The following is a 111,200-nucleotide window of genomic DNA, read 5'->3' as shown; positions in this document are numbered from 1 at the left end:
TCGCCTGCGTCGCACCGCCCATGTAGCCGAAGATGGCGCCGACCGTGGCGACCACCGCGGTGAACATCGCGATCTGGTTAACCATGCTGCTGCTGCTGCTGCTGCCATGCGCGGTGTCGCCCGCATGCTGCGCCGCGTGTTCCAGCTCGTGGTCATGGGGGCCGTGCACGTGGAAAGTTCCGCCTGACATGTCAGTCCTTCGGGTGGTTGTTCTGGTAGGTCACGAAGCTGTAAGCCAATCCGCTCGCGCCGACGTGGCGCTCACGCGCCACTTCCCGCCAGCCGGGGCCGAGTTGCGGCGCATGCACGTCGCCCTCGTAGTCGGCGTCGATCTCGGTGACGACGGCCACATGCGCGCGGGGCATCGCCAGCCGGAAGATCTCGGCGCCGCCGGTGATCCAGACGGTGTCCTCCCCGGCGCAGAGCGCCAGGGCTTCGTCCAGCGTGCCTGCCCGTTCGGCGCCGGCCGCGGCCCAGGCGGTGTCGCGCGTGATCACCACGTTGCGGCGACCCGGCAGCGGCCGGAAACGCGGCGGCACCGAGTCCCAGGTCTTGCGGCCCATGATGACGGGCGCGCCGAGCGTGGTGCGCTTGAAGTGCGCGAGGTCTTCGGGAAGGTGCCAGGGCAGCACGCCACCGCGGCCGATGACGCCGTTGCGGGACTGCGCGTAGATGACCCCCAGCTTCATACCGCCACCGGCGCCTTGATCGCGCCGTGGCACTGGTAGTCGGCCACCTCGAAGTCCTCGAACCGGTAGTCGAAGATGGAGGCCGGCTTGCGCCGGATGCTCAGCGTCGGGTAGGGGTAGGGCGCGCGGCTCAATTGCAGTTCCACCTGCTCGTGGTGGTTGCTGTAGATGTGGCAATCGCCGCCGGTCCAGATGAAGTCGCCCACGCCCAGGTCGCATTGCTGCGCCATCATGTGCGTGAGCAGCGCATAGCTGGCGATGTTGAACGGCACGCCGAGGAAGATGTCGGCGCTGCGCTGGTACAGCTGGCAGGACAGCTTGCCGTCGGCCACGTAGAACTGGAAGAAGGCATGGCAGGGCGCCAGGGCCATCTTCGGGATGTCCGCGACGTTCCAGGCGCTCACGATGATGCGGCGCGAATCCGGGTTGGTCTTGATGGTCTTGACCGCTTCCGCGATCTGGTCGACGTGGCCGCCGTCCGGCGTGGGCCAGCTGCGCCACTGCACGCCGTACACGGGCCCCAGGTCGCCGTCCTCGCGCGCCCATTCGTCCCAGATGGTGACGCCGCGTTCGTTGAGCCGCTTGTTGTCGCTGGAGCCTTCCAGGAACCAGAGCAGCTCGTGGATGATCGACTTCAGGTGGACCTTCTTCGTCGTCACGAGCGGAAAACCCTCGTTCAGGTCGAAGCGCATCTGGTAGCCGAACACGCTGCGCGTGCCGGTGCCGGTGCGGTCGGTCTTGGCGGTGCCATGCGCGTACACATGGCGCATGAAGTCTTCGTACTGGGAGCGGACGGGACGGGCGGTCGTCATGGCGGCATTATCTCAACCGGGCGGAACCACCCGCCCGGGATTCAGCAGGTTCTTCGGATCCAGTGCCTTTTTCAACGCCTGCATCATCCGGATCGCCACATCCGACTTGTACTGCGGCAGCTTGCCCACCTTGAGGGCGCCGATGCCGTGCTCTGCGGAGATGGAGCCGTCGAAGCGCTTGACCTGGTCGTACACCAGGGTGTTGACCCGGTCCTCCTGCTGGCGCAGGAAGGCGTGCATGTCCCCGCCTTCGGGCGCCTGCACGTTGTAGTGCAGGTTGCCGTCGCCCAGGTGGCCGAAGTTCACCAGCCGCACGCCGGCGATCTCCCGTTGCAGCAGGGCGTCGGTCTCGGTGCAGAACGCCGGGATGCGCGAGACCGGAAGGGAGATGTCGTGCTTGATGTTCAGGCCTTCCTCGGCCTGCGCCAGCGGAATGGATTCGCGGATGTGCCAGAGCTGGCGCGCCTGCGCGATGTTCTCGGCCACCACCGCGTCGGCGACACAGCCGTCGGCCAGCGCCGTCTCCAGCAGCCGCTCGAACTGGCCGCGCGCGTGTTCTTCCGACTCCTGGTCGGAGTTCTCCAGCAGCACGCAGTACGGCCCCGCCTCGTACAAGGGCACCCGCAGCTGCTTGAAATGCCTGGCGACCAGGCCCAGGGCGAACTGCCCCATCACCTCGAAACCGGTGAGGCCGGCCCCCAGGTGCCGGTGCGCCAGCCCGAGCAGCGTCACGGCCGCTTCCATCGACGGCACGCAGGCCCATGCGGTGAGCGTCACCGCCGGCAGGGGATAGAGCTTCATCGTGGCGCCGGTGATCACGCCGAGCGTGCCCTCGCTGCCGATGAAGAGGTCGCGCAGGTCGTAGCCGGTGTTGTCCTTGCGCAAGCCGGTCAGGCCGTCCCACACTTCGCCTTGCGCCGTGACCACCTCCAGCCCCAGGCACAGCTCGCGCGTGTTGCCATAGCGGACCACCTGCGTGCCGCCGGCGTTGGTGGCCAGGTTGCCGCCGATGGTGCAACTGCCTTCCGCCGCCAGGCTCAGGGGGAACAGCAGCCCGGCGTCTTCCGCCGCCTGCTGCAGGTTCTGCAGCACGCAGCCGGCATCCACCGTCATCGCCAGGTTGTCGCGGTCCACGGCGCGCACGCGGTTCATGCGCGCCAGGCTCAGGACGATCTCGCGCCCGGATTCGTCCGGTATGCCGCCCACGACCAGGCCGGTGTTGCCGCCCTGCGGCACCATCGGCACGCCGGCTCCTGCGCACAGCCGCACCACGGCGGCGACTTCGGCGGTGCTGCCGGGGCGCACCACCGCCAGCGCCTTGCCGCGCGAGCGCTTGCGCCAGTCCAGCTCCCAGGCGCTGAGGTCGCCCTCGGTCAGGACGTTGCCGGCGCCGACCGCGGCACGCAGGCCGGTGAGAAGTTCGTTCATGGCGTTGCCTTCTTCAGGCGAAGCCGCACGTGCAATGCGCAGGCGGCAAACAGGGCGACGGTCAGGGCCACTTCCAGCATGGCGGGCAGGCCTTCGTTCCAGCGCACGATGCCTTCCATGAAATAGGGCCACACCAGCAGGCTCACCCAGCGATAGGTGTACATGCGCCGCTTGAGGATTCCCGCGACCGGTATGCACAGCGGAAGCACCTTCAGGACCCACAGGCTCGGGCGCTCGGGCAGCCACAGCTCCCAGGCGAGGCACAGGAGAATCATTCCCAACAGGCTGGCCACGGCCACCCAGCGTGTTGTTTCGACGGCAGGGGGGACGACGGGTGCTTGGGCGGTTTGCATCTGCGATGGCATCATATCCAGTGATGAACGTTCGACAGCTGCTCGCCGACCTCGCCGCGTTCCCGTGGCTGTCGACCGCGCAGACGCTGCGCGAGCGATTCCGCGAGGACCGGCTCGGCGTGACCGCCAGCAGCCTGACCTTCACCACGATGATCGCACTGGTGCCGTTCTTCACGGTGGCCCTGGCGCTGTTCACCGCCTTCCCGATCTTCAGCAAGCTGCAGGCGAGCCTGCAGCAATGGCTGGTGCAGAGCCTGATTCCGGAGGCGATCGCCCGGCAGGTGCTCGGCTACCTGACGCAGTTCGCGGGCAAGGCCAGCCGCCTGGGCTTCGTCGGGCTGGCGGCGCTGGTGGTGTCGGCGCTGGCGCTGGTGCTCACGATCGACCGCACGCTCAACAGCATCTGGCGGGTGCGCCGGCCACGCCCGCTGGGACGGCGGCTGGTGCTCTACTGGGCCGCGATCACACTGGCTCCGCTGCTGCTGGCCATCAGCCTGAGCACCACTTCGTGGGCGCTGTCCGCCTCGCGCGGCCTGGTGCGGGCGCCGGCCAGCGGCATCGCCTTCATCCTCGACGTCGTCGAGTTCCTCCTGCTGGCCGGCGCCCTCAGCGCCTTGTACCGCTTCGTGCCGAACACGCCCGTGCGGCGCGCGCACGCCATCGTGGGCGGCCTGTTCGCCGCCGTCGGCATCGAGCTGGCCAAACGCGTGCTCGCCTGGTACCTGAGCCTCGTCCCCACCTATTCCGTGGTGTACGGCACCTTCGCCACCGTGCCGATCCTGCTGGTGTGGATCTACATCGCCTGGCTGACGGTGCTGTTCGGCGCGGTCCTCACGGCCTACATGCCGAGCCTGCTGGCCGGGTCCCGCCGTCGCGGCGGCGGGCACGGGTGGCAGTTCCAGCTGGCCATCGAGGTGCTGCAGCAGCTTCACGGTGCCCGCGACACCGCGCGCCGCGGCTTGAGCGCGCGGGAGCTCGCCCGGGCCATGGAGGTCGACCTGCTGCAGCTGGAGCCCGTGTTGCAGACGCTGGTGCAACTGGACTGGATCGGCCGCCTGAACGAGATGGACGACCACGACGCCACGCGCTACGTGCTGCTCGCCGACGCCGAATCCACCGCGCTGGAGCCGCTGATGCGCCAGCTGCTGCTGCCCGCATCGGACGCCACGGCGCGGCTCTGGAGCAGCGGTGGCCTGTCTTCCATTTACTTGCGCGATGTGATCTGATCGGCAGCGCCATGCGAGCGCCGCCCCTCACCGCGGAATGGATCGAGAACGCGGCACTGCGCGCGCCGCGGCGGCCCGCCTTGCGCGACAACGCGCTGGCGCTGGACTACGGGCAGCTGCACGCGATGGTCACCCGGTGCACGGGCTGGCTGCGCGATCGCGGGGTGCAACGCGGCGATCGCATCGCCGTCGGCGGGCCGGGCTTCGTCACGCAGATGATCGTGCTGCTGGCGGCCGAAGCCGTGGGGGCCGTCACGGCCTCGTTCGTGGCCGAGGGCGACCCGGACGCACCTTTCCTTTTCACCCAGGTCCGCCACGTGATCGCCGAAACGCCGCAAGACGTGCCGTCCGGCGTGGCCTTCCATGCGCTGGACGATGCATGGATGCAGGAGCTGGGTTCGGCGCCCGTGCCCGGCCAGGTCACGTGGACTCCGCCGCCGTGGGACGCACCGCACCGCATCGTCCGCACCTCCGGGTCCGCGGGGGCCTCGAAGTTCATGGTGCTCACGCGCGGGGCGTTCGAGTACCGGCTGCGCATGGGGCCGGACGCGCCGACGTCGCCGGACACCCGCCTGCTGATGCTGGCCCCGCTGGTGGTCAACGCCTGCTGGACGCGCAGCAGCACCGTCCTGCGGCAACGGGGCCTGGTGATGGTGGGTGGCGGCGCGGACATCGTGCAGCTCGCCCCCACCGAGGCCTGGGGCCTGCCGATGCAGTTGCAGCGGCTGCTGGGCGAATTGCCTGCCGGTTATCGGGCGCCACGTCCGGTGAATGTCGCCACCGCCGGTGCCCTGGTTTCTGCTGCGGACCGCACGCGCATCCGGTCGGTGTTCGGCGGGACGATCACCAGCCGCTACGGCAACAACGAAGCGGGCTCCGTGTGCGACGACCTCGACGCCGCCGGCCGCGGGCTGGTGAGCGCAGGCTGCGACTTGCGCATCGTCGACGAAGAGGGCCGGGAGCTGCCGCAGGGCGCCTACGGCCGCATCGCGCTGCGCACGCCGTCCATGGTGACGGGATACCTCGATCGGCCGGAAGAAACCGCGGCGGCCTTCCGGGACGGGTGGTTCGTGGGCGGCGACGTGGGCGCCATGCTCGGTTCCCGCCTGCTGCAACTTGCCGGGCGGCAGGACGACCTGGTCAACATCGGCGGGCTCAAGTTCCCGGCCTCGCGCTTCGAGACGGTCCTGCGGGAGCAGCCGGCCATCGCGGATGCCGCTGCAGTGGCAGTGCATCTCGAAGATGGCGCCATTACGCTGGGGCTGGCCGTTGTGTTGAGTGACGGCGCCACGCGCGGGCAGGCGGAGCAGCAGGTGATCGCCGCGCTGTGCGTCGAAAGCGATGTGGTGGCGCGATTGCTGGTGCTGACCGAGATGCCCCGGTTGGGCACGGGCAAGGTGGACCGGCAGGAGTTGCTGCGGCTGTTTCGGCAACAGGCGTGAGGGCGCTGGGGTTCGCCTTCGGGCTCACCACCAGCCTACGGGAGCCTGGATCGACGTGCCTTCGCAGGCCGGTGGTGAGCCCGCAGGCGAACCCAGGTAAGGCCGCCATGATGCTTTCGTAGGCTGGCGGTGAGCCCGAAGGCGAACCCCAGCAACGATGGCGGCGTGCCCACGCGCTTCAAATGGAAAACGGCGCTTGCAGGAACCCGCGAAAGCGCGCGCGCCCGCCCCGCGTGGGCTGCGCGGTGAGCTGGTACGCGGGAAAGCGCGCGAGGAACCTGCCGATGGCGACGCGCCCTTCCAGTCGCGCCAGGCTCAAGCCCGCGCACTGGTGGATGCCGAACCCGAAAGCCAGGTGCCGGTTGTTCGCGCGCGCGAGGTCCAGCACGCCGGGCCGCTCGAACTGCGCCGGATCGCGGTTCGCGGCGCCGATGCACAGCGTGACCAGCGCACCCTCCGGCAACGCGACGCCGCCCACCTCGCAGGCGCGCAGCGCACGCCGGTTGCCGAGCTGGTTGGAAGATTCGAAGCGCAGGAATTCGTCCACCGCCATGGTCATCACCGGCTCCAGGCCCGCCCCCTCAGGGCGGCTGCCGATCGCTTGCAGCAACCGCCGCCTTTCCTGCGGCCACTCCTGCAGCGCGACCAGCGCATTGCCGATCAGGTTCGTGGTGGTCTCGTGCCCGGCGTTCAGGATGAAGATGCAGTTCTGCAGCAGCTCCGCCTCGCCCAGCTGCTCGCCGGACTCACCCTGGATCAGCCGCGTCAGCACGTCGTGTTCGGGATCACCCGGATGCTGGCGCCGTTGCGCCACCAGCACCCGCAGGTAGTCGGTGAACTCGCGCACGCTGCGGTTGCCCAGGTCCTCCTGTTGCTGCGTCAGCTTCGGCTCCAGCGCGCCGAGGATCGCCAGCGACCAGCCGCGCAACGGGCCGCGGTCGGCGTGCGGCACGCCCAGCAGGTTGCCGATGATTTCCACCGGGATCGCGGAGGCGAAGTCCTCGATCAGGTCGCCACCGCCCCTGGCTTTGATGGCATCGAGCAGTCCGTCGACGAGCGTCACCAGTCCCGGCTCCATCTCCCCGATGGCGCGCCGGGTCAGGGCACCCATCATCAGCTTGCGCACGCGCGTGTGCAGGGGCGGATCGTTGAAGACGAGGCTGGTGGTGTGGTGCTCCAGCAGGGCCGAGCCCGCGCCGTATTTCGGGGTGAACTCGACCTTCTTGTCCGAGCTGAACGCCTGCGCATCGCGATACACCGAGGAGAGGTCCGCATGGCGCGTGAGAAACCACGAGCCGTCCGGCATGCGCCGCACCGGCTCCGTCTCGCGCAGCACGTCGTACACGGGGTAGGGGTTGGCGTAGAAATCGGCCGGCAGCGCGCGCAGGTCGAAGCCCGCCGCGATCTCGCGCGCCCGCTCGGGCGCCATCGGCGGTGTCGCCCGGATCCCGCTCACGGCTGCAGGAAGTCGCGCAACGCGAACAGCACGGCGTCGGGTGCTTCCGACATCATCTGGTGGCCGCCGTCGACGAGCACCGTCCGGCCATCGCGCGCCTTCTGCTGCAGCCCCTGCGCGGCCTTCGGCGGCGTCATCGCGTCCGACTTGCCCAGCACGAACAGGACCGGGCAGCGCACCTTGTCGATCGCCTCATCGCCGCCGGCGTAGCTGTCGCAGGCGACGAAGCCCCGGTGGAAGACGTTGACCGTGCGGTTGCTCGCCAGCACCCGCCGCATCAGCGCCCGCGAGCTGCCGTACAGCCAGGTGCCGGGCCCGAGCCCGGAAGGCGGCGGCGCCAGCATCGAATGGGAGAACGTGTTCACCATGTCGATCGCCTTCATCGGCTGGTGCTGCGAGTTTTCCAGCAGCGCGGCCGACACCTTCATCGGGTAGGCGATGCCCACCAGCGCAAGCTGCGTCACGCGCTGCGGCGCCCGCGCCGCGGTCTCCAGCGCCACCAGCGCGCCGAAGCTGTGTCCGACCAGCGCCGCGCGTTCCACCTTCAATGCATCGAGCAGCGCCAGCATGAAGCCTGCGGCCTCCTCCACGCTCTTCGGCGCGTCGCCCGCGCTCCTGCAGTGGCCGGGCAGGTCGACCGCCACCACGTTCCAGCCGTGGTGCGCGAAGTAGCGGCTCTGCAGGATCCAGACGCTGTGGTCGTTCAATACGCCGTGGATGAAGGCGACGGTGGGCTTGGCGGCATCGAAGGGCTTGCCACCCGTGTAGATGAAGGTGCGCGCGCCATTGACCAGGAGTTCCATCGCGTTTCCCTCAGGCCTTTTCAGCGGCGCGCAGGGCCCGCTTGAGGTCGTCGATCAGGTCGTCCGGGTCTTCCAGGCCGATCGACAGGCGAATGGTCGCCGGGCCGATGCCGGCGCCCTGGAGCGCTTCGTCGGTCATGCGGAAGTGCGTGGTGCTGGCCGGGTGGATCACCAGCGAGCGGCAATCGCCGACGTTGGCCAGGTGGCTGAAGAGCTTGAGCGCCTCGATGAACTTCTTGCCCTGCTCGCGACTGCCCTTCATGTCGAAGCTGAACACCGAGCCGGCGCCGCGCGGCAGCAGCTTCTGCGCCAGCGCATGGCTGGGATGCGATTCCAGCATCGGGTGGCCCACGCGCTCCACGAACGCGTGCGACGCGAGGAACTCCACCACCTTGCGCGTGTTGCTCATGTGCTTGTCCATGCGCAGCGACAGCGTCTCGATGCCCTGCAGGATGAGCCAGGCGGTGTGCGGGCTCATGCAGGCGCCGAAGTCGCGCAGGCCCTCGCGGCGCGCCCGCAGCAGGAAGGCGCCGACCGTGGACTCCTCGCTGAACACCATGTTGTGGAAGCCGTCGTAGGCCGCAGTCAGTTCCGCGAAGCGCCCGGAGGCCTCCCAGTCGAAAGTGCCGCCGTCCACCACCACGCCGCCGATGACGGTGCCGTGTCCCGACAGGAACTTGGTGGCCGAGTGGTACACCAGGTCCGCCCCCAGGTCGAAGGGTTTCATCAGGTAAGGGGTGGTGAAAGTGGAATCCACCAGCAAGGGCACGCCGGCGTCGTGGGCCAATGCCGAGACGTTGGGGATGTCCAGCACATCGAGGCCCGGGTTGCCCACGGTTTCTCCGAACAGCAGCTTCGTTTCCGGCCGGATGGCGGCGCGCCAGCCGTCGATATCGCCCGGCTTGACGAAGGTCGTCGCTATGCCGAAGCGGCGCATCGTGTAGTGCAGCAGGTTCTGCGAGCCGCCATACAGCGCCGTGCTGGCGACGATGTGCGAACCCGCCCCCATGAGGGTGGCGATCGACAGGTGCAGCGCCGCCTGCCCGCTGGCGGTGGCGATGGCGCCGATGCCGCCCTCCAGCGCTGCGACGCGTTGCTCCAGCACCGCATTGGTCGGATTGCTGATGCGCGAGTAGACGTGGCCGGAGCGCTCGAGGTTGAACAGCGCCGCGGCGTGGTCGCTCGATTCGAAGACGAACGAGGTGCTCAGGTGGATGGGCACGGCCCTTGCGCCGGTGGCGGGGTCGGGCGCCGCGCCGGCATGCAGGGTGAGCGTGTCGAAACCAGGGTCGGAATAACCGGGCATGGGGCTTGTCTCCTCCTGGAGCCGCGTCACTGTTGGAACAGTCCGGGATTGTGGGCTATATTCTTCCGGACCCGACCCCGGGCTTGCGCGGGGCCGGTCCCAGGAGAGAGCCATGAAAGTCAGCGACATCCTCCGCGTCAAGGGCAACACCCTCTATACGGTTGCGCCCGACGAGCCCTTGAGTCGCGCCATCGACACCATGGCCGAAAAGGACATCGGTTCGCTGGTCGTCATGCACCTGGGCGACCTCGTGGGCATGCTCACCTTCCGCGAGGTGATCCAGTGCATCAAGGCCAGCCAGCACTCGGTGGGCGACACGCTGGTGCGCACGGCGATGGACGACCACCCCCTGACCTGCACGCTGGAAACCGAGCTGGACGAGGTGCGCCGGATGATGCTGGAGCGCCATGCCCGCTACATGCCTGTCATGGACAAGCGCATGCTGATGGGCGTGATCAGCCTCTACGACGTCGCCAAGGCGGTCGTGGACAGCCAGAACTTCGAGAACCGCATGCTCAAGGCCTACATCCGCGACTGGCCGGCGGCGGACGACCAGCTGCCTTCCGCGCAGCTGTAGTCCGCGCCCCGGCGGGGGCTACAGCCAGGCGCCTTCGGACGCGTCCGCCACGCCGATCATCTGCACGGGGGCAGCGGCCACCCGGTCCAGGGTGATGTTGCGTACCGTGACGTCTTCCAGCGATGCGGCATCGTTGCCGAGCAGGTCCTGGATGGCGCGCGCCTGGTCCCAGGCGGCGTCGCGGTAGTCGACGCTCACCGCCTGGCCTTGCGCGACCGCCTGGTCGAGCCGCAGGACGAGGGTGTTGTTGGTCGCATTGAATGTCACGCTGCCGATGTCGACGTCCCGGCCGCCCGCTTGCACGGTGAAGGCGGATGCGGCCGGCAGCTTGCTGCCGTCCAGCGTCTCGTCGTAGCGCAAGACCAGCACCTTTCCGTCGATGCGGGCCGCAACCAGGGTGGGCGCGACGCCGTCCACGGCGATGTCCTCCCTGTCTGCCAGCGAGCCAGGGCCACCCGGGGCGGGAAGTGTCAGGGTCGCGGCATTGCCCGCGGCGTCGCGGATGCTGCCGCCGGCAAGGTGGATCGCCGCCGTGCCCAGGTAGTCCAGGTCGGCACTGACATCACCTGCCTGCACCGTATAGCGGAAGGTGAGCATCTGGGTGCCGCTGCCGCCCGCAAACGTCGCCATCCGGTCGACCGATCCGGTCTCCAGGGCCAGCTGGGGCGCTCCGTCGACCAGCACCGTCTCGCTGAAACGCACGCTGATCACGATGACGTCGCCCAGCCCGTACTCTCCTGCCTCCTGCGGCGAGGCGACGGTGCGCACCGTCGGCGCGCGATGGTCGACGGTGATTTCCAGCGGCCCCGAAGCAGCGCTGGTGTTGCCGGCCGCGTCCGTCGCGAGCGCGGTGAGCTGGTGCGTGCCGGCGGCCAGTGCTGCGCTCGTGATGGACCAGTCTCCGCTGGTGTCCGTCGTGGCGGTGCCCAGCACCGTGGTGCCATCGGTGTCGTACAGCGCTACCGCGGCGCCCGCGTCCGCGGTGCCGGTGAGCGTGGGTGTCCTGTCGCGGGTGAGCCGGTCGGTGGGTGAGTTGCCGGTGTCGCTGCGGGCCGCGAGTTCCGGCGATGAGGGTGCGCCGGGTGCCAGCGTATCCAGCACATAGTCCTGCGACCAGGCCACGCCGGCGCGGTCCAGGGCGTCCGTGACCCGGACGTGCAGGGTGCCCGATCCCGTGAGCGTGGCGCCGTGCGACCAGGTGGCATCGCCCGCGCCAGCCGTCGCAACATCCCATGTCGCGCCGTTGTCGAGCGACACCTGCACGGCTTCCCCAGCTTGCAGCGGCGCGCTCAAGGTGCCCGAGATCACCTGCGCCGTGCCGGACGTGACGAAGTCGCTGCCGGAGCGGCCGGTATCGTCCGACAGGGTGGCGCCGGTCACCGTCGTCATCGGGGCGCTCAGGTCGACCAGGACCGCCAGCGCACCCGAGGCGGGGCCCACGTTGCCCGCCGTGTCCGTCACGCGCGTGTGCAGCAGGTGCGAGCCCTCGCCCAGGGTGGAGGAAGTGATCGACCACGTGCCGCCGGTGGCGACGCCTTGCCCCAGCACGTTGTCGTTCGCGTCGTACAGGGTGACCAGCGCGCCCGATTCGGCCGTGCCGGTGACGGTAGGCGTCTGGTCGGCCGTGATGTCATCGTCGCCTGCACGGCCAGTGTCGGAGCCGGCGTCCAGGTCCGGCGTCGAGCTCGCCACCGGCGCGGCGGTGTCGATCACGACCGTGAGCGCCGGGGAGGCCGCGCCGAGGTTCCCGGCCGCATCTTCCGCCCGCACGGTGAGGGCGTGCGTGCCTTCCGCGAGGGCGGGAGCGGTGAGGAACCAGCTGCCGTCGATCCCTGCCGTGGTGCTGCGCAGCACCGTGGTGCCGTCGGTGGCGTACAGCCGCACGGTCGCGCCGGCCTCGGCCGTTCCGCTGAGGGTGGGCGTGGTGTCGCTGGTGATGCCATCGCTGGAGGACGCGCCCGTGTCGCTGCCCACCTGCACTTCAGGCACGGCGGGAGCGTCGGGCGCCCGCGTGTCGAACGTCAGGGCGGGGCGCGTGCCGGCGCCGCCGCCGTTGCCGGCCGCGTCCGCCCAGCTGCCCGCGGAAAGGGTGATGCTGGCCACGCCGCCGTCGGTGCTCGCCGTCGGCGTGAAGGTCGCGGTGCGGGTGATGCCGGCCCCCGACAGCGCGCCGAGCGTGCCCCCGGAGACCGCAACGTCGCCCAGCGTGAAGCTCGCGCCCGGGTTCTCGGTGAAGCTGAAGGTGATCGTGGCGGTCTCGCCCGCGGCGAGCGCGGCCCGGTCGCTCGTGATGGCCACGGCCGGTGCGGTGGTGTCGATCGTCACCGCCAGGCCGCTGGACGCGCTGCTGGTGTTGCCCGCCGCGTCGATGGCGCGCACGGTGACGGTGTGCGAACCCTGGCTCATCGTGCTGGAGGTGATGGACCAGTTGCCGCTGCCGTCGGCCGTCGTGCTGCCCAGCACCGTGGTGCCATCGGTGTCGAACAGGCGGACGGTGGCGCCGGCTTCCGCGGTTCCGGTGAAGGCGGGGGTGGCGACGCGGGTGATGTCGTCCGTGGCGGAAGAGCCGCTGTCGCTGACGGGATTCATGTCGGGCGCCGAGGGAGCAGCCGGCGCGAGCGTGTCGAAGGACAGCGTGAGGCCCGCCGAGCCGCCGAGGTTGCCGGCGGCGTCGGCATAGCTGTTACTGCCGAGCGTGATGCTTGCCGTGCCGTCATTGGTGCCGGCCGTCGGGGTGAAGGTGGCGGTGCGGACGAGGCCGGCGCCGGAGAGCGCGCCCAGTGTGCCGCCGGTCACGGTGAGATCGGCGGCCGTGAAGCTGGCGCCCGGGTTTTCGGTGAAGGTGAAGGTCACGGTGGCGGTCTCTCCCGCCTTGAGCGTCGTGTCGCTGGCGGTGATGGCCGCAGTGGGCGCAACGCCGTCGATCACCAGTTGCTCGTTGGCCGACAGGGAGCCCGAGGCGCCCGGGGTGGGCAGGGACACGACCGCATCGACGCCTTCCAGCGACTGGATCGTGCCGCCGTTGAGGCTGAGCGCGGCGGTGGAGAGCACCTCGAGGTCCAGGCTCCGGTCGCCGGCCTGTACCGTGTAGCTGAAGGTCAGCACGGTGCTTCCAGAACCGGATACGTAGTCGATCACGCGGTCCGTGGTGCCCGTCTCCAGCGTCATTCGCGGCGTTCCCGTGACGACCACGGACTCGTCGAACGCAACGTCGACCTGGATCGTGTCGCCGACCTTGTAGGTGCCGGCCACCGTGGGCGAACTCACCGAGGTGACGCTGGGAGCGAATCCGATGTCGGAGATCGCCAGGGCGTCGATGGCGAAGAAGTAAAGGGAGCCGCCGTTGGTGGTCGCCGTGATCTTCAGCGTCGTGATGTCGGTCAGGCCCGAGAAGTTGAGCGTCTGGGTCGCCATCGCGGATGACGTCATTGTCTGAGCGCTGCCCACCTGGCTGCCGTTGGCTGCAAAGCCCTGCACGACGAAGGTTTGCGTCGTGCTGGGGGCGCCCCCGTAATTGGCCACGTTCCAGAGAGTCACGGAATCCGCCGTGAACACCTTTCCGTCGGCGAAAGAGAGCGTCACCGCCGATTCGCTGCCCCCGCGCGATGCGTAGACCAGCCCGTAGCCATAGGTCACCGACCCCTGCAGGGCACCGTCGATGACGAGCTGGTATCCAGCATCCCCGTTGACGTTGTAGACGGCGTTCGGCGAGCTGTAATAACTCCCTCTGTTGCTGAACCTCCCGTAGTTGTCGAAACTGATCGAGGTGGGCCCCGGAATGGCCAGCACGTCCTGCCAGCCTGCCGCGAGTTGCGCGTCCACCAGCGGCGCCGTCTCGATGTTGCCGCTGGTCACCTCGAGGTCCCAGTCCGCGCCGAGGGCGGTGTGCCCCGTGAGGTCGTCCGACATCGCCACGTCCGCCCCGGTGGCGATGGCGAGCGCGTCCGCCAGCCCGCCGCCTGCGCCGGCCTCGCAGCCGTACAGCAGCACGTCGGCGTCCGGCGCGAGGCTGCGGCCGATGGCGGCCAGCTCGGGCTGGCGCGCGATCACCTCTGTCGAACCCAGGACGAGCGAACCCAGCGCAACACCGCCGGCCGAGCCGTGCGAGATCACGTGCAGCGCATCGATCCCGCTGCGCCCCTCCAGGGCCTGCGCGATCTGGGCCAGGCCGTCGCCGGCAGCATCCAGGATCACCACTTCGCGGCCCGCGCCGAACGATGCCGCGAGCTGCGCGTGGTTGCCCACGTCGTCCATGATGAACACGATCTCCTGGCGCGGGCTGGAGATCACGATGTCGGTAGCGGCAGTCACGGTGGTCATTTGCATCATTTCTTGTTCTCGTTGGATGGCTGGTGTCCGGCGCGGGGCTGCGCCGTCACCAGGTGCGCGGCGCTGCCGCCGGGGTCGCCCCAGAACGACATCTGCGCGTATTTCTCGAACAGGTCCGGCGGGATCACCGCGCGTCGCGGCTTGAACTCCACCTTGGGCCGCACCTTGTGCAGCCCCGGCGCGCCGAGGGGGAGGTCGAACTCGGGTGCGTCGTAGTCGACGTGCTCGTAGTCATGGTCGAAAGCCGGTTCGCCGATGAAGCCGTACACCAGCGGGATCACTTTCTGGGGCGCCTGGGCCAGCAGGTCGTAGTCGACCACCAGCATCGAGGCCGCATGTTCGCCGTGGAAGGCCTCGCGCAGCGAGGACCAGGCGTGGCCCACCAGCTGGTCGTGCTGCGCCAGGCCCTCCAGCCGGCTGTACACCGTGCTGCGCGCCATGTTGGCGCCGAACAGGCGCGTGTATTCGTAGGGGTCGGACCGGTACAGGCGCTCGATGCTGTCCATCACCCAGCCCACGTTGCGCACGCAGGCGATCACCTTCGCATCGGGATACAGGTCCAGCACGGTGCCCATCCGCGCACACCAGGCGCGGTTGGTGTCGAACACCACGGCGTCCTGCGGCGCGTCGGCGTAGTACGCGTCGAACAGGCCTTTCAGCAGCCGCTGGCGCAGCGGCCGGTCGACCACCGCCCCGAACTCGCTGCCCGCGCTCACCTGCGACAGCACGCCGTGGACCAGGCCGCTCACTGGCGTGCTCATGCCGGCGCGAAAGCGCGGGTTCTGGCGCAGGATGCCCGCCAGCAGCGTGGAGCCGGACCGCGGCAGGCCCGAGATGAAGTGGTAGCGCGCCACCGGGTCAGCGGCGCGGGAAGGGAACGTGGGGAAAGGGCGGCGCGGCGTGGGCGCGCGATGGTTGCGCCGGTGTGGCGCCGTGGCAGGACTGCATGTTATTTTCCCGGCGCGGGACGGTGTGCATCCCTCGCGCGTACGACAACTTCGTTCTTCGGCTGGGCAACTCTACAGGCGCAGGCGGTAGCCTGTCACGAAGAAACACACTTTGGGTGCCCGGCGTGTGCGAAGTAGTACGGGCAGGCTACCTTGCGCACCGTAAGCTGGCCTTTGGATGGGGGTGTGGTGGCCTCTGGAATAATCACTCCATGAGCGGCAGCACCTTCGGCACCCTTTTCGCGGTCACCAACTTCGGGGAGTCGCACGGGCCGGCCATCGGCTGCGTCATCGACGGCTGCCCGCCCGGCATGGAACTGTCGGAAGCCGACATCCAGCCGGACCTGGACCGGCGCCGCCCGGGCACCAGCCGCTACGTCACCCAGCGCCAGGAAGAAGACAAGGTCGAGATCCTGTCCGGCGTGTACGAAGGCAAGACCACCGGCACGCCCATCTGCCTGTTGATCCGCAACACGGACCAGCGCAGCAAGGACTATTCGGAAATCGGACGCAAGTTCCGCCCGGGGCACGCCGACTACACCTACTTCGAGAAATACGGCCTGCGCGACCCGCGCGGCGGCGGCCGCTCCTCGGCGCGCCTGACCGCTCCCATGGTGGCTGCCGGCGCCGTCGCCAAGAAGTGGCTGGCCGAAAAGCACGGCACGCGGTTTCGCGGCTGCATGCAGCAAGTGGGCGACATCGTGATTCCCTTCGAGAGCTGGGACCACGTGCCGAACAACCCGTTCTTCGCGCCGGTGGCCGATGTGTCGGCGCTCGAAAGCTACATGGACGCGTTACGCAAGTCCGGCGACTCGTGCGGCGCCCGCGTGCGGGTCTCGGCCAGCGGCATGCCGGTCGGCCTGGGCCAGCCCCTGTTCGACAAGCTCGATGCCGAGATCGCCTACGCGATGATGGGCATCAATGCGGTGAAGGGCGTGGAGATCGGCGCCGGTTTCGCCAGCGTGGTGCAGCACGGCTCGACCCATGGCGATTCACTCACCCCCGCCGGATTCGCGGGCAACAACGCCGGGGGCATGCTGGGCGGCATCAGCAGCGGCCAGGACCTCGAAGTGTCCATCGCCATCAAGCCGACCAGCTCCATCCTCACCCCGCGCGAAACCATCGACATCGACGGCCAGCCGGCCGAGATCGTCACCAAGGGCCGCCACGACCCCTGCGTGGGCATCCGTGCCACGCCGATCGCGGAGGCGATGCTCGCGCTGGTCGTGATGGACCTGGCGCTGCGGCATCGCGCCCAATGCGGCGACGTGACCGCTTCGCTCGCTCCCATCCCCGCCAGCCGTTGAATGGCGCCCGCCGCGCAGGCGCCGGGGGTCCGGCAGCTGGTCCCGTTCGCCGCGCTGTCGGCCACGTACTTCGCGCACATCGGCTTCTTCAATCCGTACCTGCCGTTGTGGCTGAAGGCGCAGGGCTTGCCGATCGCGGTCATCAGCGTGCTGATCTCGGTGCAGTCCTTCACCCGCGTGTTCGCGCCGTACGCCTGGGGCGCGCTCAGCGACCACACCGGCGAGCGCGTGAAGTTGTTGAGGATCAGCGCGACGCTGGCCCTCATCGCATCGGCGGGACTGTGGTTGCCGGGCGGCGGCTGGTGGATCGGCTTCGTCCTGCTGCTGGTCTTCACCTCCACCAGTTCCATGATGTCACTCACCGAAGCGGCGATGGCGCACCTGGTGGCGGGCGACTGGGGGCGCTACGGCAGGATCCGGCTGTGGGGATCGGTCGGCTTCATGCTGACGGTGTTCGCGGCGGGCGCCTGGTTCGAGGCATTCGGCATGGACGCCTTCCCGGGCTGGACCGCCGTCACGCTGGCCGGCGTGCTGCTGTGCACCTGGTGGCTGCCGAACGTGAAGGAGGCCGCGCACACCCATGCCGACGGCCCGCGCGAGCCGATCGGCGCGGCGCTGCGCCGGCCGGTGGTGCGCTGGTTCTTCGCATCGCTGCTGTTCCACGTGATGGCGCACTTCTCCATCTACGGCTTCCTCTCGCTCTACCTGGACAGCCTGGGCTACAGCAAGGCCACCATCGGCGCACTGTGGGCGGTCTCGGTCATTGCGGAGATCGGCTGGTTCTACCTGCAGGGCCGCCTGATCGGACGCTTGCCGATGGAGCGCTGGCTGGTGATCTGCGCGGCCGCGACGGCGCTGCGCCTGGCGCTGACCGGCGGCCTGGGTGAGTCCCTGGTCGCGCTGGTCATCGCGCAGGCCGTGCACGCGCTGACCTTCGCCACCCACCATACGGCCTGCATCTCGATGGTCACCACGCATTTCCCCGGCCGGCTGCGGGCGCGTGGCCAGGCGCTGTTCACCGTCATCGGCTACGGGCTGGGTGGTGTCGTCGGCGTGCTGGCCGGCGGCGCCATCGCATCGCGCTGGGGCTTTCGACCGATGTTCGCAGCGGCCGCGGCGCTGGGCGTGCTGGCGTGGTTCTGCGCAGCCCGGCTGGAACGCTCCGCCCCCGCGTGAACGTCCTGCCGTGCACGAAATCCGCCGTTGCGCGATGATCTCTCCGTGAGCCGCACCCTGCACATCGCCCGCTACCTCTGGGCCGGACCCTACACCGGGCTGGGGCTGCTGCTTGGCACGTCGATGCTGCTGTTGGGCGGCAGCTGGCGCCGGCACCTGGGCGTCATTGAATTCTTCGGCGGCGCCGCCGGCGCTGCCCTGGCCCGCGTGCCGCAGCCGCTGGGCTTCTCGGCCATGACCCTCGGCCACGTCATCCTGGCGGTGGACCGCTCCGCGCTGGCGCAACTGCGCCGCCACGAGCACGTTCACGTGCGCCAGTACGAAAGATGGGGCCCGTTTTTCCTGCCTGCCTACCTGCTGTCCAGCTTCCTGCAACTGTTGCGTGGCCGCAATCCGTACCGGGAAAATCATTTCGAGCGGCAGGCTTTCGCGCTGGCGCCGCGGCGCCGCGCAGATTCCTAGGAGATCGCCATGGATGCCCATCCCACCGACACCGCCCGCCGCATCGACCTGACGCGGCAGTTCGAGGTGCAATACTGGTGCCGCATCTTCGACGTCGACATGGGTGAGCTGCGAGATGCCGTCCATCACGCCGGCCACCAGGTCGAAGCCGTCGAGCGTTACCTGCGACAGAAAAAGGAAGCCGCCAAGCGCTGAGGTGGCGGGGTTGCCGGCGATGGCCGGATTTGAAGGGGAATGATGAAGTACACGCAATTGGGCCGCACGGGCCTGAAGGTTTCCCGTATCTGCCTGGGCACGATGACCTATGGCACGCCGCAATGGCGGCCCTGGGTGCTGGAAGAAGAGGCTTCGCGGCCGCTGGTGCGGCACGCCGTGGAACTCGGGATCAATTTCTTCGACACCGCCGACATGTATTCCGGCGGCCAGTGCGAAGTGCTGGTCGGCAAGTTCGTGCGCGAGTTCTGCAAGCGCGAGGAAGCGGTGGTCGCCACCAAGGTGTACTACCCCGTCGACCTCGGTTTCAAGGGTGGTGCATCGGCCGCGGAAAAGCCCGATCGCCGGCCGAACATGGACGGCCTGTCGCGCAAGCGCATCTTCCATGCGGTGGACCAGAGCCTGCAGCGCCTGGGCCTGGACTACATCGACCTGTACCAGATCCACCGCTTCGACCCCCACACGCCGATGGAGGAGACGATGGAGGCGCTGCACGACGTGGTGAAGGCCGGCAAGGCGCGCTACATCGGCGCCAGCAGCATGTATGCATGGCAGTTCGCCAAGATGCAGCAAGTCGCCAGGGAGCACGGCTGGACGCCCTTCGCGAGCATGCAGAACCACTACAACCTGGCGTACCGCGAAGAAGAGCGCGAGATGAACCCGCTGTGCCGCGACCAGGGCGTCGGGCTGATCCCCTGGAGCCCGCTGGCGCGCGGCTTCCTGGCCGGCAACCGGCAGAAGGGCGACAAGGATGCCGGTGCGACTTCGCGCGCCAAGACCGACGACATCGCGCAGAATTACTACTACCGTGACAGCGACTTTGCGGTGGTCGACGCGCTCAGCGCCCTGGCCGCAAAGCGCGGCGTGAGCAACGCGAGCCTCGCTTACGCGTGGCTGCTGCACAAGGGCGTGACCGCGCCCATCGTCGGCGCCAGCAAGACGGCGCAGCTCGACCAGGCCGCGGCGGCCGTGGAGATCACCCTCACGAACGATGAGGTGCGCGCCCTCGAGGCGCCGTACCAGCCGCATCCCATCCTGGGTCACGTGTAGGCCGCATCCGACGGCGCGGTCCGTTCTTTTCGGCTGCGGCTTTTGCCGCGGGCGCGCGAGCATGGAGGTTTGCCACAGGAGCTTCCATGGACGAGAAACCCACTGCCAAGGACAACGCGCGCAGCGCCGACGCCACAGTCGAGAAGCAACGCGAGATCCAGCGCGAGCAGGACCGCAAGGAACCCGCCGAAAGCGGCGGCGGCGAGAAAAAGGGCGCGGTGCAGACCGGCCTGCGGCCCTATCCGGACAACCTGCCGTCACAGCACCTGGAAAAGCCGGGCCTGGAAGCGGACATGCAACTCAAGCCGCAGTTCGAGGCGCCCGACTACCGGGGCAGCGGCAAGCTCACCGGCATGGTCGCACTGATCACCGGCGGCGACTCCGGCATCGGCCGCGCCGTCGCCGTGCTGTATGCGCGAGAGGGCGCGGACGTGGCGATCGTGTACCTCACCTCGCACGAGGATGCCGAGGAGACCAAGCGCCACGTCGAGAAGGAAGGGCGCCAGTGCCTGCTGATTCCCGGCGACGTCAAGGATTCGAAGTTCTGCCAGCAGGCCGTGGAGAAGACGGTCAAGGAGTTCGGCGGGCTCGACATCCTGGTCAACAACGCCGCCTTCCAGCAGCACGCGCATTCGCTGGAGGACATCACCGACGAGCGCCTGAACGAGACGTTGCACACCAACGTCAACGGCTACTTCTACATGGCTCGGGCCGCCTTGCCGCACCTGAAGAAGGGCTCCTGCATCATCAACACCGGCTCCGTCGTCGCCCTGAAAGGCAGCAAGGAGTTGCTGGACTATTCCGCGACCAAGGGCGCCATCCACGCGTTCACCCTGTCGCTGGCGTCCAGCCTCATCGAAAAGGGCATCCGCGTGAACGCCATCGCCCCCGGGCCGGTCTGGACGCCGCTGAACCCGGCCGACCGCAGCGCCGAGGAGATCGTCGAATTCGGCAAGCAGACCGAGTTCAAGCGGCCTGCGCAGCCGGAAGAGCTGTCGCCTGCCTATGTGTTCCTGGCCTCGCCGGTCTGCAGCAGCTACATCACGGGAATCGTCCTGCCGGTGACAGGGACGATCGGAAGTTGACAGAATGGCGGGGATGAAACCCCTCCACATCGACTTCGTGTCCGACGTCGCGTGCCCCTGGTGCGCGGTCGGACTGGCCTCGCTGGAACGCGCGCTGGAAAAGCTGGAAGGAGAGGTGCCCGTCGACCTGCGCTTCCAGCCTTTCGAGCTGAATCCGCAGATGGGGCCGGAGGGCCAGGACGTCGGCGAGCACCTGACGAACAAATACGGCTCCACCGCCGAACAGCAGGCGCAGTCACGCGCCGCCATCGCAGCGCGCGGCGCCGCGGTGGGGTTCACCTTCCGCAAGGAGGGGCGGGGCCGGGTGTGGAGCACGTTCGATGCGCACCGGCTGCTGCACTGGGCCGGCGAACAGGGTCCGAAGCAGCAGCGGGACCTGAAGATGAAGCTGCTCGAAAGCTATCACGGCGAGGGCCGCAGCCCGGCGGACCATGCGGTGCTGGCGGATGCCGCGGCGTCCGTGGGCCTGGACCGCGCCGAGGCGCAGGCGATCCTCGCGAGCGACCGCTATGCGCGTGAGGTGCGCGAACGCGAGCAGGAATGGCAGCAGATGGGCATCCATGCCGTGCCGTCGGTGGTGATCAACGGCAAGCACCTGATCCAGGGCGGGCAACCGCCGGAAGTGTTCGAGCAGGCGTTGCGGCAGTTGGCGGAGCAGTGAAGCCTGCGGTAGGCAGCTAAACCGGACAACCGGACGCAGAAGGCGCAGAAGTTGCGCAGAAGACGCGGAAGATACCCAAACCCGTGATTGGTGCTTTCTGCGTCTTCTGCGTCATTTTTGCGTCTTCTGCGTCCGGTATTTCAGTCTTCAATGGCCGCCCGCCACCCGCGCCAGCGCCACGCAGTAATCCAGCATCGCCTCCGTCTCCATCGCCTTGTCGAAGACGGCGTCGGCGCCCATCTCCTCGCAATGGCGCCGCACCTGTGGATTGGCAGTGGCGGTCAGCACGATCATCTTGCGCGTGACCGGCCGCTGGCGCAGGGCCTGCAACACGCCGAAGCCGCTGCCGCCGCCGGGGACCAGAACCAGGTCGACGATCGCGATGTCCCACGGGTTCGCCGGGTCGCGCAGCCACGCGACGGCCGATTTTTCATCGCCGGCGGAACCCACCGCCTCGATGTTGGCGAGTTCGGCCAAAGCCTCGACGAGGCTGTCCCGGATCTGGGGCTGGTCCTCCACGATGAAAGCCTTGAGCAACTGACCTCCCGGCGCGGCTGCGGCCGCGTGCCGGAAGATTGTGCACCGAAGGCTGCGCGCGCCGCAGTTGCGACGCGGCCGGTGTTGGACTCAGCCCACCTTCACCTGGATCCGGCGGGGCTTCGCCTCCTCCGCCTTGGGGATGGTCAGCCGCAGCACGCCATCGCGCAACTGCGCGTCGATGCGCGAAGCGTCCAGTTCGCGGCTCAGGGTGAACTGGCGCCGGTACGTGGGGACCTGCGCCTCGCCGTACACGAGCTGCAAGTTCTCCGGGCCGGCCGTGACGGCGGTCGCTTCCAGCACCAGGCTGTCGCCATCCACCCGCACCTGCAGCTGCTCGCGTGCGACGCCGGGCAGGTCGGCCAGCAGCGTGATGGACGATTCGTTCTCGAACACGTCCACCGGCGGCACCACGTGCGGTTGCGGCGCCTGCACGGCTTCCGCGGCGCGGGACGAAGAAGAGGTCTGGACTGCATTGCTCATGGTCGTCTCCTTCAGTTCACTTCGATGCGGCGGGGCAGCGACGACTCGCGCTTGGCCACGCTGATGCGCAGCAGCCCGTCCCGGTAGGTCGCCTCCACGCGGGCGGCATCGGCGTCTTCCGGCAGGCTGACCACGCGGCGGAAGGGGCCGGTGAAGCGCTCGTTGGCGTAGACGCCCGAGCGCTCGGCCGGCGGGGGCAGGTCGCTCCTGCGTTCGCCGGCGATCACCAGCAGGCCGCGGTCCACCGTGATCTCCAGCTTGTCCAGGTCGAGGCCGGGCGCCAGCGCCTGGACCTCGATCGCGGTCGGCGTGGTGCCGACGTTCAGCACCGGAAACCCGCCGCGCGCGCCGGCGCGGATGCTGGAGCCGGTGGCCGGGAAGGCCTGGTCCAACAGGGACTGCATGCGGTTGAGCTCCGCGAACAGGTCCGCGGAGGATCGGAACATGGGACCCATGGTCGTTCTCCTTTCGTCAGGTTGCCCGGTCCCGAATTAGGGGCGCGCGCCCCGGCTTTCAAGAGGCGAACCAGCGGCCCAGGACGGCGGGGGCGGACGTGGCGAGCAGCGCCACGCCGGTCAGCGACAACAGGCCCAGCACGACCTTGCGGAAGCCCTGTTCGCTGATGGCGCTGTACAGGCGCGCGCCCAGCAGGCTGGGCACCAGGATGGCGGGCGCGGCGATGGCGAACAGCGGCAGCATGTCGGCGGTGATGATCCCGGTGCCGACGTAGCTGGCGAAGGTGACGACCTGGATCGACAGGTTGAAGTTCTGGATGACGGCGCGCTGCTTGTCCTTCTCGAAGCCGCGCACGGTGCACCACAGCGTCGGCGCCACGCCGCTGAAGCCGCCAAGGCCGCTCATCACCCCGCCGGCTGCGCCCGCCACGGCATCGCCCGTGCGGCCGCCGCGCACGTGCGGCAAGCGGTTGGCGAAGAACATCAACGGGCAGACGATGACCAGCATCGCCCCGAGCAGGAACTTGAACAGCGGGACGTCCAGCCGCGGCAACAGCCACAGCCCGAGCGGCAGGCCGGCCAGCCCGCCGGCCAGGAAGGGCAGCAGCGTGCGCCAGTCCCAGCCCCGCCGCACCGAGAAGGCCGCGATCAGCTGGCCCGTCAGCGAGCCGAACACGGCCAGCGACGCGGCCAGCCGCGGGTCGAGCAGCCAGGCCCACAGCGCCATGGCGGTGAGGCCGAAGCCGAAGCCCGAAAGCCCTTGCACGAAGCCGGCGAGCGCGGCTCCGGCGGCGACGATGAGGAAGAGTTCCACTAGTTGTCATCCCCGCGGAGGCGGGGACCCAGGGCTCCCGCATTCGGGTGCATGAAAGCCCCCCGCCTACGCGGGGGCAGGCTCTGTGATTCCCGCCTCCGCGGGAATGACGGCAGGCACCTCACTCGTAAGCCGACATCGGCACGCAACTGCAAAACAGGTTGCGGTCCCCGTACACGTTGTCGACGCGGCCCACGGGCGGCCAGTACTTGGCGTGGCGGCGCTCGTCCAGGATGGCCGCGCCCACGTCGCGCGGGTACGCATGCGTCCACTCGCCTTTGAGCAGCGCGCCCGCCGTGTGCGGCGCATGCTTGAGCGGGTTGTCGTCCTGCGGCCATTCACCCCGCTCGACGCGGCGGATCTCCTCGCGGATGGCGATCATCGCGGCGATGAAGCGGTCGATCTCCTCCAGCGTTTCGCTCTCGGTCGGCTCCACCATCAGCGTCCCCGGGACCGGGAAGCTGAGGGTCGGCGCATGAAAGCCGTAGTCGATCAAGCGCTTGGCCACGTCTTCGGCCGTCACGCCACTGGCGTCCTTCAACGGCCGCAGGTCCAGGATGCACTCGTGCGCGACATGGCCGTTCTCGCTGGCATACAGCGTGGGGTAGTGGTCGCGCAGCCGCGCGCTGATGTAGTTGGCGCTGAGGATCGCCACCTCGGTCGCCTGCGTCAGGCCCTCTGCGCCCATCATCCGGCAGTACATCCAGCTGATCGGCAAGACTGCGGCGTTGCCGAGCGGCGCCGCGGACACGGCGCCCACCGCATGCGCGGGCAGTCCGCCGGACTGGTGCCCCGGCAGGAAAGGCACCAGGTCCTCGACGACGCACACCGGCCCCACGCCCGGGCCGCCGCCGCCGTGCGGGATGCAGAAGGTCTTGTGCAGGTTCAGGTGGCTGACGTCGCCGCCGAACTCGCCCGGCGCCGCCACGCCCACCAGCGCATTCATGTTGGCGCCGTCCACGTACACCCGGCCGCCGTGCCGGTGCACCATCTCGCACAGTTCCTTCACCCGCATCTCGAACACCCCATGCGTGCTGGGATACGTGATCATGATGCAGGCCAGGTTGGCGCTGTGCTGCTCGCACTTGGCCTGCAGGTCCGCCATGTCGACGTTGCCGTTGTCGTCGCAGGCCGTCACCACCACCTGCATGCCGGCCATCTGCGCGCTCGCCGGATTGGTGCCGTGGGCGGAAGAGGGGATCAGGCAGACCTTGCGGTGGTGCTCGCCGCGGCTTTCGTGCCAGGCCTTGATGGCCAGCAGGCCGGCGTACTCTCCCTGCGAACCGGCATTGGGTTGCAGGCTGATGCCGGCATAGCCGGTGGCTTCGCACAGCCACGCGCGCAGTTGCTCGTCCAGCTCCGCGTAACCCTGCAACTGGTCGCGCGGCGCGAACGGGTGCACGTGCGCGAACTCGGGCCAGGTGATGGGGATCATCTCGCTGGTGGCGTTCAGCTTCATCGTGCAGCTGCCCAGCGGGATCATGGTGCGGTCCAGCGCGAGGTCCTTGTCGGACAGGCTGCGGATGTAGCGCAGCATGCCGGTCTCGCTGTGGTGCGTGTTGAAGACCGGGTGGGTCAGGTAGTCGCTGGTGCGGCGCAGTTCCGGCGGAATCGCCGGCTCCACGCCTTTCTCGAAGGCCGCGAAGGTCGGCAGCGGCTGCCCCGGCTTGGCGAAGACTTTCCACAGGAGCTCGACGTCCGTGCGCCTGGTGGTTTCGTCCAGCGACATGCTGATGTAGCCGGGCCAGGATTCGCGCAGGTTGCAGCGCAGGGCATGGCCCTTGGCGATCAGCGCACTGGAGGCCTCGCCGGTGTGCAGCGTGACGGTGTCGAAAAACGCCACCTTGTGCGGCTGGTGGCCCAGCTGCGCCAGTCCCTTGGCCAGGATGGCGGTGTAGCTGGCCACCCGCTGGGCGATGCGCTTGAGGCCTTGCGGCCCGTGGTAGACCGCGTACATGCTGGCCACCACGGCCGGCAGCACCTGCGCGGTGCAGATGTTCGACGTGGCCTTCTCGCGGCGGATGTGCTGTTCGCGCGTCTGCAGCGCGAGACGGTACGCGGGGTTGCCGTGCGAATCGACGCTGACGCCGACCAGGCGGCCCGGCATGGAGCGCTTGAAGTCGTCACGGCACGCCAGGTACGCAGCGTGCGGTCCGCCCGCGCCCATCGGCATGCCGAAGCGCTGGGTCGTGCCGACCACGATGTCCGCGTCGAACTCGCCCGGCGGCACCAGCAGGGTCAGCGCCAGCAGGTCGGCGGCGACGATGAAAGTGGCCTGCTTCGCATGGACCTTCTCCACGTCGGCGCGCAGGTCGTCGATGCGCCCGCTGGTGGAAGGGTACTGCGCCAGCACGGCGAAGCAGTCGCCGGCCAGCAGCGTGGCCCATTCGTCCGCCGAATTGGCGAGCTTCACCTCGATGCCCAGCGGTTCGGCGCGGGTCTGGATCACCTCGATGGTCTGCGGATGGCAGTCGCCCGCCACCACGAACACATGGCTCTTGCTGCGCACGCTGCGCTTGGCCAGCGTCATGGCCTCGGCCGCTGCCGTCGCCTCGTCCAGCATCGAGGCGTTGGCGATCGGCATTGCCGTCAGGTCGCACACCATGGTCTGGAAGTTCACCAGCGCTTCCATCCGGCCCTGGCTGATCTCCGCCTGGTAGGGCGTGTACGCGGTGTACCAGGCCGGGTTCTCCAGCACGTTGCGCAGGATGACGCCGGGCGTGAACGTGCCGTAATAGCCCTGGCCGATGAAGCTGCGGAACACCTGGTTGCGCTTGGCGATCGATTTCAGTTCGGCCAGTGCGGCGGCTTCGGTGACCGGAGGCGGCAGGCGCATCGCACGCGCGCGCTTGATCGACTGCGGCACGATGCTCTCGACCAGCGCCCGGCGCGACGCCTCGCCGATCACCGACAGCATGTGGCGCTCGTCGGGTTCCGACACCCCGATGTGGCGGGGAATGAATTCGTTGGGGTTTTCCAGCTCGCCGAGCGGCCGGGCAGATTGCATCAGCATCGGGTCAGGTCGTTTCCTTGACGAACTTGCGGTACGCGGGCTCGTCCATCAGCACGTCGAACTCGGCCATGTCCTTGATCAGGATCTTGAAGAACCAGCCGTTGCCCATCGGGTCCTTGTTGGCCAGCGACGGGTCGCCGCGCAGGTCTTCGTTGACTTCGGTCACCTCGCCTGCCACCGGCATGTAGATGTCGGCTGCGGCCTTGACGGACTCCACCACGCCCGCCATCTCGCCCTTGGCGTAGGTGCGGCCCACCTCGGGCAGGTCCACGAAGACCACGTCGCCCAGGGCGTCCTGCGCGTGCAGCGTGATGCCGACGACGGCGGCTTCGTGGTCCTCCAGCTGGATCCACTCGTGTTCGGGCGTGTACTTGACGGTCATCGGTCTTCTCCTTCGGGGTGCGGTCAGCCGCGGTGATAACGTTGGGGAACGAACGGCATGGGCGCCACTTCCATGGGCACCTTCTTGCCGCGCACGACGGCGTTCAGGCGCGTGCCATGGGCGGCGTGGCCGACCGTGACGTAAGCCATCGCGACAGGCTTGTCGATGGTCGGGCCCAGCAGGCCGCTCGTGACCTCGCCGACCTTGTTGCCGGCTTCGTCCTGCAGTTCGGTGTGTTCGCGCACGGGTACGCGCTCCAGCGCGACCAGCCCGACGCGCTTGCGTTGCAGCGGCTCGGTGCCATCCAGTTGCGCCAGCACCCGGGCGGCGCCGGGGAAATGGCCGGCACGCTCGCCGCCAGTGCGCCGCACCTTCTGCATCGCCCAGTTCAACCCGGCTTCCACCGGCGTGGTGCTGGTATCGATGTCGTTGCCATACAGGCACAGGCCGGCTTCCAGCCGCAGCGAGTTGCGCGCGCCCAGGCCGATGGGCTTGACCTCGGGTTCGGCCAGCAGCGCCCGTGCCAGCGCCTCGGCCTGCGCTTGCGGCACGGAGATCTCGAAGCCGTCCTCGCCGGTGTAGCCGCTGCGGGTGATGAACAGGTCGGCGCCGTTCCAGTCGTACGCCGCGCCGGTCATGAACACGAGCTTCTCGACACCAGGGACGACGCGCTTCAGGGCGTCGACGGCCTGCGGGCCTTGCAGCGCGAGCAGGCCCCGGTCCGGGAGCGGCACGACCTCGCAGCGCGACCCGATGCGTTGCCGGATGTGCGCGATGTCTCCTGCCTTGCAGGCGCCGTTGACGATGACGAAGAGGTGGTCGCCGCGGTTGACGAACATCAGGTCGTCGATGATCGTGCCGTCGTCGGTGAGCAGCAGGCCGTAGCGCTGCTTGCCGGGCGCCAGGCCGACCACGTCGACCGGCATCAGGGATTCGAAGGCCGCGGCGGCGTCCGGGCCGGCCAGCATGAGCTGGCCCATGTGCGAGACGTCGAACAGTCCGGCCGCCGCGCGCGTGTGGTGGTGTTCGGCCATCAGGCCGGCGGGATATTGCACCGGCATCGCGTAGCCGGCGAATGGGACCATGCGCGCACCCAGTTCCAGGTGCAAGGCATGGAGGGGCGTCTTCTGCAGCTCTTCTTGGGACACGCGGACTCCGACAGGGCTTCGGGCCATCGTACAGACGATGGAAGGGCCCGTGCTGTCCGCTTTACCTGAGAGATTCACCCCTTGCGGGGCTTGCTCCTTCGGTGGACGGCTGCGCGACGCAGCCGCCTCTCTCCAGCAAGGTGGCGCCCCGCGATCGGGACGCTTGTCAGTCCTGGGTACCTGAGCGTTGTTGCGCCTTCGGCGGCTTCCGGGGGAAGCTCTCTCCTGACGGAAGAGATTCTAGCCGCGGTTGCCGGGGTCGGCGTTTGCCGAACCCGGCCTGCGGGCGTCAACGTAGCCGTAGGTCGGGTTTGGCGCAGCCAACCCCGACACCCTCTGGCCTCTACTCCTTCGGCGCCCCGGAGTCGCGCACGATGCCTTCGTAGCGCTTGAGCTCGGCCACCGAGAAGCGGCCGAACTCATCCGCCGTGCCGCCCATCACGATGGCGCCCATGCCCACGAGCTTGTCGTGGATCTCCGGCGTCTTGAGGATCTTGTTGATCTCGGTGTTCAGGCGTGCCACCACTTCGGCCGGCGCGTTGGCGGGCAGCAGCAGGCCGTACCACGCGGACGCGAGCATCGGCGTGCCCGCCTCCTTGAAAGTGGGCACGTTCGGCAGAGCCGGCAGGCGCTTGTCGGAAGCGACGGCGAGGGGCCGGAGCAGCCCGCCGCGGATGCTGCCCAGCGAGCCGGTGTCGATCATCATGTCGATGTGGCCGGCGATCAGGTCCTGCGCGGCGGGGCCACTGCCCTTGTAGGGCACGTGCCTGATGTCGATGGCCGCCGCTGTCTTGAACTGCGCGCCGGCAAGGTGCTGCGAGCCGCCGATGCCGGCGGAGCCGTAGGTGAACTTGCCGGGAGACTGCTTCGCGCCCTTGACGATGTCGGCCAGCGAGTTCCAGGGCGACTTGGCCGGCACGACCATCACGTTGGGGATCTCGGCGAGAGAGACCACCGGGGTGAAGTCGGCGATGGGGTCGTAGCCCAGTTTCGCGTACAGGTGCGGCGCCGCGGCGTTGGTGGAGCTCGTGGCCAGCAGGATGGTGTGTCCGTCCGGCTTTTCCTTGACGAAGGCCTGCGTGCCGATCACGCCGCCGGCGCCGCCCTTGTTCTCCACCACCACCGGCACGCCGAGCGCCTGCGACAGCGGCTGGGCGAGCATGCGGCCGATCTGGTCGGTCGCGCCGCCGGCGGGCCAGGGCACCAGGATCTTCACCGGGCGCCCGTCCGACGGCCATGCAGCGAAAGCGATGTTGGAGGCGGCCACGAGGAGCGTGGCGACGAAGAGGCGGCGGGGAAGCGACTGCATTGAATTCATTTGGCGTAGACGAGGTCCCGCAATCCTAACGACAGCTGGGGCACGTACGTGATGACCATCAGGCACGCCAGCACCACCAGCACGAAGGGAATCAGCTGCCCGATGATGCGGTCCAGCGAGATCCGCGCCACCGTGCATGCCGCGAACAGGTTCACCCCGAACGGCGGCGTGATCATGCCCAGCGCCAGGTTCACCACCATGATCAAGCCGAAATGCACCGGGTCGATGCCGAAGTGCACGGCCACCGGCGCGAGGATCGGCGCCAGCACGATGATGGAGGCGCTGGTCTCGATGAACATGCCGATGACGAACAGCGCGGCGTTCACGCCCAGCAGGAACATCGCCGGGCTCTTCAGCACGTCCTGCAGCCACAGGCCGATCGCCTCCGGCACGCCGGCGCGCGTGATCAGGAAGGCGAAGAGGCCGGCGTTGGCGATGATGAACATGATCACCGCCGAGGAGATCACCGACTTGCGCAGGATCATGTACACGTCCCGCACCTTGATCTCGCGGTACACCAGCATGCCGACCACCAGCGCATAGAACACTGCGACGGCGGACGCCTCGGTGGGCGTGAAGACACCGCCGTAGATGCCGCCGAGGATGATCACCGGCATCAGCAGCGCCCAGCCCGCCTGCAGGAAAGCGCGGCCGAAGGGCAGGCGGCCGTCGCCGTCGTTCTTGCCCCAGCCCTTGAACTTGCACCAGACCCAGCAGAACAGCATCAGGGCGCAGCCGATGAGCAGGCCCGGGCCGAAGCCGGCGATGAACAGTTCGCCGATGGAAACTTCGGCGCTCACGCCGTACAGGATCATCGGAATGGACGGCGGGATGATCACGCCCAGCTCCGCGCTGGTGGCCTGCAGTGCAGCCGCGTAGCTGGTGGGATACCCATGCTTGATCAGTGCCGGGATCAGGATCGCGCCGATGGCGAAGGTGGTGGCCACCGAGGAGCCCGACACCGCGGCGAAGATCATGCAGGTCAGCACGCAGGTCATGGGCAGGCCGCCCTGCACGCCGCCGACGATGCTCTTGGCGAATTCGACCAGGCGGCGCGAGATGCCGCCGGTTTCCATCAGGTTGCCGGCCAGGATGAAGAAGGGGATCGCGGCCAGCGGAAACTTGTTCAGCGAGTTGAACATCTCCTTGACCGAGATCAGCATGTGCGCGTTGCTGGCCTGCATGCCGAGGATGGCCGACAGGCCGATGGACACGGCGACCGAGACGCTGAGCGCGAAGCACAGCACCATGGTCGCCAGCATGGCGGTGGTCATTGCGCCGTCTCCAGTTCGTTGCGTTGCGGATCGAGCAGGTTGCCGATGATCCCGAGGATGCAGAAGAGGGCGCCCACCGGCATCGCCAGGTAGCCCCAGAACATGGAGATGGACTCCAGGCCGGCCATGGATTGCACCTTGCCGCGCACCGCGTAGTCCCAGCCCCACCAGAGGATGACCAGCACGAGGGCGAGCGAGGCGATGGCCACCGCCCAGTCCAGCACGCGCCGGCCGATCGGCGGGCACAGGCGGTACACCACGTCCACGCTGACCATCGCGCCCTGGCGGAAGGCCATGGGGATGCCGAGGAACACCATCCAGATCAGCGACAGGCGGATGAGGATCTCGCTCCATTCCGCCGGCTGCTCCAGCACGAAGCGCGTGACGATCTGGAACACGCCCAGCGCGCTGGCCACCACGAGCATGGCGCAGGCGGCGGCCAGTGCCAGCCCGCTGGTGAAGCGCTCGATGCGCAGGAAGGTCTGTTTCATGGCTGTCCTCGCGAAAAGGCCCGCTTGCGCGGGCCTTTCTGTCCGTCGGGAATGACGAGGTTTACTTGTAATTGCGGATCTTGTCGATGTTGGCCTTGCCGAACTGCTTCTCGAACTCGGCGTTCACCGGGGCAAGGGCGGCGACGAACTTCGCCTTGTCGACATTGTCGATCACCGTCATGCCCTTGGCGCGCAGGTCGGCCACGCCCTTGGCGTCGTCCTCGTCCACGCGGGCGCGGTTGGCCGCGGTGGCAACCTTGGCGGCCTCCAGGAAGGCGGTCTTGTCGGCAGCGGACAGCTTGTCGAACGTGCCCTTGTTCATCACGAAGATGCAGGGCGAGTACACGTGGCCCGTCAGGGTCAGGTGCTTCTGCACCTGGTCGAACTTGGCCGAGATGATCACGGACAGCGGGTTCTCCTGGCCGTCCACGGTGCCCTGCTGCAGGGCCGTGAACACTTCGGGGAAGGCCATGGGCGTGGTGATGATGCCGAAGCCCTTGTAGGCCGCGATGTGCACCGGGTTCTCCATGGTGCGCATCTTCAGGCCCTTCAGGTCTTCCGGTGCCTTGACGTCACGCTTGCTGTTGGTCATGTGGCGGAAGCCGTTCTCGGCCCATGCCAGCGCCTTGAAGCCCTTGGCGTCGAACTTGGTCAGGAGCTCGGCGCCGATGGGGCCGTCCAGCACCGCGCGGGCATGCGCCTTGTCGCGGAACAGGAAGGGCACGTCCAGGATCTTGGTTTCCGGCACGAAGTTCGGTACGGGGCCGGTGGAGGAAAAGGCCAGTTCCTGGGTGCCGAGCTGCACGGCCTCGATGGACTCGCGCTCGCCGCCGAGGGAGCCGTTGTAGAAGGTCTGGACCTTGTAGCGGCCGGCCGTCCGCTTTTCGACTTCGCGCGCGAAGGTGTCGATCGCCACGCCCTGGTGCGAGTTCTGTGCGGTCGAAATGCTGATCTTCATCGTGGTCTGGGCGCAAGCCAGCGAACTGGCCAGCAGGCCAGCGGCCATGACGGCGAAGAGTTTGTTGAACTTCATGGAGTCTCCTGAGGGGTACGGCCGAAACCCTCGATCATGCCCGACAGCCATCGGGCGCTCACCCCGGGCTTCCCCGGGTCGGTGCCCGCCGGTCTTGCAAACGGCTTACAAGCTTCGCGAGATCTGAACTGGATCCCCGCCTGCGCGGGCATGACCTGGCGTCGCCAAGTCACATGTTCGTGTAGTTCGGCCCGCCGCTGCCTTCGGGCGTGACCCACACGATGTTCTGCGTGGGGTCCTTGATGTCGCACGTCTTGCAGTGCACGCAGTTCTGCGCGTTGATCTGCAGCCGCTCGCCGCCGCCTTCGGCCTGCACGAACTCGTACACGCCCGCCGGGCAGTAGCGGCTTTCCGGTCCGGCGTACTTGTGCAGGTTGACGTTGACCGGCACCGACGGGTCCTTCAGGGTCAGGTGCGGAGGCTGGTTTTCCTCGTGGTTGGTGTTGGAGATGAACACCGAGGAGAGCCGGTCGAAGGTGAGCTTGCCGTCCGGCTTGGGGTAGACGATCGGGTGGCACTCGGCGGCCGGCTTCAGGTAGGTGTGGTCGGCGCGGTCGCGATGCAGCGTCCACGGGATGTTCCCGCGCAGCACGAACTGCTCGATGCCGGTCATGAACGTCGCGACCGTGCGGCCCTTCTTGAACCACTGCTTGAAGTTGCGCGCCTTGTTCAGCTCGGTGTAGAGCCAGGATTTCTCGAACGCCTCCGGGTACGCCGTCAATTCGTCGTGCTGCCGTCCGGCCTGCAGCGCGTCGAATGCGGCTTGCGCCGCCAGCATCCCGGTCTTGATCGCCGCGTGGCTGCCCTTGATGCGCGACGCGTTCAGGTAGCCGGCCTCGCAGCCCACCAGCGCACCGCCGGGGAACACCGTCTTCGGCAGCGACAGCAGGCCGCCGACCGTCAGCGCGCGGGCGCCGTAAGCCAGTCGCTTGGCGGGCTTGGCCCCTTCGAAGTACCAGCGGATGTTGGGGTGCGTCTTGAAGCGCTGGAACTCCTCGAACGGCGAGAGATACGGGTTGGAGTAATCCAGGCCGACGACGAAGCCGATGGCGACCTGGTTGCCCTCCATGTGGTACAGGAAGGAGCCGCCGTAAGTCATCTCGTCCAGCGGCCAGCCGGCGCTGTGCAGCGCGAGGCCCGGCTGGTGGCGCGAGGGGTCGATCTCCCACACCTCCTTGATGCCGATGCTGTAGCTTTGCGGATCGCGGCCGGCGTCGAGCTTGAAGCGAGAGATCAGTTGCCGGCCCAGGTGGCCGCGCGAGCCCTCGGCGAAGACGGTGTACTTGGCATGCAGCTCCATGCCGAGCTGGAAATTCTCGGCCGGCTCGCCATCCTTGCCGACACCCATGTTGCCGGTGGCCACGCCCCGGACGGAGCCGTTCTCGTTGTACAGGACTTCGGCGGCGGGAAAGCCGGGGAAGATCTCCACGCCCAGTTCCTCGGCCTGCTGCGCCAGCCAGCGCGTGACGTTGGCCAGGCTCACGATGTAGTTGCCGTGGTTGCCGAAGTTGGGCGGCAGCATGAAGTTGGGCACGCGCCGTCCGCCCTTCTCGCCGAGGAACAGGAAGATGTCTTCCGTCACCTCCTGGTTCAGCGGCGCGCCCTTGGCCTTCCAGTCAGGGATGAGTTCGGTCAGTGCGCGCGGGTCCACGATGGCGCCGGACAGGATGTGGGCGCCGGGCTCGGAACCCTTCTCCAGCACCACGACCGAGATCTCCTTGCCGGCCGCTGCCGCAAGCTGCTTGAGGTGGATGGCGGTGGCCAGGCCGGCGGGTCCGCCGCCCACCACCACGACGTCGTATTCCATCGCTTCGCGCGGGCCGAACTGGGCCAGGATTTCTTCTTGTGTCATGGGTCTCGTCGATAATGGTTCGCACCGGCGCGCCCGCGCGCGCATGCCGCCCGGGCTGCAGCATTCTATGCGGCGCGCCCCACGGGCGAACGACCGTTCACTTGACGAATTCTAGAGAGGACACCCAGTGGCTTACAGCATCGACTTGTCGGGTCGTGTCGCCTTCATTACAGGCGCCTCCAGCGGCCTCGGGGCCCAGTTTGCCCAGACGCTGTCGCGTGCCGGCGCGGCCGTGGTGCTGGCCGCCCGCCGCGTCGAAAAGCTCAAGGCCTTGCGCGCGCAGCTCGAGGGCGAGGGCGGCGACGCGCACGTCGTGAGCCTGGACGTGACCGACACCGACAGCATCAAGGCCGCCGTGGCCCATGCGGAAACCGAGATGGGCTCCATCGACATCCTGGTCAACAACTCGGGCGTCAGCACCACCCAGCGCATGCAGGACGTGACGGAAGAGGACTTCGACTACGTCTTCGACACCAACGTGAAGGGCTCGTTCTTCGTAGCCCAGGAGGTGGGCAAGCGCATGCTGGCGCGCGCGCGCGGCGCGGCGCCGGGCAGCTTCACCGGAGGCCACATCATCAACATCGCTTCGGCTGCCGGCCTGCGCCCGTTGCCGCAGATCGGCGTGTACGCCACGAGCAAGGCAGCGGTGATCCACATGACCAAGGCCTTCGCGCTGGAGTGGGGCCGCTTCGGCATCAACGTCAACGCGCTGTGCCCGGGGTACATCGACACCGAGATCAACCACCACCACTGGGAAACCGAGCAGGGCAAGAAGCTGGTGCAGATGCTGCCGCGCAAGCGCGTCGGCAAGCCGGAAGACCTGGACTCGGCGCTGCTGATGCTGGCCTCCGACCGCAGCCAGTTCATCAACGGCGCGGTGCTCTCCGCCGACGACGGCTTCAGCCTGTGAGGCTGCGCGCCCGCGCATGCTGACGGGCGTTCTCGCCGGCCTGGCGGCGGGCGCCCTGTGGGGACTGGTGTTCGTCGCACCGCGCATGGTGGACGGGTACGGATCGGTCGACCTGACTGCCGGGCGCTTCGTTGCCTACGGCGTCGTGTCGCTGCTGGTTGGCCTGGTCGCGCGGCGCCCGTTCCCCAACCCGTCCCAGTGGCTGTCGGCAGCCGGCCTCAGCTTGCTGGGGTTCACCGGCTACTACCTGCTGCTGGTCTTCGCCATCCGCGACGCCGGCACGGAGGTGCCCAGCCTCGTCATCGGCACCATCCCGATCTGGGTGATGCTGCTCGGCAAGCCGGGGCATTTGCGCTGGGGCGCGCTGGTGCCCGGCATCGCACTCACGGCCCTCGGCCTGTTGCTGATGATGTCTCCCGGCATGTCTCCCTCCCCCTCCGGGGGCGGGTCGGGGTGGGGGCGCTGGGGCGACGCGCACCCGCACTTCTGGCGCGGCGTGCTCTGGGCCTGCGCTTCCCTCGCGTGCTGGACCGCCTTCGCCCTGCTCAATTCCGCCTGGCTGAAGCGCCACCCCGAAGTTCGCGTGACCGACTGGGCCAACTGGCTCGGTCTCGCCACCGGTGCCGGCGCCGTGCTGTTGTGGGCCGTCGCAGGTTCGCCGTTGCCTGTCCTGCGCGCGCAGCCCGACGCACCGCTCTTCCTCGGGCTCGTGATTGCCACCGGCGCAGGCTCGGCCTGGCTGGCCACCATCCTCTGGAACATGGCGAGCCGCCGCCTTTCCGCCAGCCTGTGCGGCCAGTTGATCGTGAGCGAAACGCTGTTCGCGCTGGCGTACTCGTTCGCCTGGGACGGCCGCTGGCCCACCGCATGGCAGGCCGCGGCGGTCGTCCTGTTCACGTTGGGTATCCTCGCATCCATCAAGGCGCACCGATGAAGCTCGAACTCCCCGCCACCAGGAAGCTGGTCCACACCACGCGCATGCCCATCCGCTGGGGCGACATGGATGCGATGGGCCATGTGAACAACACGCTGTACTTCCGCTACCTGGAGATCGCGCGCATCGAGTGGTTCGGGGCCGTCGGTTGCCAGGTCAATCCGCAAGGCGAAGGGCCGGTGATCGTCAACGCCTTCTGCAACTTCCACAAGCAGCTGGAGTACCCGGGCGAGATCGAGGTGAAGATGTACGCCAGCGATCCGGGCCGCAGCAGCTTCGAGAGCTGGGTCACCATCGAGCGGGTCGACGACCCGGGGGTGATCTACGCAAGTGGTGGCGCGACGACGGTGTGGGTGGATTTCCCGAAGCAGAAGTCGGTGGCGATGCCGGAGTGGTTCCGGGAGTTGGTTTCCTGAAAGGCTGAACCGGTCCGGTATCCGATCCCGCGTTCAATTCAGATACCGCGGCCGGTTGCCATCGCCGTCTTCCGCCGCCGGCTCCGCCGCCGCCACCGGCACGAAGGGCTCGCGCCACATCGATTGCAGCAAGGCCTGGTCCAGCAGGTGCATCAGCCCCTGCATCAACTTCGGCTGCATCTCCATCTGGAAGTTGCGCGGCTTGGTGTCGCCGTTGGGCGGGCGCTCGTTGAAATTCAACCGCAGCGGCCCGCTGGCCAGCGGCGTGGCGTCGACGTCGGTCACCAGCAGCGGCTCGTCGCCGAGCGGCTGCCGTTGCTGGCCCTCCTGGTAAGGCGTGTCGAAGTCGGCGTGCTGCAGGAACTCCTCCTTGCGGAATTCCGCCAGCATCTTCTTGAGTTCCGCGTTCGCGCCCGCAAGTGATGCTCCGGCGGACTCCAGTTTGAGCAGGTGCTCGGTCAGCAGCTTCGACAGCAGCGGCCACAGCCCGACCATCAACCGGCGCGTCAGCCACATCCGCATCTCCTCGCCTTCGGTCGTGTTGACGCGCATGAGGATGCGGTCCTGCTCCGGCAGGTAGGTGACCGACATCTGGTGAATCTGCATCGAATTGATTCTAGTCACCCTGTCCGCCGGCAGGAGGCCTAGAGTCCTCTTGAAAACCCCCACGACAGGCTTATCTGCCGCGTAACGGAGTATTTCCATGCGACTCGACAAGCTCACCACCAAATTCCAGGAAGCCCTGGGCGACGCCCAGAGCCTGGCGCTGGCCAACGACCACGCCTACATCGAACCGGCCCACCTGCTGGTGGCCATGCTGCGGCAGGAAGACGGCCCGCGCCCGCTGCTGCAGCGCGCCGGCGTCAACGTGCAGGGGCTGCTGGCCGCCGCCGAAGGCGAAATGCACCGGCTGCCCCAGGTGCAGGGCCAGGAGCAGGTGCAGGTCGGCCGTGACCTCGCCGCCTTGCTGCAGCAGTCCGAGAAGGAGGCGCTCAAGCGCAACGACCAGTTCGTCGCCAGCGAGAACTTCCTGCTGGCCGTGGCGGAGACCAGGCAGGAGATCGGCCGCGTCGCGCGCGAGAACGGCCTGTCGCGCAAGGCGCTGGAGGCGGCGGTGGAGGCCGTCCGGGGCGGCCAGAACGTCAACTCGGCGGAAGCCGAAGGCCAGCGGGAGGCGCTGAAGAAGTACTGCATGGACCTCACCGAGCGCGCCCGCATGGGCAAGCTCGACCCGGTGATCGGTCGCGACGAGGAGATCCGCCGCGCCATCCAGGTGCTGCAGCGCCGGACCAAGAACAACCCGGTGCTGATCGGCGAGCCCGGCGTCGGCAAGACGGCCATCGTCGAGGGGCTGGCGCAGCGCATCGTTGCCGGGGAGGTGCCGGAGTCGCTCAAGGGCAAGCGGGTGTTGTCGTTGGACATGGCCGCACTGCTGGCCGGCGCCAAGTTCCGCGGCGAATTCGAGGAGCGCCTGAAGACCGTGCTGAGCGAGCTGGCCAAGGACGAGGGCCAGACCATCGTCTTCATCGACGAGCTGCACACCATGGTGGGCGCGGGCAAGGCCGAAGGCGCCATGGACGCCGGCAACATGCTCAAGCCCGCCCTGGCGCGCGGCGAACTGCACTGCGTTGGTGCCACCACGCTGGACGAATACCGCAAGTACATCGAGAAGGACGCCGCGCTCGAGCGCCGCTTCCAGAAGATCCTCGTGGGCGAGCCGACCGTGGAGGCAACCATCGCCATCCTGCGCGGCCTGCAGGAGAAATACGAGGTGCACCATGGCGTGGAGATCACCGACCCCGCCATCGTGGCGGCGGCGGAGCTGTCGCACCGCTACATCACGGACCGCTTCCTGCCCGACAAGGCCATCGACCTGATCGACGAGGCCGCTTCCAAGGTGAAGATCGAGATCGATTCCAAGCCGGAAGCCATCGACCGCCTGGACCGCCGGATGATCCAGCTGCAGATCGAGCGCGAGGCCGTGCGCAAGGAGAAGGACGAATCGTCGGTCAAGCGCTTCGGCCTGATCGAGGAAGACATCGCGCGGCTGCAAAAGGAAATCTCCGACCTCGAGGAAATCTGGAAGTCGGAAAAGGCGCAGGCCCAGGGCAGCGCCAACGTGAAGGAAGAGATCGACAAGCTGCGCCGCGAGATCGAGGAGTTCACGCGCAAGGGCGACTTCAACAAGGTCGCGGAACTGCAGTACGGCAGGCTGCCGGCGCTGGAAAAGCAGCACCGGGAAGCCCAGGCCGCCGAGACCGGCAAGGCCAAGAGCGGCCGGCCGCAGCTGCTGCGCACCCAGGTCGGCGCGGACGAGATCGCCGAAGTGGTGGCCCGCGCCACCGGCATCCCCGTGTCCAAGCTGATGCAGGGCGAGCGCGAGAAGCTGCTGCAGATGGAAGGCAAGCTGCACGAGCGCGTGGTCGGCCAGGACGAGGCCATCGCCGCGGTGTCCAATGCAATCCGCCGCTCGCGCTCCGGCCTGTCGGACCCGAATCGGCCCACCGGCTCGTTCCTGTTCCTCGGCCCCACCGGCGTCGGCAAGACGGAGCTGTCCAAGGCGCTGGCGTATTTCCTGTTCGACAGCGAGGAGCACCTCATCCGCATCGACATGAGCGAGTTCATGGAAAAGCATTCCGTGGCCCGCCTGATCGGCGCGCCGCCCGGCTACGTGGGTTACGAGGAAGGCGGCTACCTGACGGAAGCGGTGCGGCGCAAGCCTTACAGCGTGATCCTGTTCGACGAGATCGAAAAGGCGCACCACGACGTGTTCAACGTGTTGCTGCAGGTGCTGGACGATGGGCGCCTGACGGACGGCCAGGGCCGCACCGTGGACTTCAAGAACACCGTGCTGGTCATGACGAGCAACATCGGCTCGCACATGATCCAGTCGATGGTGGCCAAGCCGTACGAAGAGGTGAAGGAAGCGGTGTGGGACGAGCTGAAGAACCACTTCCGCCCGGAGTTCCTGAACCGCATCGACGAGACGGTGGTGTTCCACGGCCTGAGCGCCGAGCACATCGGCCGCATCGCCCGGATCCAGCTGCGGGTGCTGGAGCAGCGCCTGGCCAAGATGGACCTGCAGCTGCAGGTGTCCCCGGCGGCCCTGGAGGAACTGGCCAAGGTGGGGTTCGATCCGGTGTTCGGCGCGCGGCCGCTCAAGCGGGCGATCCAGCAGCGCATCGAGAACCCGTTGTCGCGGCTGATCCTGGAAGGGCGTTTCCCGCCCAAGAGCGTCATCCCGGTGGAGGTCGACCCGGTGCGCGAGCCGGGCGTCTTCCGCTTCGGCGATGCGCAGGACGCGCGGCGCGAAGCGGCCGCCGCGTGACAGGATGCAAAGAACTCCTACTGGTCTGTAGGAAGATGACTACGGGGTAGGCAAGCCCGGCGGTTTCCTAATGGATGTCGAGTGACCGATTCGACAGACAGGATCCAGCCGTGAAGCTGCAGCGGGCCGGCGAGCAGACGATGGAGCCCTCCGGGGGCGCCTGGCCCACCCGTGTCATCCGTGTCGGCATCGCCGACGACCATCCCATCACGCGCACGGCCTTGCGTTGCTACCTGGAAGAACAAGAGGGCATCAGCGTGGTGGCCGAAGCTTCCTCCGGCCGCGAAGCGATCGACCTCGTTCGCATGCACGCGCTCGACGTGCTGCTGCTGGACCTGGACATGCCGGGCCAGAGCGGCATCGATGCACTCACGATGATCAAGGCGAAGGCGGAGAACGTCGGCGTGCTGGTGCTCTCGGGGTATCCGGAGCACCAGTACGCCGTTCCGTTGATCCGCAACGGCGCCAGCGGTTACCTGAATAAATCATGCGAACCCTCCGAGATCACCACGGCGATCCGCCGCGTGGCGGAAGGCTCGCGCTACATCACGTCGGTGGTGGCGGAACTGCTGGCGACGCAGATGGTCTCGCCATCGCCAGGAGGCGCGCACGAGCAGCTTTCCGCGCGCGAACTGCAGGTGTTCCTGAAACTGGCGCAAGGGTGCACGCCCGGCGAAGTGGCCGCGGAACTGTCGCTGAGCGCCAAGACCGTCAGCACCTACCGCGCGCGCCTGATGCGCAAGCTGGAAGCGCACTCCAACAGCGACCTCACGTACTACGCCCTGAAGCACCGGCTGCTGGATTGACGCGGCAGCGGCGCTGCTAGACTGGATCGGTGACCCGGCGCATCGTGATCATCGGCTGCGGCTTCGGCGGCCTCGAGGCGGCGCGCGCCCTGCGCGACGCCGACGTCTCCATCACCCTCGTGGACAAGACCAACCACCACCTGTTCCAGCCGCTGCTGTACCAGGTGGCCACCGCCGGCCTGTCGGCGCCTGCGATCGCGGCCCCGGTGCGCCACCTGTTCCGCGCGCAGCCGAACGTGACCACGTTGCTCGGCGACGTCGTCGCCGTCGACGCCACGGCGCGATCGGTGCGGCTGCGCGACGGCAACGTCCTGCCCTACGACCACCTGGTCGTGGCCGCCGGCGCCACCCACAGCTACTTCGGGCGCGATGACTGGGCGGCCTTCGCGCCCGGCTTGAAAACCCTGGCCGACGCTTTCGACATCCGCCGGCGCGTGCTGCTGGCGTTCGAGGCGGCCGAGAAAGAGGTCGACCCGCAGCGCCGCGCCGCGTGGCTCACTTTCGTCGTCATCGGCGCCGGCCCGACTGGCGTCGAGATGGCGGGCACCCTTGCCGAGATCGCACGGCATACGCTGCCCGGCGAGTTCCGCCACATCGACCCCGCCAAGGCACGCATCCTCCTGCTGGAAGGCGGGCCGCGCGTGTTGCAGGCCATGCCGGAAGCGCTGAGTGCGAGCGCGCAGCGCCAGCTCGAGAAATTGGGCGTGGAGGTGCAGGTGGCGTCGCGCGTGACCGGCATCGACGCCGAGGGCCTGGACGTCCAGGCGCCCGGAGACGGCCCGCCGCATCGCGTCGCCAGCCGTTGCGTGGTCTGGGCCGCGGGCGTCGCCGCTGCGCCGCTCGGGCGGCAACTGGCGCAAGCGACCGGCGCCACCTTGGACCGCGCCGGGCGCGTCGTGGTGGAGCCCGACCTCTCGCTGCCCGGCCATCCCGAGATCAGTGTCATCGGGGATCTCGCCGCGGCGCACAGCCACCTCGCGGGGCATGCGCCGCGCCCGGTCCCCGGCGTGTCCCCTGCCGCCAAGCAGATGGGTCGTGTGGCGGCCTCGAACATCGTCCGGCGCATCGCCGGCCGGGCGACGGAGCCCTTTCGCTACCGCGACTACGGCAATCTCGCGACCATCGGGCGCAATTCGGCGGTGGTGGACTTGTGGATGCCGTGGCGGCGCGTCCAGTTCAGCGGCCGCCTGGCCTGGCTGTTCTGGCTGTTCGCGCACATCTACTTCCTGATCGGCTTTCGCAACCGGCTGGTGGTGCTCATCGACTGGGCATCGGCCTACTGGAGCTCGCAGCGCTACGCGCGCGTGGTCACCGGGATCGACCCTGCGCTGCGAGACGGGTAAAACGCGTGTGCCGCAAGAACGGCCGGAGCCCGACAACCGGACGCAGAAGACGCGGAAGTGACGCAGAAGCCGCAGAAGGAGTCAGGACGATGGTCTTGCTTCTTCAAGCCGGCATGTTCCTGGACTTCCTTTCGCGCCTTCTGTGTCACTTCTGCGCCTTCTGCGTCCGGCTGTCCGCACCCGCTTTCCACCTGCGCCCCGCGCTGTCGCGCCGAGACGCATACTGCACGCTTCCTCAACCGCTGGAGCGTCCATGCAATACATCAACCAACTCAGCCCGATCGCGGCGCTCATCGCCGGTGTCCTGATCCTGATCGTGCCCCGGCTGCTGAACTACATCATCGCCCTGTACCTGATCCTCATCGGCCTGGTCGGCCTGTTCGGCAAGTAGGTCAGCGCCGCAAGGCGGGGCCGGCAACTCAGGCCGACGGACGTTCCATGTGCTGCGCATACAGTTTCTGCATGCCCCCCAGCCACCGGTCGTAGTCCTGCCCCTTGGCCAGGAAGTACTTCGCCACTTCGGGGTGCGGGAGCGCCAGGAAGCGCTCTTCGCGCATGGTCTGCACCACCACGTCCGCCACCTGCTCCGGCGTGAGCACCCCGTTGATGCCGGCCGAGCCGGTGCCGTCGCGGGTCATGTCGGTCTGCACGGATTGCGGGCACAGGCATGACACGCGCACGCCCTTGCGGCCATACGCGATGCGAAGCCATTCGGCGATGGCGACGGCTGCATGCTTGGTCACGCCATAGGGTGCGGTCTCCACGATGTTCAACAGTCCCGCCGCGGAGGCGGTGACCAGGAAGTAGCCTTCGCCGCGCTCGACCATCTCCGGCACCACCGCCCGCGCGGCCCAGACGTGCGCCATGCCGTGGACCTGCCACATCTTGTCCCACAGCGCGTCTTCCAGCTCGATGCCGCCCAGCCGGCCCAGGATGCCGGCGTTGGAGAAGTAGATGTCGATGCGGCCGAACTGCGCGCGGGCCTGGCGGACCAGCTCCTGGATCTGCGCTTCGCTGCTCACGTCGCAGCGCACGGCGAGCGCCTGCGCGCCGATCCCGCGTGCCACCCCTTGCGCACGCTCGAGGTTCATGTCCGCCACCACCACGCCGCGCGCGCCTTCACGCGCGAACCGCTGCGCCATCCCGGCGCCGATCCCGCTGGCGCCGCCGGTCACCACCGCCACCTTGTCCCTGATTTCCATGCGCACCTCCGATGAGCCGTGAAGTATGGGCCGAGGACGGCCCGGCCGCCAGCCGCGCAGGCGACAAGGGGGTCGCCTGCACCAGGTGGGTGTCACTGCCGACACCGGCGCCACGGTGGCGTCCTACACGGTCGGGCTGGCTTCCTGCCGATCATCCATCCACCCAACAACACGGAGCAAGGGCATGACCGCCATCGCGATGGATAGCTGGCTCGACCAGGAGGATGACCCGGTGGTGACCGTCGAAGGTCGCATCGACTTCCGCGCGCAAGACGCGCACTGGCAAGGCGAGTACCAGAGCCAGCCGTACTTTCGCAACGAGTGCAGCTACGACGAAGACTACGCCCCGGCCTTCTGCGTGGGCTACATCGGCCATGCGCAGTACGGCGGCAGTTTCGACGACGCCGAGAAGTCGTTGTTTGCCAACTGGGTGCGGATCAAGGGCGATTCTCGCCTGACGGCCGACGAGGCCCTGCAGGCCATCCGCGCCGCCTGGGACCACGCTGCACCTTCCGCGGCACAGTCGACGCCGCGGCCCGGTTTCGCCACAGCCTGATCGCGTTGACGTTGGCGACGCCCGCCATCGGGCGCGTCCTACACGGCAGGGGATGAGCGCGCTTCAGCATGGTGCGCATGCCACACCAGCCCTTCGTCCCCGAAGACCTCTACTTGCACCAGAAAGTCACGGAGCTCGAGGCGGCGCCGGACGGCCAGTCCGTCGCCTGCACCGTGCGTTCCATCGACCGGGACAAGGACGACTACGGGTCCTGCATCTGGTCCCTTTCGCTCGACGGCAACCGGCGCACGCAACTGACGCGCGGACCGGGCAAGGACCAGACTCCGCGCTGGTCGCCGGACGGCAGCAAGCTGGCATTCATCTCCAACCGCGGCGGTTCACCGCAGGTGCACGTGCTGGCTGCCGAAGGCGGTGAGGCCGCCGCGTTGTCGCCGCTGCCGGGCGCGGTGTCCGACGTCCGCTGGACTCCCGACGGCAAGGGCCTCCTGGCCACTGCGTCCGTCACCGTCGACCCCGCCTGGCGCGGCCAGCGTGCCCACGGCCGCAAGCCGGCCCAGCGCAAGGTGCAGCCCATGGTGGCCTGGAAACTGCCGTACAAGAGCGATGGCGTCGGCTACATGCTGGCGCGGGAAATCCACCTGTTCCACCTCGACGTGGCGACGGGCGAGCACACGCAACTCACCGACGGCGCCTTCGACGTGATGGCTTTCGACATGGCGCCGAACGGCCGGCACATCGTCTTCACGCGCACCCGTGCGGGCCGCTTCGCGCATCGCACCGACCTGTGGGTCTGCGATGCGGACGGCAGCCGTGCCCGGCGCCTCACGGAGGACTTCGCAACGGTGATGCGTCCGCTGTGGTCGCCCGACGGCCTGTCCGTGGCGTTCTGCGCCACCATGCAGGAGGGCGATGCGCAGGCCAACCTCTACGTGCTGGAATACGGCAGCGGCCGGATTCGCCGCCTGGGCGACGAGGACCTCCAGGTCGGCGACCCCGAATCGGTGTGCTGGGACGCCGACACCCCGGCGCTGCTCTTCGCGCGGCAGCATCGGGGACGCCACCACGTCGTGCGCATCTCCGCGGACGGCAAGCAGCTCGACCAGCTGGTCACCGGCGACCGCCAGATGGGCGCCTTCAGCGCCGCGGCCGGGTCCCTCTTCTACGCGAACGAGCATCCTTCGCAGCCCAGCGAAGTGCACGCCTGCGTGGCAAGCGCGCCGCGCGAGCACCAGCTGAGCGACTTCAATCCGTGGTGGAAGGAGCGCATGCCCATCGTGGCCGAGGCCCGGACCTTCGACGTCCCGGACGGCCGCGGCGGTACGGAGACCATCGAAGGCTGGCTGTTGCGCGCCGAAGGCAGTGATGGGCCGCACCCGCTGCTGAACGACATGCATGGCGGCCCTGCGGCGTTCGCGCTGCTGGACTTCGACACCAACGTGTATTGGCACGTGTTGTGCTCGCGGGGCTGGGCCGTGCTGGCGCTCAACGCGGTGGGTTCCGCCAGCTACGGCCGCGAGTTCTGTGATCGGCTGGCCGGTCACTGGGGCGAGTACGACCTGCCGCAGCACCTGGAGGCCTTGCGCCAGCTGCGGGAGCAGGGCGTTTGCGACGACCGCATCGCGGTGGCCGGCAAGTCCTATGGCGGCTACCTCAGCGGGTGGGCGATCGGCAACACGGAGTTGTTCCGCGCTGCGGTGGTGATGGCGCCCGTGGGCAACATCGAGACGCATTACGGCACTTCGGACGGCGGCTACTACGCCGACCCGTATTACATGGGGACCCCCGAGTCGTTCGATCGCGGCCTGGCGACGAAGCTTTCGCCGATGGCAAACGTGGAGAAGGCGACCACGCCCACCTTGTTCATGCAGGGCGCGGACGACGAACGCTGCCCGAAATGCCAGTCCGAGGAGCTGTTCGTGAGCCTGATGTGCGCCGGCACCACGCCGACGGAACTGGTGCTGTATCCGGGGGAGGACCATCACTTTCTCGGTGAGGGGGCGCCATCCGTGCGCGAAGACGCCGCCCACCGCATCATCGACTGGATCGACGCGCACGTGCGCGACGCGCCGGCGCCGTTGCGCCGGGAGCACCAGGTGCCCGCGACGCAGGAAGCCGGCTGATTCTTCAGCCGGCCGCGGCGAGCAGGGCCTCCAGTGCGTCGATGAAAGGGGCCTGTCCCGGCAGCAGCCTGGCGCGTGCCTCCGCCGGGCCGAACCAGGCGACCCGGTCGATCTCCGGGAAGCTTTGCGTGCGGCCGGACCGCGGCGGCCACTCCATCTCGAAGGGGTTGCTGACCAGGCGCTGGGGATCGGCGTCGCCCTCGAAGGCCCACGCGGTGATGCGCTTGCCGCTCTTCTGCTTCAGTTCACCGAGCGGCAGGAAGGGCGGCACGCTGGCAAAGCCGGTCTCCTCCTCGAATTCGCGGCGCGCCGCCGCCAGCGGATCTTCGCCCTCGTCGATCTCGCCCTTGGGCAGCGTCCAGGACGCCGCATCCCGGCGCGACCAGAAGGGACCGCCGGGATGGGCCAGCAACACCTCCACCGTCGCGCCTCGGCGGCGGAACATCAGCAAGCCGGCACTGCGGACGATGGCCACGCCGCAAGTGTAGGCCGTCGGCGCTCAGGGGTTGGCGGGCTGCGGTACGTCGCAGTCTGGCAGGTCGGGACCCTCGACCTGCTTGCGCTTGCGGATCAGGGCCTCCAGCGCAGTGCTGGCGCCCTCGCCGGTGCGCGGCGCGGTGGGCGCAGGTGCATGGCCATCGGCACCCGGGCCGGATTGCTGCTTCGGATCGCTGCTCATTGCGAGGATCCTCCGGCCGGATCCTCGGAGTCGCCAAGCTGCCTGCGATGCTGCTTGGTTTGCGTCTTCAGGTGCGCCAGGGCACTGGCCGCTCCTTCACCGGAGTTGCCTGCGTGCTCCTGCTCCGGGCCGGAGCTTTTGTGCTCCTGCGCGGAATGGTCCGAGCTGGTTTCGTTCGAGCTGCTCATTGCCTTCCCGACAAGTCAAAGTGGCCCGTCTGGCCACCGCTGGATTGTTCGGAAAAGGCGCAAGCTCAACGGTCGGATGGATCAGCACGCCCCTGTAGGAATCTTTCCCTGATCGGCCAGGGCGGGTCGGCCGGGCATCAGCCGCAGGCGCCCACGTGCCCGCACTGCGTGCAGAAATCGCAGCCATCCTTGCGGATCATGGCGTGGGCGCCGCACTCGGGGCACTTGGCGCCGGCCAGGACCGGCGCCGGTTCGGCGGAGGCGGCGGCCGGCGGCGTGGCAAGGGCAGCGACCGGCTCGCCATTGCGGCGGGCGATGATGTTCTGGATGGCGTAGGCGATCGCGGCCACCTCGGAGTCATGCCACAGGGGCACGGCGGCGCCGTCCGGCCGGGTGTACGTGCCCAGGCGCACCGGTCCGCGGTCCCAGGCCACCTTGCGCATGTCGGCCAGCGCGCGCTCCAGGAAGCCGCCGCGCGCGGCCAGCGACAGCATCCGCATGCTGGAAGTGATCCACTGCTGCGACTCGCCGCTCTGGCCGACCGGCATGAAGAACTCGATGGCGCGCTCGCGCCCGTCCTCGACCGGCATGAACGAGACGACGATGTAGAGGGCCTGGCGGCCTTGCTGCGTCCAGTACTCGAGCTTTTCCACCACGCCGGGCAGCTGCCCCTTGGGCCGGCTCTGGATCACGCTGCGCATGGGATCGGGCTTGCGCCGCTCCGTGTCGGGCGCGCCCTGCGGCGCAGCTTCCGGGGTCTCGGACAGCACCGAGCCCAGGATGTCGTTGGGGCGGTACGTGGCCAGCCCCTTCAGCCCGGCGCGCCACGCTTCCAGGTACAGGCCCTGGAAGTCGGAATAGGGGTAGTCGACCGGGATGTTGACCGTCTTGGAGATGGCGGTGTCGACGAAGGGCTGCACCGCTTCCATCATGGCCAGGTGCCCGGCCGCGGGCATCTCCAGCGCCGAGACGAAGTAGGGCGGCAGGCGCGTGGTGTCGCCACCCAGCGAGCGGTAGACGCGCCAGGCGTGGTCCTCGACGTCGTATTCGACGGTGCTGCCGTCGGCTTCGCGCTTCTTGCGGCGATAGGTCCACGAGAAAGGCGGCTCGATGCCGTTGGACGCATTGTCGGCGAAGGCCAGGCTGACGGTGCCGGTCGGCGCGATCGACAGCAGGTGGCTGTTGCGGATGCCATGCGTGCGGATGGCCTGCTTCAGCGGCTCGTCGAGGCGGCTGGCGAAGGTGCCCGCCTCGAGATACTGGTCGGCGGCGAACAGCGGGAAGGCGCCTTTCTCTTTCGCGAGCTCCACGGACGCGGCATACGCCGCGTCTCGCAGGCAGCGCGCGATGCGCGCGGCCATCTCGCGGCCTTCTGCCGTGTCGTAGCGCAGGCGCAGCATCGCCAGCGCATTGCCCAGGCCGGTGAAGCCCACGCCGATGCGGCGCTTGGCCTTGGATTCCGCGTCCTGCTGCGGCAGCGGCCAGAAGGTGAGGTCCAGCACGTTGTCGAGCGCGCGCACCTGCACCGCGGCCACCCTGGCGAAGGCGTCGAAGTCGAAAGCGGGCGTGCCGCCGAAGCCGAACGGGTGCTGGACGAAGCGGGTGAGGATGATGGGGCCGAGGTCGCAGCAGCCATAAGGGGGGAGGGGCTGTTCGCCGCACGGATTCGTCGCCGTGATCCGCTCCGCGTAGCGCAGGTTGTTGTCCCGGTTCATCGTGTCGACGAACAGGATGCCGGGCTCGGCGAAGTCGTAGGCCGAACGCATGATCGTGTCCCACAGTTGCTGCGCGGGCAGCACGCGGTACACCCACAGGCCGTCGTCGCGCAGGTGCGCACCCTGCGCGACGAGCGCGGCGCCCGGCTTGGCGCGGTGCACCAGCGGCCAGTCGCCGCCGGCCTGCAGGATGCGGATGAACTCGTCGCTCACGGCCACCGACACGTTGAAGTTGTTCCAGCGGCCCGGCGTGCGCTTGGCGGTGATGAACTCCAGCACGTCGGGGTGGTCGATGCGCAGCACGCCCATCTGCGCGCCGCGCCGTGAACCCGCGCTCTCCACCGTGGAACAGGAGTGGTCGAACACGTCCATGTAGCTGCAGGGGCCTGACGCCAGCGAGGCGGTTGCGCGCACTTCCGCGCCGCGCGGCCGGATGCGCGAGAAGTCGTAGCCCACGCCGCCGCCGCGGCGCATCGTCTCGGCGGCTTCGCGCAGGGCCTCGTAGATGCCCGGGAAACCCTCGTCGTCGCGGCCCTGGATCGCGTCGCCCACCGGCTGCACGAAGCAGTTGATCAGCGTCGCCTGCAAGTCCGTGCCGGCGGCGCTCATGATGCGGCCGGCACCGATCGCGCCGGCCTGCAGGTTGTCGAAGAAGCGCCGCTCCCACTCCGCGCGCAAGGGCTCGGCCTCGACCGATGCGAACGCGCGCGCCACCCGGCGCAGCAGGTCGGCTTCCGTGGCCTCGCCCGGCTTCAGGTACTTTTCGCGCAGCACGTCCTGGCTGATCGGCTGCAGCGGCAACGCGGGCAGGGTGGTGGCGGTCGATTCGCGTTTCATGCGGCTTGCACCTCGGGGGTCAGGACGGACGACGTTGGCGGCACCTGGCCGCCCAGCAGGCAGTCCAGCAGGTCCCGCACCGGGCGGACCTGGTTGCCGAAGGGCAGGCTGCCGCTGCCCCTGAAGAATAGGCCTTTGCGAACATCCCCGTCCAGTGCATGGCCGAGCACCTTGTCGATGCAGAACTGGCCCCACGCCGGATTGCCGTCGCGCAACCCGCAGTGGGCCAGGCAGTCGAACCACATGGTGCAGTGGGGCTTGACGTGCGCAGCCTTCTGCATGCGCTCCTGCAACTGCAGGTACCTGTCCAGCCAGGGCGTGCGTACCGCGCGGGCGGGCAGGCCGGCGACGCTGATGAATTCCACCAGGTCCTCCGGCCGGGCGCCGGCCAGCACCTGCTTGAAGGCGTCGCTGGCGTCGCTCTCGACGGTGACGGCGAAGGCCGTGCCGAGTTGCACCGCCGCTACGCCCAACTCCTGCAGCTGCAGGACCTGCTGATGGGAGGAGATGCCGCCCGCCGCGATGAGCGGAATGCGCCCTTCCAGTCCGGCCTGGCGGAAGAACGCCAGCACCTCGGGAACGCAGACTTCGAAGTCGAAGCGGCGGTCGCCGATGTCGGCCAGCTTGCCCGCACCGAGGTGGCCGCCGGCCAGCCGTGGATGCTCCAGCACGATCGCATCGGGCAGGCGGCCTTTCTTCTCCCATTTGCGCACCACGAGCTGCACGCCTCGCGCGTCCGACAGGATGGGCATCAGGCCGACGTGCGGGAAGTCCTTCGCCAGCTCGGGCAGGTCCAGCGGCAGGCCGGCGCCGACGGCCAGCGCGTCGGCGCCGCTCTCCAGCGCCTGTCGCACGTAGGTCTCGTACTGCTCCAGCGCCTTCATCACGTTGACGGCGATCAGGCCGCGGCCGCCGGACAGGGTGCGCGCCCGCGCGATCTCGCGGTCCAGGGCCTCGCGGTTCGCGGCGTCGATGACCGCCTTGGCGTCCGGGCCCTCGAGGTGCCCGGTCCGCTCCATCAGGTCGGGATGCAGCCGGCGCAGGTCCACCGAGGAGATCGTGCCGACGCCGCCGAAGGAAGCGACGGTGCCGGCCAGTCGGCCGGCGGACACGCCGACGCCCATGCCGCCCTGCACGATCGGCAGCAGCGTGCGTCCTCGGAATTGCCACGGCTTCAGGGCGACGGCGCCGGTGAGTTCCGTCTCTGGGAGTTGATGCATCGTGAAAAATCTTGCGGCGCCGGCGCGCACCCGGTTGGTTGTCGATCCGGAAAAAAGCCCGCGGCGCGCGCGGGCTTGGTTGAAAGAGGCGTCGCCTTCAATGCGCCATGTTGCCCATGCCCTTATCGGAGGACTTGTACACGGTGGTGTCCGCCTTGCCCTTGACTTCGAGGACGCCTGCGAGGCCCTTGCCGGCGCGCGACAGCGCGTGGTCGACCAGGAGGTACTTGCCAGGGTGCTGCACCGTGAACTGGACGATGGTCGCGCCGCCGGCGGGCACCAGCGTGGTCTGCACGTTCTCCTTCACGGTGTTGGTGGAGCCCTCGCTGTGCACCTTGTCGAAGATCTCGCCGATGACGTGGAACGAGGAGACCTTGTTCGGGCCGCCGACGCCGAAGTACACGCGCACCGTCTGGCCGACGTTGACCTCCATCTTGTGCTCCTTGCCCAGGGCGCCGACGGAGCCGTTGAAGGTGTAGTAGGTGGGCAGCTCGTCGCCGGCCTTGTCGTGGCTGTATTCGTGGTGCCCCTTGGTGCCGAACTTGTGGTTCGTGTACAGGTCGCCCTGCATCACGTAGAACTCCTTGTCCACCTTCGGCAGGCCTGCCTTCGGCTCGACCAGGATCAGCCCGTACATGCCGGCGGAGATGTGGTGGGCCACCGATGGCGTGGCGCAGTGGTACACGTAAAGGCCGGGGTTCAGCGCCTTCCAGGTGATGGTCTTGGTTTCGCCGGGAGCCACTTGCGTGTGCTCGCCGCCGCCCATGCCGCCGGTGGTGGCGTGCAGGTCGATGGAGTGCACGGCCTTGCTGTCCTTGCGGTTGGTCAATGCAAGTTCGATCGTGTCGCCTTCCTTCACGCGCAGCATCGGGCCGGGCACTTTCTTGCCGAAGGTCCAGTAGGTGAAGGTGGTGCCGTCGTCGAGCTTGCCGTCGAGTTCGACCGTCTCGATCGCGTACTTCACCAGTTGCGGCGGCCGGTTCCCCAGCGGCTTCGGCACGGCATTGGGGTCCTGCGCGATGCTGACGGCGTTGGGCGACGCGGGAGCGATGGGGCCGGAGGCGGGCGCGGCACCCACGACCGAGGTGGCGGCCGCTGCGGGCGCCTGGGCCTGGGAGTCGACCGGGCCGGTCACTTCGAGCACGCCTTCCATGCCGATCTGGCGGTGGCCCGGGACCGAGCAGTAGTAGTTGAACTTGCCCGACTGGGTGAGCTTGAAGGTCACCTTGGTGGGCGCGCTCTTGCCATCGAACATCGCGGACTTCACGAGGCCGTCGACCACGATGTCGTGCTGGGCGCCTTCACCGCTGGTGAGGGTGATTTCGATGGTGTCGCCGACGTTGCCCTTGAGGGTGGGGTTCACGGTGCCCTTGGCGTCCATGTACACCATCTTGCCGTCGGCCATGCCGGTCTTCATCACGTACTGCCTCGTGGCCTGCCTGGTCGCAGGCGCGACAGCGGCTGCCTGCGGCTTGGCCGAGACCGGCTGGTTCACCAGGGTGGCGCCGAACGCACCGATGAAGGGAGACGCCGCGAAAAGCAGGAATGCAGCCGCGGGGATGGGGCCGAAGACACGGGTGGACATGGAGGCTACCTGAACTTTCTTGTCATCGCGGGTAAGGCCCCCGCGGGGCCAACAGTCTCGTGAACCGTTGGAACCACTGTAGGCCCGGGTGCCCGGTTCCCAATTGATCCAGCGCAAGTCGAAGATGTATTGGACGTGCACCTTCGCGCTGCCGCCGGGGATCCAGGCTCAACCGGGCCGGCCGTCGATGCGCGGCCGGGTCAAGGCGCTCCAGTAGCGCACCGCATAGAGCGCAAAGCCGGTCGACCAGAGGGCCGCGGAGGCCAGCACGGCGACCATCGTCGCCTGCGGCCACGCCAGCGGCAGGCCCACGCGCACCAGCGCGGAGAGGGACACCAGGACGTAGCACGCAACGTCGAAACCGTCGGCGCGCAACTCGCGCCCGGTGTGGCCGCGGGCCGTGCGCGTCATCATGCCGATGACCATGCCGCCGACAGCTCCGACGGTCAGTGCGTGCGTGGCGGCCGAAGCCGGCATGAGGTGGAAGGCCGCCAGCGCCCTCAGCGCCAGGTGCAGCGGGATCCACAGGTAGGCGACGTGCAGCACCCAGACCAGCGGGGCGCGCAGCGTCCGCCACGGCTGCCACAACCACCAGCGCGCCAGGTGCGCCGCGGCGGCAAGCGCCGCCACTCCCGCCGCCACGCCGGCCGGCAGTTGCAACAGGTCCGCCGCCAGCAGCGCCAGCACCGTGGCGAGTGCCGTCTTCTCGAGCCAGGCCACCCGGCGCGCTGTCGCGCCCGGCACGCCGTTGTTGGTGAACATGGGGATCACGCGGCCGCCCATCACGCACAGGATGAACAACACCGTGTCCAGCGCGACCTGGATGCCCGCCCACGCCGGCAGCGTGACGACGCCCAGTTGTCCGAGGTGCACGAACAAGGTTGCGAGCGACAGCAGCACCAGCAAGCCGACGAAGAAGTAGTTGCGCTTGCTGCGGGCGGCATGGAACGGGATGCCCAGCGCGACGGCGGCTGCCAGCGGGAATGCGCTGGTGACCAGTGCTGCGGTCCAGCCGAAGGGCGTCAGCACCAGCACGCGCCCTGCCAGCCAGAGCAGCGCCAAAGCGGCCAGCGGCCGGCCCGAGAGCGTCGGCCGGTTGGTCCAGTTGCGTCCCGCCGTCAACAGGAAGCCGACGACGATGGCCAGCGTGAAGCCGAACAGCATCTCGTGGGCATGCCACAGCGGCCCCTGCAGGTAGGCCAGCGGCAGCCAGCCTGCGAACTGCAGCGCCCAGAGCGCGATGGATGCGGCCGCGAACACGCTGCCCAGCAGGTAGAACGGGCGGAAACCCATTTGCCACAAGGCGAAGCGCGGGAGTGGGGCGCGGCGCGACGCCGGCTCTTCGATGTTCAGGAAGTTCGTCATGGAGTCCTTGTCGATGCGAGGCGGCCGCCATGGCGGCGGCGCCAGGCGATGGCTGCGCCGACGGCCGTGGCCGCGAACAGCACCAGCGCCAGTGCGTTGAACAGCGCGCCGTCGGCCCGCCAGCGCAGGTCGGTGGCGCCCGCGACCAGCCGCAGCAGCAACGAGCCGTGCAGCGCCGCCAGTGGAAGGTAGAAGATCGGCCCGAACAGCAGCTTGATGCGCGCGATGGCCGGCAGGATCACCGGCGCGTGGCCCATCATCATGCTGACGATGAAACCCAAGCCGATCGCGTGCAGCGCGGCGTCGCGTGCCGGCAGGCCCGCCGCGGTGGCCATCCAGCACAGGCCGCCGATCGCCAGCCAGCCATAGCCGCCCAGCAGGCACACGGCCATGTAGCGTGGCAGGCCCGCCGCGCGGACCGTGCGGCGCGCGATGTCGAACACCACCAGCCAGCCCGCCAGTGCCACCAGCGCTGCGCCGAACAGCAGGCCGCCCGCCAGCGGCCACGGACCGGACGTCGCAGCGCCCGCCAGCATGAGGCCCAGCACTGCCTGCAGCGAAACCAGCGCGACGGGACGGCGGCGCATCAACCGCGTCATCTCCAGCCGTTCGGCCGCAATGGTCACCACGAGGAAGGCGAACCACCATGGCAGCACCGCGCCGCCGGAGGCGCCGGCTGCAAACAGCACGTTGCCCGCCAGCCAGGCCAGGGCGCTCACCAGCAGCAGGGCGGTGTGGGCCGCCTTTTGCCTGCGAACCAGCATCACGTTCACGCCGACGAAGGCCACGCCCGCGACCGCCAGCAGCAGGCCGGCTGCGTCGCTGGCTCCGGCCAGGAGGCAGGCACCCGACGCGGCGGAGGCGATCGGCGCGAACCATGCCAGCCGGTGGCGAGCCGCCACGGCCCGTTCGATCCCGATCACGGTGCCCATGAAGGCGCAGATCATGAGGGCGGCGTGCCCGAGCGCGGCGCGCCCGATCCAGCCGGCATCCCCCGGTGATGCAAGGACGATGCCGACGCGCGCGAGGCCGCCTGCCACGCCCGCCAGCAGGGCCGCGGCCACGCCGGCGGCCAGCAGCACGCCGATCGCGCGGCGGCTGTTCACCAACCCATGAAGTGCTTGGCGCTGGCGCTCATGCGTTGCGGCGTCCAGGGGGGCTCCCATACCAGTTCGACGTGGATCCTGAGGTCCGCGGGCAGTGCGCGGTCGAGCGCGTCCTCGATGTCCGCGATGATGACGTCCGCCACCGGGCAGGCCGCCGACGTCATGGTGACATTCACGTCGAGCCGCCCGTCCTTCACGCTGGCGCCGTACACCAGGCCGACGTCGACGATGTTCAGCGCGACTTCCGGGTCCACGACGCCTTCCAGCGCCGCGACGATCACCGCCAGCAGCTGCTGCGGGCCGTCATAGGGAAAGGGCGTGCCGATCACGGCATGCTGCCTGCCCGCCGTGCCGCGGGCGCGGGCCGCTGCGGCAGGAACAGCACCGTCGCGAGTCCTTCGCGATTGGCGACGAGGTCCGCCAGCGTGTAGTCGTCGAGCACGCGGTAGAAGGCCGCCACGGCCTCTCCCAGCACGCCGCGCAGCCGGCATTGCGGCGCGATGACGCAGTCGTCGCGGTGCTCGCCGAAGCATTGGGCCACCTGGCCGGCGCCCTCGGTCGTGCGGACCACCTCGCCCACCACGATGTCCTCCGTGGGCCGCGCCAGTTCCATGCCGCCGCCCTTGCCCCGCACGTTGTGCAGGTAACCCTGCTTGCCGAGGAAATGGACCACCTTGACCAGATGGTTGTCCGACACGTCGAAGGCGGCGGCGATCTGCGCGATGGTGGCGCGCTGTCCCGGTTGCACTGCCAGGTAGATCAGCACCCGCAGGCAGTAGTCGGTGAAGGTGGTGAGTTTCACGCTGTCAGTCCGTCGACAGGCGCCTTCTGGCGCCGCCCCGTCGGGAGCAGCAGCCGCAGCGCATAGAAGGCGAGGAAGCCCGCACCGATCGCGAACAGGATGTCGCCGGGCACGCGCATCCAGACCAGCGTTTCCATCACCGGCGAATGGACGATCTCGGGCGAACGGGCGTACCAGAGGCCCTTGGTGATGCTCGCCCAGGCCTGGTAGATGCCGGCGGGCAGCAGCGACAGGAAGACCATCATCGCCAGCCCGATGTTCAGGCCCCAGTAGGCGGGCTTGAGCAGGTTGTCCGCATGCAGGTGGCGGGCGTAGAGGCCGCGCAGGCAGAACAGCATCAGGCCGATGCCGAGCATGCCGTAGACACCGAACAGGGCGGCGTGGCCGTGGGCCGCCGTCATGTTGAGGCCCTGCACGTAGTACAGCGAGGCCGGCGGGTTGATGGCGAAGCCGAGCAGTCCGGCGCCGACGGTGTTCCAGAAGCCCACCGCGACGAAGCACAGCACCGGCCATTTGTACGCGGCAAGCCATGGCGTGCCTTGCGAGCGCCTCCAGGTCTGCAGCGCTTCCAGCCCGATCAGCGTCAGCGGCACCACTTCCAGCGCCGAGAACACGGAGCCGACGGCGATGACCGACGTGGGCGTGCCGGTGAAGTACAGGTGGTGCAGCGTGCCCAGGATGCCGCCGAACAGGAACACGATGGTCTCGGCCACGATGGCGCGGTTCGCGCTGGAAGCGCGCACCAGGCCCAGCTTGGTGAAGAGCAGCGCGATCACCGCGGTGGCGAACACCTCGAAGAAGCCTTCCACCCAGAGGTGGACGAGCCACCAGCGCCAGTATTCGACCATCGAGTAGTGCGTGGACTTGCCCCAAACCAGCGAGGTCGCATAGAAGCCGCCGATGCAGCACGCGGACAGGAACACCATGGCGATCAGGCCGCGGCTTTCCGACGGCGTCTTCAACGCCGGCCACAGGGCGCGGCCCAGCAAGGTGGCCCAGAGCAGCAGTCCGATGAACAGCAGGATCTGCCACACGCGGCCCATGCTCGTGAATTCCAGGCCCTGGTTGCCCAGCCAGAAACTGAAGTCGAATCCGTTGCGTTGCAGCGTGCCGAGCCAGCCGGACGCGGTGGAGCCCACCACGATGACGAGCAGCGCGTAGAACAGGAAGTCGGTGCCGAGCTTCTGGAACTTCGGCTCGCGGCCGCCCAGCATGGGCGCGATGTAGAGGCCGGTGGCCAGCCACGCGGTGGCGATCCAGAAGATGCCGATCTGGGTGTGCACGGTGCGGCTCACCACATAGGGCAGCACTTCGGCGAGCGGCAGGCCGAACAGCGACTGGCCTTCCACGGCGTAGTGGGCGGTCACGATGCCCATGGCGATCTGCAGCAGCATCAGGCCGATCACGACGAAGAAGTACTTGCGGGTGGCCTTCATCGACGGCGTGGCGGCCACGCCGATCAGCGGGTCGGCCTTGGGCGGCTGTGCCTCTTCCTCGTGCTTGCTGGCGCCGTGCAGCCACAGCATGGCGGCGATGGCTGCCAGCAGCAGGATGATGGAGACCATCGACCACATCGCGGCCGAGGTCGTCATGGTGTTGCCCACCATGGGCTCGTGTGGCCAGTTGCTCGTATAGGACAAGCCGGTCTCGCCCGGGCGGTCGGTGACCGCGGCCCAGGATGTCCAGAAGAAGAAGGCCGTCAGCGCTTCGCGATCGGTTTTGTCCGTCACGGTGCCGTCGGTCATCGCGTACTGCTCGCGCAGATGGGCGAGCGTCGGGTCCTCGCCGAACAGGGCGACATAGTGGGCGGCGACTTCGCGAATGGCCTGCGCACGCACGTCGCTCACTGTCACCTTGCCGGTGGCCGCGTCGTACGTATTGCGCCGCATTTCCTCTTTCAGCGCGCCGCTGACCGCGCCGCGTTCCGCCGCGCTCAAGGCATTGGGATCGCTGACGATGGCCTTGGCACGCAGTGCCTGCAGCGCTTCGGCTTCGCGATGCAGCCAGTCGGCGGACCAGTCCGGCGCCAAATAGGCGCCGTGGCCCCAGACGCTGCCCTGCTGCTGGCCGCCGGCGGCTTGCCAGACCTGCTGGCCGCGCGTCACCTGCTCACCGGTGAACAGCACCTGGCCGCTGGTCGTGACCACCGCCGCGGGTATGGGTGGAGCGGTCAGGTGGATCTGCCAGCCCAGGTAGCCGAGGGCGCCGAAGGACAGCACGAAGATCAGTGCCAGCCAGCGCCAGAGGGGATTGTTGTTTCTCATGATCGTTGTTCCATTGGAAAGAGGGTCCTCAGCCGCCGCAGCCGCCACCGCAGCAACTTCCCGCCGCGTCCGGCGCGGGGCCGTCCTGGGTGCGGGTGATCGCCACTCGCCAGAGGTCCGGCCCGGTTTGCAGGCAATCCCATGCGAACTGGCCGGGCATCTGGGCGTTGAACTGGTAGTACAGCGGACGTGGGTCGTGGTCGTTGACCAGTTCCAGCGCTTCGCCCTTCGCCAGCGCGGCGAAAGTGGAAAAGATCAGCGGGTGGCGGTCACGCGGCGCAACTGTGCGCACGTCGATGCGGGATGCGGTCTGAGTCATGCGGAGCTCCTCTGTCGATAAGATGTATTTGATTGGCATCTATTGTTCTGGCGACCTGGATGCCCGTCTTTGACATATGTCAACTGGAAGCCTCACCAGTTGAAATGCGCAAACACGCGGCCACCTGGCTTTGTTAGCATCGGCCCGCACCAAACGATGCGACACTGTCGACGCGCTCAAGGGAGGTCTCATGCAAGCCTGGTCCGCGGGTCTGAAGATGTTCAGCTGGGTCGTAGTTGCCCTGATGGTCTCGGCCATCCTGTACGCGGCGTTCATCTCGCTGCGTCACTGGTCCGGCATCAGCGTCTGAGGGAGCGTCCATGAACAAGCGACAAGCCCGGTTGTTCGCGATCGGCGCCACCGCGCTGGCCGCGCTGGTGTTCCTGGGGCTGACGGTGGACAGCCACCGCCAGTTCGGCAAGCTGACCAACGCGGACAAGATCACGCCCGAGGTCACGCGCGGCAAGGACGTCTGGCACAGGAACAACTGCATCAACTGCCACACGCTGTTCGGCGAGGGCGCGTACTACGCCCCGGACCTGACCAAGATCACCAAGTTGCGCGGCGAGGCCTACCTCACCGCGTACATGAAGGACCCGTCGAAGTTCTACGACGAGACAAAGCACCGTCGCCTGATGCCCAAGCAGGACATCAGCGAGCCGGACATCCAGGCGCTGATCGCCTTCCTCGACTGGGTGAGCAACGTGGACAATCAGGGCTGGCCACCACGGCCGATCCTCGTGACCGGCGCCACCTTTCCGGGCACGGACCAGGCCGCGGCGCAAGCCCCGGACAACCAGGCAGCCGCCGCCGGTGCGCCCGGAGCCGCGCCGTCGGGCGGAGCCACTGCGACGTCGCCGCCGGGCGTGCGTCCGATGACCGGCGCTGAAAACCCGATGGCGTTGGGCGAGAACGTGTTCCGCACGGCGGCGCCTGCCTGCGTGGCCTGCCACTCGGTCGCGCCGGGCGTCAACATGGCGGGACCCTCGCTCGCCGGCTTGAGTGCTCGTACGCAGCAGCTCATGGCATCGGGACAGTACAAGGGCCAGGCCAGGGACCTGGGCGGCTACATCCGCGAGTCCGTCACCCACCCGAGCGCGCACGTCGTGCCGGGGCCGATGTACTCCGCCAACGGGACGTCGTTCATGCCGGCGACCTATGGCACCAGCCTCACGCCCGCGCAGCTCGACCATCTGGTGGCCTACCTGTCATCGCTGAAGTAAGCCGGAGAAGTCCATGCGCTACAAGTCCCAATCCGTCGCCTACTGGTACTTCGCCGTTGCGGTTGCCCTGTTCGGGCTGCAGCTGGTGTTCGGCCTGCTTTCCGCGGCCAAGTATCTCGGGCCCGACCCGCTGCTGTACATCCTGCCCTTCGACGTCACGAAGGTGATCCACACCAACCTGCTGATCGTGTGGGTGCTCACCGGCTTCATGGGAGCCACCTACTGGGTCGTCCCCGAGGAGTCCCGCGCGGAGCTGCACAGCACGAAGCTCGCCTACATCCAGCTGGCGCTGTGGGTCGTCATGGGCGTGACGGCCATCATCGGCTATCTGTTCCGCTGGGGCACGGGCAACAAGCTGCTGGAGCAGCCGTTGCCGCACAAGATCGTGATCGTCATCGTCATGCTCATGTTCCTCTACAACATCGGCATGACCATCCGCAAGTCGGGCCGCTTCACCACCACCGAGGGCGTGCTGCTCCTCGGGCTGGGCTCGGCGGCGCTGCTGTACCTGCCGGCGCTGCTGCATTACGAGAACTACACCGTCTCCATCTATTACCGCTGGTGGACGATCCACCTGTGGGTCGAGGGCGTGTGGGAAATGATCCAGGGCAGCTTCTTGGCCTACCTGCTGATCCGGCTGTCCGGCGCCGACCGCGAGGTGATGGAGAAGTGGCTGTACGTGATCGTCGGGCTGGTCTTCTTTGCCGGCATCCTGGGGACCGCACACCACTACTACTGGGTAGGCGTGCCGTCTTACTGGCTGCCGATCGGGGGCATCTTCAGCGCGCTCGAGCCGCTGGCGCTGGTGGGCATGGCCATGTACGCCTATTCCGCGATGCGCCGCTCGGGACTGTCGCACCCCAACAAGCTCGCCTTGCACTGGACGGTGGGCAGCGCGGTGTTCACGCTGTTCGGGGCCGGCCTGCTCGGGCTGGCGCACACGTGGCCGAGCGTCAACAAGTGGACCCACGGCACGCTGATCACCGCGATGCATGGCCACGCGGCCTTCTACGGCGCCTACGCGATGATCGTGATGGCCATGATCACCTATGCCATGCCGTCGATGACGCGGCGGCCGGAGGCGGGCACGGCCCTCGGCTGGTGGTCGTTCTGGCTGCAGCTCACCGGCATGTTCGGCATGACGCTGTCGTTCGCGACGGCGGGCATCGGTCAGGTCTACCTGGAGCGGATCATGGGGCTGGGCTACCTGGACGCGCAACTGAAGATCCAGGTCCACTTCCTGATGCTGGTGGCGACGGCGAGCGTCTTCACGGTGGGGGTCCTGCTGTTCATCGTCGATTTCTTCCGGTACGCGCCGCGGCTGGAGGTGACCGAGCAGCCCGCGAGCGGCGCGGAAGCCGTGCGCGCGGCCGCGGCCTGGTGAGCGACCATGACGCGGGCGCCGTGCCTGCCGGCGGTGCCCCGTACTACCTGCCGACGGCCGACGAGGTGGCGGTGTTCGAGCAGTGCGACCAGCGCGGACTGGCCGTGCTGCTCAAGGGCCCCACCGGCTGCGGCAAGACGCGCTTCGTCGAATACATGGCGTGGCGGCTGCGCCGGCCGCTGGTCACGATCTCGTGCCACGACGACCTGAGCGCGAGCGACCTGGTGGGGCGCTTCCTGATCCGCCACGACGGTACGGCGTGGCAGGACGGTCCCCTGACGCGCGCCGTCCGAGAAGGCTCGATCTGCTACCTCGACGAGGTCGTCGAGGCGCGGCAGGACACCGTCGTCGTGCTGCATCCGCTGACCGACCACCGCCGGATGCTGCCCATTGACAAGACCGGCGAGACGGTGGACGCCGCGCCCGGCTTCCTGCTCGTGGTTTCGTACAACCCCGGCTACCAGCGCATGCTCAAGGACCTGAAGCCGAGCACGCGCCAGCGCTTCGTCGCCCTCGACTTCGCTTTCCCGCCGCCCGAGCGCGAAGCGCAGATCGTGCAGCACGAAGGCGCAGTAGACGCCGCACAGGCGCGTGCCCTGGTGGAGCTCGGGCAGCGCCTGCGCGGCCTTCAGGATCGAGGTCTCGCCGAAGTCCCGAGCACGCGGCTGATGATCGCCGCCGCCCGCCTGATCGCCAGCGGCATCCCCGTGCGAACTGCCTGTCGTGCGGCCATCGTCTCGCCCTTGTCGGACGAGCCCGCGTTGCTGGCGGCGATGCACGACCTCGTCGACGCCACCTTTCCCTGAAGCCGGATGGCCGAAGCCGAGGACGTCATCACCGACGCGGCGCGGCACGCCACCGTTTTCGCGCAGGACCTGTGGCGCCGGCACCGGCCGCCATCCGCCAGGCACCAACCGCCTCGCCTGGGAGATGTGGCGCGCCGGCTCGACCTGCTGCTGGTGGCCGCCTTTGGCCGCTCGTTCGCCCTGCGCGTCGCGCACGTGCCGGCGCCGCCAAGGTGGCTGGAACGCTGGTTGGGCCGAGACGCCTTGCCGCCGCAACGCGAGGCGCTGCCGGCCACGGACGGCGAGAGCCTCTGGTTGCCGGCGGACTTCGGCCCGGACGTGGCGGACCCGTTGGCCATCGAGCGATTCCGCCTGCATGCATTGCGCCAGGGAATGCGCGCGTTGCGTGGCAGTGCGACTGTCCTTCCGGCCCACGCGCCGGCCCTGCTTCGTGACGCGTTCCTGTTGCTGGAGGCGCGCGCCGCGGATGCGGAGCTGGCGCAGCGGCTGCCCGGCCTGAGCACCGGGCTGCAGTCCTTGCGCGTCGCCAGCCTGCAGCGGCGGCAGCAGTTGCGTGGCTTGCCCGCGCGTGCGCAAGCGCTCGAGGAGATCGTGCTTGCCGTCCTGCGCGGGGAAAACATCGCCCCATGGCCCGCCGAGCCGACATCGGTGCTCGCGCAGGCCGCTGCGTTGGTGCATTCGCTCGGCGACATGCCGGGGGCGCCGGCGCTGCTGTGGCGCGACGCCTGGACCGGAGACTTGCGGCAGCCCGGGGACCGGCGACGGGTTCCGGCGCACGAGCATTCGGGCGAGGACACCGGCTTCACCGGGCGTCCGCGCAGCGCGCACTTGCCGCGCCGGCCCGAGGTGCGGGAAGCCGTCGACGACGAGGACGACCGCAAGCAGGGCGCCTGGATGGTCCAGGGCGCGCAGCCGAACGAGGCCGCGGAAGACCCGATGGGCATGCAGCGTCCGACGGACCGTGACGAAACCACTGCGTCCGAGGAATTCGCCGATGCGCTGTCGGAACTGCCGGAGGCGCGGCTGGTCTCCACACCGGGCAGGCCGCGCGAAGTGCTGCTGTCGGACGATCCGCCAGAGGGACGAGGCAAGCACGCGGCGGCGCCGCAGCCGGGGCAGGCGACGGAACTGGCGTATCCCGAGTGGGACTGGCGGGCCGGCGCGTATCGCGACCCGGGCGCCATCGTGCGCCTGCTGCCCGCGGTGGACGGGCCGATGCAGTGGGTGGAGCGAACATTGGCGTCGCGGGCCGGCATGCTCCACGAGATCCGCCGGCGCTTCGAGTTGCTGCGCGCGCAGCGCGTGCGGCAGCGGCGGCAGCTCGATGGCGATGCGATCGACCTGGAAGCCTGGAGCGAAGCACAGGCCGACTTCCGCGCCGGACTGCCGCTTTCGCAGCGGCTGTACCAGACGGAGCGCCGGGCACGACGGGACGTGGCCATCACGCTGCTGGTGGACGCGAGCGGATCCACCGACGGCTGGATTGCCGCAGACCGTCGCGTGATCGATGTGGAGCGGGAGGCCCTGCTGCTGGTGTGCATCGCGCTGGAGGGCATGGCGGACCCCTTCTGCGTACAGAGTTTTTCCGGCGAAGGACCGAAAGGCGTCGTCGTGCGCAGCGTCAAGGCGTTCGATGAGCGCCATGGGCCCGCAGTAGCCCGCCGCATCGCAGGGCTGGAGCCGGAGAACTACACGCGTGCGGGGGCAGCCATCCGACATGCCACGGCCACGCTGATGCGCCAGCCTGCGGCACACCGGCTGCTGCTGCTGCTGTCCGACGGCAAGCCGAACGATGTCGACGACTATGAGGGCCGCTATGGCCTGGAGGACATGCGGCAGGCCGTCGTCGAGGCGCGGCTGCAGGGCGTGTCGCCGTTCTGCCTGACCATCGACCGGCAAGCCGCCGGCTATCTGCCGGTGGTGTTCGGGCCGCACCAGTACGCGCTGCTGCCACGGCCCGAGCTGCTGCCGGTGGTGCTGCTCGACTGGCTGCGGCGCCTCGTCTCCGCGTAACTACTTCACCAGCAGCACCGGGATCTCGCACGAAGTCAGCACGTTTTGCGCCACGCTGCCCAGGAGCGCGCGCCCCAGGATGCCGTGGCCGTGCGTGCCCATCACGATCATGTGGGCCTTTTCCTTCTTGGCGACCTTCACGACCTCCACCCCGGGGGAACCGACGGCCCACTTCGAGCTGTAGGCGAGGTCGTGGCGCTGCAGGAACTTCTCGATCGGCTTGAGCACCTTTTCGGCTTCTTCCCGGTGGTAGTCGTTCACCGCGGTACCGCCCACCATGCTCCGCACGCGCGGCGGCACCGCCGGCTGCACGTTGACGACCAGGATCTCTGCTTCGGGGCCGCCGAATTCCTCGTGGGTGACGAGGAAGGCGAGGGCCTTCTTGGTATAGCTGCTGCCGTCGGCGGCGAGGACGATCTTCATGGGGAGTCCCTTTCTTCTTGGGTTGGGGTAGCGCTGTCAGCGCAGGACCAGCACCGGGATGGTGCCATGGGTCAGGACGTGCTGGGTTTCGCTGCCCAGCAGCAGCCGCTTGAGCCCCTTGCGGCCGTGCGAGGCCATGACGATCAGGTCGCAGCGGTTCTTCCGGGCGGCCGCAAGGATGGCCTCGGCCACGAGGTCGGAGCGGACCGTGGTGGCCTTGGCCTTCACCCCCGCCTTCCCGGCCTCCTTGCCGACGTCGTCGGCGATCGACTGGCCCTGCTCGGCCCAGAGCTTTTCGACGCGCGACACCTCGGCGTCGGACACGTTGGCCCCGCCCTCGAAATAGGAGATGGGGTAGCGCGGCACCACGTTCACGGCGACGACCTCGGCGCCGATGCTCGAAGCCAGCGCGATGGCGCTCTTCACCGCCTTCTTCGACAGCGCCGAGCCGTCCGTAGGGACCAGGATGCGTTGGTACATGTTCTTTCCTTGTGCTGCCGGCCGCCAGCTTAGGGCGGGGGGACCCGGCGCGGTTGATCCATGTCAACCGGCCCGCCGAGTGGCGACCGTAGGCTTGCCGGATGCAGTCCGCCACCCTTGCTCCGCCCGTTTTCGCGCGTGCCCTCATTGACGAGGCCGGGCAGTGGAAGGCGTTCAGCCGCGCCGTGCCGCAAGGCGCCGGCGCCTGGGAGTCCTATCTCGCGATCGAGGGCATGTACTGCCCGGGTTGCACCCTCGTCATCGAACAGGCGCTGGCGGGGCTGCCGGGCGTGCAGGGCGTGGAAGTCAATGGCGCCACCGCCACCGCGCGTGTCGTCTGGTCGCCGGGGCAAGGCCGTCCCTCGCAGTGGCTGGCCGCGCTGGAGCGCGCGGGCTACCGCGGCCTGCCGGCGGCCGATGCGCTGGCGGCCGTGCCGCGCCGCCAGGCGCGACGCCTGCTGCTGTGGCGCTGGCTGGTGGCCGGCTTCTGCATGATGCAGGTGATGATGTACGCGATCCCCGCGTACGTGGCCGGGCCCGGCGACATGACGCCCGACGTGGCGGCGCTGCTGCGCTGGGCGTCGTGGCTGCTCACGCTGCCGGTGCTGCTGTTTTCCTGCCGCCCCTTCTTCTCCTCGGCCTGGCGCGACCTGCGGCATGCCCGCATCGGCATGGACGTGCCGGTGGCGCTGGGCATCCTGATCGCCTTCGGCGCCAGCACCGCCGCCACCTTCGACCCCGCCGGCCCGATGGGCGCGGAGGTCTGGTACGACTCGGTGACGATGTTCGTGTTCTTCCTGCTGTCCGGCCGCCTGCTGGAGCAGCGGCTGCGGGACCGCACCGCCGGCGCGCTGGAAGCGCTGGTGCGGCGGTTGCCGGACACGGTGGAGCGCGTCGCCGCCGACGGCAGCAGCGAGCGCGTCGCGGTGCTGCGCCTGGCCGTCGGCGACCGGGTGCGCATCCACGCCGGCGAGACCTTCCCGGCGGACGGACGCGTGCTGGAGGGCGAGACGCAGGCCGACGAGGCGCTGCTCACCGGCGAGTCCAAGCCGGTTCCGCTGCGCCCCGGCGATGCGGTGGTCGCCGGCAGCGCCAACCTCGCCGGCGCCGTGCTGGTGCTGGTGGAACGCGTCGGCGACGCCACGCGCTTCGGGCAGATCGTGGCGTTGATGGAACGCGCGTCGATGGAAAAGCCGGCGATCGCGCGGCTGGCGGACCGCTTCGCCTCGCCGTTCCTGGCCGGCGTGCTGTTGGCTGCCGCGGGCGCGGCCTGGTGGTGGTGGCCGCAGGGCCCGGGCCATGCGCTGGGCATCGCCGTGGCAGTGCTCATCGTCACCTGTCCCTGTGCGCTGTCCCTGGCGACGCCGGCCGCGACGCTCGCGGCAGCCGGCGCGCTGGCCCGCCGCGGCATCCTGGTGCGCCGCCTCGAGGCCCTGGAGACCGGGGCCACGGTGGACACGGTGGTGTTCGACAAGACCGGGACGCTGACGACCGAGTCGATGGCCGTCACGGCTGTGCACGTCCGCGACGGCGTCACGCCGGGACAGGCGCTGGCCTGGGCGGGCGCACTGGCCCGGCATTCGTTGCATCCGGTGTCGAAGACGATCGCCGGCGCGGCGGGCGACGCGGAGCCGGCGACGCTGGCCCGCGAAACCGCGGGACAGGGCGTCGAGGGCGTTGTCCAAGGAGTGCGGATGCGGCTGGGGTCGAGCGCGTTTTGCCGGGGTGCCTTCGGCAACCCGGCCTACGGATCCGATGACCGCAGGCCGGGTTGCGCGGAGCGCACCCCGGCGGAAAGCGCGCGGGTCCACATCACCGACGACCGCGGCTGGATCGCGAGCTTCTCCATCGACGAGACTCTGCGCGAAGGCGCGCCCGCCGCCATCGCTTCCCTGCACGCGCAGGGCATCGCGATCGAAATCCTCTCCGGCGACCAGCCGGCGCCGGTCGCCCGGCTGGCGCAACGTGCCGGCATCGCGCAGGCGCTGGGAAACCAATCTCCGCAGGACAAGCTGGACCGCGTCGCCGCGCTGCAGCGCGCCGGCCACCGCGTCGCCATGGTCGGTGACGGCATGAACGACGGACCGGTGCTGGCCCGCGCGGACCTTTCCATCGCCATGGGGCAGGCCGTGCCGATCGCGCAGCAACGCTGCGACTTCATCGTCCAGGGCGGCCGGCTCGACGCCGTGCCGGCGCTGCTGCAGCTGGCGCGGCGCACACGAAGCGTGGTGCGGCAGAACCTGGCCTGGGCGGCCGGCTACAACGCCCTGAGCGTGCCGCTGGCGATCGCCGGCATGATGCCGCCATGGCTGGCTGGCCTGGGCATGGCCGCCAGTTCGCTGTTCGTCGTGCTCAATGCGGCCCGCCTCGCGCGCGGCTGACGGCATGGACATCCTCTTCATCCTCATCCCCTTGTCCGTGGCGCTCGCCTTCGCCATCCTCGGCGCATTGGCGTGGGCCGTGTGGCGCGGCCAGTTCGACGGCGTCGATGCCGAAGGCGAACGCATCCTGCAGGACGATTGATCTGCATCAAGCGCGCCGCCGCCGGCGGCGCGGAGACTCGCAGCATTCCAAAAAGGTGCTGCATGACCGAGTCGACCCTCTCCCCAACGACGTACAACGACACCGTCGTGCGGCAGTTCTCGTTGATGGCCGTGGTCTGGGGCGTGGTGGGCATGTTGGTGGGCGTGTTCATCGCGGCGCAGCTCGCGTGGCCCGAACTCAATTTCGGCATTCCGTGGCTGTCGTACGGGCGCCTGCGGCCGCTGCACACCAATGCGGTGATCTTCGCCTTCGGCGGCTGCGGCCTGTTCGCCACCAGCTACTGGGTGGTGCAGCGCACCTGCCAGGTGCCGCTGTTCATGGGCAAGCTGGCCTCCTTCACCTTCTGGGGCTGGCAGGCCGTCATCGTCGCCGCCGCGATCAGCCTGCCCCTGGGCTACACGTCCGGCAAGGAATACGCCGAACTCGAGTGGCCGATCGACATCCTGATCACGCTGGTGTGGGTGTCGTACGCGGTCGTCTTCTTCGGCACGATCGGCATCCGCAAGGTCCGGCACATCTACGTGGCCAACTGGTTCTTCGGCGCCTTCATCATCGCCGTGGCGCTGCTGCACGTGGTGAACAGCGCCGCCATTCCCGCGGGCCTGATGAAGTCCTACTCCGCCTATGCCGGCGTGCAGGACGCCATGGTGCAGTGGTGGTACGGCCATAACGCCGTCGGCTTCTACCTCACCACCGGCTTCCTCGGGATGATGTACTACTTCATCCCCAAGCAGGCCGAGCGGCCGGTGTACAGCTATCGGCTGTCCATCGTGCACTTCTGGGCGCTGATCTTCACGTACATGTGGGCGGGCCCGCACCACCTGCACTACACCGCGCTGCCGGACTGGACGCAGTCGGTCGGCATGGTGTTCTCGCTGATCCTGCTGGCCCCGAGCTGGGGCGGGATGATCAACGGCGTGATGACCCTGTCGGGCGCCTGGCACAAGCTGCGCGACGACCCCGTGCTGCGCTTCATGATCGTGGCGCTGTCCTTCTACGGCATGGCGACCTTCGAGGGCCCGATGATGTCCATCAAGACGGTCAACGCGCTCTCGCACTACACCGACTGGACGGTGGGCCACGTGCACGCCGGCGCCCTCGGATGGGTGGGCCTGATCACGATGGGGTCGCTGTACTACCTGATCCCGCGCCTGTTCGGGCAGAAGAAGATGTTCTCGGTGCCGGCCATCGAGCTGCACTTCTGGATGGCGACGGTCGGCATCGTGCTTTACATCGCCGCCATGTGGATCGCCGGCGTGATGCAGGGCCTGATGTGGGGCGCGGTCAATGCCGACGGCACCCTGACCTACACCTTCGTCGAATCCGTCAAGGCGACCTATCCTTTCTACGTCATCCGCTTCCTCGGCGGGGTGCTCTACCTTGGCGGCATGCTGGTGATGGCCTGGAACACGTGGATGACCGTGGGCGGCGGCCGCGCGGTGCGCTTCCACATCCCGGCGCCGCTGGCCCGCGCGGCGTGAACGAAAACACGAACATGAACGACAACACCACCCCTGTGGCCACCTTCTCGCACGAGAAGGTGGAGACCAGCAACTTCCTGATGATCGTGCTGATCCTGCTGGTGGTCGCCGTCGGCGGCCTGGTGGAGATCGTGCCGCTGTTCTTCCAGAAGTCGACCACCGAGCCGATCGCCGGACTGAAGCCCTACACCTCGATGCAGGTCGCCGGCCGCGACATCTACGTGCGCGAGGGCTGCTACAACTGCCACTCGCAGATGATCCGGCCCTTCCGGGCGGAGACGCTGCGCTACGGCCACTACTCGGTCGCCGGCGAATTCGTGTACGACCGCCCGTTCCAGTGGGGCTCCAAGCGCACCGGCCCGGACCTGCATCGCGTCGGCGGCAAGTACAGCGACGAGTGGCAGAAGATCCACCTGAACAACCCGCGCGACCTGGTGCCGGAATCGAACATGCCGGCCTATCCCTGGCTCGAGAAGAACCCGGCCGATGCCGCCAGCATCCAGGCCCACATGAAGGCGCTGCGCGCCATGGGCGCGCCGTACAGCGACGAAGAGATCGCCAGGGCGCCGGCCGACCTGAAGGGCAAGACCGAGATGGATGCGCTGGTGGCTTACCTGCAGTCGCTGGGCCGGTCCCTGAAGTAGGAGAAATCGATATGGACGTCAACACCCTCCGCGAGATCGCCACCGTCGTCTCCTTCGTCACCTTCATCGGCATCTGGGGCTGGGCCTGGTCGCGCCGCAACCGCGACAGCTTCGACGAAGCCGCGCGGCTCCCCTTCGATCAAGACCAGTAGGAGCCCGGCGACATGAGCGATTTCACCAACGGCTACTGGTCCCTGTTCGTGGCGGGCGTCACGCTGGCGGGCATCCTCGCCTGCCTGCTGCTGCTGTGGATCACCGCGCGCAAGAAGGTGCCGGCGCGCAGCGACAACACCACCGGGCACGTCTGGGACGAGGACCTCACGGAGATGAACAATCCACTGCCGTTGTGGTGGGTGGGGCTGTTCATCGCGACGATCGTCTTCTCGCTGCTGTACCTGGTGGCCTACCCGGGGCTGGGCTCCTATCCGGGCGAGCTGAACTGGACGACCCGCGGCGAGTACGAGGCCGAAGTGGCGCAGGCGAACACGGACCTCGGGCCGCTGTATGCGAAGTTCACCGCGCTCGCGCCCGAAGAACTGGCAGGCGATGCGAACGCCATGGCCGTGGGCGAGCGGCTGTTCATGAACAACTGCGCGCAATGCCACGGGTCCGACGCGCGCGGCAGCAAGGGTTTCCCGAACCTGGCCGACGCCGACTGGCTGCATGGCGGAACGCCCGACAGGATCAGGGAGTCGGTCACCAAGGGTCGGGTCGGCGCGATGCCGGCGATGGCCGCCGCGGTGGGTTCGCCCGATGACGTGAAGAACGTCGCCAACTACGTCATGAGCCTGTCGAATGCACCGCACGACTCCGTGCGCGCGCAGCTGGGCAAGAGCAAGTTCACCGCCTGCGCGGCATGCCACGGCATCGACGGCAAGGGAAACCCGGCGCTGGGAGCCCCCAACCTGGCGGACGACATCTGGCTGCACGGCTATGGCGAGCAGGCGATCATCGCGATCGTCAACAACGGCAAGACCAGCGAGATGCCGGCGCAGGAAGGCAAGCTGACCGAAGCGCAGATCCACGTGCTGGCCAGCTATGTCTGGGGGCTGACCCACAAGCCGCAGTCCCCGCGGCCCTGACGCTCTCGTGAAAGTCATCCCCATCCTCCCTGTCGTTCCCGAGGAAGCGGGCAACGGGCTCTACGAGTCGGAGAAGAAGGTCTACCCGCGCACGGTGACGGGCGCCTTCGCCAGGTGGCGCTGGGCCTTCGTGTGGCTCACGCAGATCGTCTTCTACGGCCTGCCCTGGCTGAACTGGGGTGAACGCCAGGCCGTGCTGTTCGACCTGGCGGCGCGCCGCTTCTACATCCTCGGCTACGTGCTGTATCCGCAGGACTTCATCTACCTCACCGGCCTGCTGGTGGTCAGCGCGCTGTCCCTGTTCCTGTTCACCGCCATCGCCGGGCGCCTGTGGTGCGGTTTTGCCTGCCCGCAAACGGTGTACACGGAGATGTTCCTGTGGATCGAGCGCAAGGTGGAGGGGGAACGCAACGCCCGCATCCGGCTCGATGGCGGGGTGCTGTCGGTGGAAAAGCTGGTCAAGAAATGGTTCAAGCACCTGCTGTGGGGCCTGCTGGCGATGTGGACGGGCTTCACCTTCGTCGGTTACTTCACGCCCATCCAGGACCTCGGGATGGAATTCCTGCAGACCCGCATGGGCTCGTGGGAGGTGTTCTGGGTTTTCTTCTACGCCTTCGCCACCTACGGCAACGCCGGCTTCATGCGCGAGCAGGTATGCAAGTACATGTGCCCGTATGCGCGGTTCCAGAGCGCGATGTTCGATGCGGACACGCTGATCGTCAGCTACGACAGCGCGCGCGGCGAGCCGCGCGGCACGCGGGGGCGCCAGGATGACCTGCCGGCCCTGGGGCTGGGCTCCTGCATCGACTGCGGGCTGTGCGTCCAGGTGTGCCCGACCGGCATCGACATCCGCCAGGGCCTGCAGTACGAATGCATCGGCTGCGCGGCCTGCGTGGACGTCTGCGACTCCGTCATGGACAAGATGCACTACCCGCGCGGCCTGATCCGCTTCACCACGCAGCGGGCGCTGGAACAGGGCTCCGGCCGCGCCGCCATCCTGCGCCGGGTGCTGCGCCCGCGCGTGCTGGTCTATGCGGCGGTGCTGCTGGTGCTCACGGCCGGCATGATGGCCAGCCTGGCGCTGCGCACGCCGCTGAAGGTGGACGTGGTGCGCGACCGCGCCGCGCTCGCGCGCTTCGCGGCTGGCGGCCGCCTGGAGAACGTCTACCGGCTGCAGGTGATGAACGCCACGGAGCAGCCGCAACGCTATCGCATCGATGCCGGCGGGCTGCCGGGCCTCTCGCTCGCCTCCGACGCGGTGGTCGAGGTCGGCGCCGCCGAGTCGCGCTGGGTCGCGGTGCGCTTGCAGGTGCCGTTTGGCTCCGCCCCGCCGGGCTCCCATCCCATTCACTTCGACATCCAGGCCGAGGGCGCCGACGCGCACGTCCGGGAAAAGTCGGTGTTCCTCGTTCCCCGCTGAAAGGTTTCGCATGCAGCCCCAACCCCCCGCGTCCTTGCCCTGGTGGCGGTACCCGCTGGTCTGGCTGGTGATCGCCGGCCCCGCGACGGTGGTGGTGGCGGGGCTGGTCACCGCCGTCATCGCCTTCCGCAGCGCGGACCCCGTGGTCGCGACGGACTATTACCGGCGCGGCATCGAGATCAACAAGACGCTGACCGCTGTCGGCAAGTCGGCCTTGCCCGCCATGCAGGGCCGCAATCACGCGGTCACCCCGACCGCGCCCTGAGCGCCGCGAGCCGTTCCAGACGCGGGAAAATTGCCGCGCGGCACCCGCAAAAGGTAGTCTGCGTCCTACAAGGGAAGTTCAGCACTTCCTACCTATGGCATTCTGCAGAGCTTCTTACAGTGCGTAAGCTCATGAAAAAGTTGCTCGCTTCCAGCCACAAACTGGTGCTCCCGCTGCTGTTGTCCGGGATGTGGGCCGGGGTGCAGGCCCAGTCGCTCGGCACCCCATCGGGCACGGCCTGGATCGGCCGCCCCCTGGAAATGACGGTGCCCGCGCGCTTCGCCGCCTCTGGTTCGGGCAATGAATGCGTCCATGCCGACGTGTTCTTCGGCGACACGCGCCTGCCTTCCGGGCGCGTACGGGCAACCATCCTGGGCGCCGACCCGCAAAAGCAGGTGCGCATCGAAACGGAGACCTTGATCGACGAGCCGGTCGTCACCGTGTCGGTGCGTGTCGGCTGCCAGGGCGCGATTACGCGCAGCTACACATTGTTGCCCGAACTCCCGTCGGAGCAGGTAATTGCGGGGCTGGTCGCGCAGCGTCCGTCGGCGCCGCCGCCTGCCACGGCGTTGTCCCCGGCCATGGCGGCGGCAACGTCCATGGCGCCGCTGCCGCTGGCCACCGCGCCGGGCACGACGGGGTCGACGTCACCCCGGGTGCGACCCGCGCGTACCGCGGTCGCGGCGGCGCGCGAGTCCACTGCCGCGAGGAATCCCCAGTCGACTGCTGCGAAGGCGCGCGAATCCGTTGCGCCGAGGACGCGCGCGGCCCTGGCCCGCGCGCCCAGGCCGGTGGTGGCCGCCGCACCCTCGGGACCACGGTTGCGGCTGGAACCGATCGAAGCCGACAGCGTCACGCTGCTGCGCGCGAGCACCCAGCTGTCGGACCCGGCCGGAGACGCCGCGCGGCGCGCCACTGCTGCCTTGCTCTGGCAGGCCATCAACGCCGACCCGCAGGAAGTGCTGCGCACGACGGTGATGCTGCAGGGCCTGGAGCGTGACCTCGCGCAGCTGCGACAGAACGGGGACCAGACGCGGGCTGAAATGGCGGCGCTGCGGCAGCGGCTGGATGCCGCGCAGCCGTGGTACGTCTCTGCTGCCACCGTGAAGGTGCTGGGCTTGCTGCTGCTGCTCGCGATGGCCGCCGCCGGCCTGTTCTGGTACCGCACCCGCCACAGCGCGGTCGAACACTGGTACGTGCCGGCACCGGACCGGGCCGCCGGACCTGCTGTCGGGGACGAAGCCGCGGCGGCGGAACTGGCGCCGTTGGAAACACCGCCGGCAACGGCGCAGACATCGGAGCCCGTGCCGCTTGCCGCGGACGCGACCCCGGCCGCGCCGGACCTGCCCGCTGCCTACGCCGCCGCCGCCGGCCGCGAACGGGCTGCGCCCGCCTCGCCGGTGCCGCAATCGGCGCGACGCGGGCCGATCAGCTTCGACGCGCCGGTGCTGCGCACCGCCGCGCCCGCGAAGCGGCACGACCCCGATGGCGTGCTGCGGGTGGAGACGCTCGCCGCGACCTTCGAGGAGGTGGAATTCCTGTCCTCGCTCGGGCTCACCGTGGACGCCGCCGGCGTGCTGAAGTCGTACCTGCAGGACAGCGCCAGCCCGGCGCCCATCGCCTTCTTCGAACTGATCCGGCTGTGCGAGCACGAAGACGACAGCGCCGCCGCCGGCCTGGTGCGCCGCCGCTACGCGCAGGTGTTCGGGGTGGACGCGCCGCCCCTGGAACAGGTGACCGCCCCTGTGGGGTTGGACAGCCTGCCCGGGCTGAGCGCCAGCATCACGTCGATGTGGAGCACGCCGCGCGTCCTGCGGCTGATCGAGGACGTCCTGTTCGCCGCGCCGACGGCCGGACCGCCGCTGACGCTGCAGGCCGGCCGCGACCTGCTTTGCCTCCATGACATCGCCACGAGCCTCATCGCGGAAGCTTCGTCCACGCCGGATGTCGGCGAGGCACACGCCCTGGCGCCGTGGGCCCACGCGGAGGATGCTGGTGGCGCACAAGCAGCGGTGCAGGCGGCCACCGACGTGGGCGACGGCAGCGTGCTGGGCGTCGACATCGACCTGGGCGCCACGCATGCCGCGGATGCGCGTCGCGCCATGGTGTCCGTGCCGAGCGTGGACCTGGAGCTGGCGCAGGCCGAGTCGGACGTGGCGCCGCTGGTAGCCCAGCTGCGGGCCGCGGCCCGCGAGGCGGAGGAGCGCGGCGCCAGCGTCCGCCGGCTGGCAGAGGATGAAGACGCGTTCAGCAGCGCCGTGATGGCGTCGGAGCGGATGCGGATCGTGCGTCACTGATCGGAACGCCGATGGCCGCCGTCCAGCCGCGAACCGGAACCGAGTGCAACGTGCCGCTGGTGTTCGACCGGGGTGGCAGCGACGACCGGACGCCCCGGCGGCCGGCCTGGCTGTACACGGCCGCACTGCAACCGGCCGACGAGCCCCAGCGTATCTCGGAGCTTCGCGGATTCGGAATCCTCGACACCGACCCCGACGAGGACTGCGACCGGCTGGTGCAGCTGGCCGCCCTGGTGTGCGGCACCCCCTTCAGCGCCTTGACCCTGGTCGACAGCCATCGCCAGTGGTACAAGGCGCGCGTCGGCCTGCCGGTGCAGCAGATCCCGCGCGACAAGTCATTCTGTGCCCACGCCATCCTCGAACCGGAGCGGCTGCTGGAAATTCCGGATGTGGCCCGGCTCGGCTGGGCCGACGCGCAACCCTGGGGCGCCAAGGGCCCGACCCTGGGCTTCTACGCCGGCGTGCCGCTGCGCACGCGCGAGGGCAGCGCGATCGGCACCCTGTGCGTCATGGACAGCGTGCCGCGCCGGCTGACCGACAGCCAGCGCGACGGACTGGCCAAGCTGGCCAAGGCCATTTCCAGCCACCTGGTCCTGCGCCGCCAGTTGCGCATCGCCACCGAGACCGACCGCCTGACTGGGTTGCCCAACTGGTTCCACTTCGAAGCCGCGTTCGAACACCACAAGCCCGACAGCGGCATGGTGTGCTTCGTGCGGCTGAAGACCATCAACCAGATCAATTCCGCCCACGGCTTCCGCATCGCTGACGGTTTGATCAAGCAGACGGCGGACCGGCTGCGCGTCTTCGGCGACCGCGGCGCCGCCATCGGCCGCATCAAGCGCGGGCTGTTCGTCCTGTTCTTCCCGGGCGCACGCCCGGAAGAGTTCGCCCGCAAGGTTGCGCCCGAGCTGGCCAGCAGCCTGGCGGAGCCCTACAGCGTCAACGACCTTTCGCTGGTGTGCCCGGTGAACCTGGGCTTCGCTGCCTTCCCCGACGACGGCAGGACGCTCGACGAGGTGGTGAATGCCGCGGACTCCGCGCTGCAGGTCGCGATCGAGCGCGAGCAGTCGATGGCGTTCTTCGACCGCAGCGTGGACAACCTCCTGAGCACGCATTTCCGGCTGGAGCCGCAGTTGCGGCGCGCGTTGGAGAAATCGGAGTTCGTCAATTACTACCAGCCGAAGGTGGAGCTGGCCACGGGCCGCATCGTCGGTGTCGAGGCGCTCGTGCGCTGGATGGACCCGCGGCGCGGGCTGGTGCCGCCGGGCGAGTTCGTCCCGGCGCTGGAAACCACTGGCCTGATCGGCGACGTCGCCCAGAAGATCATGGAGCGCGCGATCGACGACTGGCGTGGCTGGCGCGATGCCGGCCTGGCGGCGCCGCGCATCGCGGTCAACGTGGCCGCGGCGCAGTTGCGCGACGACGATTTCGTTCCCGCCCTGCAGCGCGCGCTGGCGGCGCTCGACGGCGACCCGTCGGCCATCGGCATCGAGATCACCGAAAGCATCCTGATCGGGAACATGGAGCGCGCCATCGAGGTGCTGACCCAGGTGCGGGCGTTGGGGGTGCCGGTGGCCATCGACGACTTCGGCACCGGCTATTCGTCGCTGGCGTACATCGTGACCTTGCCGATCGACGAATTGAAGATCGACCGCGCCTTCGTCAAGAAGATCACCGCCGACGCGGCCTACGAGGGCATCGTGCGCACCTGCGTGTCGCTGGCGCGCGGCCTGAACCTGTCGGTGGTCGCCGAGGGCGTCGAGACCGAGGCCCAGGCAACGGCGTTGCGGTCATTGGGGTGCGACCAGGCGCAGGGCTTCCTCTACAGCCCGCCGGTGCCGGCGGACCAGCTGGTGCGGCTGCTCGAGGCAGGGCCCTTCGGGGTTTGAGTTGAGTTGTCGGGGTGCGGCTTTGCCGCAACCCGACCTACGACCTGGGCCGCCATGTAGGTCGGGTTGCGGCAACGCCGCACCCCGACACCGTCACCGCGTCAAACCACCTTCACCAGCTCGAACAGCACCGTCGGCGGCAGTTCCGCCGTCAACTGTTCGCGCCCGACCTTCGGGGTCTCGAAGCGGTCGAATCCATTCAGGTGGAACGACGGCAGGTCGCGGGTGATCTCCACCAGCGGGCAGCGGTCCTCGCCGCCCAGGACGTCGCGCCGGAAGGCAGCGATCTGGTCGGTCGGCACGTCGTACCCCGTGACCAGCACGTTCGGCCGCGTATCGCCGATCGCCGTGCCGGCTTGCTCGGTGTCCTTCGCGGCAACTGCATCGATGCCCATCTTGCGCAGCGCATCGACCGCCTCGGTGCGCATGCGATCGTCCTTGGCGATCACCAGCACCCAGGTGTCCCGCAGCGGCGCGGACGGGCCGTCGTTGTGGTCGGTGAGTTCCAGGCAGGCCATCCCCTCCGTGCTCAGGAAGGTCTTCGGGAAGTCGATCGTCAGCAGGGCCGCGCCATCCTCGCGCGTGCGCGCGACGCCCAGCGAGGAAGAGGCCGCGATCTGCCGCAGCAGCATCCAGTGCAGGCCGTCGTTCAGCCGGCGGCCGCGCGGGCGCACGGTCCAGCCCACGCCGCTGGGAGGGGCAGGCTGCGCCGGGGGCGGCGTGGTGACGCGCACCCGCAGTTGCGCCGGTCCCGGCCACTCCGCCTGTGCCAGCGAGATGTGCAGCTGCTTGCTGAAGCTCAGGGCCCAGTCGATGGTGCTGTTCAACAGGCTGATCGCCACCGGGGGATCCAGCAGCACGTCCACGGCCTGCAGGTCGGACGTGATGCCCACGCCCGCGGCCTCCAGTTCCGCCGCCCGGTCGTCCAGCACGTGCTGCACCAGCTCGGACAAGTCCACGCGCTCACGCGCCTGCCGGATGCGGCCGCCGGCCAGCCGGGTGATCTGCTGGGCGCGCAGGCTGGTACCGCGCAATTGGTGCATCGCGTCCGACAGGGCCTTGGCTTCGCTGCGGCGCAGCCGTCCGGCGCCCACCAGGTAGTTGAGCGCGCGCAGCAGCAGGTTGCTGCTTTCCACCGCCTGCTCGGAGAGCGCGGCCACCAGGTTCGGCCATTGCTGCGCCATGGTCCAGGGCGTGTTCGGATCGATCGGCGCATAGGCACCGGCGCCATCGGACCAGCGCCGGCCGATCACCGGGCTGGCGGCGGCCTGCGACGGATTCGCCGAGGCGGGCGCGGCGGCGGTAGAGGCCGGCGCAACATCGGCCACGGGGACTGCGGCTTCGGGCTCGACCAGCGACAGGCCTGCGAATTCGACGGACTTGATCATGGAGATCCTCCAGTAGGGTGTGCGGGACTGGACGCGGCAAGGGCGCCCAGCTGGCTGCATTGGTGGGAGCAGTAGTCCACCAGGGCGTCGATTTCGGTGGACTTGTCGAACACGCCGTCCACGCCAAGCTGCGCGCAGCGCTTGCGCACGCTGGCGTTCACGTAGTTGCTGAAGATGATGATCTTCTGGTCGGGCCGGGCGCGCTGCACGCGCTGCACCAGTCGCATGCCGCTGCCGCCCTTGAGGAACAGGTCCACGATCAGCATGTCCCAGTCGGAATTGCGGGCGATCCACTCCAGGGCCCCGTCCTCGGTGGCGCTGCCGCCAACCACGCGCACGCAGGTCAGTTCCTCCAGCGCTCCCACGAGGTTCTCCTGGATCTCGGCGTTGTCCTCCACGACGAAAACTGCAAGTTGCACGGGCTCAATCGGTAATGTTCGGTTTCAAGGCGTAAGGCACTCTAGCTCTGCATACTGCTGAACCACTCGGATGGGTACTCGTTTGCATGTAGGAGGGTACCTACGGTTTCGCCGTCGTGCCAAAGCGATCGTAAGATGCGCAACACGACATGGACCCAGTGACCGGCACCAACGCAGACAACCTTCTGCAACTCGTGGAGCGCAGCGCCTTCATCGGCTTCTGGCGGCTCGACGCGAAGCAGGGGCACCTGTACTGGTCCGAGCAGCTGGCGCGCCTGCACGGCGCGCCATCCGGTTACACACCGACCTTCGAAAACGCGCTCGGCCACTTCGCCGAGGAACATCGGGCGGAACTCGAGGCGCGGATGCGCGCCTGCCAGGAGCAGGGCGTCCCCTTCGACATCGAGGTGCAGCTCAATTCGATGCAGGGGCGCCGCATCTGGGTGCGCTGCGTCGGGCAGCCGCTCACCGCCGCGGATGGCAGCCTGGCCGGAGCAGAGGGCCTGGTGCAGGAAATCGCGCCGCCAGGCTATGCACCCGGCACGCTGATGCGCCACACGGTGAGCATGGGAGGTGCGCTCGGCAGCGGCGAGGCATTCGTCACCATCGACGCGCAGGGCCGCATCAGCTATGCCAACGAGCAGGCCGAGCAGCTGCTGGCCAGCGACGCCCTGTCCGGCCGCAAGATCTGGAGCTTTTTCCAGAAGCGCGCGCGGCTGGCGCTGGAGGAGCGCTTCATCCACGCGCTGGAGCGGCGCGAAGCGATCGAGCTGGAGGAGATGGACGCGCAGGTCAGCCACTGGCTGGAGCTGCGCGGCTTTCCCTTCGGCGGTACCGGGCTGGCCCTGCACCTGCGCGACGTCACGGCGCGGCGGCGCGCGCAGCAGCACCTGATGCTGCTGGAGGGCAGCATCGCCCGGCTCAACGACATCGTCATCATCACCGAGGCCGCGCCGTTCCGTGCTCCCGGGCCCCGCATCGTGTTCGTCAACGAGGCGTTCGAGCGGCGCACCGGCTATGCGCGCGAGGAGGTCATCGGCCAGTCGCCGCGCCTGTTGCAGGGGCCGGACACCCAGCGGCCCCAGCTCGATCGCATCCGCGCCGCGCTGGAGCAATGGGAGCGCGTGCGCGTCGACCTGATCAACTACACCAAGGCCGGCGAGCCGTACTGGGTGGACCTGGACGTGTCACCCGTGTGGGACGAGGCGCGCCGCCTCACGCACTGGGTGGCGGTCGGGCGGGACATCACGGAACGCAAGCGGGACGAGGAGAAGATCCAGTACCTGGCGTTCTACGACCCGCTCACCCAGCTGCCCAACCGGCAGATGCTGCTGGACCGGTTGAACGAGGCGGTGGGGCCGAGCGGGCATGCCCACGAGGGCGCGCTGATGTTCATCGACCTGGACAACTTCAAGGTGCTCAACGACACGCTGGGCCACCAGAAGGGCGACTTGCTGCTGCAGCAGGTCGCGCGGCGGCTGCGCAATTGCGTGGCCAAGGGCGACCTGGTGGCGCGGCTGGGTGGCGACGAATTCGTGGTGCTGCTGGAGAACCGGCCGGACAAGCCGCTCGACCCGATCACCGCCGCCGAGGTGGTGAGCCAGCGGATCCTGGAAGGCCTGGGCGAACCGTACGTCCTGCCAGGGTACCTTCACCACAGCACGTGCAGCATCGGCGTCACCTTGTTCGGCAAAGCGCCCTCCAGCGTGAACGAACTGCTCAAGCAGGCTGACCTGGCGATGTACCAGGCCAAGGCGGCGGGCCGCAATGCGGTGCGCTTCTTCGACCCCGAGATGCAGGCGGTGGCGTCGGCCAACGCCGCGCTCGCGACGGACCTGCGCCAGGCCTGGCGCGACAACAACCTGAAGATCGAATACCAGCCCCAGGTGGGAATGGATGGGCGCATGTTCGGCGTGGAGGCGCTGCTGCGCTGGGAGCACCCGACGCGCGGCATCGTGCGGCCGGACGAATTCATTCCCACCGCCGAAGAAACCTCGCTGATCATTCCGATCGGCCACTGGGTGCTCGAAGCAGCGTGCGCGCAGCTGGCGGAGTGGGGGACGCGCCCCGACCGCAGCCACCTGAGCATCGCGGTCAACGTCAGCGTGCGCCAGTTCCGGCATCCGGACTTCATCGACGAGGTGATGACCTGCGTGCGCCGCGCCGGCATCCGGCCGGACCGGCTGAAGCTGGAACTGACCGAGAGCCTGCTGGCCGACAACCTGGACTCCGCCATCGCCAAGATGCGCAACCTCAAGGACATGGGCGTGCGGCTGTCGGTGGACGATTTCGGCATCGGCTATTCGTCGCTGTCGTACCTCAAGCGGCTGCCGATCGACGAATTGAAGATCGACCGTGCTTTCGTGAAGGACATCCTCTCCGACCACAACGATGCCGCCATCGCCGCCACGATCATCGGCCTGTGCCGCAGCCTCGGCCTGGAGGTGATCGCGGAGGGGGTGGAGACGGAGGAGCAGCGCGCCTTCCTGGCGCGCCAGGGCTGCGAGCGCTACCAGGGGTACCTGTATTGCCGGCCGTTGCCGCTGCCGAACCTGGAGGCTTTCATGGACGCGCACCCGGGGCCGGGTGCGCCAGTCACACCGGAACCATCTTCAGTGGCGTCGTGACCACGGCGCGCGGCAGGCGCAGGATGATCGCCTGGCCGTTGCGCAGCAGTTCCACGTCGTGCTGCAGGGCCAGCGCCTGCACTTCGGGCCACGCCAGGGGCGCCTCGCCCGGCTCGTGCAGCTGGGTGAACACGCCGTCCGACTGGGTCTGGTATTCGACGGCGATGACGCCGTGCGAGGAAGACTGCTCGGTACGCACGCAAATCTGGCCGGGGGCCACCGCGGAGTCGGCCAGGGTCAGGATGGCGGCGGCCAGCAGGAAGCGAACCGCGCTGCGCGATACCGCGAATTCGCCTTCGCCCATTTCCATGCGCAGATCGAAGCCGCGGAAGTTGAGGCTGGTCGACAGCAGCCGGACGACCTCGGACACGCCCTCGCGCAACGTCGCCGCATCGTCTTCGCCGGGATCCATCCACGTGCAGACCTCGAGGCAGCGCGCGACGGCCTGGCGGGACAGGCGGTTGAGCTTGGAGACCGAACCCTGCAGGTCGTCGTTGTCCACGGTGCCGCGTTCCATGCGGGCGCCCAGCGCCTCGGCCATCATCCCCAGCGACTGCAGGTGCACCACCATGTCGTGCCGCAGGGGCGGGGTCAGGCGGCGCAGGATGTCTTGCTGCGCGGCGCGGGCAAGGCTGCGCATGCGCTGCGGCGAGACATCCGAAACCGGTGACGGGACGCCGGCGGAGGTGGTGATGGAGGGTTCGATGGCCAACACTGCGTGTAGGTTGTGAGGATCAGGTAGAGGCACAGTGTGGGCTGCGGGTTCCGCGCCGTATGTCAGGGCCACCCGGGCGGGGGTGTAGGACGCCGACGGGAGGCGGCCGAGGACGCAGGTCGTGCTCCGTGTGCGATGCTTCCCTCGACACCTCTTTGGCGAATGGGCGCTTGTGCTGTAATTTGCCGCAACGAGCTGGACGGATGCCGCTTTGACCTTTTCTTCATTGCTCGACAAGAGCGCCGCTGCCCGGCTGGCCGGGCTGCTCGACTCCGCCATGGACGGGATCATCAGCGTCGACGAGGACCAGCGCATCGTGCTGTTCAACCGGGCCGCCCGGAAGATGTTCGGCTGGACGGCCGAGGAGATCCAGGGCCAGCCGCTGGACATGCTGATCCCTCAAAGGTACCGCTCCGGCCATGGCCAGCAGGTCCGCCGCTTCGGTGCCACCGGAACCACCTCGCGCCGCATGGGCGACAACACCGTGCTGTACGCGGTGCGCAAGAACGGCGAGGAGTTCCCGATCGATGCCTCCATCTCGCAGCTGCATGGCCCCGAGGGCAAGTTGTTCACGGTGATCCTGCGCGACGTCACCGAGCGGGTGCGGGCGCGCGAGGAGCTGGCCTCCTTCGCCTCGGAATCGACCGCTGTGCGCGAACAGGAGAAGTCCCGCATCGCCCGCGAACTGCACGACGAGCTCGCCCAGTCGCTGACCGCCCTGAAGATGGACACCATCTGGCTGCGCGACCAGGCGCGCAGCGATCCGCAGGCCCAGGCCAAGCTGGCGCAGATGCTGGTGCTGCTCGATGGCGCGGTGGCCTCGGTGCGCCGGATCGCGGCGGACCTGCGGCCCCTGGTGCTCGACGACCTCGGCCTGGTGGCGGCGATCGAATGGGCCGTGCAGAACTTCACGCAGCGCACCGGCGTGCCCTGCGCGCTGGACATCGACGAGTCGCTCGAACTCGATGAACCGTTCGCGACCGGCGTGTTCCGGATGGTGCAGGAATCGCTGGCCAACGTGGGCAAGCACGCCAAGGCGCGCAGCGCCCGGGTCGAGGTGCATCGAAGCGGCCACGACGTGGTCCTCAGCGTGCAGGACGACGGCGTGGGCTTTCGCGTCGGCGAGCCGCGCAAGCCGCAGTCCCTGGGCCTGGTGGGATTGCGCGAGCGCGCCCAGTTGCTGCGGGGGGAGGTGCGGGTCGAAAGCAGCCCGGGCGCCGGCACCCGCATCGAGGCGCGTATTCCGATCGCGGGGCCGGTCGCATGATCCGCATCGTCCTGGCGGATGACCACGCGATCGTGCGCGAAGGGCTCAAGCGCATCGTCGGCGACGCGGCCGACTTCAGCGTCGCCGGCGAGGCCGCCGACGGCACGGAAGTCATGCGGGTCGTGCGCGAAACCGATTTCGACGTGCTGGTGCTGGACCTGTCCATGCCCGGGCGCAGTGGCATGGAGCTGATCAAGCTCGTGAAGCAGGAAAAGCCGAAGCTGCGCATCCTGGTGCTGAGCATGCACCAGGAAATGCAGTACGCCGTGCGCGCGATCAAGTCCGGCGCCAGCGGCTACCTGACCAAGGAAAGCGCCCCGGCGCAGCTGGAACAGGCGATCCGCAAGATCGCCGCCGGCGGGGCCTACATCTCTTCGGAAGTCGCGGAGCAGCTGGCGCTGGGGGCCATGCCCGGGGGTGGCACCGCGCTGCCGCACGAAAGCCTGTCCGACCGGGAATTCCAGGTGTTCCGGGCGCTGGTGGCGGGCGAGGCGGTCACGGACATCGCACACCGGCTGAACCTGTCGGTCAAGACGGTCAGCACGCACAAGGCCAACCTCATGCAGAAGCTCGGCCTGTCGAATGCGACGGAGCTGGTGCGCTACGCCCTGAAGCACGGACTGGCCGAACCGCTCAATTAAGGCGAAGGCGCTGCTCCGTCGCGCAGCCGTCCTACAGTCGGGCCACGGCCGCGCCACCTAGATTCGTGCACCACGAGGACACACGAACCATGAAGGTACTCAACGAGGGAGCGATGGCGCGGATGGGCGACCGGGCGCGGCGCCTGGGCGGCTGGTTGCGGCGCCACCCCTTCAAGGCGGCGGCCGCGCTGCCGCTGGCGGCCGTCCTGTACGTCGCGACGCTGTACTTCTTCACGCCGAGCATTGGTGACATCCGCAAGTCCAAGCAGGAGTCCGCCTCGGTGGTGTTGTCCGCGGACGGCAAGGAGCTGGCCACCTTCCGCCGCGCCAACCGCGACTGGGTGAAGCTGTCCGACATTTCACCCAGGGTGACCCAGGCGCTGCTGGCCACCGAGGACAAGCGTTTCTACAAGCACCACGGCATCGACTTCGTGCGCACCGGCAAGGCGGTGGTGAACACGCTGACGGGGGATGTGGAGGGCGGCTCCACGCTCACGCAGCAACTGGCCCGCAACCTGTACCCGGAGCAGATCGGCCGCGCGCAGACCGTGTCCCGCAAGATCAAGGAGGCGATCACGGCGCTGAAGATCGAGGCGATCTACAGCAAGGACGAGATCCTGGAGAGCTACCTCAACTCGGTGTCCTTCCTCTACAACGCCTGGGGCATCGAGATGGCCTCGCGCACCTACTTCGACAAGCCGGCGAGCCAGCTCAACGAGCTGGAGGCCGCCACGCTGATCGGCATGCTCAAGGGAACCGCCTACTACAACCCCGTGCTGAACCCGGAGCGGGCGCTGCAGCGGCGCAACACGGTGCTCGCGATGATGGTGAAGGAAGGCAAGCTGCCGCAAGCCCGCTACGAGAGCCTGAAGACCCAGCCCCTGAAGCTGGATTTCGAGCGCGTGCAGGAAGTCGCCGGGCCGGCGCCCCACCTGACCGAATACCTGCGGCGCTGGCTGACGGAGTGGGCGGACAAGAACGACTACAACGTCTACGCGGACGGCCTGGTGGTCAGGACGACCATCGACTCGCGGCTGCAGGCCATGGCCAACGAGGCCGTCGAGCGGCAGATGAAGCAGCTGCAGGCGGTCGCGGACGTCGAGTGGGGGCGCAGCCGCCTGGCCAGCCTCGGCACCGATCCCGGCGCCTACGTGGCGCAGCGCGCCAGCGTTCGCCCCTTCGAGCATTTCTGGACCACCAACGGCAAGCTGGTCAAGGAGTGGATCCGCGATTCGTCCGAGTACAAGCTGGCCCGCGAGCGCGGCCGCAGCGACGAGGAGGCGGTCGAGCAGCTGCAGCAGGACCGCAGCTTCATCGCCGACCTGCGCAAGCGCAAGACCATGCTGCAAACCGGCTTCCTGGCGATGGACCCGCGGACGGGCGCCGTGCGCGCCTGGGTCGGCAGCCGCGATTATTCGGAGGACAAGTTCGACCACGTGCAGCAGGCGCGGCGCCAGCCGGGCTCGACCTTCAAGCCTTTCGTGTACGGCGCGGCCTTCGAAGGCGGCATGCGGCCCACCGACACTTTCCTGGACGGCCCGGTGGAGATCCGCATCGACCGCAACCAGGTCTGGCGGCCCACCGACATCGACGGCATGACGAACGCGCAGATGACCCTGCGCGAGGCCCTCGCCAGGTCGAAGAACACGGTCACGGCGCAGGTGATGCAGCAGGTCGGGCCGGCGCGGGTGGCGAGCCTGGCCCGTGCGATGGGGGTGCGCCAGAGCAAATTGAACGAAGTGCCGTCGCTGGCGCTCGGCACCAGTCCCGTCACGTTGAAGGAAATGGTGACGGCGTTCGGCGCCATCGCCAACGGCGGCAGCTACATCGAGCCGCAGGTGGTTGCGGCGGTGGAGGACCGCAATGGCAACGTGCTGGAGAGCTTCCAGGCCAGGTCGGAAACGGCGCTGTCCAGCGAGGCCGCGATGACGTTGCTGGATGTGATGCGCGGTGTGATCGACACCGGCACCGCGGCGGGCTTGCGCTCGCGCTTCGGCCTGACCGGCGACCTGGCCGGCAAGACCGGCACGACCCAGGACAACACGGACGGCTGGTTCATCCTGATGCACCCGCAACTGGTGGCGGGGGCCTGGGTCGGTTTCAACGACAACCGCGTTGCGATGCGCAGTTCCTATTGGGGACAGGGTTCGCACAACGCGCTGCTGGTGATCGGCGATTTCGCGCAGCAGGCCGTCAAGGGCGGCGTGCTGGACGCCAAGGCCGCATTCGCCGCGCCGCGCATGCAGGAGCAGGAAAAGCCGCTGATGGACCGGATGGGCGACTGGTGGAGCAACGTGTTCACCACGCCGCCGGCGGACTCCGGAACCGCGGTGGTCACGGTGCCGGTGAAGGCGGAGCCGGCGCCGCCGGTCGAGCCCCCATTACGTGTGCTGTCGAAGCCCGCCGAGGCGGCACCGGTCGACACGATTCCCGGAACGCAGGTGTACAGCGCACCGTCCGCCATGGGCGCGGGGTCTGCGGAGATAACCCTGCCCGTCGGCGAAGCGACAGGCAGCGCCAACGCCCCCTCCCAGTAACGAACAAGCCGGCGCTTGGCCGGCTTCTCCCGCAGGTCGGGTTCCGCAACGCGGGTCCCGACACCACCGATCACTTTTCCAGCTTGCGTTCGCGCTGGACCTCGTCATCGTTGCGCACCACCTCGCGGGCATCGCCCACGGTTTTTTGCGCCTTGCCCTTCGCCTCGCGTGCCGCGCCGCTCAACTGGGTGCTGGTGTCCCCGGTCAGCTTGCCGACTTCCTTCTTGACGGCGCCCGTGACCTGGTTGGTCGCGCCCTTGATCTGCTGCTTGTTCATGGGAATCTCCTTGGTTGGTGATGCCTCCCATGTTGGCGCTGCGACGGCGGATCCGAAGCCGTGCAGGCCGCGTGAGCCCGTGCGGTGCTTCCTACAGCAGAGGATCGCGCGCGCTCATTGCGACTCACGCGCCTGCTGCGTGCGCCACCAGGCCATCAGTTCGCGAAAATTTCCGTTGCAGCGCTGGCTGAGCAATGCTTCGTACGCCAGGGAGCAGGTGGCTGCCGTGCCGAAGTCCAGCAAGGCCTGGCTCGAGGCCCGAGGCAGCCATGGCGAAGGCCGCCAGCACGCGGCGCAGGGCTGTTGCGTTCATCCGGTTCTCCCTGGAGTGCGCGGTTCCGCGAGGATCGGCCGCGCCGCCGGGGTGGCGGATCGGCCGAATCCGACTCGGTGCGTCAGCGCGGGGCTTTTTGAGCGGCGCCGGTTGACTCAGATCAACTGCGGCGGGCGGGCTCCGGCGCACCATGGGGCGGAAACCGGGAAACGCCTGCCATGACCGACCTCATCGATCCCCAACTGCTGCGCAAGTACGACGTGCCGGGGCCGCGCTACACGTCCTATCCCACGGCGGACCGCTTCGTCGAGGCGTTCGGCGCCGGCGATTACCTGCAGGCCCTGTCGCAGCGCCGCGCTGGAACCGCCGGCCTGGCGATGCCGCTGTCGCTGTACGTGCACATCCCGTTCTGCGAATCGCTTTGCTACTACTGCGCCTGCAACAAGATCATCACCCGGCACAAGAGCCGCGCCGCCGATTACCTGCGCTACCTCACGCGCGAGGTGGACTTGCACGCGCAGGTCCTGGGCACGTCCCAGCCGGTGAGCCAGCTGCACCTGGGCGGTGGCACGCCGACCTTCCTGTCGGACGAGGAACTCAAGCAGCTGATGACGATGCTGCGGCGCAATTTCGCCTTCGCGCCGCAAGCGGAGTGCTCGATCGAGGTCGATCCGCGCACGGTGGATGCCGTCCGGCTGCAGGCGCTGGCCGACCTGGGCTTCAACCGCCTGAGCTTCGGAGTGCAGGACTTCGATCCCGACGTGCAGAAAGCGGTTCACCGCGTGCAGCCGTACGAGTCGGTTGCCGCGCTGATGGAGGACGCGCGCCGCATCGGCTTCGAGTCGATCAACATCGACCTGATCTACGGCCTGCCGCTGCAAACGCCCGAGTCGTTCGCCCGCACGCTGCGGCAGGTGTCGGCGCTCAAGCCGGACCGCATCGCCCTGTATGCCTATGCCCACCTGCCGGAGCGCTTCAAGCCGCAGCGCCGCATCATCACCATCGAGCTGCCGGGCGCCGCCGCCAAGGTGTCGATGCTGTCGCAGGCGCTGGCCGCCTTCCTGAGCGCGGGCTACGTCTACATCGGCATGGACCACTTCGCGTTGCCGGGCGATGCGCTGGCGGTGGCCAAGCGGCAGGGCAGGCTGCACCGGAACTTCCAGGGCTACAGCACCCATGCGGACTGCGACCTGATCGGGCTGGGCGTGTCCGCCATCGGCAAGGTCGGCGCCACCTACAGCCAGAACGCCAAGACCCTCGAGGAATATTGCGACCACCTGGACCAGGGCCGGCTGCCGGTGGTGCGCGGGCTGGCACTGTCGCGCGACGACCTGGCGCGGCGCGCGGTGATCATGGCGCTGATGTGCCAGGGGCAGCTGGTGTTCGAGTCGGTCGAGGTCGCCTGGCTGCTGGACTTCAAGACCTGCTTCGCCGCCGAGATGGAGCAGCTGCGCACGCTGCAGGAGCAGGGCATGGTGGTCATCGACGACACCGGCGTGCAGGTGACGGCGCAAGGCTGGTTCTTCGTGCGCGCCATCGCCATGCTGTTCGACAAGTACCTGCAGGCGGACCGCAACCGTGCCCGCTTCTCGCGGATCATCTGACATGGGCGGGACGCTGGCCGCAACGGCCCTGGTGATGGGCCTGGCGGGCGGCCCCCACTGCATCGCGATGTGCGGCGCGGCTTGCGGCGGCGTGATCCGCGGCGTCGGCGCGCCGCCGGTGCGCGGCATGTGGACTTTCCAGGGCGGCCGGCTGCTCGGCTACTCGCTGGCCGGCGCCGTCGCGGGCCTGGCCTTCCAGAGCCTGGCGTGGCTGTCGCAGAACACCGCCGCCTTGCGTCCCGTGTGGACGCTGTTTCACCTGGCCGTCCTGGCGTGGGGGCTGATGCTGCTGGCGCGGGCGCGGCAGCCCGCGTGGGTAGAGAGCGCGGGACGCACCGTCTGGCAGAAAGTGCGGCCGATGGCGCAGCGGCGCGGCGGCCTCGCGATGACGGGCGCGCTGTGGGCCTTCATGCCTTGCGGGCTGCTGTATTCGGCGCTGCTGGTGGCATCGCTCTCGGGCGGCCCCGTGGAAGGCGCGGTGTGCATGGCGCTGTTCGCGGCCGGCAGCGGCATCTCGCTGGGCCTGGCGCCCACCGCGCTGCGCCGCCTGCGGGAGATGGGCAACCGCCTGCGCAAGGACTCGGGCACCCGCATCGCCGGCCTCCTGCTGGCAGCGACCGCTGCCTGGGGCTTGTGGATGGACGTCGCGCACCGGGTTGCCCAGTGGTGCGGGCTGGCCTGATCACGCTCGTCGCCTGCCGGGGACGGCGGGCCACGATTGTTCTATAAGGCAGCCACCACAAGAGGAGAAGACGATGAAGGCGGAACTGTTCTACCTGACCCTCTCGGCCGTCCTGACCGGAGTGCTGTGGGTCCCCTACATCCTCGACCGCGTCGCGGTAGGGGGCCTGGCGGACGCGGTCGGATACCCGGCCCATCCGAAGCCGCAGTCGGCCTGGGCCCAGAGGTTGATGAAGGCCCATTACAACGCCGTGGAGAACCTGGCCGTCTTTGCCACGCTGGTGCTCGCCGCCCACGCGCTGGGGGTCTCGAACAGCGTCGTGGCAAGCGCGAGCATGGTGTATTTCTGGGCGCGTGTCGTCCATGCGCTTGCCTATACCTTCGCAGTCCCCTGGGTGCGCACGCTCGCCTTCACGGTCGGCTTCTTCGCGCAGGCCGCCATCGCCTGGCAGATCCTGGTGCGGTAGGAGCCTGAATGCTCGCGCTCGTGGTCTGCGCGGTGTTCGGCGGCCTGGCCTTGTGGCACTTCCGCATGGCGTTCCTGCCCATGAGGGGAGCAAGCGGCGCCGTGCCCAGCGTGGACGGCAAACCCTTGTTCGTGCCATCGCGCCGCGCTACCGTCGCGGTGGGCGTCGCCCTGGTGCTTTTCGCGGGTCTGGTCGCCGCCACATCCGGGCTCGTCCCCCTGGGCCTGCCTCCTTCCGTCCTGGCCTGGCTGTCGTATGGGCTGGCGGCCGGCTTGCTGGCCCGCGCGATGGGCGAGTTCAGGTACGTCGGATTCTTCAAGCGCGTCCGAGACAGCCGTTTCGCGCGCCTCGACACCTGGGTCTATTCCCCCTTGTGCCTGCTGCTCGCGGCAGGCGTGGCGATCGTCGCGCGACAGAACGGCGGTTGAGGCCCCCGGGGCTGCGATACTGCCCTCCCATGGGTTCGAACATCGAGGCGCTGAAGCGCATCTTCAGGGAAGGCCGGCACGCCGAGGCCGTGTGGCAGTGCGAGGCCGCGCTGGCCCGCGAGCCGGCGGACCGGGAGCTGCAGCGCCTGTGCGCCAACGACTTCAAGAATCAGTCCAGCTTTCCGGCGGAGCGCAAGGTGTTGCGAATCCCGGTGGCGCAGCCGGGTCGCTGCTCCACGGCTTCGACGAGCCGCTTGCGCTGCAAGCAGACGCGGCAATGCGGGTGACGGCTGGCACGACCGGTCCCGTCCCTCGTTGGCCCTGGCGCGCCAGGCTCAGGGTGGCGTGATGGTCGAGCCCGGCGCAGCGGCACCGACGGTGCGGGAAGAGGAGGTGGAGATCACCGCCATGCGGGCGCAGGGCCCCGGCGGCCAGAACGTCAACAAGGTCTCCACGGCCATCCACTTGCGGTTCGACATCCATCGTTCTTCGCTGTCCGCGGACGTGAAGGAAAGACTGCTGGCGCTGCCCGGTCGGCGCGTCACCAAGGACGGCGTGCTGGTGATCAAGGCCCAGTCGGCCCGCAGCCAGGAGCAGAACAAGGCCGATGCGATGCAGCGGCTGCAGGACATCGTCGCAGAGGCCTCGCACGTGCCGACGCCACGTCGCCCGACCAAGCCAACCCGCGCCTCGAAGCGGCGCCGCCTGCAGGACAAGGCCGAACGCTCCGAGGTCAAGGCAAGCCGGGGGAAGGTGAGCGAGTGACGGGAGGATTTCTTGCGCCTGCGGGGGAACACGCGTGAACGTGCGCCTTGCCAACGTCGACGATGCCGCGGCCATCGCCACGGTGCACGTGGATGCGTGGCGCCAGGCTTACGCCGGCGTGCTGCCGCAGGCGACGCTCGACGGCCTGTCTGTCGAAGCACGCACCCGCATGTGGACACAGGCCATCGCCGGCACGCGGGGGCGGGTGCTGGTAGCGCAGGAAGGCGGCAAGGTCGTCGGCTTCGCGGCCTTCGGCCCCTGCCGTGACGCGGGCGCGTCGCCCACCGAGCACGAGCTATGGGCCATCTACGTGGCGCCCGGGCGCTGGCGTTCCGGTGCGGGGCGTGCGCTCTGGCGCGCAGCGCGCGAGGCCATGGTGGCGGCGGGCGCGGCCTCCGTCAGCGTTTGGGTGCTGGCGGAAAACCAGCGCGCCCGCGGCTTCTACGAATCCGTCGGCCTGCGCGTGGCGCCCGAGGCCGGCGAGCGCGCCGTCACGGTCGGCGGCACGCCCGTCAACGAAGTCTGCTATGTGATGCATCATGCCGCCCCGGCGTACGATTTCCACTGAACCATCGGCCATGCGTATCCAGATCGACGACCTCAGCGGCCCTGAAATCCACGCGCTGCTGGAGGAACACCTGGCCAACATGCGCGAGCTGTCGCCGCCGGAAAGCGTGCATGCGCTGGACCTGGCCAGGCTGCGCGGGCCGGACATCACGTTCTGGACGGTGTGGGATGGATCACTGCTGCTCGGATGCGGCGCATTGCGCGAGCTCACGCCCACGCACGGCGAAGTGAAGTCCATGCGCACGCCGGAAGCCCTGCGCGGCAGGGGCGCCGGCCGCGCGGTGCTGCAACACATGATCGGGCAAGCGCGTTCGCGCGGCATGCGGCGCCTCAGCCTGGAAACCGGATCGCAGCCTGGCTTCGAGCCGGCGCGCACGCTGTACCGCAGCTTCGGCTTCACGCCTTGCGGTCCGTTCGGCGACTACCGCGAAGACCCGAACAGCTTTTTCATGACGCTGGCGCTGCAGGGGCCATGAGCTATCGGCTGCTGGCGAATGCGGTGGTGCTGCTGCATTTCGGCATCGTGCTCTTCGTCGTGACAGGCCTGCTGGCCATCGTCGCCGGGGGCTTGCGCGGGTGGCGCATCGCCCGCTCGCTGGCCTTCCGCGTCGCCCACCTGGCTGCCATCGCCTTCGTGGTGGTGCAGGCCTGGCTGGGCGCCGTGTGCCCGCTGACCACGCTGGAGATGTGGCTGCGCGCGCAGGCCGGGCAGGGCGGCTACGCCGGCGGCTTCATCGAACACTGGGTGCACCGCGTCCTGTTCTGGGAAGCGCCTGCGTGGGTGTTCACGCTGGCGTATTCCCTGTTCGGGCTGGCGGTGGTGGCCGCATGGTGGTACTTTCCGCCGCAACGCCAACGCCCACACCGATGAAAAAATTCCTGCTGTTCGTCTTCACCCACCTGGTGGCCGTCGGCCTCGGCTTCGCCCTGGGCATCTACGCGCTGCCCATCCTCATAGCGCCGGCCGCGCCGACGGCGGCGGACGTGAAGCAGCAGGTGGGCCAGACCGCGTTCACCGCACAGTTCAAGCGCGACCTGCCGGGAAGCGACGCCCTGCACTGGGGGGAGGGCACGGTCTCGGTCGGCACCCAAAGCATAGGCCTGGCCGGCCGGCTGGCGCCCGGCCCGGATTACAAGCTGTACCTGTCGCCCGAGTTCGTGGAAACGAAAGGGGACTTCCTGCGGGTGAAGCCGCAGATGGTGCTGGTCGGCGACGTCAAGACTTTCGAGAACTTCCTCGTGCCCTTGCCGGCGGGCCTGGACCCCGCGCGCTACACCACGGTGGTCGTGTGGTGTGAATCCTTCAACCAGTTCATCACGGCGGCGCGGTACCGGTAGCCTTGGAATACGCGATCCTGATCGCCGCCGGCCTGTTGGCCGGCACGCTCGGCGGCGTCGTCGGCACCGGTTCTTCCCTGGTGTTGATGCCGATCCTGGTGGTGATGTTCGGGCCCCGCCAGGCCGTCCCGATCATGGCGGTGGCCGCCATCCTGGGCAACCTCGGCCGGGTGCTGGCCTGGTGGCGTGACATCGACTGGCGCGCCTGCGCGGCGTACTGCTCCACCGCCGTGCCCGGCGCGGTGCTCGGCGCGCGCACGCTGCTGGCCATCCCTCCGGGCGTCGCCGAAGCGGTGCTCGGCGTCTTCTTCCTGTCCCTCATCGGCGTGCGCCGCTGGCTGGCGCGCCGCTCGCTGAAGCTGTCGCTCGGCCAGCTTGCGCTGCTCGGCGGGCCCCTGGGGTGGCTCACGGGCGTGGTCGTATCGACCGGCCCGCTGACGGTGCCGTTGTTCACGTTCCATGGCCTGGAGCGCGGCGCCTTCCTCGGCACGGAGGCGGCGGGCTCCATCGGCGTGTATGTCGCCAAGGTGCTGACCTTCCAGTTCTCCGGCGCCTTGCCGCCCGAGGTGCTGCTGCAAGGCGTGGGCGTCGGCGCGACGCTGATGGCGGGCTCCTTCATCGGCAAGCACGTCGTGCTGGCGCTCTCGCCGCTGGCGTACCGCTGGCTGATCGACATGCTGATGCTCTGTTCGGGGCTGTCGTTGCTCTGGACGGCGGTGCGCTGAGGATTTGTCGCAGCGGGGACGGCGGGTCCCCGTCATGACAGCGGCGGGCGCTCCCGTCCGGCTAGATTGCTGCAGCGACAGCCACAGGAGCCCTCCATGCAGCCCGATCCCCTTGCATTCATCCGGGGCATCAACGAGACCGCTGCGTTCAATCGCTGGTGCGGCATCCACGTGCTGTCGGCGGGGGAAGGCCGGGCCGAGATCGCCGTCGCCTGGCGTGACGACCTGGGCCAGTACGCCGGTTTCCTGCATGCCGGCCTGGTCGGCGCGCTGATCGACACGGCTTGCGGTTTCGCGGCGGCCACCCTGGTCGGCCGTGTGCTCGCATCGCATTTCTCCGTCAACTGCCTGCGTCCGGCCGTGGGGCAGCGCTTCATCGCCCGCGCGCGTGTCGTCAAGCCGGGCCGCACGCAGGTGTTCACCGCCTGCGACCTGTTTGCCGTTACGGACGGCGAGGAAAAGCTCGTGGCCACCGGCGAGACCCTGCTCACGCCGGTCGGCTCGTCGTGAAAGCACCAGCCGGACCCGGCTGAGCGCCAATGCACCAAAGCGGGAACCGGCCTTTCGGCGCGGATACCACAGCACGACACAGGACCTTCCTACATCCCGCCCCTGCGCGGCGCGGGACGATGGTTCACCTCTACCATAAGATATCTGCATGCCCGACCTCAAGCTGGAGGCTCAACCCACCGTCATGGATCCCGCGCGAAAGCCAGAGACCCCGCCCCGGCCCCCGCTGGATGCCCGCCTGACGGAGCAGCGCAATCCGCGCAGCAGTCGCATCGACCAGATGGCGACGCTGGAGATCGTCGACCTCATCAATGCCGAGGACCGGCTGGTCGCCGCGGCGGTGAGCGACGAGCGCGAGCGCATCGCTGCGGCGGTGGACCTGGTGGTCGAGGCCTTCCGCGCCGGCGGCCGGCTGATCTATGTCGGCGCGGGCACGTCGGGGCGCCTGGGCGTGCTCGATGCCTCCGAGATGCCGCCCACGTATCGCACGGAGCCGGACATGGTGCAGGGCGTGATGGCCGGCGGCTTCGAGGCGCTGCTGCGGGCGCAGGAGGGCGCGGAGGATCATCCCGAGGAGGGCGCGGCGGCGATGGAGGAGCGCAGCGTCGACCGGCGCGACTTCGTCCTCGGCATCGCGGCCTCCGGCACCACGCCGTACGTGCACGGCGCGCTGGCGCGCGCGCGGGAACTGGGCGCGCGCACGGGGTTCCTGCTGTGCACCTATCCGTCGGAAGACATCCTGCGCAACCACGACGTCGTCATCGCCCCGCTGGTGGGGCCGGAAGTCATCACCGGGTCCACGCGGATGAAGGCCGGCACCGCGACCAAGCTGGTGCTGAACATGATCAGCACCGCCGCCATGGTCAAGACCGGCAAGGTCTATGGCAACCTGATGGTGGACCTGCAGGTCACCTGCCAGAAGCTGCAGGACCGGGGCGAGCGCATCCTGATGGAGACGCTGGGGGTCGACCGCGCGGAGGCGACGCGCGTGCTCGACGCGGCCGGCGGCCACGTCAAGACGGCCATCGTGATGGCGCGGCTGGGAGTGGATGCCGATGCGGCGCGCCGGCGGCTGGAGGAGACGGGCGGCGCGATCGGCGGATTGAAATAACCGGGGTTTGGCGGGGTCGCTTCGCGCACCCGCCCTACGGGCCCAGGCAGGTCGGGTTCGCGAAGCGACCCCGACACCCGACGATTTACTTGTCGCCCCAGGGCATCTGCGTCCACAGCTGCCTGAACCCGCCCTCGGCTTCCTTGAGCTCGGCCTCGTAGCGCACCGGCGCCAGGTAGCGCAGCGGAGCGAAATAACCCGCGGCCTTGGCCTGGAACTCGGGATCGGCGGCCGCCTTCTGGATGGCGTTGACCAGCTGCTCGCGCACCGGGGCCGGCAGGCCCTTCGGTGCGCCGATGCCGCGCAGCGACGCCATCACGATGTCGTAACCCTGCTCCTTGAACGTCGGAACGTTCGGGGCCAGGCTGGTGCGGCTGGCGCTCATCTGCCCCAGCTGGCGCAGCGGGGTCCCGCCCTTGGCGTACTGCAAGGCCTCGCCGATGTTCATCGCCGCCATCACGATCTGCTTGCTGGCGATGGCGTTGTGGACCTCCGCCGCGCCCTTGAACGGCACGTGCGTGAATTTCACGCCGGCGGCGCGCTCGAACATCAGCGCAGCGAGGTGGTCATCGGAGCCCACGCCCGTGGTGCCGTAGGTCACGGCGCCCGGATTGGCCTTGGCGAACGCCACCAGGTCCGCAAGGTTCCTGATCGGGTTTTCCGCGTGCACGGAGAAGTTGCCCGGATCGTCGATCACGTTGCCCAGCAGATCGAAATTCTGCCAATGGAAGTTGGCCTTGCGCTCGATCGGGATGGTCAGCACGTTCGGCGTGTTGATGAAGCCGATGGTGTAGCCGTCCGCCGGCGCATTGGCGATCTCGCCGAAACCGATGCCGCCGCCGGCCCCGGCGCGGTTCATCACCACCACGCTGGCGTTGTTGCCCAGGTACTTGGCGATGTAGGGCGCCATCACGCGCGCGATGATGTCGGTGCCGCCGCCGGCGCCGTAGGCAACGACCATCTTGATGGGCGCCTCCGGATAAGCCGCGTGCGCCGCGCTGGGCGCCACCGCCGCGGCGGACAGCAGCAGGGCCGGCAGGAGCCGGCGCAGGGACGAGGGAAGGCGTTGCATGGGATCTGTCTCCTTGGATTGCTGCGGGTGGCCCGTCACGCAAGAATGCGCGCGCGCCTTTCTTCGAATCGGGGCCACACCTCGGGATTGACGAGGCGCGGCGGTCGGCCGCCGGCGAGCAGCAGCGCGATCTGGTCCGCCGACATCTGCGCCACGTTGCGGCGGCATTCGTGCGTGACGCCGGCGATGTGGAAGCTGGCGAACACGTTGTCCATGGCCAGCAGCGGGTGGTCCAGCGGCGGAGGCTCGCGGTCCCAGACGTCCACGCCGGCGCCGGCGAGGTGGCCGGAGCGCAGCGCCTCCACCAGGGCCTGCTCGTCGTGGATGCCGCCGCGCGCGGTGGTGATGAAGATCGCGCCCTTCTTCATGCGGGCGAAGGCGGCGGCGTCCATCATCTTCAACGTCGTCGCGTCGCGCGGGCAATGCAGCGACACGAAGTCGGCCTGCGCCAGCAGCTGGTCGAGCGTGACCGCCCGGGCGCCGCGGCGCACGATCTCGTCGTCGGGCAGCAGCGGGTCGGCGGCGATCACTTCCAGGCCGAAGGCCCGGGCCAATGCGGCGACGCGCGTGCCGACGTGGCCCAGGCCCACCAGGCCCACGGTCTTGCCGTGGATCTCGTGCCCCATCACGTCCTCGCGCGTGAAGCCCTGCTCGCGGCGCATGCGGCGGTCGCACTCGATCATGCGGCGCGACACGCCCAGCATCATGGCCAGCGTGTGCTCCGCCACCGAGGTGGCGTTGCCGCCGGCCTGGTTGACCACCGCCACGCCGGCCGCGGTGCACGCCGGCACATCGATCGTGTCGTAACCGGCGCCGCTCGATGAGACCGCGAGCAACTGCGGACAGCGCGCCAGCAGGTCGGCGCCGGCAAACCACTCGCGCGGCAGTTCGTCCTTGGCGGCGGACACGTGGTACACGTGCGCGGCCGACAGCAGGTCCCAGGAAGCGGAGGCCACGCCGCGCGTGGCGAAAACACCCAGCGACACGCTGCTTTCCTGCGCCAGGCGGGCATCGAAGGCCGGGTCGATCCACAGGTCCGAGCGGACCACGCGCTTTTCGTGGGCCATCGTGTCAGCGCGGGGTCGGGTCGGCGCCGATGCGCTTGAGCGTCACGTCGATCCACGTCGTGTCCAGCGTGCCGGCCTTGATGTCGATCATCATCTGCTCTTCGAGCTTGACCTTCTTGCGCGCAGCTTCCAGCACCGCTTCGACGTCGCCGAAGGGCACGCACAGCAGGCCGTCGGCGTCGCCCAGGATCAGGTCGCCGGGCGCGATGACCATGCCGTCGATGGCGATCGGGACGTTGATCTCGCCGGGACCGTCCTTGTAGGGCCCGCGGTGGGTGACGCCCGCCGCATAGAGGGGAAAGTCCATCTGCGCGATGACGTCGCAGTCGCGCACCGCGCCGTTGAGCACCACGCCGGCCAGGCGCCGCTGGATCGCGGTGTTGACCATCAGCTCGCCGAACAGCGAATTGGTCAGGTCGCCGCCCGCATCCACGACGATCACGTCGCCGGGCTGTGCCATCGTCAGCGCCTTGTGGATCATCAGGTTGTCGCCGGGGCGGCATTTCACCGTCAGCGCGGGGCCGGCGAGCTTGCCGCCCTTGTGCATGGGGCGCAGGCGCGGGCCGCTCGCCGTCATGCGCGCCATGCAGTCGCTGACGTTGGCCACCGGAATGTCGGCGAAGGCCTTGATGTGCTGCTCGGCGACCTGCCGTTGCCGCTTGAGGATCTGGAGACCGACCATGGGAATGTCCGTTGTCGTGAGGGAAGAAGAAGGAGGAATGTACCGAAGCGCGAAGGATCAGGTGCCCGCGGCGGGCAGCAGGTAGCTGGCGTCCAGCTCGTCGAGCGCGTTCACGCCGAGCATGGCCATGTTGCGCGAGACTTCCTCGCGCAGCAGCGTGATGCCCTTGCGCACGCCGTCTTCGCCGGCCACGGATGCGGCGTAGTTGAAGGGGCGGCCGACGAACACGAACTTCGCGCCGAGCGCCAACGCCTTGAGCACGTCGGTGCCGCGGCGAAAACCGCTGTCGATCATCACCGGCACTTCGGGGCAGGCCGCCACCACCTGCGGCAGCATCCGCAGCGGGGACACCGTCCCGTCGAGCTGGCGGCCGCCGTGGTTGGAGACGATGATGCCGTCGACGCCGCTGTCCACCGCCAGCCGCGCATCGCGCGGATCCAGGACGCCCTTGACCACCAGGCGCCCGGGCCACATCGCGCGGATCATGCGCAGGTGGTCCCAGTTCAGGTGGCCCCGGTCCGAGAAGTCGCGCTGCACGTTCGGCGACAGGATGGGTGCGCCGCGCCGGGCGTAGTTGTTCTCGAAGTGCGGCATGCCGTGCAAGGCGATCGTCCGCAGGAACGTGCCGAACAGCCAGCGCGGGTGCGTGAGGCCCTGCCAGGCCAGCGACAGGCTGGGACGCAGCGGCGTCGAGAAGCCGGCGCGCACGTTGTTCTCGCGGTTCGCGGCGATGGCCGAGTCCAGCGTGACCACCAGCGTGCGGAAGCCGGCCACGCGGACGCGCTCGACCAGCGCGCGGATGTCGGGCTCGTCGCCCGGCAGGTAGGCCTGGAACCAGGCCTCCGGGTTGGCCTGCACGATCTCCTCCAGGCGGATCAGCGAAGAGCCGCTCATGATCATCGGCACGTTTTCGCGCGCGGCGGCCCGCGTCAGCACGAGATCGCCGCGGTAGGCCGAAAGGGCGCTGATGCCCATGGGCGCCAGCCCGAACGGCGCCGACCAGCGCTTGCCGAACATCGTGGCGGCGGTCGTCCTGCGCGAGATGTCCACGAGCATGCGCGGCAGGAATTCGTGGCGCTCGAAGGCGGCGGCATTGGCGCGCAGCGAGTGGTTGCGCTCGACCGCGCCCGAGATGTACGCGAACACCGGCGCCGGGAGGTGGCGCCGCGCGGCACGCTCGAAATCGTCGAGCGAAAGGATGTGGCCGAGCCGTGCCGGCAGCCGGATGGGCTGGACGGCGTCGGCGGCTGCCGCGGCCGGCTGTGCCGCGGCGGCTGCTGGGGATTCGATCTGCATGGGAGGCCGGAGTGTCCGCTGCCCGCCACCCCGCGTCCAATACATAATTGGCGGTGTATTGATGCCTTTGCGGCATGAACCATGATCGACATCCGCCAGCTGCGCTACTTCCAGGCCGTCGCCGAGGAGCTCCACTTCGGCCGGGCGGCGGCGCGCCTGGCGATCGCGCAGCCGGCGCTGTCGCGGCAGGTGCAGCAACTCGAGGAGGCGCTGGGCACGCCGCTGCTGCGCCGCACGCAGCGCCGGGTGGAGCTGCTGCCCGCGGGCGCCTTGCTGCTGGAGCGCAGCCGCTCCATCCAGCACGAGCTGGAGCGCGCCGTCAGCGACACGCGCCGCACCGGCGCGGGCGAGCTCGGACGGCTGGTGCTGGGCTTCATCCATTCCTCCACCTACGGCTTGCTGCCCTCGATCATCCGGCGCTTCCGGCAACAGCATCCCGGCATCGAGCTGGAGCTGCTGGAACTTCCCATCACCGCGCAGCACGCGGCGCTGGTGCGCGGCACCATCGACCTGGGGCTGTTGCGCGTGCAGTCGGCGCCACCCGAGCTGGAGGTGCTGCCGGTGATGCCCGATCCTTTCCTGCTGGCGCTGTCGACGCGGCATCGCCTGGCCAGCCGCACCCGTGTGCACTTGAAGAGCGTGGCGGGCGATCCCTTCGTGATGTTCACCCGGGACGAGGCGCCCCTGCTGCACGCGGGCGTGCAGGCGATGTGCGCGCAGGCCGGCTTCACGCCGCAGGTCGCACAGCACGCCACGCAGATCCATACCGTGGTGGGCCTGGTGGGCGCCGAGCTGGGCGTGGCGGTGGTGCCGGCGACGGCGCGCAACCTGCGGCCGCGCAACGTGCGTTTCGTGCAGCTGGCGGACAAGGCGGAGCCGGTGCACGTGGCGCTGGCCTGGCGGCGCGGCCAGGAGACGCCCGCCATCCTGGCGTTCCGGCGGGTGACCCAGGACGTGGTGGCGTCGCTGCGCTGATGCCGCGGTGGCATCAATGGCCGCGGAATTATGTATTGGACGAAGGCGCCACTCCCGCCGACACTCGCGCGGAATACCGATATCCCAAGGAGACAGCATGAACACCCCCCGCCGCGGCATCACCCGCCGTGAGGCCGCGCTAGGCCTTCTGGCCGCCGCCGCAGCGCCCGCCTGGGCCCAGGAATGGACGCCGAACCAGCCCATCACCATCCTGGTGGGCTTCGCCCCGGGCGGTTCGGCCGACCAGATCGCGCGCCAGCTTTCGTTCGCGGCCAAGAACATCATCCCCGTGCCGGTGCTGGTGGTGAACAAGGTCGGCGCCGCCGGCGCCATCGCTGCGCAGGCCGTCGCCGATGCCAAGCCCGACGGCTACACGCTGTTCGTTGGCGGCGGCAGCGAAACCACCTCGGTGGGCAACTTCAAGCCGCTGGGCTACGACCCGCGCAAGTCCTTCGTTCCCATCATCAAGGTGTCGCGCGCGCCGAGCATCCTGGTGGTGCGGGCCGACTCGAAGTTCACCGACATGAAGGCGCTGCTGGCCGAGGCGAGGCTCGGCCCCGAGAAAGTCTCGTACGGCTCCACGGGCGAGGGCGGCATTTTCCACGCCACCGGACTGGTGCTGGAGAAGCAGGCCGGCGTCAAGCTGCTGCACGTGCCGTACAAGGGCGCGGCCGACTCGATGAACGCGGTGCTCGGCGGCCAGGTGGATTCCGCTTTCGGCGCCTACGAGGAGATGAAGCCGATGATCGACGCCGGCCGGCTGCGGCCGCTGGCGCTGTTCTCGCGCAGCCGGCTGCCGGCCCTGCCGAACGTGCCGACCATGAACGAGGTGGGCGTGCCCGTCGTGCTGGACAACATGAAGGGACTGATGGGCCCCGCGGGCATGCCGCCGGCCGTGGTCCGCTACCTGCACGACAGCTTCCGCAAGGCCATGCAGACGCCCGAGTGGAGGGACTACGTGGCCAAGTCGGGCCTGACCGAGGACTACGCGCAGGGCCCGGCCTTCCAGAAGGAAGTGGTCGAAGCCTATGACCTCATCGGCAAGGCGATCGCCAAGTGATGCAGGCCTTCGGCAAGGACGCTGCGATCGGCTTCATCGGCTTGGGCGTGATGGGCAACGGCATGGCGCACTGCCTGTTGCGCGCGGGCCATGCGCTGCACGTGTTCGCGCGGCGTGACGCGGTGGCGCAGCCGCTGGTGCAGGCCGGCGCGCGCCGCGCCGCATCGCCCGCGGACATCGGTCGCGATTGCGCTCTGGTGTTCCTCTGCCTGTCCGACGATGCCGCCGTGGAAGAAGTCCTGTTCGGCGAGCGCGGCCTGGCACAAGGCCTGGCGACGGGCAGCTGCGTGGTCGACACCAGCACCATCGCCGCCACCTCGGCGCGCGCGTTCGCGCAGCGGCTCGCGCGACAGGGCGTCACGCTGCTGGATGCGCCCATCAGCGGCGGCCAGCAGGGCGCCGAGAGCGGCACGCTGGCCTGCATGATCGGCGGCCCTGCCGACGCGGTGGAGGCCTGCCGCGAGGTGATGGGCGTTTTCTGCAAGGCGATCACGCACGTCGGCGAGTCCGGCGCGGGCCAGACGGTCAAATCGTGCAACCAGGTGGCCGTGGCCGCCGCGATGCTGGGCGTGGCCGATGCAATTGCACTGGCCCGGTCCCAGGGCGTGGACCCCAGCGTCATGCGCGAGGTGCTGCTGGGCGGCACGGCGCGCAGCTTCGTGCTGGAAAAGCACGGCCAGCGCATCATCGACGGCGAGTTCAAACCCGGTTTCCGGGCCCGCCTCATGCGCAAGGACCTGCGCATCGCTCTGGCCACCGCGCAGGCGGGTGGGGCGGCCCTGCAAGCCGCGCCGGTGGCGGAGCGGCTGGTGGGCGAGCTGTGCGACAGCGGCCGCGCCGAGTCGGATTGGGCGGCGGTGGGGCACCTGGTGCAGGAGAAGGGCCGCCGCTGAGGGCCGCTGGGTCCTCGGCACGGCCGCGCCGCACGGCACTCCTTCAGGCGGTCGGCTCGCCGTCGGAGGCTTGCAGCGCTGCCAGGATCGCCGCCACGGTGCCGGCGGCGTCGTGCGATGTGTGCACGGCGACGCCATGCGTGGCCGCCATGGCGTGCAATGCAGTGGCGGCCAGCTCCCGGGTGGTCTCGCACGGCGACACGAGGTGGATCGTCGGGGGGCGTTGCAGGCCGCGGATCAGCCGGGCCGTTTCCGTCATCACCGCCCGGGCCCGGACCCGTTCCCGGCCGACCAGCAGCACCAGCTGCTCGACGTGCCCCAGTCCGAGCAGGCCGACGCCCTTAGCCAGCGCGCGACGCGGCAGCCCCTGGACACGGGTGATCGCCGTCCGCGCACCGGGCAGGTCGGTGTATGCGGCGCCGACGTCCCCGCGCGTGAGCTCGCCCCCGGCATAGCGCTGGTAAGCCAGCCGCGCTCCGGCGCGCTGGGCCACCGCGCGCACCAGTTCGACGCTTTCGTTGTCTTCGGAGGCGAGCGCCAGTACGTTGCGCCGGCCCGCCAGCCCCGCCGATCCGTTGCCCGCCACGAGGCAAGGCGCGGACTGCGACCGCCAGATCTCCAGCGGCTCCTTCGCCCAGCCCTCCTTCTCCTCGCGTGCAATGCAGTGCAGCCGCCGGGCCACGTCCGACCCGCGCTCGCCCGCATGCAGGGAGGCGACCTGCACGGGCTCGCCCAGCGTGACCGGACCGCGGCTGCGGTGCAGCAGCAGCGGGGCGGTCCCCGGGGCGCCGCTGCATAGCTGTTCCCACTCGCAATGGACGCTTTCCGCGGGCCCCTCCAGCCACTGCAACACCCAGCCGGCACTGGAGAGCAGGGCGGTCTGAATCCCGGTGGCCGCCGCGCGCTCCAGCAGCATCTGGCGGCGGGACAGCAGAGACTCGACGGCGGAGCCCTCCGCGGCCCCGAGGCTGGCGCACAGCAGCCGCACGGCGGGGCCCGCCGATGATGAACGTAGCGGCATTTCCGACATGCGGCGATTATTTAGGTCTAAAGTAATGTCGTCCAATGCATACTCTGTCGTATTCCAATGCAGAGGACGCATACATGGACGAGCGCCGCTATTCGCACATCGTTGCCCTCGCCGACGAGGGCAGCTTCAACGCGGCGGCGCAACGGGTGCACCTGAGCCAGCCGGCGTTCAGCCGCAGCATCCAGGCGGCCGAGGCGGAGCTGGGCATGCAGCTGTTCGTCCGCAGCAGCAAGGGCATTCGCTGCACGGCCGCTGGCGACTTCGTGGTGTCGCGGCTGCGTTCGCTGCTGCACGCCAGCAGCAACCTGCAGCGCGACGTGGCCATGTTCCGCGACGGCCAGGTGGGCGACCTCCACTTCGGCATGGGCCCTGTCATCGCTGCCGCCTTGCTCGCCCCCTTGCTGCGCGACATGCGGGTGCACTACCCGGCGGTGCGCGTGCGGGCCGTCGTCCAGCATCCCAGCGTGCTGCTGGAGCAATTGCGCCGCCAGGAGCTGGAATTCATCGTGAGCGACCGGCGCTTCCTGCCGGCGGGGCTCGATACGCACCTGCTGGCCGTGCTGCCGGGCGCCTTTTTCGTGCGCACCGGGCACCCGTTGCTGCGAAGCAGGAAGGTTCGCATGCCCGACCTGGCGCCCTACGGCCTGGCCACCGGCCGGTTGCCACGGGCGTTGCAGGAAGCGCTGCGTCGCGCCATGGGCGTCGGCGAGGCCGACGAGCTGCCGCTGGCGGTGCAGTGCGACGAGCTGTCGGCGCTGAAGTCCGTGACGGCCGTGACCGACCTGGTGTTGCCCGCGACGCGCGACATGTTGCAGCACGAGCTGGCGACGGGCGCACTGCGCGAGCTCGCGGTGCATGGCGTTCCACCGGAACTGACGTCGCAGCCGGCGATCGTGCTGGAAGGCGGCCGCGCCTTCACGCCCGCCGGCGCCCATGCAGCGCAGTTCCTGCGCCGCATCGCACGGGAAAGCACCGGCCAGGCCGCCTGACGGGCGTCCGCAGGAACCGGCGGTCGCCTACAAGCGCGACGCGGCTGGCGACCTATCGTCGCGGCCATGACCGATCGCGACCCCAAGCAATACCTGCAACATCTCCTGGAACGCTTCCGGCCCGAACGTGGCGGCACGCCGGCCTGCACGCCGGAAACCACCGGCATGGCGCGCAACGCGTTCGCCATCGCGATCGCCACCGTCGACGGCGAGGTCTACTCCGCCGGCAACGCCGACGACGCGTTCACGCTGCAGTCGATGTCCAAGCCCTTCATCTACGGGCTGGCGCTCGACCTCTTCGGTCGCGAGGCGGTGCACGCCCGGGTGAACGTCGAGCCCACTGGCGAAGCGTTCAACTCCATCACGGAGCTGGAGGAGGACCACCTGCCGTACAACCCGATGATCAATTCCGGGGCGATCACCATGTCCGCCATGCTGCACCACGCGGATCCGGACCACGCCCGCGAATGGATGATGGCGATGTTCGGCCGCTACCTCGGGCGAGAGCCGGAACTGCATCCGAAGCTGGACCTGGACGTGCGGCCGCACCGCAACCTGGCGATCGGCCACCTGCTGCGCCACTTCGACGTGATCGGCGACGACATCGAGGGCGCCCTGGAATTGTATGGCCGGCAGTGCGGGCTGGCCGTGTCCACCCGCGACCTGGCGATGATGGCCGCGACCCTGGCCGGCGGCGGTGTCCATCCGCGCACGCGGGCCCGGGCGCTCCAGCGCAAGCACGTGCGGGACGTGCTGACGCTGATGTTCACCTGCGGCATGTACGACGCCTCGGGGCACTGGGCCTACACGGTCGGATTGCCCGCCAAGAGCGGTGTCAGCGGCGGCATCCTCGCCGTGGTGCCGGGGCGGATGGGGCTGGCCGTCTATTCGCCACGGCTGGACCGGCACGGCAACAGCGTGCGCGGCGTCGAAGTGTTCAAGGCGATGTCGGCGGACGGCAACCTCAGCCTGTTCGCGGTGCCCGGCGAGGACGGCGTACCGCCTTCGCCCGAAGCCGCGCGCAAGAAAGCGGCTGCCGAGTGATGGCGGCCCGGCAGCGGGCAGCTGAATAGCCGGACATCCAACCACCGGACGCAGAAGGCGCGGAAGTTACGCAGAAGTCGCAAAAGGACTCCGGAAGAAGAAGATGAGAATTCCCCGCTCTTCTTTTTCTTCCTTCTTTTCTTCTTCTGCGTCTTCTGCGTAATTTCCGCGTCTTCTGCGTCCGGAAGTTGTATTCGCAGCCTACCAGCGGCAGCCGAAGACCTGCTCCAACTCCTTCAGCGCCTGCGCATCCAGCGGCTGCGGCTTCGGCTCCGCCAGCAGCCACAGCTTCGCCGTTTCCTCCAGTTCCTCCAGCACCGCCATGGCCTGCGCCGGCGAGTCGTGCCAGACGTTGGGCCCCAGCCGCGCAAGCATCACCGCACGCAGCGGCGTGCCTTGCGCTGCATGGCGCGCCACCAGCCCTGCCACCAACTCGCCCACCTCGGGCGCGCCCGGGCGGTGATAGGGAACCACCGGCACATGCCCGACCTTCATCACGAAGTAAGGCGTGACCGGCGGCAGCAGTTCGCCTTGCGCATCGTGCAGGGTGAGCGCCACGCAGTGGGTGCTGTGGGTGTGGATCACGCAGCGCGGCACGGCGTGCTGCGCGGCGTGCGCCTCGTAGATGCGCCGGTGCAGCAGCAGCGTCTTGCTGGCCGTCGCGCCGGACAGCTGCCGGCCCTGCAGGTCGGTCTTCGCCAGGCCGGCCGGCTCCAGGAAGCCGAGGCACGCATCTGTCGGCGTGATGAGGTAGCCGTCCTCCAGCCGCACGCTGATGTTGCCGGCGGTGGCGTGCACGTAGCCGCGGTCGAACAGGCTCTTGCCGACGCGGCAGATCTCGCTGCGGGCCTGCGCTTCGTTCATGCGAGGCGGCCGAAGGACTTGCGGAAGAAGTCCGGCGTGCCGAAATTGCCCGACTTCAGCGCCAGGTGCACGTCGGCGCCGCAGGCGGTGGCGGCCGCGAAGCACCAGGGAACGCCGGGATCGATCTGCGGCCCGATGCGCATCTGCTCCACGCCGAGCGCCTGCACGACCGCGCCCGAGGTCTCTCCGCCGGCCACCACGAGCTGCCGCACGCCGCGCTGCACCAGCGCCTTGCCGATGGCGGCGAGCGCGTGCTCCACCAGGGCTCCCGCGTCCTGCACGCCGACGCGCTGCTGCACGGCGCGCACCGCGTCGGGGGTCGCGGTGGAGTACACGAGCACCGGGCCCTGCGCGAGGCGGGGCTCGGCCCACGACAAAGCGGCGCGAATGACCGCGTCGCCGTCGCCGACCAGCTGCAGCGGATCGATGGCGAACGCGGCGCCGCCTGCGTCGATGAAGTCCTTCACCTGTTGCTGCGTCGCCGTGGAGCAGCTGCCGGAGACGATGGCACGCAGGCCGATCGCCGGCGGCAAGGCAGCCGCCGCCGCCGACGGCCGCAGGCCGTGGTTCTGCGGCAGGCCGATGGCGACGCCGGACCCCGCGACCACCAGCGGCGCATCGGCCAGCGCCTGTCCGAGCGCCATCAGGTCTTCGTTGCCGATGGCGTCGACGATGGCGAACCGCACGCCTTCGCCGCGCAACTGCGCGATGCGCCGCAGGATGCCTTCCTCGCCGGTGCGCACCACCGCGTGCGGGATGAGCCCGACGCGGCCGCGGGACTGCGCCTGCATCACCCGCACCAGGTTCGCATCCGTCATCGGCGTCAGCGGATGGTTGCGCATGCCCGACTCGCTGAGCAGCACGTCGCCGACGAACAGGTGGCCCTGGAACACGGTGCGCGCGTTCTCGGGGAAGGCCGGCGTCACGCAGCAGAAGTCCGCGCCCAGCGCGTCCATCAGCGCGTCGGCCACCGGGCCGATGTTGCCCTGCGGCGTCGAGTCGAAAGTGGAGCAGACCTTGAAATAGAACTGGCGGCAACCCTGCGCCTGCAGCCAGCGCAAGGCGTGCAGCGACTGGCGCACCGCCTCCTCCGGCGCGATGGTGCGCGACTTCAGCGCCACCACCACCGCATCGGCATCGGGCGCGGCTTGCTCGGGCACGCCGATGGTTTGCACCACCTGCATGCCGGCGCGCACCAGGTTGTTGGCGAGGTCGGTCGCACCGGTGAAGTCGTCGGCGATGCAGCCGAGCAGGAGCGGGCGCGTCATGTCAGTAGGGCGGCGCGAAACCGTTGCGGCCGGCGCTGATGCGCAGCACCGTCGGTTGCCCGTTGATCTCCTGCGCGGTCAGCGAAACCCGGTGGCCCACGGCGAGCAGGGTTCGGTCGCCCGGCCGCAGGCTGAAGACCGGCGCTTCCGGGGGGACGACGATGGCCTTCTCGCCGTCCTTGTAGCGCAGCTGGAGGCGTCCGCCGCCGCCCGAGGCAACGACATCGGCAACGGTGGCATTCGTCATGGTGCTCTGCGGCAGGAAGTCGAACGGGTAGTGGCCTTCCCCGGTGCCTCGCATCGCATCGGGAAACAGCAGCACGGCGATCGCGCGCTGGCTGCCGTCCGCCTGCGGGATGCCGCCGACGCCGACGAAGGTGCCGGCGCGCACGTCCGCCAGGGTGACGGGAAACACTTCGGTGACCGTCAGGTTCGGGGCGATCGCCAGTTCGATGCGTTCGCCATTGCGTTCACGCAGCGTGAGCCGCGTGTCCGACAGGGCCTCGAGGGTGCCGCGCAGGCGCAGCGGGCGAGCCGCCGCCGGCTGCGCCAGGACCGCGAACGGCAGGCCGGCGGCGGCGAACGCCGCGCAGTTCTGGAGGAAGACTCGTCGATGCTGCTTCATGAAGCTTTCCTTTGCATGCTCTCCTTGACCCCGCGTTGCACGGCCTCCAGCAGGTCGCCGGGTGCGGCGGGCTTGACCAGGTGCTGCGAGAAGCCGGCGTCGTGGGCGCGGGCCACGTCCGCGGACGTGCCGTAGCCGGTCAGTGCGACAAGATAGCAGGCCTGGCCGCTGGGATGCGCCCGCACGCGCGCGGCCAGCTCGTGCCCGCTCATGCCGGGCAGGCCGATGTCCAGCACGGCCACGTCCGGCACGAAGTCGTCGAGCAGCGTGAGGGCCACGCCCGGGTCGTAGGCGACGCGCACTTCGTAGCCGGAGATCTCCAGCAGCGCGCCGGCGGTGTCCGCGGCATCCTTGTTGTCGTCCACCAGCAGCACACGGCCATGCGAACCCGTCACCAGCGCTGCCGGCTGGCTCGGGACGGGTTCCGGCGGCGGCGCGGCCAGCGGCAGCCGCACGACGAACCGGCTGCCACGTTCGGCGCCGTCGCTGTACGCCTGCACCGTGCCGCCATGCATCTCGACCAGGCTCCTGACGATCGCCAGGCCCAGGCCCAACCCGCCCCGTGACCGGTCGGCGCCTTGCGGGGCCTGGTAGAACAGGTCGAACACGTGCGCCAGCACCTCCGGCGGCATGCCGAAGCCGCTGTCTGCCACGGTCACTTGCACATCGTCGCCATTGCGTTCGACGCGAAGGCTGATGCTGCCCTCCGGCCCCGTGAACTTGACGGCGTTGCCCAGCAGGTTGGCGAGCACCTGGCCCAGGCGCACCTCGTCGCCGGCCACCCAGAGCTGATCGGCCTCGCGCGGAATGTCCAGCTCGAGGCGGCGCAGCCCCAGCACGGGCTGCACCGCCTGCGCGCCGTGCCGCACCACGTCGGCCAGCCGCAAAGGCTCCATGCGAATGGCCAGGCGCTTGCCGGTGATGCGCGACACATCCAGCAGGTCGTCCACCAGCCGTTTCATGTGGGCGACCTGGCGCTCCATCACTTCGCGCTCGTTGCGCGTGCCCGGCTCGCCCTTGCGCGCCATGAGGTGCAGCGCGGTCGCCATCGGCGCCAGCGGATTGCGCAGTTCGTGGCCGAGCATCGCCAGGAATTCGTCCTTGCTGCGGCCCGCTTCCTCGGCCAGTTGCAGGGCCTCCGTGGCGCGTGCCAGCAGCGTCTCCCGTTCCGATTCGGCGGCCAGCCGCTCGCGCGACGCGCGTTCGCGCTCGGCCGATGCGATCTCCAGTGCGACGCCCACGTCCTGCAGCTCGGAGATCTCCAAGGGGGGCACCTTCACGGGTTCACCGCGCCCCATGGCGCCGGCTGCGGCCTTGAGGGCGTCGATCGGGCCGGTGACATGGCTGGCGAAGTAGGTGGCGAAGAAGGCGGCGAGCGCGAGCGAGGCGAGCAGGCCCGCCGCCACCGCGCCCAGCAAGCCATAGAGCTCGGGGTCGTGCGTGGAAATGCCCGTGGCCACGACCCAGTTGGACCAGTCCAACCGCACGAAGGCGGTCTGGCTCGGCACGCCCTCCAGCGTCACCGTCGGCCCCACGCCTTCCGGGCCGCCGCGCGCCAGCAGTTGCTCCAGGGAGGGCGACGGCCGGCCCACCGAATGCTGCTGCGAACGCGCCACCCGGTTCAGGTTCTGGTCGAACACCGCAACCACCGACGTGGGAGTCATCTTCTGCCGCTGCACCACGGCCAGCACGCGCTCCACGGGGATCACGGCCGACAGGACGTAGCGCAGGCTGCCTTCGTGCAGCACCGGCACGCGCACCGCGAACGCGGGACCCTGCTGGAAGCGGCCGACGGCCAGGGTGCCCACCACCGGGGTCCGGCTGGCGAGCGCCCGCCGCATGCTTTCGGGGTCGACGGCCTCCTCGGTGGGGCCCACAACGGGCCGCGCGGAGTTGAGGATGACACGGCCGGTCCCATCCGCGACCACGATCGCCCGCCAACCCTGGCGGTCCGTGATGCGGCCGGCCAGCGAGTGGAACTCCGCCAGCCGCTGCGGCTGCAGTTCATCCGACAGCGCCAGGCTTTCCAGCACGCTGGCGGATGCGCGCAACTCCGAATCCACCGCGGTGGCCAGCGCACGCGACAGCGCGAGGGCGGTGTCCTGGACGTCCTGCTGGCGTTCGTGGGCCAGGTAGGCGAGCACCACGCAGGCCACGACGGCCAGCGGCAGCAGGCCGCTCGCTGCCAGCAGGAACAGGCGAAAGCGAAGTGTCCGCCCGGGACGCTGGAACTTCATGTCTGCCGGATGACGTAGCGGACGAACCCGTCGGCCTGCGCGAAGCGGTCGTAGACGCGGCGCGCCTGCGCGTTGTCCGCCTTGGTCATCCAGTACAGGCGCGCCCAGCCTTCGGCGCGCATCGCGTTGCGCAGCCACTCGATCAGGGCGCCGCCGATCCCGCGGCCGCGGGCGTCGCGCGCCACGAAGAGGTCTTCGAGGTAGCAGACGGCCCGGGTCTCCCAGGTGTTTTCGTGGACCACGCAGTGGGCGAAGCCGACCACCCGGCCTTCGACCTCGGCCACGATGCACATCACGGCGGAATCAGGATCCAGGATCCGGTTCCAGGTGCGGCGGGTCACTTCATCGTCGAGGCGGGTGCCGTAGAAATCGCAGTAGCGGCGCCATAGCTCTTGCCAGACGGGCTCGTCCGAGGGCAGGGCGGCGCGAATGATGCAGGGCGTCGTCACCCATCCATTGTGCATGGACGCCGCGCGAGCGGGTTACAACTGCCGGGCCAGCAGCACGGCCGCGTGCATCGCCTGCCGCTGCGCCCCGTCGTGGATCTGGTGCCGGCAGCTGGTGCCGTCGGCCACGACGATGGCACCCGGCGCGGCGCGCACGGCGGGCAACAGGCTCAGTTCCGCCATCTGCATGGACACGGCGTGGTGCTTCGCTTCGTAGCCGAAGCTGCCGGCCATGCCGCAGCAACTGGATTCGATCAATTGCGGCTGCGCGCCCGGAATCAGCTTCAGCACGTCCAGCACCGGCGATACCGCGCCGAACGCCTTCTGGTGGCAGTGGCCGTGCACCAGCAACGGCTGGTCCAGCGGCTTGAGCTTGCCCACCAGCACGTCCAGCCGCCCCGCGACGGCTTCCCGCGCCAGGAATTCCTCGAACAGCAGCGACTGGCCGGCCAGCGCCTGGGCCGGCTCGCCGAAGCCCATCGCCGTCATCTCGTCGCGCAGGGTCAACAGGCAGGAAGGCTCCAGGCCGACGATGGCGATGCCTTTCGCCACGAACGGCTGCAAGGCGCCGAGCAGTTCGGCGGCCTTTGCCCTGGCCTCGCCGACCATGCCGCTGGCCAGGTAGGTGCGGCCGCAGCACAGGTGCTTGCCGTCCGGTCGTTCCTTGGCCGCCACGTGCACGGTGTAGCCGGCGGCTTGCAGCACCTCGAAGGCCGCCTGCGCGTTCGCCGATTCGAAAAAGCCGTTGAAGGTGTCCACGAACAGGACCACGGGCCGGGTCGCCGCCAGCACTTCGGTGCGCGACGCACCGCGCGCGGGACCGTTGAAGAAATGCCGCGACTGCCACTGCGGCAGGCTGCGCCTGGCGGAGAAGCCCAGCATCTTCTCGCCCAGCCGCGCCAGCAGGCCGCTGCGATTGCGCAGGTTCAGCAACCCGGCGAAGCGGCTCGCCGTGGCCGCGTAGTCGGGCAGCCGCGCGACCAGCTTGTCCTTGAGCGACCAGCCGTTCTTCTGGCGGTCGGCGGCGAGGAATTCGATCTTCATGCGGGCCATGTCCACGCCGGTCGGACAGTCCCGCTTGCAACCCTTGCAGCTGACGCACAGGTCGAGCGCGTCGCGCACGGCCTCGCTGGTCAGTCCGTCCGGCCCGAGCTGGCCGCTCATCGCGAGGCGCAACGTGTTGGCGCGCCCGCGCGTCAGGTGCTGCTCGTCGCGCGTGACGCGGTAGCTCGGGCACATCGTTCCGGCGTCGAACTTGCGGCAGTGGCCGTTGTTGTTGCACATCTCCACGGCCTTGGCGAACCCCCTGGCCGGGTCGCCGCCGGTGCCGGGGGCGGTGGTGCGCTCGGTGGCCGGATCGTTCTGCACGTCCCACGGCGACCAGTCCAGGGCCGGCTGCAGCGGGATCACCTTGTAGGTGGGAGGAAAGCGCATCAGCCGCGTGTCGTCCATGCGCGGGGCGTCGACGATGCGCTGCGGGGACAACAGGTCCAGCGGGTCGAACAACTTCTTGATCTCGCGGAACGCGTCGTTGATCTTCGGGCCGAACTGCCACTGGATCCATTCGCCGCGGCACAGGCCG

Annotated in this window: 108 protein-coding genes and 2 riboswitches (2 of these 110 only partly in view); of the genes, 55 read left to right on the top strand and 53 right to left on the bottom strand. The window is 68.9% G+C overall.

The genetic code is table 11. The annotated features are described in order from the left end of the window. The 5 genes in view from WG902_RS09000 to WG902_RS08980 are tightly spaced (at most 12 nt apart) and all read right to left on the bottom strand, a layout consistent with a single transcriptional unit that may run on beyond the window. On the bottom strand, positions 1–190 hold the beginning of the coding sequence (locus WG902_RS09000; RefSeq protein WP_340059684.1) for a DUF4337 domain-containing protein. 413 nt of this gene lie to the left of the window's left edge; the window shows 190 of its 603 coding nt (coding positions 1–190); the start codon lies at positions 188–190; the stop codon falls past the left edge of the window. Between the two features lies 1 nt (position 191). Next, positions 192–689 (bottom strand): dihydrofolate reductase, encoded by a 498-nt coding sequence (locus tag WG902_RS08995; RefSeq protein ID WP_340059683.1) that lies wholly within the window; start codon positions 687–689, stop codon positions 192–194. Then, positions 686–1,501 (bottom strand): thymidylate synthase, encoded by an 816-nt coding sequence (locus WG902_RS08990; protein ID WP_340059682.1) that lies wholly within the window; start codon positions 1,499–1,501, stop codon positions 686–688. Before WG902_RS08990 ends, WG902_RS08995 begins: the two co-directional genes overlap by 4 nt. A gap of 12 nt (positions 1,502–1,513) precedes the next feature. Continuing rightward, positions 1,514–2,929 carry an FAD-binding oxidoreductase gene (locus WG902_RS08985; RefSeq protein WP_340059681.1) on the bottom strand — a complete coding sequence of 472 codons (1,416 nt, stop codon included), beginning with the start codon at positions 2,927–2,929 and terminating at the stop codon, positions 1,514–1,516. Beyond that, on the bottom strand, positions 2,926–3,282 hold the full coding sequence (locus tag WG902_RS08980) for a DUF2069 domain-containing protein (protein WP_340059680.1): 357 nt from the start codon (positions 3,280–3,282) through the stop codon (positions 2,926–2,928). Before WG902_RS08980 ends, WG902_RS08985 begins: the two co-directional genes overlap by 4 nt. 23 nt (positions 3,283–3,305) lie before the next feature. Between WG902_RS08980 and WG902_RS08975 the strand changes: the two genes are divergently transcribed. Next, positions 3,306–4,508, top strand: coding sequence for a YihY family inner membrane protein (locus WG902_RS08975; protein ID WP_340059679.1), 1,203 nt, complete (start codon positions 3,306–3,308; stop codon positions 4,506–4,508). Between the two features lie 11 nt (positions 4,509–4,519). Next, positions 4,520–5,950, top strand: coding sequence for a class I adenylate-forming enzyme family protein (locus WG902_RS08970; protein ID WP_340059678.1), 1,431 nt, complete (start codon positions 4,520–4,522; stop codon positions 5,948–5,950). Between the two features lie 178 nt (positions 5,951–6,128). Here WG902_RS08970 and WG902_RS08965 read toward each other — a convergent pair whose 3' ends face one another. The 3 genes from WG902_RS08965 to WG902_RS08955 are packed head-to-tail and all read right to left on the bottom strand — an operon-like array spanning position 6,129 to position 9,515. After that, positions 6,129–7,379, bottom strand: coding sequence for a cytochrome P450 (locus WG902_RS08965; RefSeq protein ID WP_340060177.1), 1,251 nt, complete (start codon positions 7,377–7,379; stop codon positions 6,129–6,131). Positions 7,380–7,402: 23 nt separating this feature from the next. Next, entirely contained in the window at positions 7,403–8,209 is an 807-nt protein-coding gene (locus WG902_RS08960; RefSeq protein ID WP_340059677.1) for an alpha/beta fold hydrolase, read from the bottom strand. 10 nt (positions 8,210–8,219) lie between these two features. Further along, entirely contained in the window at positions 8,220–9,515 is a 1,296-nt protein-coding gene (locus tag WG902_RS08955; protein ID WP_340059676.1) for an O-acetylhomoserine aminocarboxypropyltransferase, read from the bottom strand. A 112-nt stretch (positions 9,516–9,627) separates the two neighbouring features. Here WG902_RS08955 and WG902_RS08950 point away from each other — a divergent pair, with 112 nt between their 5' ends. After that, on the top strand, positions 9,628–10,092 hold the full coding sequence (locus WG902_RS08950; protein WP_340059675.1) for a CBS domain-containing protein: 465 nt from the start codon (positions 9,628–9,630) through the stop codon (positions 10,090–10,092). Between the two features lie 18 nt (positions 10,093–10,110). Here WG902_RS08950 and WG902_RS08945 read toward each other — a convergent pair whose 3' ends face one another. Together WG902_RS08945 and WG902_RS08940 are read right to left on the bottom strand one after the other, a co-directional pair. Continuing rightward, on the bottom strand, positions 10,111–14,412 hold the full coding sequence (locus WG902_RS08945) for an Ig-like domain-containing protein (RefSeq protein WP_340059674.1): 4,302 nt from the start codon (positions 14,410–14,412) through the stop codon (positions 10,111–10,113). Positions 14,413–14,417: 5 nt separating this feature from the next. Beyond that, positions 14,418–15,275, bottom strand: coding sequence for a sulfotransferase family protein (locus tag WG902_RS08940; RefSeq protein ID WP_340059673.1), 858 nt, complete (start codon positions 15,273–15,275; stop codon positions 14,418–14,420). Between the two features lie 305 nt (positions 15,276–15,580). Here WG902_RS08940 and aroC point away from each other — a divergent pair, with 305 nt between their 5' ends. The 7 genes from aroC to WG902_RS08905 all read left to right on the top strand — a co-directional run bounded on the left by aroC (position 15,581) and on the right by WG902_RS08905 (position 21,322). Further along, the gene (gene aroC / locus WG902_RS08935; RefSeq protein WP_340059672.1) at positions 15,581–16,675 is read left to right on the top strand and encodes a chorismate synthase; all 1,095 of its coding nucleotides are present in this window, start codon (positions 15,581–15,583) and stop codon (positions 16,673–16,675) included. Continuing rightward, positions 16,676–17,851: an MFS transporter gene (locus WG902_RS08930; RefSeq protein WP_340059671.1), complete on the top strand. Its 1,176-nt coding sequence runs from the start codon at positions 16,676–16,678 to the stop codon at positions 17,849–17,851. Between the two features lie 45 nt (positions 17,852–17,896). Then, the gene (locus WG902_RS08925; RefSeq protein WP_340059670.1) at positions 17,897–18,313 is read left to right on the top strand and encodes a signal peptide prediction; all 417 of its coding nucleotides are present in this window, start codon (positions 17,897–17,899) and stop codon (positions 18,311–18,313) included. Positions 18,314–18,322: 9 nt separating this feature from the next. Further along, positions 18,323–18,508: a DUF3606 domain-containing protein gene (locus WG902_RS08920; RefSeq protein ID WP_340059669.1), complete on the top strand. Its 186-nt coding sequence runs from the start codon at positions 18,323–18,325 to the stop codon at positions 18,506–18,508. Positions 18,509–18,550: 42 nt separating this feature from the next. Beyond that, the gene (locus WG902_RS08915; RefSeq protein WP_340060176.1) at positions 18,551–19,576 is read left to right on the top strand and encodes an aldo/keto reductase; all 1,026 of its coding nucleotides are present in this window, start codon (positions 18,551–18,553) and stop codon (positions 19,574–19,576) included. Between the two features lie 86 nt (positions 19,577–19,662). Further along, complete coding sequence (locus tag WG902_RS08910) at positions 19,663–20,661, top strand: SDR family oxidoreductase (protein WP_340059668.1); 999 nt, start codon at positions 19,663–19,665, stop codon at positions 20,659–20,661. 13 nt (positions 20,662–20,674) lie between these two features. Next, a complete protein-coding gene (locus WG902_RS08905; RefSeq protein WP_340059667.1) occupies positions 20,675–21,322 on the top strand; it encodes a DsbA family oxidoreductase in 648 nt (215 codons plus the stop codon). Between the two features lie 147 nt (positions 21,323–21,469). Here WG902_RS08905 and WG902_RS08900 read toward each other — a convergent pair whose 3' ends face one another. The 12 genes from WG902_RS08900 to WG902_RS08845 form a co-directional block, all read right to left on the bottom strand. After that, positions 21,470–21,859 carry a response regulator transcription factor gene (locus WG902_RS08900; protein WP_340059666.1) on the bottom strand — a complete coding sequence of 130 codons (390 nt, stop codon included), beginning with the start codon at positions 21,857–21,859 and terminating at the stop codon, positions 21,470–21,472. A 90-nt stretch (positions 21,860–21,949) separates the two neighbouring features. Beyond that, complete coding sequence (locus tag WG902_RS08895) at positions 21,950–22,342, bottom strand: Hsp20/alpha crystallin family protein (protein WP_340059665.1); 393 nt, start codon at positions 22,340–22,342, stop codon at positions 21,950–21,952. A gap of 11 nt (positions 22,343–22,353) precedes the next feature. Beyond that, positions 22,354–22,788: an Hsp20/alpha crystallin family protein gene (locus WG902_RS08890; protein ID WP_340059663.1), complete on the bottom strand. Its 435-nt coding sequence runs from the start codon at positions 22,786–22,788 to the stop codon at positions 22,354–22,356. 67 nt (positions 22,789–22,855) lie between these two features. Beyond that, a complete protein-coding gene (locus tag WG902_RS08885) occupies positions 22,856–23,611 on the bottom strand; it encodes a sulfite exporter TauE/SafE family protein (protein ID WP_340059662.1) in 756 nt (251 codons plus the stop codon). A gap of 121 nt (positions 23,612–23,732) precedes the next feature. Then, positions 23,733–26,624 (bottom strand): aminomethyl-transferring glycine dehydrogenase, encoded by a 2,892-nt coding sequence (gene gcvP / locus WG902_RS08880; RefSeq protein WP_340059661.1) that lies wholly within the window; start codon positions 26,622–26,624, stop codon positions 23,733–23,735. Between the two features lie 4 nt (positions 26,625–26,628). Further along, positions 26,629–27,006, bottom strand: coding sequence for a glycine cleavage system protein GcvH (gcvH, locus tag WG902_RS08875; protein ID WP_340059660.1), 378 nt, complete (start codon positions 27,004–27,006; stop codon positions 26,629–26,631). Positions 27,007–27,029: 23 nt separating this feature from the next. Continuing rightward, the gene (gene gcvT, locus WG902_RS08870) at positions 27,030–28,154 is read right to left on the bottom strand and encodes a glycine cleavage system aminomethyltransferase GcvT (protein WP_340059659.1); all 1,125 of its coding nucleotides are present in this window, start codon (positions 28,152–28,154) and stop codon (positions 27,030–27,032) included. 42 nt (positions 28,155–28,196) lie between these two features. Next, a riboswitch (glycine riboswitch) is annotated at positions 28,197–28,300 on the bottom strand. A gap of 11 nt (positions 28,301–28,311) precedes the next feature. Then, a riboswitch (glycine riboswitch) is annotated at positions 28,312–28,392 on the bottom strand. A gap of 105 nt (positions 28,393–28,497) precedes the next feature. Continuing rightward, entirely contained in the window at positions 28,498–29,463 is a 966-nt protein-coding gene (locus tag WG902_RS08865) for a Bug family tripartite tricarboxylate transporter substrate binding protein (RefSeq protein ID WP_340059658.1), read from the bottom strand. Positions 29,464–29,468: 5 nt separating this feature from the next. After that, complete coding sequence (locus WG902_RS08860) at positions 29,469–30,746, bottom strand: TRAP transporter large permease (protein WP_340059657.1); 1,278 nt, start codon at positions 30,744–30,746, stop codon at positions 29,469–29,471. After that, positions 30,743–31,237 (bottom strand): TRAP transporter small permease, encoded by a 495-nt coding sequence (locus WG902_RS08855; protein WP_340059656.1) that lies wholly within the window; start codon positions 31,235–31,237, stop codon positions 30,743–30,745. Before WG902_RS08855 ends, WG902_RS08860 begins: the two co-directional genes overlap by 4 nt. Positions 31,238–31,298: 61 nt before the next feature. Beyond that, positions 31,299–32,270, bottom strand: coding sequence for a TRAP transporter substrate-binding protein (locus tag WG902_RS08850; protein ID WP_340059655.1), 972 nt, complete (start codon positions 32,268–32,270; stop codon positions 31,299–31,301). Positions 32,271–32,439: 169 nt separating this feature from the next. Continuing rightward, positions 32,440–34,122, bottom strand: coding sequence for an electron transfer flavoprotein-ubiquinone oxidoreductase (locus tag WG902_RS08845; protein ID WP_340059654.1), 1,683 nt, complete (start codon positions 34,120–34,122; stop codon positions 32,440–32,442). A gap of 127 nt (positions 34,123–34,249) precedes the next feature. Here WG902_RS08845 and WG902_RS08840 point away from each other — a divergent pair, with 127 nt between their 5' ends. From WG902_RS08840 to WG902_RS08830, 3 genes are read left to right on the top strand one after another with little or no spacing between them, the layout of a single operon-like run. Further along, positions 34,250–35,032, top strand: a complete 783-nt coding sequence (locus WG902_RS08840) for an SDR family oxidoreductase (RefSeq protein ID WP_340059653.1) — start codon at positions 34,250–34,252, stop codon at positions 35,030–35,032. A gap of 16 nt (positions 35,033–35,048) precedes the next feature. After that, on the top strand, positions 35,049–35,966 hold the full coding sequence (locus tag WG902_RS08835; protein ID WP_340059652.1) for a DMT family transporter: 918 nt from the start codon (positions 35,049–35,051) through the stop codon (positions 35,964–35,966). Beyond that, entirely contained in the window at positions 35,963–36,382 is a 420-nt protein-coding gene (locus WG902_RS08830) for an acyl-CoA thioesterase (protein ID WP_340059651.1), read from the top strand. The genes WG902_RS08835 and WG902_RS08830 overlap by 4 nt, the downstream gene beginning before the upstream one ends. A 33-nt stretch (positions 36,383–36,415) precedes the next feature. On the opposite strand, the gene WG902_RS08825 is transcribed toward WG902_RS08830, so the two are convergent. Beyond that, a complete protein-coding gene (locus WG902_RS08825; RefSeq protein ID WP_340059650.1) occupies positions 36,416–36,988 on the bottom strand; it encodes a hypothetical protein in 573 nt (190 codons plus the stop codon). Between the two features lie 97 nt (positions 36,989–37,085). Between WG902_RS08825 and clpB the strand changes: the two genes are divergently transcribed. From clpB to WG902_RS08805, 4 genes are all read left to right on the top strand, one after another. Further along, positions 37,086–39,710: an ATP-dependent chaperone ClpB gene (gene clpB / locus WG902_RS08820; RefSeq protein WP_340059649.1), complete on the top strand. Its 2,625-nt coding sequence runs from the start codon at positions 37,086–37,088 to the stop codon at positions 39,708–39,710. Positions 39,711–39,850: 140 nt separating this feature from the next. Beyond that, positions 39,851–40,516, top strand: a complete 666-nt coding sequence (locus WG902_RS08815; RefSeq protein ID WP_340060175.1) for a response regulator transcription factor — start codon at positions 39,851–39,853, stop codon at positions 40,514–40,516. A gap of 29 nt (positions 40,517–40,545) precedes the next feature. Beyond that, positions 40,546–41,859, top strand: a complete 1,314-nt coding sequence (locus WG902_RS08810; protein ID WP_340059648.1) for an NAD(P)/FAD-dependent oxidoreductase — start codon at positions 40,546–40,548, stop codon at positions 41,857–41,859. A 253-nt stretch (positions 41,860–42,112) separates the two neighbouring features. Then, entirely contained in the window at positions 42,113–42,250 is a 138-nt protein-coding gene (locus WG902_RS08805) for a DUF3096 domain-containing protein (protein ID WP_340059647.1), read from the top strand. 28 nt (positions 42,251–42,278) lie between these two features. On the opposite strand, the gene WG902_RS08800 is transcribed toward WG902_RS08805, so the two are convergent. Next, complete coding sequence (locus WG902_RS08800) at positions 42,279–43,061, bottom strand: SDR family oxidoreductase (RefSeq protein WP_340059646.1); 783 nt, start codon at positions 43,059–43,061, stop codon at positions 42,279–42,281. A 184-nt stretch (positions 43,062–43,245) separates the two neighbouring features. On the opposite strand from WG902_RS08800, the gene WG902_RS08795 reads away from it, so the two are divergent. Both WG902_RS08795 and WG902_RS08790 read left to right on the top strand, forming a co-directional pair. After that, positions 43,246–43,617: a hypothetical protein gene (locus WG902_RS08795; protein ID WP_340059645.1), complete on the top strand. Its 372-nt coding sequence runs from the start codon at positions 43,246–43,248 to the stop codon at positions 43,615–43,617. Positions 43,618–43,694: 77 nt separating this feature from the next. Continuing rightward, the gene (locus tag WG902_RS08790) at positions 43,695–45,698 is read left to right on the top strand and encodes a S9 family peptidase (RefSeq protein ID WP_340059644.1); all 2,004 of its coding nucleotides are present in this window, start codon (positions 43,695–43,697) and stop codon (positions 45,696–45,698) included. A gap of 4 nt (positions 45,699–45,702) precedes the next feature. On the opposite strand, the gene WG902_RS08785 is transcribed toward WG902_RS08790, so the two are convergent. The 12 genes from WG902_RS08785 to WG902_RS08730 form a co-directional block, all read right to left on the bottom strand. Further along, positions 45,703–46,173 carry an NUDIX domain-containing protein gene (locus WG902_RS08785; RefSeq protein ID WP_340059643.1) on the bottom strand — a complete coding sequence of 157 codons (471 nt, stop codon included), beginning with the start codon at positions 46,171–46,173 and terminating at the stop codon, positions 45,703–45,705. A 24-nt stretch (positions 46,174–46,197) separates the two neighbouring features. Then, on the bottom strand, positions 46,198–46,377 hold the full coding sequence (locus WG902_RS08780; protein ID WP_340059642.1) for a hypothetical protein: 180 nt from the start codon (positions 46,375–46,377) through the stop codon (positions 46,198–46,200). Next, positions 46,374–46,565: a hypothetical protein gene (locus tag WG902_RS08775; RefSeq protein ID WP_340059641.1), complete on the bottom strand. Its 192-nt coding sequence runs from the start codon at positions 46,563–46,565 to the stop codon at positions 46,374–46,376. The genes WG902_RS08780 and WG902_RS08775 overlap by 4 nt, the downstream gene beginning before the upstream one ends. Before the next feature lie 137 nt (positions 46,566–46,702). Beyond that, positions 46,703–49,117: an adenosylcobalamin-dependent ribonucleoside-diphosphate reductase gene (locus WG902_RS08770; protein WP_340059640.1), complete on the bottom strand. Its 2,415-nt coding sequence runs from the start codon at positions 49,115–49,117 to the stop codon at positions 46,703–46,705. Continuing rightward, positions 49,114–50,337, bottom strand: coding sequence for an NAD(P)H-dependent flavin oxidoreductase (locus tag WG902_RS08765; protein WP_340059639.1), 1,224 nt, complete (start codon positions 50,335–50,337; stop codon positions 49,114–49,116). Before WG902_RS08765 ends, WG902_RS08770 begins: the two co-directional genes overlap by 4 nt. A 97-nt stretch (positions 50,338–50,434) precedes the next feature. Further along, positions 50,435–51,922 carry a copper-containing nitrite reductase gene (nirK, locus tag WG902_RS08760; RefSeq protein ID WP_340059638.1) on the bottom strand — a complete coding sequence of 496 codons (1,488 nt, stop codon included), beginning with the start codon at positions 51,920–51,922 and terminating at the stop codon, positions 50,435–50,437. Positions 51,923–52,090: 168 nt separating this feature from the next. Then, positions 52,091–53,287, bottom strand: a complete 1,197-nt coding sequence (locus WG902_RS08755) for an NnrS family protein (protein ID WP_340059637.1) — start codon at positions 53,285–53,287, stop codon at positions 52,091–52,093. Next, positions 53,284–54,393 (bottom strand): hypothetical protein, encoded by a 1,110-nt coding sequence (locus WG902_RS08750; protein WP_340059636.1) that lies wholly within the window; start codon positions 54,391–54,393, stop codon positions 53,284–53,286. Before WG902_RS08750 ends, WG902_RS08755 begins: the two co-directional genes overlap by 4 nt. After that, complete coding sequence (locus WG902_RS08745) at positions 54,390–54,722, bottom strand: metal-sulfur cluster assembly factor (RefSeq protein ID WP_340059635.1); 333 nt, start codon at positions 54,720–54,722, stop codon at positions 54,390–54,392. Before WG902_RS08745 ends, WG902_RS08750 begins: the two co-directional genes overlap by 4 nt. Then, entirely contained in the window at positions 54,719–55,195 is a 477-nt protein-coding gene (locus WG902_RS08740; RefSeq protein ID WP_340059634.1) for an RrF2 family transcriptional regulator, read from the bottom strand. Before WG902_RS08740 ends, WG902_RS08745 begins: the two co-directional genes overlap by 4 nt. Beyond that, positions 55,192–57,459, bottom strand: a complete 2,268-nt coding sequence (locus WG902_RS08735; RefSeq protein WP_340059633.1) for a nitric-oxide reductase large subunit — start codon at positions 57,457–57,459, stop codon at positions 55,192–55,194. The genes WG902_RS08740 and WG902_RS08735 overlap by 4 nt, the downstream gene beginning before the upstream one ends. A 28-nt stretch (positions 57,460–57,487) precedes the next feature. Further along, positions 57,488–57,778, bottom strand: coding sequence for a DUF2249 domain-containing protein (locus tag WG902_RS08730; RefSeq protein WP_340059631.1), 291 nt, complete (start codon positions 57,776–57,778; stop codon positions 57,488–57,490). A gap of 320 nt (positions 57,779–58,098) precedes the next feature. Between WG902_RS08730 and WG902_RS08725 the strand changes: the two genes are divergently transcribed. The 4 genes from WG902_RS08725 to WG902_RS08710 are packed head-to-tail and all read left to right on the top strand — an operon-like array spanning position 58,099 to position 63,204. Beyond that, complete coding sequence (locus WG902_RS08725; protein ID WP_340059630.1) at positions 58,099–59,001, top strand: c-type cytochrome; 903 nt, start codon at positions 58,099–58,101, stop codon at positions 58,999–59,001. A gap of 13 nt (positions 59,002–59,014) precedes the next feature. Further along, positions 59,015–60,385, top strand: a complete 1,371-nt coding sequence (locus tag WG902_RS08720) for a cbb3-type cytochrome c oxidase subunit I (RefSeq protein ID WP_340059629.1) — start codon at positions 59,015–59,017, stop codon at positions 60,383–60,385. Continuing rightward, entirely contained in the window at positions 60,382–61,191 is an 810-nt protein-coding gene (locus WG902_RS08715) for a CbbQ/NirQ/NorQ/GpvN family protein (RefSeq protein WP_340059628.1), read from the top strand. The genes WG902_RS08720 and WG902_RS08715 overlap by 4 nt, the downstream gene beginning before the upstream one ends. Before the next feature lie 6 nt (positions 61,192–61,197). Then, the gene (locus WG902_RS08710) at positions 61,198–63,204 is read left to right on the top strand and encodes a hypothetical protein (RefSeq protein WP_340059627.1); all 2,007 of its coding nucleotides are present in this window, start codon (positions 61,198–61,200) and stop codon (positions 63,202–63,204) included. Here WG902_RS08710 and WG902_RS08705 read toward each other — a convergent pair whose 3' ends face one another. Together WG902_RS08705 and WG902_RS08700 are read right to left on the bottom strand one after the other, a co-directional pair. Further along, a complete protein-coding gene (locus tag WG902_RS08705) occupies positions 63,205–63,627 on the bottom strand; it encodes a universal stress protein (protein ID WP_340059626.1) in 423 nt (140 codons plus the stop codon). Positions 63,628–63,663: 36 nt separating this feature from the next. Further along, positions 63,664–64,107, bottom strand: coding sequence for a universal stress protein (locus tag WG902_RS08700; protein WP_340059625.1), 444 nt, complete (start codon positions 64,105–64,107; stop codon positions 63,664–63,666). Between the two features lie 101 nt (positions 64,108–64,208). Between WG902_RS08700 and WG902_RS08695 the strand changes: the two genes are divergently transcribed. The 10 genes from WG902_RS08695 to WG902_RS08650 all read left to right on the top strand — a co-directional run bounded on the left by WG902_RS08695 (position 64,209) and on the right by WG902_RS08650 (position 75,729). Next, positions 64,209–66,488, top strand: a complete 2,280-nt coding sequence (locus tag WG902_RS08695; protein ID WP_340059624.1) for a heavy metal translocating P-type ATPase — start codon at positions 64,209–64,211, stop codon at positions 66,486–66,488. Positions 66,489–66,492: 4 nt separating this feature from the next. Next, the gene (gene ccoS, locus WG902_RS08690; protein ID WP_340059623.1) at positions 66,493–66,630 is read left to right on the top strand and encodes a cbb3-type cytochrome oxidase assembly protein CcoS; all 138 of its coding nucleotides are present in this window, start codon (positions 66,493–66,495) and stop codon (positions 66,628–66,630) included. A gap of 62 nt (positions 66,631–66,692) precedes the next feature. Further along, on the top strand, positions 66,693–68,132 hold the full coding sequence (gene ccoN, locus WG902_RS08685; protein ID WP_340059622.1) for a cytochrome-c oxidase, cbb3-type subunit I: 1,440 nt from the start codon (positions 66,693–66,695) through the stop codon (positions 68,130–68,132). A 14-nt stretch (positions 68,133–68,146) separates the two neighbouring features. After that, positions 68,147–68,776, top strand: a complete 630-nt coding sequence (gene ccoO / locus WG902_RS08680; RefSeq protein WP_340059621.1) for a cytochrome-c oxidase, cbb3-type subunit II — start codon at positions 68,147–68,149, stop codon at positions 68,774–68,776. An 11-nt stretch (positions 68,777–68,787) separates the two neighbouring features. Then, a complete protein-coding gene (locus WG902_RS08675; protein WP_340059620.1) occupies positions 68,788–68,928 on the top strand; it encodes a cbb3-type cytochrome oxidase subunit 3 in 141 nt (46 codons plus the stop codon). 12 nt (positions 68,929–68,940) lie between these two features. Then, positions 68,941–69,858 carry a cytochrome-c oxidase, cbb3-type subunit III gene (gene ccoP / locus WG902_RS08670; protein ID WP_340059619.1) on the top strand — a complete coding sequence of 306 codons (918 nt, stop codon included), beginning with the start codon at positions 68,941–68,943 and terminating at the stop codon, positions 69,856–69,858. A 7-nt stretch (positions 69,859–69,865) separates the two neighbouring features. Next, positions 69,866–71,278: a cytochrome c oxidase accessory protein CcoG gene (ccoG, locus tag WG902_RS08665; RefSeq protein ID WP_340059618.1), complete on the top strand. Its 1,413-nt coding sequence runs from the start codon at positions 69,866–69,868 to the stop codon at positions 71,276–71,278. Between the two features lie 10 nt (positions 71,279–71,288). Beyond that, positions 71,289–71,543, top strand: coding sequence for a FixH family protein (locus WG902_RS08660; protein ID WP_340059617.1), 255 nt, complete (start codon positions 71,289–71,291; stop codon positions 71,541–71,543). 131 nt (positions 71,544–71,674) lie between these two features. Next, a complete protein-coding gene (locus WG902_RS08655; RefSeq protein WP_340059616.1) occupies positions 71,675–73,840 on the top strand; it encodes a hypothetical protein in 2,166 nt (721 codons plus the stop codon). Between the two features lie 11 nt (positions 73,841–73,851). Continuing rightward, positions 73,852–75,729 (top strand): putative bifunctional diguanylate cyclase/phosphodiesterase, encoded by a 1,878-nt coding sequence (locus WG902_RS08650; protein WP_340059615.1) that lies wholly within the window; start codon positions 73,852–73,854, stop codon positions 75,727–75,729. 101 nt (positions 75,730–75,830) lie between these two features. On the opposite strand, the gene WG902_RS08645 is transcribed toward WG902_RS08650, so the two are convergent. Both WG902_RS08645 and WG902_RS08640 read right to left on the bottom strand, forming a co-directional pair. Further along, complete coding sequence (locus tag WG902_RS08645) at positions 75,831–77,117, bottom strand: hypothetical protein (RefSeq protein WP_340059614.1); 1,287 nt, start codon at positions 77,115–77,117, stop codon at positions 75,831–75,833. Then, complete coding sequence (locus WG902_RS08640; protein WP_340059613.1) at positions 77,114–77,536, bottom strand: response regulator; 423 nt, start codon at positions 77,534–77,536, stop codon at positions 77,114–77,116. Before WG902_RS08640 ends, WG902_RS08645 begins: the two co-directional genes overlap by 4 nt. A 149-nt stretch (positions 77,537–77,685) precedes the next feature. On the opposite strand from WG902_RS08640, the gene WG902_RS08635 reads away from it, so the two are divergent. Then, entirely contained in the window at positions 77,686–80,163 is a 2,478-nt protein-coding gene (locus WG902_RS08635) for a sensor domain-containing protein (RefSeq protein ID WP_340059612.1), read from the top strand. Here WG902_RS08635 and WG902_RS08630 read toward each other — a convergent pair. Further along, positions 80,132–80,875 (bottom strand): hypothetical protein, encoded by a 744-nt coding sequence (locus tag WG902_RS08630; RefSeq protein ID WP_340059611.1) that lies wholly within the window; start codon positions 80,873–80,875, stop codon positions 80,132–80,134. The two genes, WG902_RS08635 and WG902_RS08630, sit on opposite strands and share 32 nt — an antisense overlap. 214 nt (positions 80,876–81,089) lie before the next feature. Between WG902_RS08630 and WG902_RS08625 the strand changes: the two genes are divergently transcribed. The 3 genes from WG902_RS08625 to WG902_RS08615 all read left to right on the top strand — a co-directional run bounded on the left by WG902_RS08625 (position 81,090) and on the right by WG902_RS08615 (position 85,323). Beyond that, positions 81,090–82,145, top strand: a complete 1,056-nt coding sequence (locus tag WG902_RS08625) for a PAS domain-containing sensor histidine kinase (RefSeq protein ID WP_340059610.1) — start codon at positions 81,090–81,092, stop codon at positions 82,143–82,145. Further along, positions 82,142–82,786, top strand: a complete 645-nt coding sequence (locus WG902_RS08620; protein ID WP_340059609.1) for a response regulator transcription factor — start codon at positions 82,142–82,144, stop codon at positions 82,784–82,786. Before WG902_RS08625 ends, WG902_RS08620 begins: the two co-directional genes overlap by 4 nt. An 89-nt stretch (positions 82,787–82,875) precedes the next feature. Next, entirely contained in the window at positions 82,876–85,323 is a 2,448-nt protein-coding gene (locus tag WG902_RS08615) for a penicillin-binding protein 1A (RefSeq protein WP_445263673.1), read from the top strand. Positions 85,324–85,393: 70 nt separating this feature from the next. On the opposite strand, the gene WG902_RS08610 is transcribed toward WG902_RS08615, so the two are convergent. Further along, positions 85,394–85,600, bottom strand: coding sequence for a CsbD family protein (locus tag WG902_RS08610; RefSeq protein ID WP_340059608.1), 207 nt, complete (start codon positions 85,598–85,600; stop codon positions 85,394–85,396). 492 nt (positions 85,601–86,092) lie between these two features. Here WG902_RS08610 and hemN point away from each other — a divergent pair, with 492 nt between their 5' ends. From hemN to murQ, 13 genes are all read left to right on the top strand, one after another. After that, positions 86,093–87,478 (top strand): oxygen-independent coproporphyrinogen III oxidase, encoded by a 1,386-nt coding sequence (gene hemN, locus WG902_RS08605; RefSeq protein ID WP_340059607.1) that lies wholly within the window; start codon positions 86,093–86,095, stop codon positions 87,476–87,478. A gap of 1 nt (position 87,479) precedes the next feature. Beyond that, complete coding sequence (locus WG902_RS08600) at positions 87,480–88,160, top strand: sulfite exporter TauE/SafE family protein (RefSeq protein WP_340059606.1); 681 nt, start codon at positions 87,480–87,482, stop codon at positions 88,158–88,160. A gap of 73 nt (positions 88,161–88,233) precedes the next feature. Beyond that, a complete protein-coding gene (locus WG902_RS08595) occupies positions 88,234–88,626 on the top strand; it encodes an MAPEG family protein (RefSeq protein ID WP_340059605.1) in 393 nt (130 codons plus the stop codon). A gap of 8 nt (positions 88,627–88,634) precedes the next feature. Continuing rightward, positions 88,635–89,054 (top strand): DUF3995 domain-containing protein, encoded by a 420-nt coding sequence (locus tag WG902_RS08590; protein WP_340059604.1) that lies wholly within the window; start codon positions 88,635–88,637, stop codon positions 89,052–89,054. A gap of 29 nt (positions 89,055–89,083) precedes the next feature. Next, the gene (locus WG902_RS08585; protein WP_340059603.1) at positions 89,084–89,341 is read left to right on the top strand and encodes a hypothetical protein; all 258 of its coding nucleotides are present in this window, start codon (positions 89,084–89,086) and stop codon (positions 89,339–89,341) included. 61 nt (positions 89,342–89,402) lie between these two features. Beyond that, complete coding sequence (arfB, locus tag WG902_RS08580; protein WP_340060173.1) at positions 89,403–89,819, top strand: alternative ribosome rescue aminoacyl-tRNA hydrolase ArfB; 417 nt, start codon at positions 89,403–89,405, stop codon at positions 89,817–89,819. Between the two features lie 34 nt (positions 89,820–89,853). Further along, a complete protein-coding gene (locus WG902_RS08575; RefSeq protein WP_340059602.1) occupies positions 89,854–90,387 on the top strand; it encodes a GNAT family N-acetyltransferase in 534 nt (177 codons plus the stop codon). Between the two features lie 10 nt (positions 90,388–90,397). Continuing rightward, on the top strand, positions 90,398–90,862 hold the full coding sequence (locus tag WG902_RS08570) for a GNAT family N-acetyltransferase (RefSeq protein ID WP_340059601.1): 465 nt from the start codon (positions 90,398–90,400) through the stop codon (positions 90,860–90,862). Continuing rightward, positions 90,859–91,257, top strand: a complete 399-nt coding sequence (locus WG902_RS08565; RefSeq protein ID WP_340059600.1) for a DUF2784 domain-containing protein — start codon at positions 90,859–90,861, stop codon at positions 91,255–91,257. The genes WG902_RS08570 and WG902_RS08565 overlap by 4 nt, the downstream gene beginning before the upstream one ends. Beyond that, complete coding sequence (locus WG902_RS08560; protein WP_340059599.1) at positions 91,254–91,724, top strand: DM13 domain-containing protein; 471 nt, start codon at positions 91,254–91,256, stop codon at positions 91,722–91,724. The genes WG902_RS08565 and WG902_RS08560 overlap by 4 nt, the downstream gene beginning before the upstream one ends. A gap of 2 nt (positions 91,725–91,726) precedes the next feature. Then, complete coding sequence (locus WG902_RS08555) at positions 91,727–92,449, top strand: sulfite exporter TauE/SafE family protein (RefSeq protein ID WP_340059598.1); 723 nt, start codon at positions 91,727–91,729, stop codon at positions 92,447–92,449. A gap of 96 nt (positions 92,450–92,545) precedes the next feature. Further along, positions 92,546–92,959, top strand: coding sequence for a PaaI family thioesterase (locus tag WG902_RS08550; RefSeq protein WP_340059597.1), 414 nt, complete (start codon positions 92,546–92,548; stop codon positions 92,957–92,959). A 148-nt stretch (positions 92,960–93,107) separates the two neighbouring features. Then, a complete protein-coding gene (gene murQ, locus WG902_RS08545) occupies positions 93,108–94,070 on the top strand; it encodes an N-acetylmuramic acid 6-phosphate etherase (protein WP_340059596.1) in 963 nt (320 codons plus the stop codon). Positions 94,071–94,155: 85 nt separating this feature from the next. Here murQ and WG902_RS08540 read toward each other — a convergent pair whose 3' ends face one another. Genes WG902_RS08540 through WG902_RS08525 form a run of 4 tightly spaced genes read right to left on the bottom strand, consistent with a single transcriptional unit; the run spans position 94,156 to position 98,187 of the window. Further along, a complete protein-coding gene (locus tag WG902_RS08540; RefSeq protein ID WP_340059595.1) occupies positions 94,156–95,142 on the bottom strand; it encodes a tripartite tricarboxylate transporter substrate binding protein in 987 nt (328 codons plus the stop codon). Positions 95,143–95,177: 35 nt separating this feature from the next. After that, positions 95,178–96,209, bottom strand: a complete 1,032-nt coding sequence (locus tag WG902_RS08535; RefSeq protein ID WP_340059594.1) for a hydroxyacid dehydrogenase — start codon at positions 96,207–96,209, stop codon at positions 95,178–95,180. A gap of 4 nt (positions 96,210–96,213) precedes the next feature. Further along, positions 96,214–96,891 carry an RraA family protein gene (locus WG902_RS08530; RefSeq protein WP_340059593.1) on the bottom strand — a complete coding sequence of 226 codons (678 nt, stop codon included), beginning with the start codon at positions 96,889–96,891 and terminating at the stop codon, positions 96,214–96,216. Between the two features lie 57 nt (positions 96,892–96,948). Next, the gene (locus WG902_RS08525) at positions 96,949–98,187 is read right to left on the bottom strand and encodes an alpha-hydroxy acid oxidase (RefSeq protein ID WP_340059592.1); all 1,239 of its coding nucleotides are present in this window, start codon (positions 98,185–98,187) and stop codon (positions 96,949–96,951) included. Positions 98,188–98,268: 81 nt separating this feature from the next. On the opposite strand from WG902_RS08525, the gene WG902_RS08520 reads away from it, so the two are divergent. The 3 genes from WG902_RS08520 to WG902_RS08510 all read left to right on the top strand — a co-directional run bounded on the left by WG902_RS08520 (position 98,269) and on the right by WG902_RS08510 (position 101,115). Beyond that, positions 98,269–99,162, top strand: coding sequence for a LysR family transcriptional regulator (locus WG902_RS08520; RefSeq protein WP_340059591.1), 894 nt, complete (start codon positions 98,269–98,271; stop codon positions 99,160–99,162). A 97-nt stretch (positions 99,163–99,259) separates the two neighbouring features. Then, positions 99,260–100,222 carry a Bug family tripartite tricarboxylate transporter substrate binding protein gene (locus WG902_RS08515; RefSeq protein ID WP_340059590.1) on the top strand — a complete coding sequence of 321 codons (963 nt, stop codon included), beginning with the start codon at positions 99,260–99,262 and terminating at the stop codon, positions 100,220–100,222. Further along, positions 100,222–101,115 (top strand): NAD(P)-dependent oxidoreductase, encoded by an 894-nt coding sequence (locus WG902_RS08510; RefSeq protein ID WP_340060172.1) that lies wholly within the window; start codon positions 100,222–100,224, stop codon positions 101,113–101,115. Before WG902_RS08515 ends, WG902_RS08510 begins: the two co-directional genes overlap by 1 nt. Positions 101,116–101,158: 43 nt before the next feature. Here WG902_RS08510 and WG902_RS08505 read toward each other — a convergent pair whose 3' ends face one another. Then, on the bottom strand, positions 101,159–102,145 hold the full coding sequence (locus tag WG902_RS08505) for a hypothetical protein (RefSeq protein WP_340059589.1): 987 nt from the start codon (positions 102,143–102,145) through the stop codon (positions 101,159–101,161). Between the two features lie 74 nt (positions 102,146–102,219). Here WG902_RS08505 and WG902_RS08500 point away from each other — a divergent pair, with 74 nt between their 5' ends. Beyond that, positions 102,220–103,134, top strand: a complete 915-nt coding sequence (locus WG902_RS08500; protein WP_340059588.1) for a LysR family transcriptional regulator — start codon at positions 102,220–102,222, stop codon at positions 103,132–103,134. Positions 103,135–103,200: 66 nt separating this feature from the next. Further along, the gene (gene glsA, locus WG902_RS08495; RefSeq protein ID WP_340059587.1) at positions 103,201–104,178 is read left to right on the top strand and encodes a glutaminase A; all 978 of its coding nucleotides are present in this window, start codon (positions 103,201–103,203) and stop codon (positions 104,176–104,178) included. Between the two features lie 201 nt (positions 104,179–104,379). Here glsA and WG902_RS08490 read toward each other — a convergent pair whose 3' ends face one another. The 6 genes in view from WG902_RS08490 to WG902_RS08465 are tightly spaced (at most 33 nt apart) and all read right to left on the bottom strand, a layout consistent with a single transcriptional unit that may run on beyond the window. Beyond that, a complete protein-coding gene (locus tag WG902_RS08490; protein WP_340059586.1) occupies positions 104,380–105,042 on the bottom strand; it encodes a class II aldolase/adducin family protein in 663 nt (220 codons plus the stop codon). Beyond that, positions 105,039–106,310 carry a 3-oxo-tetronate kinase gene (otnK, locus tag WG902_RS08485; RefSeq protein ID WP_340059585.1) on the bottom strand — a complete coding sequence of 424 codons (1,272 nt, stop codon included), beginning with the start codon at positions 106,308–106,310 and terminating at the stop codon, positions 105,039–105,041. The genes WG902_RS08490 and otnK overlap by 4 nt, the downstream gene beginning before the upstream one ends. A 1-nt stretch (position 106,311) precedes the next feature. Next, a complete protein-coding gene (locus WG902_RS08480) occupies positions 106,312–106,935 on the bottom strand; it encodes a hypothetical protein (protein ID WP_340059584.1) in 624 nt (207 codons plus the stop codon). Further along, positions 106,932–109,172: a hybrid sensor histidine kinase/response regulator gene (locus WG902_RS08475; protein WP_340059583.1), complete on the bottom strand. Its 2,241-nt coding sequence runs from the start codon at positions 109,170–109,172 to the stop codon at positions 106,932–106,934. Before WG902_RS08475 ends, WG902_RS08480 begins: the two co-directional genes overlap by 4 nt. Beyond that, positions 109,169–109,621 (bottom strand): GNAT family N-acetyltransferase, encoded by a 453-nt coding sequence (locus tag WG902_RS08470; RefSeq protein ID WP_340059582.1) that lies wholly within the window; start codon positions 109,619–109,621, stop codon positions 109,169–109,171. The genes WG902_RS08475 and WG902_RS08470 overlap by 4 nt, the downstream gene beginning before the upstream one ends. A gap of 33 nt (positions 109,622–109,654) precedes the next feature. After that, positions 109,655–111,200, bottom strand: partial view of an FAD-binding and (Fe-S)-binding domain-containing protein gene (locus tag WG902_RS08465; protein WP_340059581.1) — the 3' portion only. 1,514 nt of this gene lie beyond the right edge of the window; only the last 1,546 of its 3,060 coding nucleotides appear in the window; its start codon lies off the right edge, out of view — the gene reads right to left on this strand; its stop codon occupies positions 109,655–109,657.

Origin of the sequence: Ramlibacter sp. PS3R-8 (assembly GCF_037572435.1) — a bacterium.
GTDB lineage: Bacteria > Pseudomonadota > Gammaproteobacteria > Burkholderiales > Burkholderiaceae_C > Ramlibacter.
The sequence above is the reverse complement of the archived record's forward strand: the minus strand, read 5'-3'. Positions and strand labels throughout refer to the sequence as shown.

Excerpts from the sequence above, each read along its gene's own strand:
- WG902_RS08995 (WP_340059683.1), bottom strand. The coding sequence starts at position 689 with ATGAAGCTGGGGGTCATCTACGCGCAGTCCCGCAACGGCGTCATCGGC.
- WG902_RS08990 (WP_340059682.1), bottom strand. The coding sequence starts at position 1,501 with ATGACGACCGCCCGTCCCGTCCGCTCCCAGTACGAAGACTTCATGCGC.
- WG902_RS08985 (WP_340059681.1), bottom strand. The coding sequence starts at position 2,929 with ATGAACGAACTTCTCACCGGCCTGCGTGCCGCGGTCGGCGCCGGCAAC.
- WG902_RS08980 (WP_340059680.1), bottom strand. The coding sequence starts at position 3,282 with ATGCAAACCGCCCAAGCACCCGTCGTCCCCCCTGCCGTCGAAACAACA.
- WG902_RS08975 (WP_340059679.1), top strand. The coding sequence starts at position 3,306 with ATGAACGTTCGACAGCTGCTCGCCGACCTCGCCGCGTTCCCGTGGCTG.
- WG902_RS08970 (WP_340059678.1), top strand. The coding sequence starts at position 4,520 with ATGCGAGCGCCGCCCCTCACCGCGGAATGGATCGAGAACGCGGCACTG.
- WG902_RS08965 (WP_340060177.1), bottom strand. The coding sequence starts at position 7,379 with ATGGCGCCCGAGCGGGCGCGCGAGATCGCGGCGGGCTTCGACCTGCGC.
- WG902_RS08960 (WP_340059677.1), bottom strand. The coding sequence starts at position 8,209 with ATGGAACTCCTGGTCAATGGCGCGCGCACCTTCATCTACACGGGTGGC.
- WG902_RS08955 (WP_340059676.1), bottom strand. The coding sequence starts at position 9,515 with ATGCCCGGTTATTCCGACCCTGGTTTCGACACGCTCACCCTGCATGCC.
- WG902_RS08950 (WP_340059675.1), top strand. The coding sequence starts at position 9,628 with ATGAAAGTCAGCGACATCCTCCGCGTCAAGGGCAACACCCTCTATACG.
- WG902_RS08945 (WP_340059674.1), bottom strand. The coding sequence starts at position 14,412 with ATGACCACCGTGACTGCCGCTACCGACATCGTGATCTCCAGCCCGCGC.
- aroC (WP_340059672.1), top strand. The coding sequence starts at position 15,581 with ATGAGCGGCAGCACCTTCGGCACCCTTTTCGCGGTCACCAACTTCGGG.
- WG902_RS08930 (WP_340059671.1), top strand. The coding sequence starts at position 16,676 with ATGGCGCCCGCCGCGCAGGCGCCGGGGGTCCGGCAGCTGGTCCCGTTC.
- WG902_RS08920 (WP_340059669.1), top strand. The coding sequence starts at position 18,323 with ATGGATGCCCATCCCACCGACACCGCCCGCCGCATCGACCTGACGCGG.
- WG902_RS08915 (WP_340060176.1), top strand. The coding sequence starts at position 18,551 with ATGAAGTACACGCAATTGGGCCGCACGGGCCTGAAGGTTTCCCGTATC.
- WG902_RS08910 (WP_340059668.1), top strand. The coding sequence starts at position 19,663 with ATGGACGAGAAACCCACTGCCAAGGACAACGCGCGCAGCGCCGACGCC.
- WG902_RS08905 (WP_340059667.1), top strand. The coding sequence starts at position 20,675 with ATGAAACCCCTCCACATCGACTTCGTGTCCGACGTCGCGTGCCCCTGG.
- WG902_RS08895 (WP_340059665.1), bottom strand. The coding sequence starts at position 22,342 with ATGAGCAATGCAGTCCAGACCTCTTCTTCGTCCCGCGCCGCGGAAGCC.
- WG902_RS08890 (WP_340059663.1), bottom strand. The coding sequence starts at position 22,788 with ATGTTCCGATCCTCCGCGGACCTGTTCGCGGAGCTCAACCGCATGCAG.
- gcvP (WP_340059661.1), bottom strand. The coding sequence starts at position 26,624 with ATGCTGATGCAATCTGCCCGGCCGCTCGGCGAGCTGGAAAACCCCAAC.
- gcvH (WP_340059660.1), bottom strand. The coding sequence starts at position 27,006 with ATGACCGTCAAGTACACGCCCGAACACGAGTGGATCCAGCTGGAGGAC.
- WG902_RS08865 (WP_340059658.1), bottom strand. The coding sequence starts at position 29,463 with ATGCAGTCGCTTCCCCGCCGCCTCTTCGTCGCCACGCTCCTCGTGGCC.
- WG902_RS08860 (WP_340059657.1), bottom strand. The coding sequence starts at position 30,746 with ATGACCACCGCCATGCTGGCGACCATGGTGCTGTGCTTCGCGCTCAGC.
- WG902_RS08855 (WP_340059656.1), bottom strand. The coding sequence starts at position 31,237 with ATGAAACAGACCTTCCTGCGCATCGAGCGCTTCACCAGCGGGCTGGCA.
- WG902_RS08850 (WP_340059655.1), bottom strand. The coding sequence starts at position 32,270 with ATGAAGTTCAACAAACTCTTCGCCGTCATGGCCGCTGGCCTGCTGGCC.
- WG902_RS08845 (WP_340059654.1), bottom strand. The coding sequence starts at position 34,122 with ATGACACAAGAAGAAATCCTGGCCCAGTTCGGCCCGCGCGAAGCGATG.
- WG902_RS08835 (WP_340059652.1), top strand. The coding sequence starts at position 35,049 with ATGCTGACGGGCGTTCTCGCCGGCCTGGCGGCGGGCGCCCTGTGGGGA.
- WG902_RS08830 (WP_340059651.1), top strand. The coding sequence starts at position 35,963 with ATGAAGCTCGAACTCCCCGCCACCAGGAAGCTGGTCCACACCACGCGC.
- WG902_RS08825 (WP_340059650.1), bottom strand. The coding sequence starts at position 36,988 with ATGCAGATTCACCAGATGTCGGTCACCTACCTGCCGGAGCAGGACCGC.
- clpB (WP_340059649.1), top strand. The coding sequence starts at position 37,086 with ATGCGACTCGACAAGCTCACCACCAAATTCCAGGAAGCCCTGGGCGAC.
- WG902_RS08815 (WP_340060175.1), top strand. The coding sequence starts at position 39,851 with ATGGAGCCCTCCGGGGGCGCCTGGCCCACCCGTGTCATCCGTGTCGGC.
- WG902_RS08805 (WP_340059647.1), top strand. The coding sequence starts at position 42,113 with ATGCAATACATCAACCAACTCAGCCCGATCGCGGCGCTCATCGCCGGT.
- WG902_RS08800 (WP_340059646.1), bottom strand. The coding sequence starts at position 43,061 with ATGGAAATCAGGGACAAGGTGGCGGTGGTGACCGGCGGCGCCAGCGGG.
- WG902_RS08795 (WP_340059645.1), top strand. The coding sequence starts at position 43,246 with ATGACCGCCATCGCGATGGATAGCTGGCTCGACCAGGAGGATGACCCG.
- WG902_RS08790 (WP_340059644.1), top strand. The coding sequence starts at position 43,695 with ATGCCACACCAGCCCTTCGTCCCCGAAGACCTCTACTTGCACCAGAAA.
- WG902_RS08780 (WP_340059642.1), bottom strand. The coding sequence starts at position 46,377 with ATGAGCAGCGATCCGAAGCAGCAATCCGGCCCGGGTGCCGATGGCCAT.
- WG902_RS08775 (WP_340059641.1), bottom strand. The coding sequence starts at position 46,565 with ATGAGCAGCTCGAACGAAACCAGCTCGGACCATTCCGCGCAGGAGCAC.
- WG902_RS08770 (WP_340059640.1), bottom strand. The coding sequence starts at position 49,117 with ATGAAACGCGAATCGACCGCCACCACCCTGCCCGCGTTGCCGCTGCAG.
- WG902_RS08765 (WP_340059639.1), bottom strand. The coding sequence starts at position 50,337 with ATGCATCAACTCCCAGAGACGGAACTCACCGGCGCCGTCGCCCTGAAG.
- nirK (WP_340059638.1), bottom strand. The coding sequence starts at position 51,922 with ATGTCCACCCGTGTCTTCGGCCCCATCCCCGCGGCTGCATTCCTGCTT.
- WG902_RS08755 (WP_340059637.1), bottom strand. The coding sequence starts at position 53,287 with ATGACGAACTTCCTGAACATCGAAGAGCCGGCGTCGCGCCGCGCCCCA.
- WG902_RS08735 (WP_340059633.1), bottom strand. The coding sequence starts at position 57,459 with ATGAGAAACAACAATCCCCTCTGGCGCTGGCTGGCACTGATCTTCGTG.
- WG902_RS08730 (WP_340059631.1), bottom strand. The coding sequence starts at position 57,778 with ATGACTCAGACCGCATCCCGCATCGACGTGCGCACAGTTGCGCCGCGT.
- WG902_RS08725 (WP_340059630.1), top strand. The coding sequence starts at position 58,099 with ATGAACAAGCGACAAGCCCGGTTGTTCGCGATCGGCGCCACCGCGCTG.
- WG902_RS08720 (WP_340059629.1), top strand. The coding sequence starts at position 59,015 with ATGCGCTACAAGTCCCAATCCGTCGCCTACTGGTACTTCGCCGTTGCG.
- WG902_RS08710 (WP_340059627.1), top strand. The coding sequence starts at position 61,198 with ATGGCCGAAGCCGAGGACGTCATCACCGACGCGGCGCGGCACGCCACC.
- WG902_RS08705 (WP_340059626.1), bottom strand. The coding sequence starts at position 63,627 with ATGAAGATCGTCCTCGCCGCCGACGGCAGCAGCTATACCAAGAAGGCC.
- WG902_RS08700 (WP_340059625.1), bottom strand. The coding sequence starts at position 64,107 with ATGTACCAACGCATCCTGGTCCCTACGGACGGCTCGGCGCTGTCGAAG.
- WG902_RS08695 (WP_340059624.1), top strand. The coding sequence starts at position 64,209 with ATGCAGTCCGCCACCCTTGCTCCGCCCGTTTTCGCGCGTGCCCTCATT.
- ccoS (WP_340059623.1), top strand. The coding sequence starts at position 66,493 with ATGGACATCCTCTTCATCCTCATCCCCTTGTCCGTGGCGCTCGCCTTC.
- ccoN (WP_340059622.1), top strand. The coding sequence starts at position 66,693 with ATGACCGAGTCGACCCTCTCCCCAACGACGTACAACGACACCGTCGTG.
- ccoO (WP_340059621.1), top strand. The coding sequence starts at position 68,147 with ATGAACGACAACACCACCCCTGTGGCCACCTTCTCGCACGAGAAGGTG.
- WG902_RS08675 (WP_340059620.1), top strand. The coding sequence starts at position 68,788 with ATGGACGTCAACACCCTCCGCGAGATCGCCACCGTCGTCTCCTTCGTC.
- ccoP (WP_340059619.1), top strand. The coding sequence starts at position 68,941 with ATGAGCGATTTCACCAACGGCTACTGGTCCCTGTTCGTGGCGGGCGTC.
- WG902_RS08660 (WP_340059617.1), top strand. The coding sequence starts at position 71,289 with ATGCAGCCCCAACCCCCCGCGTCCTTGCCCTGGTGGCGGTACCCGCTG.
- WG902_RS08655 (WP_340059616.1), top strand. The coding sequence starts at position 71,675 with ATGAAAAAGTTGCTCGCTTCCAGCCACAAACTGGTGCTCCCGCTGCTG.
- WG902_RS08650 (WP_340059615.1), top strand. The coding sequence starts at position 73,852 with ATGGCCGCCGTCCAGCCGCGAACCGGAACCGAGTGCAACGTGCCGCTG.
- WG902_RS08645 (WP_340059614.1), bottom strand. The coding sequence starts at position 77,117 with ATGATCAAGTCCGTCGAATTCGCAGGCCTGTCGCTGGTCGAGCCCGAA.
- WG902_RS08635 (WP_340059612.1), top strand. The coding sequence starts at position 77,686 with ATGGACCCAGTGACCGGCACCAACGCAGACAACCTTCTGCAACTCGTG.
- WG902_RS08620 (WP_340059609.1), top strand. The coding sequence starts at position 82,142 with ATGATCCGCATCGTCCTGGCGGATGACCACGCGATCGTGCGCGAAGGG.
- WG902_RS08615 (WP_445263673.1), top strand. The coding sequence starts at position 82,876 with ATGAAGGTACTCAACGAGGGAGCGATGGCGCGGATGGGCGACCGGGCG.
- WG902_RS08610 (WP_340059608.1), bottom strand. The coding sequence starts at position 85,600 with ATGAACAAGCAGCAGATCAAGGGCGCGACCAACCAGGTCACGGGCGCC.
- hemN (WP_340059607.1), top strand. The coding sequence starts at position 86,093 with ATGACCGACCTCATCGATCCCCAACTGCTGCGCAAGTACGACGTGCCG.
- WG902_RS08600 (WP_340059606.1), top strand. The coding sequence starts at position 87,480 with ATGGGCGGGACGCTGGCCGCAACGGCCCTGGTGATGGGCCTGGCGGGC.
- WG902_RS08595 (WP_340059605.1), top strand. The coding sequence starts at position 88,234 with ATGAAGGCGGAACTGTTCTACCTGACCCTCTCGGCCGTCCTGACCGGA.
- WG902_RS08590 (WP_340059604.1), top strand. The coding sequence starts at position 88,635 with ATGCTCGCGCTCGTGGTCTGCGCGGTGTTCGGCGGCCTGGCCTTGTGG.
- WG902_RS08585 (WP_340059603.1), top strand. The coding sequence starts at position 89,084 with ATGGGTTCGAACATCGAGGCGCTGAAGCGCATCTTCAGGGAAGGCCGG.
- arfB (WP_340060173.1), top strand. The coding sequence starts at position 89,403 with ATGGTCGAGCCCGGCGCAGCGGCACCGACGGTGCGGGAAGAGGAGGTG.
- WG902_RS08570 (WP_340059601.1), top strand. The coding sequence starts at position 90,398 with ATGCGTATCCAGATCGACGACCTCAGCGGCCCTGAAATCCACGCGCTG.
- WG902_RS08565 (WP_340059600.1), top strand. The coding sequence starts at position 90,859 with ATGAGCTATCGGCTGCTGGCGAATGCGGTGGTGCTGCTGCATTTCGGC.
- WG902_RS08560 (WP_340059599.1), top strand. The coding sequence starts at position 91,254 with ATGAAAAAATTCCTGCTGTTCGTCTTCACCCACCTGGTGGCCGTCGGC.
- WG902_RS08550 (WP_340059597.1), top strand. The coding sequence starts at position 92,546 with ATGCAGCCCGATCCCCTTGCATTCATCCGGGGCATCAACGAGACCGCT.
- murQ (WP_340059596.1), top strand. The coding sequence starts at position 93,108 with ATGCCCGACCTCAAGCTGGAGGCTCAACCCACCGTCATGGATCCCGCG.
- WG902_RS08540 (WP_340059595.1), bottom strand. The coding sequence starts at position 95,142 with ATGCAACGCCTTCCCTCGTCCCTGCGCCGGCTCCTGCCGGCCCTGCTG.
- WG902_RS08535 (WP_340059594.1), bottom strand. The coding sequence starts at position 96,209 with ATGGCCCACGAAAAGCGCGTGGTCCGCTCGGACCTGTGGATCGACCCG.
- WG902_RS08530 (WP_340059593.1), bottom strand. The coding sequence starts at position 96,891 with ATGGTCGGTCTCCAGATCCTCAAGCGGCAACGGCAGGTCGCCGAGCAG.
- WG902_RS08525 (WP_340059592.1), bottom strand. The coding sequence starts at position 98,187 with ATGCAGATCGAATCCCCAGCAGCCGCCGCGGCACAGCCGGCCGCGGCA.
- WG902_RS08520 (WP_340059591.1), top strand. The coding sequence starts at position 98,269 with ATGATCGACATCCGCCAGCTGCGCTACTTCCAGGCCGTCGCCGAGGAG.
- WG902_RS08515 (WP_340059590.1), top strand. The coding sequence starts at position 99,260 with ATGAACACCCCCCGCCGCGGCATCACCCGCCGTGAGGCCGCGCTAGGC.
- WG902_RS08510 (WP_340060172.1), top strand. The coding sequence starts at position 100,222 with ATGCAGGCCTTCGGCAAGGACGCTGCGATCGGCTTCATCGGCTTGGGC.
- WG902_RS08505 (WP_340059589.1), bottom strand. The coding sequence starts at position 102,145 with ATGTCGGAAATGCCGCTACGTTCATCATCGGCGGGCCCCGCCGTGCGG.
- WG902_RS08500 (WP_340059588.1), top strand. The coding sequence starts at position 102,220 with ATGGACGAGCGCCGCTATTCGCACATCGTTGCCCTCGCCGACGAGGGC.
- glsA (WP_340059587.1), top strand. The coding sequence starts at position 103,201 with ATGACCGATCGCGACCCCAAGCAATACCTGCAACATCTCCTGGAACGC.
- WG902_RS08490 (WP_340059586.1), bottom strand. The coding sequence starts at position 105,042 with ATGAACGAAGCGCAGGCCCGCAGCGAGATCTGCCGCGTCGGCAAGAGC.
- otnK (WP_340059585.1), bottom strand. The coding sequence starts at position 106,310 with ATGACGCGCCCGCTCCTGCTCGGCTGCATCGCCGACGACTTCACCGGT.
- WG902_RS08480 (WP_340059584.1), bottom strand. The coding sequence starts at position 106,935 with ATGAAGCAGCATCGACGAGTCTTCCTCCAGAACTGCGCGGCGTTCGCC.
- WG902_RS08475 (WP_340059583.1), bottom strand. The coding sequence starts at position 109,172 with ATGAAGTTCCAGCGTCCCGGGCGGACACTTCGCTTTCGCCTGTTCCTG.